We start from the raw sequence: 115,343 nt of genomic DNA, 5'->3' as shown, positions 1-115,343 counted from the left end.
CTGCGCCTGATCCTGACCGTCATCGGCAAAGATGCCCCTGAGCAACAACCGACACAAGGAGAGACCGTATGAGTGCCCCACAATCTCATCCCGTGATTACCGATGTGTTTGTCGAAGGCGCACGCAAGGGCTGGAGTATTGCCACCGGCAGCACCCTGCCCAACGTGGTCATGGCTTTTATCATCATCAAGGCGCTGGAAATTACCGGGGCGCTGAAAGGGCTGGGGATGATCTTCTCCCCGCTGATGGGCCTGTTTGGCCTACCGGGTGAAGCGGCTGCCGTGCTGATTGGCGGCTGGATGTCGATGGGCGGTGGGATCGGCGTGGCGATCGGCCTGTTTGATAAAGGCATTATTACCGGCGAGCACCTGGCGATTCTGGCTCCTGCTATCTATCTGATGGGCTCACAGGTGCAGTATCTCGGCCGCATTCTGGGTGTGATCGGCACCCGCGCCAAACGTATTCCGCTGATGATTGCCATTTCGGTCATCAACGCCTTCTTAGCCATGCTGCTGATGCGCATTATTCTCTGAACAGGACGTTACTATGAACCTTGACCATTATATTGAAGAGCTGAAAACCCTGGTGAACGTGGACTGCGGCACCCGCACTGTCGCAGGCGTCGAAACCGTGGCTGGCATTATTGAAACGCTCTGGCAACGCGAAGGCTGGCACACCGAACGGGTCAATCTGGGCGACAAGGTTGGCCCGGGCGTATTCGTCAGTAATAAGCCACAGGCGGCACAGTTCGACGTTCTGCTGGTCGGCCATCTTGATACGGTATTTGCCCCCGGCACCGTCGCCGAGCGTCCGCTGAGCGAGGACGCCACCCGTCTTTATGGCCCTGGCGTATCGGATATGAAGAGCGGCCTGCTGAATATCTTGTGGGCGATGCGTGAGCTGGACGCAACCGACCACGATCGTCTGGCCATTGCGATCGCCATGAATCCCGACGAGGAGACCGGCTCCGTCTATTCACACGAATGGATTGGCGAACTGGCAAAACGCGCCCGCTGCGTGCTGGTATGCGAAGCCGCGCGCGCCGACGGTTCGCTGGTGAAGGCTCGCAAAGGGATGGCGGGCTATCACCTGACGTTCAGCGGCGTGGCGGCACACGCGGGTAACGAACCGGAGAAAGGCCGCTCGGCGATAACCGCCCTGGCAAACAGCATTATTGCCATTAATGCCCTGACCGACCAGGAACGTGGCACCACGCTCAACGTCGGCGTGATCCACGGCGGCAGCGCGGCAAACGTGGTGGCCGATAAAGCCGTTGCCGAGCTGGACGTGCGTTTCTGGGAAAACGATGAGTACAGCCGGGTGAACCAGGCGCTGGAGGCATTGTGTGAAAAAGGCTTTTTAGAGGGCGTCACGACCTCGCTGACGCGCGTGAACCACAAACCGGCGATGGCAGCAAGTAAAGCCACGCAGGCGCTGATGCAGCAGGTTGAAGCGGCAGGTCAGGCGGAAGGAATAGCCATTACCTGGCAGGCGGTCGGTGGTGGCAGTGATGCCAACCACACCGCCGCGCTGGGCATTCCGACCCTGGACGGGCTGGGGCCGATCGGTGCCGGGTTCCACAGCCCGGCGGAGTGGCTGGATAAAGCGTCGATTGCGCCGAGAATACGCTTGTTGAAGCGGGTGATTTCGATGCTGTAAGCCTTATCCCTCTCCCCAACGGGGAGAGGGATGTTGACCGTGCAACGCTAGCCCAAAATTTGGGTACTCAACCGGCAGGTACAGCACCGCCGTCCCTGCTCGTCGAACACCACAATCTCCCAGCTCTGGCTGGTTCGCCCAAGATGCAAGGGCTGACACACTCCGCGCACCTTCCCATGCGATACCGCGCGATGGTGCGTTGCGTTCAGCTCCGTTCCCACCACGCTTTGCCCGTCGCGGGTCATCAGAAACCCGGCCATCGACCCCAGCGTTTCCGCCAGCGCCGCCGACGCCCCACCGTGCAGCAGACCGAACGGCTGATGGGTACGCGCATCCACGGGCATTTCGGCCTCAAGCGTATCGTCACCGATGCGGGTATAGACGATGCCCAGATGCGCCACCATGGAGTTCAGACTGGTGGCGTTCATTTCTTCACGCGATAAGTGACGTTTCCAGATCATCTACGCCCCCAGCGTGGAGCCGCCGTCCACCACGATATCCTGCAACGTGATATGGCTGGCAGCATCGGAGGCGAGGAACAGCACCGTGCTGGCAATCTCCTGCGGACGGGCGATTTTGCCCAGCGGAATACCGAGCTTGAACTGCTCGCCAAAGCCGCGAATACGCTGCTGCTCAGCATCGTCGCTTTTCCACAGGGTGCGCTGCATATCGGTATCCGTTGACCCAGGTGACACCAGATTACAGCGCACGCCACTGCCCGCCAGCTCAAGCCCGACGGTCAGCGCCAGGCTTTTTAGCGCCGCTTTCGACGCACCGTAGGCGCTCATTCCGATACGCGGCGTGTGGGCCGCGTCAGACGCCACGGTGACAATCGCCCCGCTTTGCTGGCGACGGAACTGGCCCATCGTCTGCTGGAACAGATTAAATGCCCCGCCGACATTAACCGCGAAGGTCTGCTGCCAGTCCTCCTGCGCAATCTGGTCGGTCGCGCCCATACGCAGTATTCCCGCCGCGTTCACCAGCACGTCCAGACGCTCAAGCCTTGCCAGCGCGCGCCCGCACACCTCGCGGACCTGTGCGGCATCCGCGATGTCCAGCGTTTCGGTGGCAAAGGGATACGCTTCCTGCGGGAAGGCCAGGTCAAATCCGGTGACCTGCGCGCCCGCTTCAACAAACGCCCGCGCCGTCGCGTAACCGATGCCCTTACCCGCGCCCGTTACCCAGACGGTTTTGCCGGTAAAATCGAACCCCGCCATCACTTCACCTCGCGGGAGAGCAGCGCCCACCAGGCGTCGAGGGTGGGGTTTTTCGCCAGCATCACGAAGTCGATATCGCCGTGCACTTTGCGCCAGCGGGCGGCCAGCGCCATCATGCGCACCGAGTCCAGACCGTAGTCGATCAGGTTTTCGTCATCCATCGGCTCATCTGATTCATCCAGCAGCGGCAGGATGATGTCACGCAGCGCCGCTTTCGTGGCTGGAATGGACGGCAGCAGGTCGTCCGTCATAACCACCCGGCCGGCGCGCCCTGCGACGTAGTTCAGGGACATCACGTGCTCATCGCGGGTAAAATCGGCCAGCGCATCGGCGATAAAGAACGGTTTGATATCCCGCATAAAAGCGTCTGTAGCGGTCGTCATGCAACCAATATGGGCGTAAACCCCGGTGATCAGCAGCTGGTTGCGCCCCGTCTCTTTCAGCATCAACTCCAGCGGCGAGCGGTGGAACGCGCTGTAGCGCCACTTCACCAGTACCGTATCGGCTTCATCCGGCGTCAGCTGAGACACAATGCGCTGCTGCTCTGGTGAGCGGGTCAGCCCCGGTCCCCACATATCGTTCAGCAGGGCGCGGTCTTCATCGCTCTGCGCTTTCGGCTGCGCGGTGTAGTAAACCGGAATATTGTGTTGCTTGCAGTAATCGCGAAGTCTGGCGATATTCGCGACCACCTGGGCCATCATCGGGCTGTTTTCGCCCCAGAAGTTCAGGAAATACTCCTGCATATCATGGATCAACAGCGCGGCACGTTCTGGCTCAAACGCCCAGTTCACTTTGTTGTCTGGCAGGTCTGCGGCCGTCGGCAGCGCATAAGCGGTTAATTGTGGAATGGCCATACTCTGTTCCTTAGCCCCGGGCGCGTTCAGCGAGCCACAGGCGCAACTGTTTCTTATCGACTTTGCCGACGGGCGTTAACGGAAGCGCATCAACGCTCTCCACGCGGTCCGGCAGTTTAAATTCTGCAACGCCCTGCTCACGCAGGAAGCGGCGCACCTCCACCGCACGCAGTGGCTCTTTCACCACCAGATACGCGCAGCTCTTTTCACCCAGCAGGCTGTCCTCCATGCTCACCAGGGCCGCGTGGATCACCGCGTCGTGGCGCAGCAGCAGGTTTTCAATCTCTTCTGCGGCAATCTTTTCGCCGCCGCGGTTGATCTGATCTTTCTCCCGTCCCTGAACGGTGATGTAGCCCTGTTCGTCAATGGCGATCAGATCCCCGGAGCAGTAAAAGCCGTCCGCATCAAAGGCGCTGGCGTTGTGCTCCGGACTGTTGAAATAGCCGCGGAAGGTATACGGCCCGCGGGTCATCAGACGCCCGACTTCACCGCGCGGGAGCGGATTACCGTGCTCGTCCGCCACCCACACTTCGTCATCCGGGCACATCGGGCGCCCCTGCGTATTGATAATGCGTTCCGGCGTATCATCGAGCGCGGTGTAGTTCACCAGCCCTTCCGCCATACCAAACACCTGCTGCAGCTGGCAGCCAATTTCTGCCGGAATACGCGCCGCGAGCGACGCGGACAGGCGCGCCCCACCGACCTGCAGCAGCGTCAGCGATGAGAGCGGAGCATTCCCTGCACCGTCGGCAATCGCCTGCAGCCACAGGCTGACAGCCGGGGGCACCAGCGAGGTAACCGTAATCTGATGTTTTTCTATCAGCGGGAAGCAGATCGTGGCGCTCGGATCGTTTGCCAGCACCACGCAGCCCCCCGCCGTAAAGACGCCTAACGAGCCGGGCGAGCTCATGGCGTAGTTATGGGCCGCTGGCAGCGCATTCAGATAACGCGTGTCCGCGGTAATCCCGCAGATCGCATTGCTGCGACGGATGCTGTAGTCATAGTCGTTATGCGTACGCGGAATCAGCTTCGGCGTGCCGGTGCTCCCGCCCGAGAGCTGGAAGAACGCCACTTCGTCGGCAGGGGTCGGGTTCGGAATGAAATTTTCTGCCGGATGCGCAATCGCCGCGTCCAGCGCATGTTCACCCTTGTCGCCGCGCAGCAGCACGACGCGCACCGAACGGTGCTCATCGACAAAAGTATTGAGGAAGTCATCCCCTGCAAACAGGGCGTGCTCGCGATCGGCTATCAGCAGTGCAGGTTTGATCTGCGCGGCGTAGGCGTTCAGCTCCGAGCGCTGATGGCTAAAGAGCGCATTGACCGGCGCCACGCCCACCTGCAGCAGGGCGAAAAAGGTCATGTAAAACTCGCACACGTTGCCAAGCTGCACCAGCACCGTTTCACCGCGATGAAGCCCCAACGCCTGCAGCCGCGATGCCAGGTTATTCACGGCCTGGTTAAACTCGCGGTACGTTATGCGACGGTCACCGTCGACGATCGCCACCGCATCGTTATTCGCCTGATCCGTCAGGATGTGGGTCAGCGGCAGATCCTGCCAGTAGCCTTTTTCACGGTAGCGCCGGGCAAAATCCTCGGGCCAACGGGTAAAGGGAAGGGTCATGAGTGTTCCTTAATGCAAACCGAAAACATTGAGCATGGTGGAGAGTTTTACGCCGGTTTCACGCCACTCGCCCACGGGTGAAGAGGCCGGGACAATGCCCGCGCCGGCAAACAGGCGAACGGTATTCTGCTGCAGACGTGCGCAGCGGATGGTGACCACCCATTCGCCATTGCCTTCACTGTCACACCAGCCGACGATGCCGCCGAACAGCTCGCGATCGAACGGCTCCAGCCCGGCGATCAACGCCTTAGCAGCCTGATGCGGGAAACCGCTCAGGGCTGGCGTCGGGTGCAGCAGGCAGGCCAGCGTCAGCGCGTTTTCGTTTTCACGCGCCTCACCTTCCACCGGCGTGGCCAGATGCCAGAGCGTGGGGGTGGTGATCAACTGTGGGGAGGACGGCATGCTGAGGTGATGGCTGCGCGGTTTGAGAATGGCTTTCATCGCCTGGGTCACCAGGTCATGCTCGTGACGATCTTTTTCGGACGCCAGCAGCTTGTTGCCCGCCTCGCGATCCAGCACGTCATCCGGCTGACGACGCGCGGAGCCTGCCAGCGGCAGAGAGCTAAAATGCGCCCCTTCTTTACGCAGCAGCAGTTCCGGGCTTGCGCCGAGCAGCACGCCACCGTCTTCCAGCGGTACGTGGAAGTTGTAGCTGGCCGGGTTCTGGGCGATCAGCCGCTCCATGAGCGCACCGCTATCAATCGGTTTGTCGGTAACGATATCAATCAGGCGCGACAGCACCACTTTGTTCACCTGCGGCGTGGCGGTGAGGGCAGCCGCGCGGGCGATCATCTCTTCAAATACCGGCTGCGGCGGGATCTCGGTGCGTTTTTCCACCTTCAGCGCCTGTGAGCCAGCAACATAGCGGGCGGACTGCTGACGCGCCGGGCGAGAAAAGGTCTGCCAGCGTTGCGGAATAAACAGCGACGACGGCTTGCGGGTATCAAACGGAATGGCACCCACCATCACAGGATGGGCAATGCCGCTGGCTTTTGCGTTGCGGAAAGCCTGGGCTAATTTCTGCTGAAACTGTCCTGCCGGATCGTCACCCCCGACGGCGGATTCAGAGAAGCGGGAAAAACAGCCGGACGTGGTAAAACTGCGGTAAGGCGACATAAAGAAAAAGCTGTCTGATTGCAGCGTGCTGGCGGTGTGCTGAACTTCCTCAGCCAGGGACGTATCCATTTCATCCTCCTAAAATGATAAAGGCAGTAATAATGATTATCATTTATATTTACGCTCGCTAACCTAATCTCACATCGCGTCGCTGTCAACCGCAGAGCAAACATCTTCTTCGGGTAACGCTTGCATCCCGTCGTCGCAGACATGAAAATGAGAAGCATTAACTTCAACAGAAACAGGATGCCACGTTGTGAAATGTCTTGCCGTCTGCCGTAATCCCCTGCTTTTCATCGGACTTTTTGTTTTAGGACTTACCTCAGCGCTTGCCGCCGACTGGCCGCGTCAGGTGACAGACAGCCGCGGCGTGCATACGCTTGAGCACAAACCGACGCGCATCGTCTCCACCGGCGTGACCCTGACCGGCTCCCTGCTGGCGATTGACGCGCCGGTCATTGCCAGCGGCGCCACCACGCCCAACAATCGCGTGGCGGATGCGCAGGGATTCCTGCGCCAGTGGGGCGATATTGCGAAACAGCGTCAGCTTGCGCGTCTGTACATTGGCGAGCCGAGCGCCGAAGCGGTGGCCGCCCAGATGCCGGACCTGATTTTGATCAGTGCCACCGGCGGGGATTCGGCGCTGGCGTTGTATGACCAGCTTTCAGCTATCGCGCCGACGCTTGTTATTAACTACGACGACAAAAGCTGGCAGGCGCTGCTAAAACAGCTCGGCACAATCACGGGTCAGGAAAAACAGGCCGCCGAGCGCATCGCCGCGTTTGATAAGCAGCTTGCCCAGGTGAAACAGCAGATGACATTACCGCCGCAGCCGGTGAACGCCATCGTCTACACCGCCGCCGCACACTCGGCAAACCTGTGGACGACGGAATCCGCTCAGGGCCAGTTATTACAGCAGTTGGGCTTTACGCTGGCTGAACTGCCTGCCGGATTGCACACCTCCAAAAGCCAGGGTCAGCGTCACGATATTATTCAGTTAGGCGGGGAAAATCTGGCAACCGGGCTGAACGGCGAAGGGCTGTTCCTGTTTGCCGGTGATCAGAAAGATGTGGATGCGATTTACGCCAATCCGCTGCTGGCGCACCTTCCTGCCGTGCAGAACAAGCGCGTCTGGGCACTGGGAACAGAGACGTTCCGCCTGGATTATTACAGTGCAATGCGGGTACTGCAGCGTTTAGACGCACTGTTCAGGTAAGAGGCTAACCCGGCCCTCTTGGTGAGAGGGCCGGTGTGAACGCGTCAGGCCGCACTGTCGTTCAACACAACCTCCTGCCTGAACCGACGCAGCTCAACCAGGACCACCAGCAATATCACTCCCAGCATAGCCAGGACAAAGCCGCTGCTGCTCGCTGAAGCCACCGGGGTCATTATCGCCCCCAGCCCGCCGAGGATAGCCGCGCCAATGGCATCGCCCGTCACGTTCTGCGCGGTCCACAGACCGTTGATACGCCCCAGCATCCCTTCCGGCGTCTGGGTCTGGATCAGGGTGTACTGCAGCAATGAACTGATGGCGCTCAGCCAGCCAAAAATCACCAGGCACATTACGCCCAGCGCCCATACCGGCATCAGGCTGAAGAAACCAATCGCAATAAACGACGCCAGGGTAGCCAGCAGCATGATCAGCCCGGGACGCGCACTCTGCGCCAGGTTACCGCTGGTCAGCGCGCCGCATGCCGCGCCGAGCGGAATAGCCGCGTACAGCACGCCGATTTCCGACGCGCTCATCTGCCACACGCCCGCCAGCGCCGGGTAAAGCACGCGTACGGCGCTGGCCATCGTCAGCAGACCGCCGAGCAGCGCAATACCACCTATCAACGGATTACTGAACAGAAAACGGATCGCGGCCATCAGTGATGTCAGCGGATGTTCGCGCGGCTGTGGCGGAGGCGGCAGGCGCGGCAAACGCAGGAGCGTGAGCGTAGTGATAAAGGTGCCCGCCGCCGCCAGCCCGTAGTTCCACGCCACGTTGCCGGTCGCCAGCAGCAGGCCACCGACCATCGGTGAAATTACCGACCCAAGGCGCACGGTCAGCATGGTGATTGCCCCCGCCTGCATCAGGTTTTCGCGCCCGACCAGCGCGGGCGTGGCTGCCAGCAGCGCCGTGACGCCGAGTGACGCAAAAAAACCGTCCCACAGACCGAGGGCGTAAATGGCAATCAGTGACGGCTCCGGCAGCATGGCGTTCAGACACAGCCCGATAAAGCCTACGCCGCAGGTGCCGCGTGCCAGCATGATCAGTTTTTTACGCTCATACCGGTCCGCCAGCACGCCGCCCACCATCAGGCCGATAAACATCGCCCCACCGGTTAAGGTGACCGAAAGCCCCACCAGCCAGCTGGAGTGGGTCATGGACTGGATCTGCACCGGCACGGCAACGCCAAGCAGGCCGAGGGAGAGGATGGAGATAAAACGGGCGATAAAGACAGCGCGGTATGCGGGGTGCGTCTTCAGCAGGCTGAGGTTGAGCAGCCAGGATTTTTGATTCATGACAAGGCCTTGAGTGTATTTCTACCAATTCCATTGGCGCACATGCTAACATAGCCAAATAAGATAGATAACGATAATCACTATCATTATCAAATCATGGATGTTGCTATGTCGTTTTCCTCTTCCACGGTGCGCGCCGTTGCCGTGCCCGTGTTATTGCTACTGTTAATCCTTGCGATTGCACTCAGTTTGCTGGTCGGCGCGAAGCCGCTGCCCGCGTCCGTTATTGTCGATGCGCTCACTGGCAGCTGTCAGAGCGCCGACTGCACCATCGTGCTCGATGCCCGCCTTCCCCGTACCCTTGCCGGACTGCTGGCCGGGGGGGCGCTGGGTCTTGCCGGTGCCTTAATGCAAACGCTCACCCGTAACCCGCTGGCCGACCCCGGTATTCTTGGGGTAAACAGCGGCGCCAGCTTTGCGATTGTGCTTGGCGCGGCGCTCTTCGGTTTTACCTCTCCGTCTGAACAACTGGTGATGGCCTTCTGCGGCGCGCTGGCGGCATCGCTGGTGGTGGCGTTTACCGGTAGCCAGGGTGGCGGACAGCTGAGTCCGGTACGCCTGACGCTGGCGGGCGTGGCGCTCGCCGCCGTGCTGGAAGGGTTATCCAACGGCATCGCCCTGCTTAACCCGGATGTTTATGACCAGCTGCGCTTCTGGCAGGCCGGTTCGCTGGATATCCGCACCCTGGCAACTTTAAAAGTGGTGGTGATCCCGGTCGTCATTGCCGCCGCCGTCGCGCTGTGTTTAAGCCGGGCGCTCAACAGCCTGAGCCTCGGGAGCGACACCGCAACCGCGCTCGGCAACCGCGTGGCGCGCACGCAGCTAACGGGTCTTGTCGCGATCACCGTACTGTGCGGCAGCGCAACTGCGGTAGTCGGCCCAATAGCGTTTATCGGCCTGATGATGCCCCACATGGCACGCTGGCTGGTGGGTGCCGATCACCGCTGGTCGCTGCCGGTCACGCTGCTGGCTACCCCTGCCCTGCTGCTGTTCGCGGATGTTGTGGGTCGCCTGCTGGTGCCTGGTGAACTGCGCGTCTCGGTGGTAAGCGCGTTTATCGGTGCACCGGTGCTGATCTTCCTCGTGCGACGTAAACGCGGAGGTGGCGCATGATGGCCCCGTCCCGACGTTTAGTCACCAGCGTGTCGTTGCTGGCCGTCGTCATTCTGATGCTGGCGGTCTGGAGCCTGCGCAGCGGCGCGGTCACGCTCGATTTCGCGCAGGTTTTTAACGCGCTGCTTGGCAGTGCGCCGCGCAATGTCACCCTGGTGGTCACCGAGTGGCGACTGCCGCGCGTGGCGATGGCGATTCTGGTGGGCGCGGCGCTCGGCGTCAGCGGTGCCATTTTTCAGTCGTTGATGCGCAACCCGCTTGGCAGCCCGGACGTAATGGGGCTGAACACCGGCGCCTGGAGCGGCGTGCTGGTGGCGATGGTGCTGTTTGGTCAGCACCTGACGGCCATCACGTTCACCGCGATGACCGGCGGGATAGTCACCGCGCTCATTATCTGGGCGCTGGCCTGGCGCAACGGTATCGACACCTTCCGCCTGATCATTATCGGTATCGGCATTCGCGCCATGTTAATGGCTTTCAACACCTGGCTATTGCTGCAGGCTTCGCTCGACACCGCGCTCTCTGCCGGGTTGTGGTATGCCGGTTCACTCAATGGCCTGACGTGGGACAAAACCTGGCCCGCTGCCCCGCTGATCCTGGTAATGTTTATTGGCGCGGTGTTGCTGGTACGCCGGATGCGCCTGCTGGAGATGGGCGATGACAGCGCCTGTGCGCTGGGCGTGGGCGTTGAGCGCTCGCGCCTGATGCTGATGCTGGTGGCAGTGTTACTGACCGCTGCCGCCACCGCCATCGCCGGGCCGATCTCGTTTATCGCGCTGGTTGCACCGCACATTGCCCGGCGCATCAGCGGCACGGCGCGCTGGGGATTAACCCAGGCGGCGCTTTGTGGCGCAGCGTTACTGCTGGCCGCCGACCTCTGCGCCCAGCGGTTATTTATGCCTTATCAACTTCCGGTAGGCGTCGTGACCGTCAGTCTCGGCGGGATTTATCTCATCGTCTTGTTAGTTCAGGAGTCACGCAAGAAATGACAAACAGTACAACCCGCTTGCGCGGCGAACACTTAACCCTCGGCTATGGCAAAAAAATCATTGCCCGTGACCTGACGGTGGCTATCCCGGACGGCCATTTTACGGCGATTATCGGCCCGAATGGCTGCGGTAAATCGACCCTGCTGCGCACCCTCAGCCGCCTGATGACGCCGGTTGAGGGCTGCGTGTATCTCGACGGCGAGCAGATCCAGCACTTTGCCAGCAAAGAGGTGGCGCGCCGTATTGGCCTGCTGGCGCAAAACGCCACCACGCCTGGGGATATCACGGTGCAGGAACTGGTCTCGCGCGGGCGCTATCCGCATCAGCCGCTGTTTACTCGCTGGCGTAAAGAGGATGATGAGGCGGTGAAGCGGGCGATGCAGGCGACGGGCATTACCGATCTGGCCCGGCAAAGCGTGGATACGCTCTCCGGCGGACAGCGCCAGCGGGCGTGGATTGCGATGGTGCTGGCGCAGGAAACCGCCATCATGCTGCTGGACGAGCCTACCACGTGGCTGGATATCAGCCATCAGATCGATCTGCTGGAGTTGTTGAGCGAGCTGAACCGCACGCAGGGCTATACGCTGGCGGCCGTACTGCACGATTTAAATCAGGCATGCCGCTATGCCACGCATTTGATTGCGCTGCGCGACGGCGAAATTGTGGCGCAGGGTGCGCCAAAAGAGATTGTGACGCCGGATCTGATCGCGCAGATCTACGGCATGCGCTGCATGATTATCGACGATCCCGTGGCCGGTACACCGCTGGTGGTGCCGTTGGGCAAGCGTGCACTTTGATGCCCTCACCCTCTCCAGGAAAAGAGGGTGAGAGTGAGGGGAAACCGCTACCTCAATATCGCCTTCAGCACCGGTCCTATCGTCTCAAACGCCTGCGGTGAAATGATATCCACGTGGGCACAATCCTGGCTGTAAACCTCCAGTTCCCCCACCCACGGCGCCCAGGCCTGCTGCGGATCCAGCGTTTGCGTGCGCCCGGCAACAAACAACGTCGCTTTACCGTCGAACCGTGAACTGTGCGCCGTTGTCAGGAGGCGGACGGCATCGGCGTAATTCCCTTCGATGGCGTTAAAGAGCTCGCCAGAGCCTTGCCCCTGCTGCGCGGCGATAAACGCCTGCCGCTCGCGTTCAATTTCTGCCAGTACGTCCGGATCGAGACCATTGGCCTCTTTCTCTGCCCAGTTCTGGGTTTCCGGCGGCCAGGTATCCAGCAAGCCGAGAAACGCCACCGCGTCACCCTGCTCGCGCAGACGGGCCGCAATGCCCTGCGCCAGCGTGCCGCCAAGCGAGTAGCCGAACAGATAATACGGCCCCTGCGGCTGTTGCCCGCGCAGAGTCTGCAGATGATGTTCGATCACCTCGTCCAGCGTAGCGCACTGCTGCATCGGCCCTTCCGGACGCGGCGACTGAATGCCGGTGATTGACCAGCGCGGGCTGAGATAGCGCGCCAGCACGCTAAACTGCCAGGCAAAGCCGGATGCCGGATGGAAGCAGAACAGCGTCGGACCGTTGCTTTCACGCAGCGGCAGAAGGGTCTCGTAGCCCAGACGCTGTGCCTGTTCGTCATTCATCGATGAATCCAGCAGCGCGCTGAGCATGCTGACCGTCGAGGCCACCATAATCTGCCCCGGCGTGACCCTGCGGGCAAACGTACGGCTGAGCTGCGCGGCCAGGCGCATCGCCAGCAGGGAATGACCGCCGAGGGCGAAGAAATCGGCATCGATGTCGTTCACCTCACAACCGAGCAGGGCAGAAAATGCCTGCGCGACGGCCACTTCAGCGTCTGTTTCTGGCGCCCGCCCGGACGTCTTGCGGGTCAATTCCGGCAACGGAAGCGCCTTGCGGTCAAGCTTTCCGTTGGCAGAGAGCGGCAGCGCGCTGATTTGCAGCAGCACCACCGGCACCATATGGGGCGGCAATTGAGCTTTAAGCGAGTGCAGCAGCGCATCGCGGTCCAGCGGCAAGCCGGACCCGGAGACGACATACCCTACCAGCTGTCGGGCATCGCCCCCGGTTGCCGCCGCCTGATTAAAGACGCACGCGTGCGCTACGGCCTGCGCCACGTCAGGCAGCAAAAGCATCGCACGATCGATTTCGCCGAGCTCGATACGCTGACCACGAATTTTGAGCTGATCGTCACTGCGGCCCAGATATTCCACCGCGCCGTTATCCAGCCAGCGCGCCACGTCACCGGTGCGGTACATCCGCTCGCCAGGTGCAAAGGGATCGGCAATGAAGCGGCTGGCGGTCAGGTCCGGCCGACCGAGATACCCCTGCGCAAGCTGGATCCCGGTAAGATAGAGATCACCGGCCATGCCGAACGGCACCGGACGCATCATCGCATCCAGAATGCGCAGCCCCGTATTCCACACCGGGAAGCCAATCGGCACGCTGTTGCCCGCTACCGCCGCCAGTTCCGGACCCGATGCCGGATACCAGCTCACGTCCACCGCCGCTTCTGTTGGACCATAAAGGTTATGCAACGGGACATGAGTAAGGTGCTCCCACTCCCGACACAGTTCTGTCGGCAGCGCTTCCCCGCTGCAGAACACCTGCTTCAGGGTCTGACAGCAGTCGGCATTTCCCGGCGTCAGCGAGGCAACGAACGCCGCCAGCATCGACGGCACAAAGTGTGTCGTGGTCACGCCATAATGCGCGAAGAAGTTCTGCATCGCCTGCGGATCGCGGTGCGCGTCCGGCTCGGCCATCACCAGCTTCGCGCCGGCGATAAAGGGCCACCAGAACTCCCAGACCGAGACGTCAAAACTGCACGGCGTCTTCTGCGCCACCACGTCATGCGCGTCCAGCGGATAGTGATCCTGCATCCACATCAGGCGATTAACGATGGCGGTATGCCCTACCATCACGCCTTTTGGCCGCCCCGTTGAGCCTGAGGTAAAGATGATGTACGCCGTGTGCGCCGGCTTTGCCAGCCGCAGCGGTTCACTGCCCGCTGGGGGTAATAGTGTGTTGTAACTAAATACAGGGACCGGCAGATCGCTAAAGCGCGAAAGCTGATCGTCAGAGGCGATCAGCAGGGACGGTTTCGCGTCCTCCAGCATCATGCGCAGACGATCGTCCGGGTAACCGGTATCCAGCGGCAACCACGCGGCGCCCGCCTCCACGATGCCGTGCAGCGCCAGGGTAAGAAACACCGAGCGCGGCAGGGCTACCGCCACGCTGTCGCCTGGCTTAACGCCGCGTTCCCGCAGTAATGTCGCAAGAGCCACCACCTGCTCGCGCATCTGGCGGTAATTCAGTTCGATGTGCGCATCAGCAAGCGCGGGGGCATCCGGCGTTTTATCCGCCTGGTCTGCCACCAGCTGAGCCAGCGTGGTTGACGGTAGCGCCAGCCCGGTATCATTGATACGCGCCAGCTGCTGGTATTCCTGCTCTGAAACGGTTTCTGCTTCGCCGCAGCGCAAATCCGGGTTGGCAGCAAACTGCATCAGCATGGCGTTCAGGCGTGCAACGTGGCGCGTTAGCGTCGCTTCATCGTAGCGCTGCTTATTGGCAAGGATTTCAATATTCAGGCCGCCCTGCTCGTCCGGGAACAGCGCCAGTTCAAGGTCATTGACCGGGCCAGTGGCCAGCGTATGGGTGATGGCGTCCACGCCATCTATATCCAGCTGATAATCAAACACCTTGACGTTCAGTACCGGGCCAAACAGCGCGTCATCGCCCGCGGCACGTCCGCTGTCGCGCACGATCTGCTCGGCGTCATAACGCTGATGGCGACGCATTTTTTTCAGCTGGTGTGCCAGACGATGCGCCAGCGCAGGCAGGCTTTCGTGCGGGGCGATGTTCACCGCCAGCGGCAGCACGTTCAGCACCGGACCGGTTGCCGTTAAGGCCGCCGACCCCATTCGGCGCATAAAGATAAACCCGGCGGCGTAGTCCAGCCGTCCGGTCAGACGCCCGATCCACAGCGCCACCAGCGCAAGCGCCAGATCGGTACGCTGAACCGGCCCCGCCGCCTGAGCAAGCCGGGTAAAGGCGCGGCGATCAGCCGTCACCTTCAGACGCAGAATATCGGTGGTCGCCGCACGGCCCGGCAGCGGTGCCGACGACAGCGAGACCGGGGAAGGAAGCTGCTTACGCTGCTCCGCCCAGAACGCCCCGTCGCGCTGATACGCTTCGCTGTCGCGATAGCGCTGGTACTCCCCCACCACCTCGGCGAAAGGGGTAAACGGCGACGCGGGCGTGGGCTCGCCGTTTTGCCATGCGCGATAAATGGCGACGATCTGGCGGGTAATCGCCGGAAAACTGAAGCCATCCACCACCAGATGATGATATCGCTGATACCAGTACCAGTGCCCTTCGCCTACCTGAATCAGCTGATGGAACGCCAGCGGCTGACCGCTGTCCACACGCAGGTTCTGGTTTAAATCCGCTGCCATCAGGGCCATCGCCGCGTCATGGGATTCGGCGCAAACCACGGACGGTTCAGGCAGTGACATAGCGTCATCCACCCATTGCCACACCTCGCCATTCTCTTGCACAAAACGCATGCGCAGGGTGTCGGCCTGCCGCATCCCTTCAACAATGGCTTTTGCCAGCAGCGGTGCGTCAATATTGCCCTTCAGCTCGGTGTAGTGCGCCACGCTCCAGGCGTTTGGCAGGGAGGAAAGCTGCTCCGCCATCCAGATACCCGGCTGGGCGGCGACAAGAGGAAGACGGTTCATGCTTTCTCTCCCGCAAAATACGACGGTTGCAGGGTTTGCCAGTGGTCGGCGAGCCACTGCTGACAGGCTTCCTGAGATTGTGCTTCACAGACCACGCGCCAGCCCGCCGGCAGCTGGCACTGCTGCGGCCACAGACTGTACTGTCCCTGGTCGTTACGCAAAATAGCAAACTGACCCTGCGGATTATCGAAAGGGTTGCTGAATTCCATACAGACTCCGTTAGTGAATAAGCGGCTGCCAGAGGGTCATCAGCCCCTGCGTCAGCCCACCGCGCCAGCAAAGCGCGTCGTGTCCGCCGTCAACCTGACGCCAGATAACCGGTTGCTGCGGGTGCAGTTCGGCGTAGATCGCCTGATTCGCGCGGAAGATGAGCGGCTCATTGCGTCCGGCCTCAAGAACGATACGCAGCCCGCGCGCGGTGAGGTCGCCCGCTTTAAGTTGTTCGATGAGCAACCCGTCCTGCTGACCGCCACGGTGCGGCCACCAGTAGGAGCCGGACTGGCTTAATACGCAGCCAAAGCGCTCGGGCCAGTTAAGCCCGGCATAAAGTGAAGAGAGGCCGCCAAAGCTTTGACCCGCGACTACCGTTCGGTCGGCGCGGTCGCTGAACGGAGTGCGGCTGTTCACCCGCGGGAGAAGTTCCTCCTGCACCGCCTGCCAGAAATCCGGGTTGCAGGGCAACTCGTGATTGCGGTGCGCCATGTCGATCACATCGATTAAGACGTAGACGGCAGGCGGCAGTTTGCCCGCGTTTGTCAGCGTGGTCAGCGGAGACCACACGGGCATGCTTTCGGCCCAGAACTGGCCGTCGAGCAGTACGGCAAGCGGCCGCTCCGGGCTGTCTTCACCGGTGGTGAAAACCCACACCCGGCGGCGGTTATTCAGACGCACGCTTTCCCATTCAAAGCAGACGGGCGCGTTGCCGGGCGTTGCGGGCGTGTTCCAGCCAGGCTGAACCGGGGCCTCGGGCATTTCGAGCGCCGAGACGGGATGCCCGCGTCCGCCGCGCCAGCTTTGCGGATTTAGCGGATCGGCCATTGCCGCGGGGAGCAACTTTCGCCAGCCTTCACGCAGCGCCAAACGATCGGGTTGCTCGCCGTGGAAGACCGCGTCAGCAAAATCATCTTCGTTCACTGAGGGGATAAAACAGTAGCTGCCGCGCCATTGCGGGGTGAACGCGCCCTGCCACTGCCAGACGTCAGTATCAGGAATGCGCTCAAGGGATTGCGGACGGGCATTTTGATGGTGATCGGTCACGCCGGTGATGTAGAGCCAGACGCGTTTTAGCGGCGAGGTTTTTTGCGTTCCTGCCGGATCACGCCACCAGAAAGTGACGCGATAGTGCCCCTTCTCGCGGGTCCATTCGGGTCCGTTTTTCGACTGCCACCAGGCTTCACTTCCCGTTTTTAACCCCGTCACCCGTATAACCTCATGTTTATCAGTCTTTTTTGTTTCAGGACAAATTTTATTGATAATATTATTGATAACTATTTGCATTTGCAATAGCGTAGTGGCCGCGCTGTGGGAAGCGCGCTCATAAAACAACCATGCCACGCGTTGTGTGCGCTCGAGGACGGGGCTGCTTACGCAAACTGCGGGTGACACCATGCCGCCTCCTCTCCCTTTCGGGAATGGAGCCCGGGGATGCGGCGCGAAAAGCAGGACGTACAATGAATAAGAAGATTCACTCCCTGGCCTTGCTGGTCAACTTAGGGATTTACGGCGTTGCGATGCCAGCGCTGGCAGACGACAACACCGCCAACGCGCAGCACGAAGACACCATGGTGATCACCGCCGCAGAGCAGAACCTGCAGGCACCAGGGGTATCGACCATCACCGCCGATGAAATCCGTAAAAACCCGCCCGCACGTGACGTGGCCGAAATCATCCGCACCATGCCTGGCGTTAACCTGACCGGGAACTCCACCAGCGGACAGCGCGGCAATAACCGTCAGATTGATATTCGTGGTATGGGTCCGGAAAACACCCTGATCCTGATTGACGGCAAGCCGGTCACCAGCCGCAACTCCATCCGTCTGGGCTGGCGCGGCGAGCGAGATACCCGCGGTGACACCGGCTGGGTACCGCCAGAGATGATTGAACGCATTGAGGTCATTCGCGGCCCGGCCGCAGCTCGCTACGGTAACGGTGCGGCAGGCGGCGTGGTGAACATCATCACCAAAAAATTCGACAACCAGTGGCATGGCTCCTGGAACACCTACCTGAATGCTCCAGAACATAAGGATGAGGGTTCCACTAAGCGCACCAACTTCAGCCTGAGCGGCCCGCTGGGCGGCGACTTCAGCTTCCGCATGTTTGGTAACCTGGACAAAACCCAGGCCGATGCGTGGGACATCAACCAGGGTCACCAGTCCGATCGTACTGGTACCTATGCCGACACCCTGCCTGCAGGCCGTGAAGGGGTCGAGAACAAAGACATTAACGGCGTGGTCCGCTGGGACTTCGCGCCCATGCAGTCCCTGGAGTTTGAAGCGGGCTATAGCCGCCAGAACAACCTCTACGCGGGTGATACCCAGAACACCAACAACGACAACAGCTCCAGCGGTCTGGTGAAGAAAAACTACGGCAAAGAGACTAATCGTATCTATCGCCAGAACTTTGCGGTGACCTGGAACGGCGGCTGGGATAATGGCATCACCACCAGCAACTGGGCGCAGTACGAGCACACCCGCAATTCGCGTCTCGGCGAAGGCCTGGCGGGCGGTACGGAAGGATTGTTCAACAGCAATAAATTCACCGACACCGACCTGGCTGATGTGATGCTGCACAGCGAAATCAACCTGCCGATTGATTTCCTCGTCAACCAGAACCTGACGCTGGGCACCGAGTGGAACCAGCAGCGCATGAAGGACTCGACCTCCTTCTCGCAAACCCAGCAGGGCGGGACCATTCCGGGGCTCAGCAACGATCGTAGCCCCTATACCTCGGCGGAGATCTTCTCCCTGTTCGCCGAAAACAACATGGAGCTGACGGACAGCACCATGCTGACCCCGGCGCTGCGCTTCGATCACCATACGATCGTCGGTAACAACTGGAGCCCGTCCCTGAACCTGTCGCAAGGCCTGGGTGACGACTTTACGCTGAAGATGGGTATCGCCCGCGCCTATAAAGCGCCGAGCCTGTACCAGACCAACCCGAACTATCTGTTGTACAGCAAAGGCCAGGGCTGCTACGCCAGCTCCGACGGCGTGGGTTGCTACATGATGGGTAATGACGACCTGAAAGCCGAAACCAGCATCAACAAAGAGATTGGTCTGGAGTGGAAACACGACGGCTGGCTGGCGGGCGTGACCTGGTTCCGTAACGACTACCGCAACAAGATTGAAGCGGGGTATGCGCCAGTCGGCCAGACCTCTACCAGTAAAGTGACCACCGATATTTACCAGTGGGAAAACGTACCTAAAGCGGTGGTTGAAGGTCTGGAAGGCTCCCTGAACGTGCCGGTCAGCGACACGATCAACTGGACCAACAACATCACCTATATGCTGCAAAGCAAGAACAAGGAGACCGGCGACCGTCTGTCGATCATCCCGGAGTACACGCTGAACTCAACCCTGAGCTGGCAGGTACATCAGGATGTGTCGCTGCAGTCGACCTTCACCTGGTACGGCAAGCAGCAGCCGAAGAAGTACAACTACAAAGGCCAGCCGGTGACCGGATCTGAGAAAGACGAAGTCAGCCCGTACAGCATCGTTGGCCTGAGTGCGACCTGGGACGTGACCAAAAACGTCAGCCTGACCGGCGGCGTGGATAACGTCTTTGATAAACGCCAGTGGCGCGCGGGTAATGCCCAGACCACCGGCAACGCCACAACCGGTGCCTATATGTACGGCGCGGGTGCATACACCTATAATGAGCCGGGCCGAACCTGGTTTATGAGCGTGAACACGCACTTCTAAAGCAGGCTGTGTCTCCCCTCTCCTGCCGGGAGAGGGGCTGAATGTCTCCCTCTCCCGGCAGGAGAGGATCGGGGTGAAGGCATCAGGCCGCACTATTCCTCAACGTCAGGACGAGAAAACATGCGCACCACCCACTCCACATTTCGTCTTGCCGGAACCACGGTCCACCAAATTACCTTCGATCCTACCACCTTTACCAACGCCGACCTCCTTTGGCTTCCTCACCAGGCCCAGCTAACCGACGCCGGGCGAAAACGAAAAACCGAACACCTTGCCGGTCGCCTCGCCGCCGCCCACGCACTCAGAGCGATTAACGAACGCGCCGTTCCCGGCATCGGTCCCAGCGGGGAACCCCTCTGGCCGGAAGGCATCACTGGCAGCATTACCCACAGCGGTACACAGGCGATGGCGGTGGTTGCGCGCTATCCGCATACGCTAATCGGCATTGATCTGGAAGCCATTCTTTCCGAAAACGAAGCTCACGAAATAAAGGAAGGTGTCATCGACGCACAGGAAGAAACACGCCTTTTGCAGTCGGGCAAGCCTTTCGCGCTTACATTGACGCTCGCATTCAGCGCCAAAGAGAGCCTGTTTAAAGCGCTTTTCCCTGTAGTGAGGGAATATATGGGATTTGAATGCGCACGGGTCAGTGCATTGAATGAGAACACGCTGGTATTAAAACTTGCCCAACCCATAGGGTGTTATTACGAGGGATTGTGTTTTAACCTGGTATGGCAAATTATGGACGAAAGCGTATGCACGTTACTCGTCGTTCAGGAATAGTTTTGACTTTTATCCGAAAAATTCAACACCCTACTCTTTTGATAAAATATCATTACTGAAAACAAAACAATTATTAATATAAAACCCAACCACAAAGAAATATCCTTGCAGCTTTATCACGCCTACGATCATGTATAAAAAATATAGCACCTCACAACCTATCTCGATGTGGGAAACATACACCCCTTGGGTGCAAATGTTAAGAGAATCTATCCCTTCCTACTACTTTTAATAGTTAGATAAAACCAATTTAATTTTAGAACATAATCCACAACTCGCCACCATGCTTTCCATAACAGAATTACGCAACGAAACTTAGAGGTAGATCAAAAACCCAAAGATAAAAAAACCGTGAAAGATGAAATAAGTCATTTCCATTTTCTTTATTTCAGGAACATTATGTTAAGGCTGTTTTACTTTAACTTCATATAACTAAGGAAAGTCTAATGCGTGAATTAAATCAAAATGAAATGAGTATTGTGGCCGGCGGTATTGGTGCCGGTAATGGGAACGGTAATCACAGTGGCAACGGCAATGGCAATAGTGGTGGTAATGGTGGTACCTGTAATGGCGGCAATGGCGGTAATGGTGGCCGCGGCGGTAATGGCGGTAATGGGGGTAACGGCGGAAGCTGCGGCGGTGGCAATAATGGCGGTCGTCGATAGCCATCATTAAAAGCCAAAACGACGACCCGCTGTAAGTTTGTCATGGCGAGTCGTTGTGCGTGATGCATTATTTTATCAGGAGTAAAAATGCGAGAACTACTGAAATCAGAGAGTGAAGGTATTTCTGGGGGTTCGCAATGCGATGGTGGAAGTGGAGGTAACGGGGGCGCAGGCGGTAATGGCGGCCGCGGAGGTAATGGAGGAACCTGTGGTTCTGGAAATGGTGGTAATGGCGGTAACGGGGGACGAGGCGGGAACGGGGGTGATGGTGGAAATGGTGGCCCTGGAGGGAAAGGGGGCAAAGGCGGTAAAGGTGGTCCCGGTGGACACGATGGCCGTAACGGTAGGGATGGTTGAGTCGTCGAAGAAATAGTATTACCGAAGCGTAGCAAAGCAAATTACATATGCAGGAAAAAACACGATACCCCTGGATATGCAGAATAACCAGGTGCAATTGACTTAAAATTGTCACCTGGTGAACCACACAAAATCACGAAATCTTTTAAAAAAAGGAAAAAGTGCGTGTATCGCCAAAAAGCGGTTGATCACAAAAAATTGAGATGGCAAGGAAGAGCCATATTACTGTCTGGGATCCCTGTTTGGTTGGTTGCAGGGCTATCTGTTTTTTTTGTTATTGCTTTTCTAACCTTCGTCCTAACGTTCACCTATACGAGAAGAATAACTGTAGTGGGAGAAATAACCACCTATCCTCGTTCATCTAACGTTTACGCCAGTGTTCAGGGGGTGGTAGTTAAACAATTTGTCAAAGAAGGTCAACTGCTCAAAGTAGGTGATGCTATTTACATGATCGATGTTAGTAAAAGCACACGTAGCGGTGTTGTCAGCGATAATCAGCGTATGGATGTTGACAACCAGCTGACACGTATATCTCAAATCATGTCTCTTCTCCAGGAAAATAAAAAAAACACTCTTGAGATGCTCAAAAAACAAAAAGAACAATATAGCGCTGCTCTCAAACGTTCCTCAGATATTATCACCCAAGCCCAGGAAGGCCTCCATGTAATGAAAACTAACATGGAGAACTACCGGCATTATCAGGCCCGTGGTCTTATTACTCAGGATCAGCTGATTAATCAGATAGCCTTATACTACGAACGACAGAATAACATGATTAACCTGTCTGCCCAGAGTGACCAAAACGCGTTGCAGGTGACAACACTGGAGAGTCAGATTCAGACGCAGGCCGCTGAATTTGATAACCAGATTCATCAAATGGAACTTCAGCGCTATGAATTGCAAAAAGAACGTCTGAGTATTGATGCTGGAGGCGCTATTATTATCCGAGCCATGGCTAACGGGAGGGTAGATTCCCTTAGCGTCACCGTCGGGCAGATGATCAAGCCGGGCGACAGTCTGCTACAAATCATCCCATACAATATCGATCATTTCTCTCTTGTCATTTGGGTACCGAATGACGCAGTCCCCTATCTTAATGCTGGAGACCGCGTGAACATCCGCTATGAAGCCTTTCCTGCTGAAAAATTCGGTATGTTTGGCGGAGCAATTTCTGTCATCTCACGTTCCCCAGCCTCCCCACAGGAAATGCAAACCTATCAAGGGGCGCTTAAAGTGGCCTCATCTTCAGCTGCACCCTACTACAAAGTTATTATCAAACCTGACAGACAAAATATTGCGTACGCGGGTAAACGTCTGAGCTTGGGTAATGGAATGCAAGCTCAAAGCACCTTATTTCTGGAAAAAAGGAAGATCTATCAGTGGATGCTTTCCCCCTTCTACGATATGAAAAATAGCATAGAGGGCCCGATAAATGAGTAAACGTGCTTTTAAAACGCTTCTCGGACAACTCGATCTTCATCTGCGTTCTCGGGTTCCACTAGTTCATCAAACGGAATCCTCAGAATGCGGTTTGGCATGTCTTGCGATGATTTGTAATCACTATGGAAAAAATAGCAATCTCATCTCCTTGCGACAACAATTCAACCTATCTGCACGTGGGACAACACTGGCAGGAATGAAAGAAATTGCTGAACAATTAGGACTTGCATCTCGCTGTTTATCCCTGGAACTTCATGAACTCAACTCGCTTAAGATCCCCTGCATCTTACATTGGGATTTTAACCATTTCGTAGTTCTGGTCGGTGTGAAACAAAATCGAGTGATCCTGCACGACCCTGCCAGAGGCCGTAGAACGATAAATCTCGAGGAAATGTCTCAATACTTCACTGGCATAGCACTCGAAGTATGGCCTGGAAGTACATTTACCGAAGAGCAAGAAAGTCACCACTTCAGCCTCAAAGCCCTTGCAGCAAAGGTACATGGTCTTAAGGGTACGCTAGCGAAAATATTTTTCTATTCGCTCATTATTGAATCCATAAATCTTCTTATCCCGATAGGTACTCAGCTTGCACTGGATCATGCTATTCCCGCTGCAGATGTGGGCTTACTGACACTGATTTGTATTGGTCTGTTACTCTTTACTTTCTTACGCCTGGCATTGAGCGCACTGCGTTCATGGTCTTCATTATTAATGACTACGCTCATTAATGTTCAGTGGCAATCCGGGTTATTTTCACATTTACTGCGGCTACCTTTGAGTTATTTTGAGCGACGCAAGTTAGGTGACATTCAGTCGCGCTTTGGATCGTTGAACACTCTTCGGGAAACCTTTACCAGTAGTATCGTTGGAGCACTCATCGATGGAACGATGTTGATCGGTGTTGTCATTATGATGGCACTTTATGGCGGCTGGCTCACAGGCGTTGTTATGTGTTTTACTGCTCTGTATGTCCTCATCCGTCTTATGACGTACAGTACCTACCGCGAATTATCGGAGGAAATTCTCGTTAGAGACGCCCGAACCCGATCTTATTTCATGGAAACGTTGTACGGTATAGCGACCATTAAAATGCAAGGTTTTAGTGAAAGAAGAAGCATCCACTGGCTGAACCTGGAAATTGACACAATTAACACTGAAATAAAAATCACCAAAATGGATTTGCTTTTTGGTGGCGTAAACTCCCTTATCACTGCTTGCGAGCAGATAGCAATGCTATGGCTGGGTTCAAGACTCATTATAGATAACGATATAACAATTGGGATGTTCATCGCTTTCGGTGTATTCAGAGAACAATTTGCCGACAGAATTTGGTCATTAACTAATTTCCTGACTAAGTTGCGCATGATGCACCTTCATAATGAACGTGTGGCAGATATTGCACTTAATACTCAAGAAAAGAAAAAGCCCGATAGAGAAATATTAAACACGATGAAACCTGTAGCCCTAGAAATAAATGCATTAAGCTACCGATATGATGACCATTCGGCCGCTGTCTTTCGTGGTCTTTCTTTCCAGGTTTTAGCTGGAGAAAGTGTGGCAATTACAGGCCCGTCAGGTGCAGGTAAAACAACGCTTATGAGGGTTCTTTGTGGATTGTTTGAACCGCAGACAGGTTCAGTAATGATCGATGGTAATGACATTCAACAACTTGGTTTAAACAATTACCGCAAAATAATCGGGTGCGTAATGCAGGATGATAAGTTATTTTCTGGTTCTATTAGAGAAAATATTTGTGGCTTCGATGAAAATGCCGATTACGAATGGATGGAAGAGTGCGCTCGCGCAAGCTTTATCCATGGTGCTATTGTAAAAATGCCCATGGGATACGATACATTAGTTGGAGAACTTGGTGAGGGGTTGTCTGGAGGACAGAAACAACGCATCTTTATTGCCCGCGCACTTTATCGTAAACCCGGGATATTATTTATGGATGAAGCAACCAGTGCATTGGACGAAGAGAGTGAAACGTATGTTAATCAGGCTATCAAAAAGCTAAACATCACCCGAATAATCATTGCTCACAGACAATCAACCATCGCATCTGTTGAGCGTGTGATTCGATTAATGCCACAGACAGAACAGCATGGACTGCACTCTGAATGAAAAATCGCGTAAGACTGAGTATAAAACCGACATTATTCATAATAGTCATTTTGCTTGGCTGCGTTTTTTTCACTCATGCCCATGGGAGAAACGCTGATGTTGACAACAACGTAGATCCTTATCGCTGGATGGAAACCGACGGACAACAGACAGCTCGTTGGCTAAGCCATCACTCAGACCAGGCGGTTAAAATATTACACACCCTCCCCTGGCGAAATGCACTGGCGAAAAGACTAAGCATACTGGTTAACACAGAACCAACTCTATCTGATATCTATGATGCGGGCGATCGTCGTTTCTACCTACGATCGACAACTGAACATCCTTATCTGCGGCTTTTTGTGCAACAAAAGGGAAAACCTGAACGAGTGGTTATTACCCCTCCCGTCGGATATGGGATTAATTTTTTTAGCCCATCTCCAGACGGTCACTATGTGGCTTTTGGATTATCGAAAAATGGTACTGAAACTACGGCAATAAATGTCATCAGAGTTGCGGATGGTGTCGTATTAAAAGATGAAATTTCCGCGGTTCGCTATCCTAATGTTGTCTGGGCAGCGGATAACCAGTCATTTTATTACAGTCTTAACGATACAACTCATGATACCGGGCGACAAACATGCGGAAAAGTCTACTACCATCATTTAGGGAGCCAAAATGATGTTATGACTTTTGACTGGCATACTCTCCCGGAATTGACACAGAAGAAATGTGAAAACGTTAATTTGTTTGCATCCCCCGACTCTGCATATCTCATCGTTTATTTTTCGAAATCAATCAGCGGTTATGGCGGCTATCTTTTTTCAGCAAAAAACGCTCCCGCACTCAACGGAATATTACACTGGGCCAAAATCATTGATGTTGATGAGAATGTTTCTGCCTTTGTTTGCTCTGGAAAGTGGATTTATTTTGCTAACATGAATTCATCATCAGGTTATGATATCTCAAGAGTCGATCTGAGTACTCCTACTTCAAAACGAGAGCATGTGATGAGCTGGGCAAATGGTGAGCTCACCCAGCTAACCACCAGTCGGGATTCACTTTATATTGCATACCATGACTCTGGCACCAATAAATTCGTACGTATTCCTTTTGAAGACCCGAATAAACACCAGTTCATTCCAGCACCAGCAGATGAAAATGTGAGTGCAATATTCGCCAGCAATAACCGCAAGGATATCCTCTTCACCCGACAGAGTTGGCTCACGCAACCTGCTATTTTCCAGTATAACCCGGTCAATAATCGCATCAGAGATACGAATTTAATATCACCGGTAAAACAATCCTTTACAGACTATGTGACGGAAGAAATATGGGTTCTCACAGCAGATAACGTCCGCGTTCCGTTAACTTTAATTCATCATAAAGGGATTGAACACAATGGTGCCACCCCCATCTGGTTGACAGCTTACGGCGCTTATGGAGTAAGTACTCTTCCTGAATTTGATATTTCCCGCTTGCTCTGGCTTGAACAAGGCGGAGCCATCGCAATCGCGCATGTTCGAGGAGGAGGTGAACTGGGTCCAGCATGGCATGAAGGAGGTAGAGCGAATAAGAAAGAAAATTCTATTAATGATTTTATTCGTTGCGCTGAATATCTCGTTGATAATAATTACACCTCACCGTCAAAATTGGTGATCAGTGGTGAGAGCGCGGGGGGGATTATAATGGGTATGGCAATGACGCTTCGCCCAGAACTATTTTCAGCTGTGGCGATAGACGTCGGAATACTTAATACCAGTCGACTGGATAAAATTCCAATAGGCGAGATGAATTTTGAAGAGTTGGGTTCACCTTTTACACAATCAGGCATGCTCAATTTGTTAAAAATAGACGCTTATCAGCATCTGGTTCCAGGTAAACGCTATCCCCCGGTGTTGTTAACGGTCGGCCTGCATGACCAACGAGTCTCCCCCTGGCAGACAGCAAAATTCGCAGCCCGATTGCAGACAATAAACAAACCGTGGAATGTTCCGGTGCTGGTATTAGCTTACAGTCAAGGAGGACACAATGCGGCCACCTACGCAGAAGCTGATTCAAAATTAGTCGACACTGTGAGTTTCTTTATATGGAAAACCGGTATTCATTTTCAGAATCATTAATATTGCGCAGCACGAATGTGCCACGCCATTAAAAAAAGCGGTACCCTGCTCCAGGATACCGCTTTATTCACTTAGTTATCCCGCTCAAACATCCGGGAACATCACGCTATTCCCCGGCGCCTCGCGATGGAGGTGAATAAAGTTCAGGTGCCGCTCATACTGATCAAGTATGTCCGTAATCACCTGTTCCTTACTGTAATCCATCAGATCATTCCCCTGGCTCCCTTCCAGCAGGAACGTCTCAAGGCGGTAATACGTTGATTTCCCACTGCGTGCGCGATAGGTAAACCCGGGCACCGAATACTGCTGTGGCCAAATCTGGTAGACAAAGTTTTGTTCGTCGCCCATATGCACCAGCAGATCCAGGTGTCCCAGAGTCTCACCGTCATCCGGCGGCAGGTTTTTCAGTTCAACATACGCACCACGCAGCTTCAGCTCCTGCGCCACCTCTTCCATCGCCGGGAAGCAGACCGTTTCCATCATCTGTTTGGTGTAGCGCGTGCCCGGATAGTTCATCAGGCGTGACAACCGCTTTTTCCAGCTCAGTCTGTCCTGCGCACCCATCGGGCGTGGCGCGGTATCGCGGCTGGCGCTGACGCGGCGGTAATCTTCCACCTTGAGAGATTTATACAGCCCGGCCATCACGAAGAAGATCACGAAACTGAACGGCAGACCCATGATCACCGTGGTGTTCTGCAGGGCAGAAATACCGTTGGTCATCAGCATGCCCAGGGTCAGCAGGCCAATGGCGACAGACCAGAAGATGCGCAACCAGTTAGGGGCATCGCTGTTGATGTCCTTGAGCTTCGAGGTGAAGTTCCCCAGCACCAGCGCGCCGGAATCCGCCGAGGTGACGTAAAACAGCAGGCCGGTAATGGTCGCAACAGAGGCGCTAAAGGTAAACGCCGGATACTGCGCCAGCAGGCTGTAGAACCCCCGCTCCGGATGCACCATCGCTTCCTGCGCAAACGTCGCATTGCCGTGAATGATCTCGTGCAGCGCGCTGTTGCCGAACACCGACAGCCACAGCAGCGTAAAGGTGAACGGGATAATCAGCGTGCCCATCACAAACTGACGAATGGTGCGTCCACGCGAAATACGCGCCAGGAACAGGCCAACAAACGGCGACCACGCGACCCACCACGCCCAGAAGAACAGCGTCCAGTTGTTCATCCACTCGACCGGGCGGTCAAAGGCGAAGCTGTTCAACGTCATACCCATAAAGCGGTTCACGTAATCACCCACGTTCAGCACTAACGCATTGAGCAGGAATGACGTATCGCCCATAAACAGCACGAACAGGATCAACCCCAGCGCCAGCGCGACGTTCAGCTCAGAAAGCACGCGAATGCCCTTGTCCACGCCGGAGGTAACCGAAATGGTGGCGATAATCACCGACAGCGCGATCAGCGCCGCTTTGGCCGCCATGGAATCCGGGATATCAAACAGCACGCTCAGACCGTAGTTGAGCTGCACCACGCCGATACCGAGCGTGGTGGCGATCCCAAAGATGGTGCCAATCACCGCCGCAATATCCACGGTGTGTCCAATCGGTCCGTTAATTTTTTTACCGAAAATCGGATAGAGCGCGGAGCGGATCGTGAGGGGTAAATTATAACGATAGCTAAAGTATCCGAGCGCCATACCCATCAGGGCATACATCGACCAGCCGGTTAAGCCGTAGTGGAACAATGTCCAGACCATCGCCTGTCGCGCGGCCTCCATCGTCTGCCCCGCCCCTTCCGGTGGCTGCATATACTGCGTGACCGGTTCCGCCACGGAGAAGAACATCAGGTCAATACCAATGCCCGCGGCAAACAGCATCGCGGCCCAGCTCAGCAGGCTGAACTCGGGTTTTGACTGTTCCGGCCCGAGCTTTACCGAGCCAAAGCGCGAGCAGGCGATGCAGACGACGAAGACGATATAGAGCGTCGCCGCCAGCAAGTAGTACCAGCCGAAGGTCTTCGACACCCAGTTCAGGGTGCGCCCAATCCACTCGGCAGAAAAATCGCTAAAGAAGATCGTCATCAGGGAAAACAACAAAATCAGTCCTGCGGATGTATAAAAAACAACCGGATTGATTTTGTCCTTTTCTCTGTCTTGCGAAAGATCTGTCATCCAGTATCCCCACTGTTTTTGTAACTATTGAAATCCAAAACCGCAACAATTAAGACACATTTTATATTGAACGTCCAATCAAAAACCGCTTTAATGGTTAACCAACGCTGATGAATGGAGTGGCAAAAATGCCCAAAGTGGGGATGCAGCCAATCCGGCGCAGGCAACTGATCGACGCCACGCTGGAAGCAATAAATGAAGTGGGAATGCATGACGCGACCATCGCGCAGATCGCCCGTCGGGCGGGCGTTTCCACGGGGATCATCAGTCACTATTTCAAGGACAAAAATGGCCTGCTGGAAGCGACCATGCGCGACATCACCGGCCAGCTGCGCGACGCGGTATTGAACCGTTTGCATGCCTTACCGCACGGCAGCGCAGAGCAGCGTCTGCAGGCGATTGTCGGCGGCAATTTTGATGAAACCCAGATCAGCGGCGCGGCAATGAAAGCTTGGCTGGCCTTCTGGGCGAGCAGCATGCATCAGCCAATGCTCTACCGTCTGCAGCAGGTGAGCAGCCGCCGTCTGCTGTCGAACCTGGTGTATGAGTTCCGCCGCGAGCTGCCGCGCGAACAGGCGCAGGAGGCGGGTTACGGGCTCGCGGCGCTGATTGACGGGCTGTGGCTGCGCGCCGCGTTGAGTGGCAAACCGCTGGATAAAACCCTGGCCCAGTCGCTCACCAGCCACTTTATTAGCCAGCATTTACCGACCGATTAACCGAGGAGAATTTATGTCCCGAATGGCAGAACAGCAGCTTTATATCAATGGTGGTTATACATCGGCCACCAGCGGTCGCACCTTCGAGACCATCAACCCGGCCAACGGTGAAGTCCTGGCGACCGTTCAGGCCGCCGGGCGCGAGGATGTCGATCGCGCCGTAGAAAGCGCGCAGCGCGGGCAAAAAATCTGGGCGGCAATGACCGCCATGGAGCGCTCGCGCATTCTGCGCCGTGCGGTAGACATTCTTCGTGAGCGTAACGACGAGCTGGCGAAGCTGGAAACCCTCGACACCGGCAAAGCGTACTCAGAAACCAGCACCGTTGATATCGTCACCGGCGCGGACGTGCTGGAGTACTACGCAGGGCTGATCCCGGCGCTGGAAGGCAGCCAGATCCCCCTGCGCGATACCTCATTTGTCTACACCCGTCGTGAACCGCTGGGCGTGGTCGCGGGCATTGGCGCGTGGAACTACCCGATCCAGATCGCCCTGTGGAAATCCGCGCCAGCGCTGGCCGCAGGTAACGCGATGATCTTCAAGCCGAGCGAAGTGACGCCCCTCACCGCCCTGAAGCTTGCCGAGATCTACACCGAAGCGGGTCTGCCAGATGGCGTGTTTAACGTTCTGCCGGGCGTGGGCGCAGAAACCGGCCAGTTCCTGACCGAGCACCCGGGCATCGCCAAAGTCTCCTTCACCGGCGGCGTTGCCAGCGGAAAAAAAGTGATGGCCAATTCGGCGGCCTCGTCCCTGAAAGAGGTGACAATGGAGCTGGGCGGGAAATCCCCGCTGGTTATTTTCGACGATGCCGACCTGGATCTCGCGGCGGACATCGCCATGATGGCCAACTTCTTCAGCTCCGGCCAGGTATGCACCAACGGCACCCGCGTGTTCGTGCCGGCGAAATTCAAAGCCGCGTTTGAGCAGAAAATTGTTGAGCGCGTGGCACGTATTCGCGCGGGCGATCTGTTCGATGAACGCACCAACTTTGGCCCACTGGTGAGCTTCCCGCACCGCGAAAACGTGCTGCGCTATATCGCCAAAGGCAAAGAGGAAGGCGCGCGTGTGCTGTGCGGTGGCGATGTGCTGAAAGGCGAAGGCTTTGACAACGGCGCGTGGGTGGCTCCCACCGTGTTCACCGACTGCACCGATGAGATGACCATCGTGCGCGAAGAGATCTTCGGGCCGGTGATGTCCATCCTCACGTACGAAACCGACAAAGAGGTGATTCGTCGCGCCAACGACACCGATTACGGTCTGGCGGCGGGCATCGTGACTGCCGACCTGAACCGCGCGCACAGCGCGATCCACCAGCTTAAAGCGGGTATCTGCTGGATCAACACCTGGGGTGAATCCGCGGCAGAGATGCCGGTTGGTGGCTACAAACACTCCGGCATTGGCCGCGAGAACGGCGTAATGACGCTCCAGAGTTATACCCAGGTGAAGTCCATCCAGGTTGAGATGGGTAAATTCCAGTCCATATTTTAACCGGGAGGTTTTTTTGCAATTTGACTACATCATTATTGGTGCCGGCTCTGCCGGCAACGTACTGGCAACACGACTGACGGAAGATCCCAATACCACCGTTCTGCTGCTAGAAGCGGGCGGCCCGGATTACCGTTTTGACTTCCGCACCCAGATGCCTGCCGCGCTGGCGTTTCCCTTGCAGGGCAAGCGTTACAACTGGGCGTATGAAACCGAGCCCGAGCCGCACATGAACAACCGCCGTATGGAGTGCGGTCGCGGCAAAGGGCTGGGCGGCTCATCCCTGATCAACGGCATGTGCTACATCCGCGGTAACGCGATGGATCTGGATAACTGGGCAACTGAGCCGGGTCTGAAACACTGGAGCTATCTCAACTGCCTGCCCTACTACCGTAAGGCAGAGACCCGTGACGTGGGGCCAAACGACTACCACGGCGGCGACGGCCCGGTGAGCGTGACCACCTCTAAACCCGGCGTAAACCCGCTGTTTGAAGCGATGGTAGAAGCCGGTGTGCAGGCGGGCTATCCGCGTACTGACGACCTTAACGGCTATCAGCAGGAAGGCTTCGGCCCGATGGACAGAACCGTGACGCCGCAGGGCCGTCGCGCCAGTACCGCACGCGGCTATCTGGATCAGGCGAAATCACGCCCGAATCTGACCATTCGCACCCATGCCATGACCGATCACATTATTTTTGACGGCAAACGCGCGACAGGCGTCGAGTGGCTGGAAGGCGAGAGCACGATTCCGTCAAAAGCGACGGCCAGCAAAGAGGTGCTGCTGTGCGCCGGGGCGATTGCCTCTCCGCAAATCCTGCAGCGCTCCGGCGTGGGTAACGCGGAACTGCTGAAGCAGTTTGACATCCCGCTGGTACATGACCTCCCGGGTGTGGGTGAAAACCTGCAGGATCACTTAGAGATGTACCTGCAGTACGAGTGCAAAGAGCCGGTCTCTCTCTACCCTGCCCTGCAGTGGTGGAACCAGCCGAAGATTGGCGCGGAGTGGTTGTTTGGCGGCACCGGCGTGGGAGCGAGCAACCACTTTGAAGCGGGCGGGTTTATCCGCAGCCGCGAGGAGTTTGAATGGCCGAATATTCAATACCACTTCCTGCCGGTCGCCATTAACTACAACGGGTCGAACGCGGTCAAAGAGCACGGTTTCCAGTGCCACGTTGGCTCCATGCGCTCACCAAGCCGCGGGCATGTACGGATTAAATCACGCGATCCGCATCAGCATCCGGCGATCCTGTTCAACTATATGTCCCACGAACAGGACTGGCAGGAGTTTCGCGATGCGATCCGCATCACCCGTGAGATCATGCACCAGCCGGCGCTGGATAAATACCGTGGACGGGAAATCAGCCCGGGCATTGAGTGCCAGACCGACGAACAGCTGGACGAGTTTGTGCGTAACCACGCTGAAACCGCCTTCCACCCGTGCGGCACCTGTAAGATGGGGTATGACGAAATGGCCGTGGTCGACGGCGAAGGTCGCGTTCATGGGCTGGAAGGATTGCGCGTGGTGGATGCGTCCATTATGCCGCAGATCATCACCGGCAACCTGAACGCCACCACCATCATGATTGGCGAGAAAATTGCCGATGCCATTCGCGGGCGCGAGCCGCTGGCGAAGAGTACCGCGGCATATTATGTCGCCAACGGTGCACCGGTTCGCCTGTAACGCAGTTTGCTAAGCAGCCCCTCTCCAAACGGGTGAGGGGCATATTTTACAGACGAAACGCCTCCAGCTTTTTACGCTGCCGCCCTTCCCCGTCAAAATTCGCTTCAGCCAGCCAGGCGCGGAGTTCGGCATCCCGCTGTGGCCATTCGCCATCAATGATTGACAGCATGTCGCTGTCGCGGTTGCGCCCTTTGCGCACCAGTTTCTGACGCAGCCGGCCTTCCCAGACAAACCCCAACCTTTCCGCCGCATTACGCGAGGCAGTGTTCATTGAATCGCACTTCCACTCCAGCCGACGATAGCCATGCTCGAATGCATTCCTGAGCAACAGCCATACGGTTTCCGTGCCGAGGCGGGAGCCTTTCATCTTGCGTGACCAGGTGACGTGGCCGATCTCCACCGACCCTTGCATGCGCTCTATTGCCATATAACTCACCAGCCCCACCGCTTGCCCGGTACGTAAATCGATGACGGCGTACGGCACCAGTTCATCATCCAGTACTTTGCCAAGGACCCATTCTGCGGTGTCTTCAACGCTCACGGGCTGGGTGCTGACAAGCCACGTCCAGTCGCTGTCGTCCCCCAGCGCATAGGCCTCATACAAATCCGCGGCGTGGCGTTCGGCATCCAGCGGCTCCAGACGACAATACTGACCGACGAGCGGAGTGCGGGTTAACGCACGGGCGCATTTCCAGTCGGGGACGATATCGTTAACAGTTTGACCATGTTGATTAAGCTCGGGCACGGCGTTGACTCCCGGAAGGATAAGGGTTTTGTTATAGCAGGTTAAAAAGCGGACGAAAAGAGACGCGGCGTATCGCCTGCTCGGGAAAACGGGGGGAGTGGCGTTTGCACGCCAGGATGACAGCGGTACGCCGGGTAAGACGTCGTCCTACCCGGCAAAGCATTATTTCAGCAGCTTCACCGTAGCGTCGATGTCGATCTCATCTTCCGTGAAGATCATCGTCGTATTCTGGAAGGTGGTGATAGCCAGCTTCTTCACCGTGCGCATTTCACCCGGTTTTTTGTCAGACTTGGGTTTGATGTTGTTCATCAGCAGCCCCACGGACAGTACCGCGTTCTCTTTATCGATGCCGGTATCTGCTGGCTCTTCTTCGCTAAACACCACAAACGATTTTATCGAGGTGAGCTTCACGCGCTCGCCTGCGATATAGAGGTGTTTGCTTTCCGGGATCACCTTCACCGCATAGGCGGAAAGGCCTTTGTTGTTGGTTGTGGGCTCGAAGGTCACCGCTGCGTCTTTCTTAATCAGATCAGGGTTGGCGACCTTAATCACATGAAAATAGCGGTTGTCACCGTTTTCATCTTTGATAAATCCAAAGCCTTTATCTTTAAACCACGTTGTGATTGTACCGTTCATCGCTGTTACCGCCTGTCAGATCTCTAAGACTAAAGTTTTGCAGCGCGCAGTGTAATCCACAATGGCTGAGGAGACAAAAAAAAGCCCCTGCACGGGGGCAGGGGAAAACTCATGTCAGAGCTTATTAGTATTTAGTTGAACACCATACCACCGTCAATCAACAGGGACTGACCGGTCATGTAGTCGGAATCTGGCCCGGCGAGATAAGAGACGCAGGCGGCCACATCTTCGGGTTCGGACAATCTGCCAAGCGTAATGCGTTTGGCAAACGTTTCAGTGCCGTAGCCGAGCGGTTTACCCGCCGCTTCGGAGACCTGGCGGTCAATTTCCGCCCACATCGGCGTTTTGACGATGCCCGGGCAGTAAGCGTTAACGGTGATCCCTAATGGCGCAAGGTCACGTGCCGCCGTCTGGGTTAACCCGCGTACCGCAAACTTACTGGAACTGTAGACCGCCAGTTCAGGGTTCCCGGTATGGCCTGCCTGGGAACAGGCGTTGATGATCTTGCCGCCGTGCCCTTCTTTACGGAAGGCGTCAATGGCAGCCTGGATACCCCAGATAACCCCTTTGACGTTGATGTTGTAAACTTTGTCGACAATTTCCGGGGTGATCGACTCAATTGGCGTGGAAGGCGCGATCCCGGCATTGTTGACGATCACGTTGAAACCGCCCAGCGCAGTGCGGGCTTTTTCCACCGCTGCAAACACCTGCTCGCGGCTGGAGACATCCACCTTCACGGCGACGGCCTTCCCCCCATTGCGGACGATCTCATCGGCAACGGCTTTTGCCGTCTCTTCGTTGTAATCCGCGATGGCGACGGCAAAACCGTCTTTCACCAGGCGAAGCGCAATCGCTTTACCAATCCCCTGGCCTGAGCCTGTTACGAGAGCAACTTTTTGCATTTCTCTGTCCTTATATTGATTCACAAAATCTGGCTGAGATGGAGCTGGCCCATCAGCAGCGGGTTATCGCTATAGTCGACGGGAATGGCGACCACGGCCGGGCCATCGACATCCATTGCAGCACGCAGCGTAGGCTCCAGCGCATCCGCGCTCTCGACGGCAAAGCCTTTCGCCCCAAAGGCATCGGCATAGACTTTGAAATCGACCGGGCCGAACTCTACGCCGGAAAGGCGCTGGTATTTTTTCTCTTCCTGGATCGCCACCATGTTGTAGGCGTTGTCTACCCAGATGATGTGCAGCACATTGGCGTTAAGACGCACGGCGGTTTCCAGCTCCATGCTCGACTGCAGGAAGCCGCCGTCACCGGACACCGAGACCACCTTGCGGCCAGGATTGACCAGCCACGCACCAATCGCCCACGGCAGTGCAACGCCCATGGTCTGCTGACCGTTAGAGATCATGACCTGACGTGCGCGGAAGCTATAGAGATAGCGGGCGATCCAGATGTGGAAGCTCCCCATATCAACGGTGAGCGTAACGTCGTTATTGACGATGTCCTGCATGGCCCGCACGATGCGCAGCGGATGCAGGGCAAACTGATTGAGCGAGGCGCCACGCCGATCGAGCAGATCCCGTTGATGCTGACGATCGACCAGGATTTCTGACGCGCGCGCGCTGAGCTCCAGCTTGTGGGCGATCCGGCTGGCGAGCAGGTTCAGCGTTTCGGCGATGTCCCCCACCAGCTCGAGGTCAGGCACATAATTGCGTTCTTCATAGGCGGGCAGCACATCGATATGCACCAGCGTGGCGTCGCCGCTGTTCCACATGGACGGTTCGTATTCCACCGGGCTGTAACCGATGCAGATAATCAGATCCGCCAGATGCAGCAATCTGTCGCCTGCCTGGTTGTTAAAGAGGCCGACACGTCCGGCAAAGCGGGTGAAATGTTCCTGATTCACCGCCCCGGCCGCCTGATAGGTACTGGTGACCGGGATGCGGCTTTTCTCCAGCAGCTTACGCAGCGCGGCGCTGTTGGCAGGCTGGCTGGCCATCAGCCCCAGTAAAATGACCGGATTTTTGGCTTTTTCGATAAGCTTCGCCACATCGTTAATGGCGGATTCCGGTGCCGGCCCCATTTTGGCAGTACTGCTGCCCGGCAAAATCGCGCCCGTGGCGGGCTGGTCGACAATATCCTGCGGCAGGCTGACGAACGCGCCCCCTGGCCTGCCGTGCTCGGCAGCGCGAAACGCGTTCGAGACCACTTCCGCAATCGCATCCGGTGAACTCACCTCTACGGCGTACTTCGTCACCGGGCTGAACATGGCGACCGTGTCCATGCTCTGATGCACCAGCTTCGCTTTATCTGCCCGCTTCACGGCACCGCCCAGCGCGACCACCGGGTCGCCCTCACTGTTGGCGGTGGCAATCCCGGTGATCAGGTTCGAGCAGCCCGGTCCGGAGGTGACCAGCGCGACCCCGGCCTTGCCGGTGAGGCGCCCTACCGCTGCGGCCATAAACGCCGCGTTCGCTTCGTGGCGCACGGGAATGATTTCGATGGAGGAATCGAGCAAGGAATCAAACACTTTGTCGATTTTTGCACCCGGAATACCGAAAACCTGCTTCACGCCCTGCGCTTCCAGCTGGCCTACGACCATATCGGCGCCATGCGCCCACTGACGTGCCTGTTTATCACTGTTCACGGTGGTTCTCCTGTTAGTTTTCGACGGAACGGATTGCAGCATCAAGGTTGCTGGGGTGAAGGTTGGCCTGTAAAAATGCGCTGTCGGCAGGCAGGTCGATCATCAGTTTGTGAATTTCACCGAAGGTCAGCACGCCGCTCTCCAGCTGGTAGTCGAGCAGATGCCCGCCGCCCTGACGATCGTCGGTGATAAAATGTTCGTGATATCCCGCGACGTTAATGCCCTGCATATGCTGCGGCGTGCGGAACCCGACCAGTACCCCTTCTCGCTGGTTAAAGCGGAACACCGGCTGGTCGTCCAGCACGTCGGTCATGGCACGGTATGGCGGCTTTTGACGCGGAACGGTACGGGTGTGGGCGTGGCGGAAATTACCGTCGATGCGTAACGCACAGAACAGGTTATCGGAGGGGATTTGCTGGTCGATCACGTCGTGGATCTGCTGACGGCTGACCGGCGCATCGAAGGTTTTGCGATACTGCGGCTGGAACCAGGTCATCACCGCAAACGGTGTTTTTTGCTCCGGCTTCGCGGCACGGGCACTCCCGTCGGCGCGCAGCTGATACACCTGGCTGCTGAAGGCAATCATTTCGCCATCCAGCTCGTTGAACGTACCCAGACCAAAATCGCCGTGCGCAAGCAGATCGGCGATAGTGGTTTCCCCCTCGTACACGCCGCTTAATAGGGCGCTCATTAGCGATGTCTGATAGATCACGCTGTCAGGATGCTGAGCAGAAAACCCACGCAGGGTCTCGCACAAACTGGCCTCACAGTCGCATGCAGATGAATGCACCATCATGCTCGTCCTCTTCAACTTTATTTAGAAAGGTTAAATAAATGTTGACCCGATTCAGCATAGAGTTCCAATATAGAATCCATGCTGGTTTGAGACGTTTTTGATATGGAACTTCGTTATCTGCGGTATTTTGTCGCCGTTGCACGTGAGCGACACTTCACCAAAGCGGCCAAAGCGCTGGGTATTTCACAGCCTCCTCTGAGTCAGCAGATTAAACGGCTCGAGGAAGAAGTGGGCACGCCGTTATTCAGACGCCTGACGCGAGGCGTGGAGCTGACTGAAGCGGGAGAAGCCTTCTATGAGGACGCCTGTAAGATCCTGGCGCTGAGCGACGCCGCGCTGGAGAAAGCCCGGGGCATTGCCCGCGGGCTGAACGGCAGTCTGTCGATTGGGATCACCAGTTCAGACGCCTTTCACCCCAAAATCTTCACCCTTATTCGCCAGTATCAGCTGCAGAACATGGCGGTGAGAGTGCACCAGGTGGAAGCCAATATGTCTTCGCTGACGGCGATGCTGGCGGAGGGTGAGCTGGATATCGCGTTTGTGCGTCTGCCGTGTGAGAGCAGCAAAGCGTTTGAGCTAAAAATTCTCGACCGTGAGCCGATGGTTGTGGCGCTGCATCGCGACCATCCACTGGCGAAGTGTGGATCGCTGGCGCTGGAACAGCTTCGTGATACGCCGGTCGTTTTGTTCCCGCAGGAGGTCGCGCCAGGGCTGTACGATCGCGTTTACGGCTGCTGCGAGCGGGCCGGAATTGACGTGCAGCACACGCTGCAGTCTTCGCAACTTTCCTCTTCCCTGAGTATGGTGTCCGCTGGCGGCGGGTTCGCCCTGGTGCCGAAGTCGATGGCCGCCATTTCGCCTCCCAATGTGACCTACCATGCGCTGACATCACCGGAGCTTTATACCGATATCGCGCTGTGCTGGCGGCGTTTTGAACGTTCGCGGACGGTGAAACGGTTTCTGGCGATGCTGAGTGAAGGGTAATGGCGCGGCGTTGCTTGCGCCCGCTAAGGCCTTTCTGGAAGCCGCCTCGCAAACCTGCAAGTAACCCTGTGTAATTCAGGGTTACTGCTTTTCTTACTCTCCTCCTGGCCGTAAAGTGCCTGCGTTGCGGCACATCCGCAACCGGGCGTAGGAACCCGCATATCACGATACGACAATTATTTTGTCGCGGCAGCGCTCATCCCGTTACACTACGGTCGCGCTGGCGGAGCAACCGAAAGGTTGGCCGTTTTTGTCGTGTGCGGTATTCCTACCTCCGTCAGCGCTACCACCCATGAGCGTAGGAACTTATTGGATGGTCTGGAGTTTTTTTTAAAATGGAAAATCACATGACAACTGTCCCTTCCCTGTCTTACGCACTCTCTGAAGAAAGCGCTATACACCATCTGCTTCATCTACAACTGCCTGAATCTGCAGATCTCTTCGAACTGGCCGATGCCTGCACCGCGTATGTAAGCGTGCTGGTAGAAACTGACGATGCGGTCACCCATGCAACACTGTGCACGCGTTTGCTGGCAGTCCTTAAACGCCTTCGCGCGCGTTGTGATTCTGCCCTCCCGCCTTATCTGGTCGAACAGCTGATTGCAGGAGAGAAGATTGTCTCCTGCGTTCCGGACTGCTGGCAGGATACGTCGCTCCAGGTGGACTATGCGCTGGCGTTAACGCAGGCGGTAATGGGCGGGACATTGCCTGCAAACGTGGCAAAAGAGCTGACCGGTCTGCTACATGATATGGTCTGGCTGCTGGCGGAGTTCGTGAAAGAGCCGTATATCACGGCGCACTAAGGCCAGAGCTTAAGGGCCGAAATTCAGCTGGTCTGTGAGCCAGAATTTCGGCCTTAATAATATAAAAAACTCATGCAGACGAAGGGTTAAAGTACTGAGATAGCCTCGTCCAGCCAGCCGGGAAGCGTTTCTCTGTACCAGTTCAGGTACAGCTCAAAATCTGTTTTATTTCGATCATAGAGCAGGGACACCACCTCTGACACAATCCATGCTTTAGCAAGGGTTATTTCCGTCGCTAACTGTCGGGCAGGCATATGCGGATAATGCACGCTGTAACGCTCCGCAAGCTGTAAAATGCTTTGCCTGGAGCCCATCCCCTTTACCAGCGGGGCGAGGTCGATAGCCGGACTGCCCGTGCCAAACCTTTCCCAGTCAAAGAGAACCCACTCTCCATTTTCTCTCCTCCCCCAGTTACCGGCATTGGTATCCCCTGAGATTAAACATTTCTGCCGAAACAAAACGCTGCCCGCTTGCTGAAAACAGCGCATCTGGTGGGCCGCGCGGTCCGGTAATTTCAAAAGCGCCAGTGATTTTTCAAGCGCTTTCTCGGACCAGGAATGAGGGTGATACACCCAGGTTGGGTCTGGTGGAGTGCAATGAAGATGAGAAAGGCATTTCAATATGTCATCCCCCGACACCTCATCCTGAGACACTTTTCCAGGGATATATTCCAGCCTTAACCGGCGTAGATGTGGATCGGCAGACAACAGCGTCGGGGTTTTGATTCCCCTGCTGTTGAGCTCTTTCGCCGCATACTCGTAGAAAGCGTATTCCACAGGGCTAACAGGGCATTTATCTATGACTTGCTGACCATATTGATCCACCAAACGCTGCACTTTTGCCGCACCCATTTGGGATAAATTCTCCGCAGACATACATGACTCCCTGAGTCAGGTTTGGCTTTAAGGGATAAGTGTAGTGTGATGCGGAGAGATCAGGGGCATTGCGTTTTACGGGCGGTGTTGCGGGTTGTGGGTGGTTTTAGCAGGAGGTTGGTTGATCCTCGTTCAGGGGGGCTGATTTTGGTAATGAAAACGAGCTTTACAAACACTGGATTGACAAAAATAAATTGGTGCAGGTCACATTTTTATCTATGGCAATGAGGGATGTAGTAAATAGAATTAAAAAAAAGAATATTTTTTTTGATATAAATCCCATTTTCCTTTGAGTTAAGAACTTAGTATTCATAGGCAATTATAAATAATGACACTTTAAATATCTTAACATTTACACTAATACGTGGGCGGTAATGGTGCCAACTTACTGATTTAGTGTATGATGGTGTTTTTGAGGTGCTCCCGTGGCTTCCATCTCCATCAGTTGTCCCTCCTGCTCAGCTACTGAAGGCGTGGTGCGTAACGGTAAAAGTTCTGCCGGACATCAGCGCTATCTCTGCTCTCACTGCCGTCAAACATGGCAGCTACAGTTCACTTACACCGCCTCTCAGCCCGGTACACACCAGAAAATTATTGATATGGCCATGAATGGCGTCGGATGTCGCGCCAGTGCACGCATTATGGGCGTTGGCCTCAACACGATTTTACGACACTTAAAAAACTCAGGCCGCAGTCGGTAAACTCACGCATACAACCGGGCAGTGACGTCATTGTTTGCGCGGAAATGGACGAACAGTGGGGTTACGTCGGCGCTAAATCACGCCAGCGCTGGTTGTTTTACGCGTATGACAGGATACGGAGGACGGTTGTGGCGCACGTATTCGGTGAACGCACGTTGGCCACGCTGGAGCGTCTTCTGAGCCTGCTGTCGGCCTTTGAGGTCGTGGTATGGATGACGGATGGCTGGCCGCTGTATGAATCACGCCTGAAGGGAGAACTGCACGTTATCAGCAAGCGATATACGCAGCGCATTGAGCGGCATAACCTGAATCTGAGGCAGCATCTGGCAAGGCTGGGCAGGAAGTCACTGTCGTTCTCAAAATCGGTGGAGCTGCATGACAAAGTCATCGGGCATTATCTGAACATAAAACACTATCAGTAAGTTGGAGTCATTACCGGATTCTTTCCCTGGCTGACGCTATCTTCCTGTCAGAGCGACGGAGTCTTAATAAGACCTGTCGCAAACGACCGGGTTAAGGTTGCAAGGAGACGTAATAAAAGGAAGGGTCCGTTATTTGGCAGGCCAGGCAGGGCAGCGCTGAGGGGGAAAATAAAGTCTCAGTTAAAGACAAGTCTTAGCCAAATTTGCATTGACGGGATAGAGAATAAATTTTTCCTTTCCCGATTCAGGACAACCAGGAATGTCAGGCAAAAAAGTGATTGTCATGGACGCCAGCCCACTGCTTCGCGCTGGACTCCAGGGCTTATTATCAGAACATGGTCATCAGATTGTTGCGCAGTTTGGCACAATGGAAGAATTGCTGGACAAACATTCGTTGTTCAACGCCGACTTGATAATAATGGAGCATCTGCAACAACAGCCAGACGTGTTTTCTTCTCTGGCTCAGTTAATAAAAAATATCCCTGATACACAGGTAATGATTTTATCCTCATCATCCAGTGATTTTCACATTCAGCTTAGCAGGAAGGCGGGGGCTGCCGGCTATCTGAATAAAAGCAGTACGCTGGACAACCTCGTCCGGACTGTCAATAAAGTCGCATCCGGCCAGTTCTGTTATGGCAATGAACTGAGGCTGCACCGGACAAAATACCCGCGAGACGCCTCGTTGTTGTTATCGCTATCCCATACTGACATCTGTATCTTGCGCTACATTTCTGCCGGCTACAGCAATCAGGTCATTGCCGGCATAATGAATATAAATAATAAACGCGTCAGCGCTTATAAAAAGCGCATCATGCTGAAATTTAAAATATCCAAATTGACTGAACTGGTGGATCTGGCAAAACGTAATTATCTCTATTGAACAGAAATGACGCCGGGAAATGACTAACGACCACGAAACTCGCGACGATAGCGGGAAGGTGAGGTATTAAGCTGCTTTTGAAAGTGGCGCCGTAAAGAGGTCGTGGAAGGGAAGCCGACGCGTTCGGCAATATCTTCCACTGGCCGATCGGTTTTTTCAAGAAAGCGCTGGGCAACGAGAATGCGCTGGTTCAAAAGCCAGTTTGAAAAACGTTCCCCCGTCGTTTGCTGAAAGCGGCGGGTAAAGCTCCGACGGCTCATGCAGGCTTTCTCCGCCACGCAGTCCAGCGTGATGGCGAGCTGTAAATTCTCTGTTGCCCAGGCCAGCGCGTCGGTGAAATTATCTCCACGACGCGTATTCTGCACAGGCAGCTCCACAAACTGCCGCTGCCCGCCCTGACGATGAGGCGGCACCACCAGCAAGCGCGCCACGCGGTTGGCGACATCCGCACCCCACGCCTGTCGAACCAGATGCAAACAGCAGTCGATACTGGCTGCCGTTCCTGCTGACGTCACAACATCGCCATCATCAATGTAAAGCACATCTTTATCCATCTGCACGGAAGGATAAAGACGCTGAAAGTCCGCCGCCCATCGCCAGTGTGTCGTTGCCGGACGGTTTTCCAGCAGGCCTGCGGCGGCCACCACGAACGTGCCCATACACAACCCAACAATGCGGGACCCGGCCGCATGCGCGTTTTGTAACGCCGTTAACAGTTCAGGCTCCGGTGCATGCTCGGGCACATCCCAGCCTGGCACAATCACCATATCCATCCCGGCTAACGCATCCAGACCTCGCTCGACCACGATGGAAAAACCGGCATTGGTTTTAAGCGCGCCGGGTGTAGTGGCACAAACCACGAGCTGGCACAGGGCGTCACCCTGCGGCGTCAGTGCTTTCTCAAACACGGCATAAGGCACCGAAAGGTGAAAAGGAATAATGCCTTCAAAGACTACGATACCAATTTTCAATGTCATGACCGCCTCCGTAAGCCAGCCAGTATAGAGGGCTGGCTGGCCACAGGGGTTTCAGTTCGGTCTTATTTTTCCACCGCCAGCGCCATCACCTGATCCGTGGTCATGATTTCAGCAAAGACATCCGCGACGCCTGCCAGCGCTGCACGCTGCAGCGTGTCGTGATCCACCACGCCACCCTTCCCGTCATCCAGATCGCGCGTGGCTGTCGCATCTTCCGGAATAATCACGCTATAACCCAGCGGTACAGCATCACGTGCAGTCGATGAGATACACATATGCGTCATCAGACCCGCCACGATGACCTTTTTAATTCCCTGTTTCTTTAAGCGGGCATCCAGATCGGTGCCCACGAAAGCGCTCGGGGTCTCCTTGGTAATAATGGTGTCCTGCGCAGTCGGCTGCAGATCCTTATGGAACTGGGCAAATACGGAATTCTCAGCGAACAGCGGAGTACCGTTTTGCTGCGGGCTATTTTTTGTTATGTGGCGCACAAAGTAGACCGGCATCCCTTTTTGGTGTGCATACTCGACAAGCTTTTTGTTTTTCAACAGCACATCCGCGCCATCCGGGATAACCATCCGGCCACGGAAGTCCTGACCTGCGTAATATTCATTCTGAATATCCACCACAATTAACGCGGTTTCAGATGCGGATAAAGACGTCGTAGCAACAGCGCCTGACATCGCGCGAATTGTTTTTGTATTCACCTGATTTGTCTCCTGTGCGGTGGCCTGGCTGGAAAAGGCGCTCATCATGCTCACCAACAGTGCGGTACGGAAAATCGTTTTCATAACAAGAACTCCCTCTGTATTGTGTTCGGGAGGCATTATTTCGTATTGACGCAAAAGACAGGAGTCACCTGAAGAACGAAAAACGGTACTTTTGGGCCAATATAAAAAGGATTATCCCGTCGTTCCTGCCGAGCAAATATGCCAGAAAAATCCACCTCTCTAATTTTCATGTCATTGAAATAGCGCTATTTTCCGCTTATTGACCGGCGGGTAATATCGTTGCAGATATGGTATAGTTATGCATAATATTCATGCCTGTGTTCATCAGGCAAAGCCCTTTGAACCAGGATGATAAAATGAATAGCGTATTAATCGTGGATGACCACCCGGTTGCCCGTCTGGCGGTGAGAATGTTGCTGGAAAAAGACGGGATGACGGTGATCGGCGAGACTGATGATGGCCTTAAGGCATTACAACAGGCACGTCAGTTACTTCCGGATTTGGTTATTGTCGATATCGATATTCCTACAATCAATGGGATTAACGTTGTTCAGCGACTCCGTGCGAATGATTTTAAAGGCGGGATCCTGGTTCTGACGGGTAAGGATGACGATCATTATATTAAGCGTTGTGCCGGTGCGGGCGCCGATGGGTTTATTAGCAAGCGCAATAATCTGACGGAACTTCATGACGCTATCCGTGCAATCAAAAGTGGCTATGGTTTTTTCCCGATTAACCGCGCCCGCCAGATTGCCGCAGAGGATATTCCGCTGGATGACAAAGGGAATATTGCCAGTCTGTCGGATAAGGAACTGCAGGTTCTGCATTTTCTGGCAAAAGGAAGCCGGATTGTCGATATCGCCGGGGAAATGATGATCAGTGATAAAACGGTCAGCACCTATAAAAGCCGCCTGATGAAAAAGCTCGATCTTAAAAGCCCGAAAGACATTTATGATTTTGCCCTGCGCAACAAAATAGAATGAGCCAACACCGGGTCTTAAAGGGAAAAATGTGACGGAATCCCCTTCGGCGGCACGCCCGCTACGCATACTGACTGTAGACGATCACCCGGCAAGCCGGCTCCTGCTCAGGCAGCAATTGATCCGCCTGGGGTATGAGGTTGTCGAGGCAGAAAACGGCGAACAAGCCCTTGTGCGCTGGAGCGAACAGCAGGTTGATATGGTCATCACCGATTGTAATATGCCGGTGATGGACGGGCTAACCCTCACCCGGCTGTTACGGGAACGGCAGCAAAAACCGTTAATTATCCTTGGTCTCACCGCTAATGCTCAGCCCGAAGAGCGTAGTCGCTGTATTGCCGCAGGTATGGACGACTGCCTTTTCAAACCGCTCAATCTGAAGCAACTGGAGGCGGGTCTACAGCGCGTGTCCCCAAAAGAGGCGACCACAAAACTTGCTGACCCGGAAGGCCTCGGCCAGTTTATCCATGTGGACAATCTTCGGTCGTTAACCGGCGAGGACAATACCTTATTGTTCACCCTGCTGAATGCCACGCGGGATGAAAACCAACGCGACATGCAACCCTGCCTTACGCTGGCCCGTCAGGGCGACTGGCCAGCGCTGGCGTATCACGTACATCGCCTGGCCGGTGCCGCCGATATCATTGGCGCAACTGCGATAGCGCAGCAGTGTCGCAGTCTTGAAAAGGCATGCGAAGGGACAACGTTGCCCGTCGAGTCTGACATTGTGCCCCGCCTCCAGGCCCTGCTCAGGGACATCGCGGCGCTGAATCAGGCGATTACAGCCTTCACCACACCACGCTAACCTCAGGTTTACTTTTCCTCACACGCTGTCGAGCGGGCGCCTGCGCCTGGCCTGTTTTTCACCGACAAGGACTACACGCCTATAGTCCTTCCCTTACACGCCTATCATCCTGCCCTCATGTATCTCACTGACCTGGAATTTATATAGTGACCCCGTTGTCACCATGGCAACGTTTTTGAAATAAAGAAGGTTGCCATGTTAAATAATTTATTTGAGACCACTACAACAGAACTGCGTTTTCTTATTCTGATGCTCTTGCTGATCAACCTCACGGGCGTTTTATTTTTATTATTTACGCCTCATTAATTAAAAGGTATTCCTTGTGAAAAAGACATTTCTTATTCTGCCTGTGCTCACAGCATTAACCATGACTGCGCACGCTAAATCATTGACGCAGTCCACCCTGTCTCTGGAACAGGCATCTGTACTCGCCAGCGAAGCCGTTAAATCGTGCAGCGCTAAAGGCTATAACGTCAGCGTGACGGTTGTCGATGCTGCAGGCCTCACCCGTGCGGTACAGCGTATGGATAACGCCGGGCCACACACCCTGACAGCCAGCTATCAGAAAGCGTTTACCTCTGCGTCCAGCGGAGCGGCGACCAGCCAGCTTCTGGAAAACTCAAATAAGTATCCGGCGGCGAAAAACCTCGGCGATATCCCGGGTTTCTTATTACTGGCTGGCGGCGTACCGGTTAAAGAAAATAACGCCACCATCGGTGCCATTGGTATTGGCGGCGCGCCGAGCGGTGATATTGATGAAGCCTGCGCACTCGACGCTATTAAAAAGCTGAAATAAGTAAAGCTATCTGTCATTTATCGGAAAGATAAAAAGGAACTTATTATGAACGTAACGCCACGTGTTTTATTCGCCTCTGTGATTTCACTGTGCGCTTCCGGCCCGGTACTGGCTGCCGAAAACGTAAAAGAAGGCTATTACGGTGCCCTGAACCTGATTGACACCCATCAGAAGGCCAAGAGCATGAACCTGAGCGAACGCCCGGGGATCGGTTCATTTGTGGCCGGGGACGAAAAAGAGCACAAGCTGAACGGTTCCGTGGCCGCTGGCTATCAGTTCGGCAATAACTGGCGTACCGAAGCGGAATATGTGTTTAAAGAAAAAACAGAATTCACCAGCGGCTCTTCCACGTTTACGACCAGTTTCAACCACATGAAAGTTGATTCTGAACGTGCAATGCTCAACGTTTATCGTGACTTTATGATCACCGACAAATTCGCCCTGTACGCAACGGCGGGTGCCGGTGTGGCGAAAGTGAAAGTGGGTGGCTGGCAGGGTAATGACACCCGCGAGTTTGCTGGCAACACGCAAACCAACTTTACCTACTCCGTGGGTGCAGGTGCGTCTTATGAAGTTATCGACGATCTGACCCTGTACGCCACTTATCGTTATGTCGATATGGGCAATATCGAAAGCGGCCGTAACACCTTTGTCAACGCCCGTGATCAGCAGGATGAAAACCTGCGTGGACGCCTGGTGAACAATGAATTTGTATTCGGCGTGCGCTACGTCCTGTAAGGCACGTTGACAGACAGTTTCATCACCCTCATTTCAGGTATTTTTCCTCTCTTTTATGCCACTTTGCCTGTCCTTACCGCCTGTCTGCCGGGCGGTAAGGTTTTTTTGCTCAAGAGCGCTCACTATCGGATTTCCCTTCAGTACGCTGACGCCCCTCATTCCGGCACCACCTCCACGCTCGCCGACAACCCGGCTACCAGCTCAATCCCCTTCGGCAATGCATCAATATGTATGCGCACCGGGACGCGCTGCGCCAGCCGCACCCAGCTAAACGTCGGCTCGACGTCGGGAAGCCCAAGCCCGCCCGTCTCATCGTTGTTATCACCGATCCCATGGCCGATGCTCTCGACATGCCCGGCAATCACCGGTTCATAGCCCATCAACACGATATGCGCCGTGTCCCCAACGCGAATATGGCGAAGTTTGGTCTCCTCAAAATACCCCACCACCCAGAAACTGTGCGCATCGACGATGGCGACCTTAGTCTCCCCCGCGGTGGCATAGTCCCCCGGGCGAAGCCGCAGATGGGTGATATAACCCGAGACGGGAGCCCGTACGGTGGCGTGGGACAAATTAAGCTCGGCCAGCTCCAGCGCAGCCAGCGCACCGTGATAATTCGCCACCGCGACGTTCGCGGCGCTGCCCGTTTGCTGTAAATCCTCGCTGGAAATCGCGGCTTTAATCTGTGCACGTCGTCTGGCGGCATCCTGTCGCATCACCATCTCATGCCGTCTGGATTCCACCTCAGCCTGCGCGCTGGCCACCGCCAGCGTGAGCCAGTGCGGGTCGATAGCGTAGAGCACATCGCCCCGGTTAACCCACTGGTTATCCCGGACGGCCACGCGGATTACCGGCCCGGATACGTCCGGCGCAATCTGTACCACATCCGCCCGTACCCGGCCGTCGCGGGTCCAGGGCGTTTGCGCATAATGTTTCCACATCATAAAAGCCAGAAGTGTGGCCGCCGCGACGGCACATAACGTCAGCGCATAGCGACCGACCAGAGAAAGTAATGATTTCATCTAAATAACCCCAGCGCGGTCAGGCCCTGCATCAGCAGGAAAAAGGTGACCAGATAAGTTGAAACGTCCAGCAGCGGGCGAAAAGGCAAACGACGGTAGAGCCTGCTGAGCGATAAAAGCGCGATGAGTGCCAGCGTGCAGGCCAGCGCCGCGAGCGCGGTGACAAGCAGTCCCGGGATAAAAACGCCCCCGATATTCAGATCATTGACCATCGTCTGTCCTCCGTAATGCGCAATGCAAATCCACCAGATGGCCGACAAACTGGCGCGTTTGTGCATCTGCGGCAGGCAAACAGAGGCGGATGTGGTCGGCGATGTGTTCACGCAAGGCGTCGGTGTCGTTCAGGTGATACAGACGCGCGCTGATCTCTCTGCTCGCGGGCATATCGCAGCGGCGTAAATGCATCACCGAAAGGCCGATGCGCAGCGCGCGCAGCAGCGGGTTAAGCACCTGCTCTGAGGCACGTCCGCTGCGCTGCAGGCGCGGCAATAAAAGGGCAGCGCGGTCAATCATCAGATTGGTCCAGTGCGTCTCATCCAGCAGAAGCTTGCCCTTCACGCTGCGACGAATATCGCGCTGGCACAGCGTGTGCAGACGTGCGATGGCCGCGTCGGCCTGCACGGTTTGCAGCAGGCTCATGCTGATAACAGCAAAGCCGGTTGCGGCAAACAGCGCAATGGCGGTATTGGCCGCCGAGGCAAAGTCTCCGCTGTAGTGGGCACCCAGCTCGCACAATACCGGCAGCGTCAGGGTGATCCCCATCGCCATAAACGTGGTGGGAGGACGTGCCTGAAGTGACCCGGCCAGCAGATATACCGGCGCCAGCACGGCCACCAGCACGGGGAAATCGCTCACCTGCGGAAGCAGCGCAAAGCTGTACAGCAGGCTAATCAATACGCCCCAGAACGAGCCAATAATGTATTTCACTATGTGCGGAGCCGGGGTGTCGAAACTGCCAAACAGCGTGCAGCAGACCCCAAGGATAGAGACCGCCGTGCTGCCATCGGGCCAGGCGGAGAAGATCCAGACCAGGCAGCCGCTCAGGATGATGGCGAACGCGCCCAGCGCGGTGCGGGCGGCAGTAAGAGGATCGCGGTGAAAAACATACCCTTTAACTGCCCTGCCTGCCGTCAGTCCATGGGCGGGCTTCGCATGGTGGATGGCATCAGAAAGACGTTCGCACTGCTGCAACAGCGTAATGGCCTGCGTCAGATAACGGACAAAACTGGCCTGTAGCGCGTTGTTCATCGTCCGGGCCCGTGCAGCGTAGCGCTCTGCGAGCTGTTCACTGCGTGCTATTAACGCATCTGCCGTGCTGTGGTGTGCAGCATCTTCATCCCCCAGCCAGGCCTGAACGTCGTCGAGCAATACCTGCAACCCGACAGGCACCGTCGCCGGTAAGCGATCGCGTAATTCACAGTTGACGATGACCAGCCGCGCCAGTCGGTCATGGATAGCCTTTCTGCCCTGCCGCACCGGAGCAGACAGGGCAAAATCATACGGAATATGGTGGCTTATACCCTGCAGAAACTGCAGCGCCAGCGCCAGATGCAGCGGGTCTGAAACCGCGACGGGTTTGCCTGCGAGGGTGTCAGCCACCCGATCACGCGCGGCGCGCAGGGTTTGCGATAACTTACTGTTGAACAGGCCGGAGATACGCGCGGGTAACACATAGCGATGTATCAGCGCCGCGCAGAAGATCCCAATGACAATCTCCTGCACACGGATAATAGCGATATTAAAAATCCCGCCGGGGTCGGATACCGCAGGAAAACCAATCAGGCTCGCAGTGTACCCGGCCAGCACAAAGGCATACGCCCGCGGGGTGCGCTCCAGCAGAGATAAATAGAGGCAGAACGTGATCCAGCCCGACAGTATCACGCTGCAGAGGATCGGCATATTGACGAAGTCAGGCACGATCGCAACGGTGGCGCAGGCCCCCACAACGGTGCCGGCCAGACGATAGAGACTTCTGCTCAGCGAGGCCCCCACCGACGTCTGCGAAACGATATAGACGGTAATAATGGCCCACGATGGACGTTCGAGGCCTATCGACAGCGCAATGGAGTAAGCGAGCATCGCCGCTGCAAAACTTCTCGCGGAATAGAGCAGCGCGCTGGCATCGTTACGCAGCACGGGAGATAAGCGCTCACGCATGGCGCGCCACGAATGAAAATGAAAAGCGTTTAATATGTTCATGCCAGAATTATTACTGGCTTGCGAACCCGCTTAAATACTCTATTATGTCAAAAAATACCTAAATGTTGCCAGAAACGTGAAACCTCAACTTGCCAATACGCTCTTCGACCCTGACGCCACCGCATGCCCGGCCGTAGCCCGACATCTGGATTTCGTGGAGTACGCCGCGGAAGTGCCGGTGCACACCCACCGTAAGGGGCAGCTGATTATTGCTTTGTATGGCGCGGTGATTTGTCATGCGGAAAATGATATCTGGATCGTGCCGCCAGACTGTGCCGTCTGGATCCCTGGCGGGATCGCACACAGCGCCAAAGCGACCTGGAATGCTCATCTCAACTATCTGTTTATTGAGCCCGGTGCCGCCGCGCTGCCGGAGAAATGCTGCACGCTGGCCATTTCCCCGTTAATCAAAGCGCTGGTTGACCGTTTGACACATGAACGCGTTGATTATCCGCCAGAGAGCCATGCCGCGCGGCTGACCAGAGTGACGCTTGATGAGCTCGCCAGCATGCCGCAGCAGAAGCTGAGCCTGCCCGTTTCAGCCCATCCCAAAATTCGCGCCATGGCCGACGCGCTGGTCAGCCATCCTGACGACAGAAGCACCCTGAAAGCATGGGCGAAACGGCTGGCGCTGAGCGAGCGCTCCTTTGCGCGTTTGATGGCGCGCGAGACCGGGCTGAGCTTTGGCCGCTGGCGTCAGCAGCTGCAGTTGATTATTGCTCTGCAGGAGCTGGCAAGCGGTGTCCCGGTCCAGAACGTGGCGACAACGCTTGGGTATGAATCCGTGAATGCGTTTATCACCATGTTCAGGAAAGCCATGGGCACCACGCCCGCGCACTATTTTGCCGAACGAAAAGTCAGCGGCCGTTAACCCGGCCCTTCGCTGCCTGCAGCAAGCAGGGGAACCAGCACATCGCTAATCGGAACGGGAATACCGTGAGCACGACCATAGCGCTGGATCACGCCGTTGCGGATATCCCACTCCATGGGACGGTTGGCCTGACGATCGGCCAGGATAGACGTGCCTAAATCGGCAGGTGCGCGCTGGAAATTCGCCAGGATCTCCTGCGCAACGTCATCGTGCAGCACCGCGCCTTCTGCTCGGGCCACGGCAAGCCCCTCGCGCAAATACGCCAGCGCCAGCTCGCTGATATCCTCACGGGAGAACATCCCGGCACGACGATTCGCAAGCACCATCAGGCCTGCAACCGCATTTTGCAGCAGCTTGCGCCATGCGACGGTAAGAAAATCTGCCGACAAGTCTACCGCGCAGCGCGTGCCGTTCAGCGCATCAGCCACCCGTTTTGCCTGCGGCACATCCGGCAGCGTCAACCGCGGACTGGCGCGCAGCCAGACGGAGGCATCCGGCTCACGCTGCGCCGGAAACCAGACCACCGACGGCAGTACCGTCGCGCCATTGACCCACGGTGCCAGCTGGGCCTTTTGCTCGACGCCGTTTTGCAACGCGCAAACCACCGTGTTTTCATCGCACAGCGCGTTCAGCCATCCCGCGCTGTCGGCGTTCTGGGTCGTTTTCACTGCGATAAAAACCAGATCGTACGGACGATCGATGACCGTCGGATCGGTTAATACCGGACCGGGTACCACGATTTCACCCTCATCGTGCCGCAAACGTAATTGCGGATGTGCGGTACGTCCGCACAGTTGCGGCGTGCGGCCTGTCTCATGCAGCACCGCAGCGATAGTGGTTCCGATTGCACCGGGTCCAATCAGCGCAATGGTTGGATAGTCAGACATTGTTAACTCCCCTGGTCGCTAAAGCCCTAATCAGTGTGCCGTGGCGTTCAGCATAGCCGCCACACGTCCCTTTATACCACCGCCTGAAGTGGGAGCCATACCCGTTGTCTATACTCATTTCATCTACGACAACGGAGTGCACCATGCCATTACCCGATTTCCATTCCTCTGAACCTTATACCCTTGGTATTGAACTTGAACTGCAGGTGGTTAACCCGCCGGGGTACGATCTGAGCCAGGACTCCTCCGCCCTTATCGCTGCCGTCAAAGACGACATCAAAGGTGGGGAAGTGAAGCACGATATCACCGAGAGCATGCTCGAAATCGCCACCGGCGTGTGTCAGAACATTGATCAGGCCGCCGCACAAATCTCGGTGATGCAGCAAAGTATTCTGCGCGCCGCTGCGGAGCAGCATATTCAGATCTGCGGCGGTGGGACGCACCCTTTCCAGAAGTGGCAGCGTCAGGAGGTGTGCGATGACGAGCGCTATAACGTCACGCTCGAACGGTTTGGCTATCTGATTTTGCAGGCGACGGTATTCGGCCAGCACGTGCATGTCGGGTGTCGGACCGGCGACGACGCTATTTATCTGCTGCATGGTTTGTCGCGCTTTGTCCCCCACTTTATTGCTCTGGCGGCGTCCTCACCCTATATGCAGGGTACGGACACAAAGTTCGCCTCGTCGCGACTCAATATCTTCTCGGGATTTCCGGATAATGGACAGATGCCGTGGGTGAACAACTGGCAGGAGTTCGAAGGGCTGTTTCGTCGTCTGAGCGCCACCAGCATGATCGACAGCATTAAAGATTTGCACTGGGATATTCGCCCCAGCCCGCATTTTGGCACGGTCGAAGTGCGGGTGATGGATACACCGCTGACGCTCGGCCACGCGATCAACATCGCCGGGTTGATTCAGGCGACGTCTCACTGGCTGCTGACCACGCGGCCCTATAAGCATCAGGAAAAGGATTTTCTGCTGTACCGCTTTAACCGTTTTCAGGCATGTCGTTACGGGTTAGAGGGCATTCTGACGGACGTGCAGACTGGCGAGCACAAAACCGTGGCGGAAGATATTGCGTGGCTGCTGGAGCAGGTTGCGCCGTCGGCCGAGAAGCTCGGCGCGACGAGCGCGATTAAGGAAATAGCCCTGATGTTAAAACAGGGCAAGAGCGAGGCGCAGCGCATGCGCGATTTTATCGCAGACGGCGGTTCGCTTATTTCTCTGGTTCAGAAACATTGCGAGCTGTGGGCGACGAGTCCGTAAGGCGATGCCCCCACTCACGCAGGCGCTGGAACAGCACAAACAGCGCCGGGATAAACAGAATGCCGACCACGGTGGCCACCAGCATCCCGCTGAACACCGTGGTGCCAATGATGCGGCGGCTCTGCGCCCCTGCCCCGGACGCCAGCATCATCGGTAGCACACCGATAATAAATGACACCGCCGTCATCATCACCGCCCGGAAGCGGCGGGAGGCACCTTCACGGGCCGCATCGACAATCGCCATCCCCTCATGACGCCGTGCGCGGGCAAACTCGACGATCAGGATCGCGTTCTTGGCCGCCAGCGCGATTAACAGCACCAGGCCAATCTGCACATACACATCGTTGGCGTATCCCGCGATCCACAGCCACACCAGCGCGCCCCCGATGGCGAACAGGACTGAGAGCATCACGCTCGCGGGCAGCGTCCAGCTCTCATACTGCGCGACAAGGAACAGCCACGCCATAACCACTGCGGCCAGGACAATCCAGATGGCCTGATTTCCGGTCTGCTGCTCCTGATAAGACATCCCGCTCCAGGCATAGTCGTACCCGGCAGGCAGGTTTTCCGCCAGAAGCTCGCTCATCACGGCCATCGCCGTGCTGCTGCTCACGCCGTCTGCCGCCGACCCGCTCACTGACACCGACGGGAACTGGTTGTACTGCTGCAGGAACGGTGCGCCAACGGTCGGGGTAATCGTGACAAGATTACTCAGACGCACCCGCTCACCGTTATTGCTGCGCACGAACAATTCGCTGATTTGCCCGGCACGCTCGCGCCACTGCATTTCGTTCTGTACCACCACGTGGTAGACGCGGTTGTAAACGCTAAAATCGCCGGCACGCGTGCCGCCAAAGGCGGTTTGCAGGCTGCTGAAGATGCGCGAGACCGGCACGTCGAGGCGGGCAGCGCGCTCACGATCAACGGTCAGCGTCAGCTGTGGCACGTTGCTGCTCCAGGTGGTAAACACCCGGTTAAGCTGCGGATGCTGGTTAGCTTTTATCAGAACGTTGCGGGTAACGCGTTCCAGCTCCGCCGGGCTTTGCCCCGCCTGGGCCTGAATACGCAGGTCGAAGCCGGAGGCGTTGCCCAACCCCGGCAACGTCGGCGGGGCGAAGGTCATGATGGTCGCTTCCGGCAGCGCCAGCAGCTGACGCTGCAGCGTTCCCATCACCTCATCAAGCGGCGGACGCTCCCCCCATGTCTTCAGCATGATGGAGATAAACCCGCCGTTAGACGCGCTGGTACCGTTGAGAATGTTAAAACCGGAGACCTGAATCACATCCTCTACCGCAGGGTGTCTGGCGATAAGCTCCCGCGCGGTGGTCATCACCGCTTCGGTACGCTCCAGCGACGCCGCTTCCGGCAGTTGCACGCTGGCGAAGAAGTAGCCCTGATCTTCCTGCGGCAGGAAGCCCTTTGGCATCGACATAAAGCTGAACACCACCACGCCCGCCGCGCCGGCCGTTGCCAGCAGCACCAGCCACGTACGGAGGTTAATGCAGTTAACGATGCGGGTATAAACGGTGCGCGTGGTATCCAGTCCGCGGTTGAAAACGCGGTAAACCGCGGCTGGCTTCTTCGGACGCGGGCGCAGCAACAGCGCACAGAGCGCTGGCGTCAGGGTCAGCGCCACCAGGCTTGAGAGCGTGACGGCGGTAGAGAGCGTGACCGCGAATTGGCGATACAACTCCCCCACGATCCCCGGCAGCAGCGCCACCGGCACAAACACCGCCAGCAGCACCAGGGTGGTGGCAATCACCGGCCCGGCAATCTGGCGCAGCGCCTGTGCGGTAGCCGCCGTGCGGCTTTGCCCTTCCGCCATTAGCGTTTCAACGCTCTCCACCACCACAATGGCGTCATCCACCACCATGGTAAGCGCCAGAATAATGGCGAACAGGCTGAGCGTGTTGGCCGAATAACCGAGGGTATAGAGCACCGAAAAGGTGCCGACCAGCGACACTGGAATGGCGAGCGCCACAATCAGCGTCGCACGCCAGCTCTGCAGAAATAAGGAAACCACCACCACGACGGCGAGCAGGGTCAGCGCCAGCGAGACACCAATCTCCTTGATGGTCGCGGCGACAAAGGTGGTGGTATCGAATTTGACTTCATAGGTCAGATCGTCCGGGAAGCATGCAGAGAGTCGCGCCAGCTCCGCGCGAACCGCATCGGCTACGCGCAGGGCATTGGCGGACGGCGTAGGGTAGATGCCAAGATAGGCCGAGTCATGCCCGTTCAGCTGGGCGCCGGAGCTGTAGCTGCGCGACCCCAGTTCAATCGTGGCAACATCTTTCAGGCGCACCAGCTGGCCCATCTCCCCCGCACGGATAATGATGTCTGCAAAGTCCTCAGCCTGATTTAAACGCCCCAGGCCGTTAATCGTCAGGGTTTGCTGCTGGCCGTTAAACACAGGCGGCGTTCCGACCTGGCCTGCCGCCCCCTGGACGTTCTGCTCGCGTAACGCCTGAGCCACGTCATCGGTGGTCACGTTCAGGGCGTTCATGCGATCCGGACGCAGCCAGATACGCATGCTGTAGTCGCGCGCGCCAAACATCTGCACCTGCCCGACGCCCGGCAAACGCGCCAGCGCTTCACGCACCTGCGTGCTGGCGTAGTTACTGACGAAAAGCGGCGTGTGGGTATTGTCCGGTGAGTAAAGGCTTACCCCCATCATCAGATTGGTGGCGCGTTTACGCACCTGCACGCCGTTTTGCTGCGCCTCGGTGGGCAATTGCGCCACAGCCTGCGCCACGCGGTTTTGCACGTCGATGGCGGCCAGATCCGGATCGGTCCCTGCCGCAAATGTGATGTTCAGGCTGTAGGCACCTTCATCGGAACTGGTGGATTCCATATAGAGCATGTGATCCACGCCGTTAAGCTGAGTCTCCAGCGGCGTGGCAATGGCTTCCGCCACGTCAGCCGAACTGGCACCGGGCCAGCTGGCGGAGACATTCACCACCGGTGGGGTGATCTGCGGGTACTGCTCCACCGGGATAATCTTCAGCGCGATGGCACCCAGCAGGGTTATCACCAGCGCAATCACCATCGCGAAGCGCGGGCGTTTGATGAAAAACGTCAGCATGATGGCTCCTTAATTCAGTATCTGGACGGCTGCGCCAGGCTGTACGCGCTGGGCACCGTCGGTGATCGCTCGCTCACCGGGATGTAAGCCGGATGAAATCTCAAACTGCTGGCCAATCTGTCCGGCAATCTTCAGCGGGCGTTTTTCGGCTTTGCCTTCTGCGTTAACCACCCAGGCAAAGAATCCCTCGCCGTTTTGCTGTACCGCCGCAGCGGGTACTGTCAGCACCGGCTGCGCGCTTGCCGGACGCAGGTAGACATTCACATTGCCGCCCGGCAGCAGCTGATGGCGCGGGTTGGCGAATTCGGCGCGCAGCATCACGCTGGCGGTACGCGGGTCGATACGATTGTCCACGGAGGTCAGTTCACCGCTCAGGCGCTGACCATTGCTGTCAATCCGCGCCTGCCAGGCGCGCTTCAGGGCGCTGATATCCGCATGTTGTCCGGCTTTGGTGGCAAACGCCCCCTCTTCCAGCGCAAAGGCGATACGGATCGGATCAAGCTGCACGACATCCACCAGCACGCCGCTTGACGGGTTCACCAGGCTGCCGGCATGGAACTGGCTGTGCCCCACGCGGCCATCAATCGGCGATGTGATGCGCGTGTACGCCAGCGTCACGTTACGGGTTTCGAGGCGAGCTTTCGCCTGCTCCAGCGCAGCACTGGCGACATCGCGCTGCATGCGCGCGTTATCCACGTCGTGACGGCTGATGGCATTGCTGTTGCCCAGGCTTTCAAAGCGTGAAAGCTGCTGCTGCGCCTGACGCAGCGTGGCTTCCGCGCTCTTTACCTCAGCCTGTGCCAGACGCACGGCGGCGCGTGGCTCGGCATCGTCCAGCTCAAACAGCACGTCACCTTTTTTCACGTATTGTCCGTCGCGAAAATGAACCTGGGTAATCACGCCTTCCGTGCGCGCTTTTATCTCGACGGAATGAATGGCTTCAATGCGGCCAGGCACGTGCCGTTCAGCGGCGTGGGTCGTTTGCTCCACAACCGCCACGCGAACCGGAATGGCAGCAGCAAACGCGGGTTGAAAGAGGGCGAGGAGGACAAACAGGAGCGGGAATTTCATGGGGATGTACCTCTGATGTGCTTCCCTCACCCCAGCCCTCTGCCCAATTAAAGGGAGGTCAGCATCCCCTCTCCCGGCGGGAGAGGGTTAAGGTGAGGGCAAAAGGTTATGCAGCCTTACGGAACCTGCGGGTCAGTCGCTTCTCGATTTCAACAACGAAGAACATCACCGCGGCTACCGCCAGCGTGACGAACCAGTAGCGCAGAGGCAGCGCTTCCGTGCCGAAAAGCATCTGCATAAACGGCAGGTAGATGATTGCCGCCTGGAGCAGGAACAACACGCCTGTGACCAGCCAAATCCCTTTGTTCGCCAGCAGGCCACGGTTCAGGGAGAACCCTTCAGTGTTGCGGCAGTTAATCATGTATACCCACTGGGCGCAGACCAGCATCTGCAGCAGCACGGTGCGGATGAACTCCGCGCTGTGGCCGCGCGGTGCCAGCCAGGCTTCCAGCGCAAAAGCGGCGATGGCAATCATGGTCCCGACAAAGGCCACGCGCCATACGGCGTACGCATCCATCACGTGCTGTCCGGTCTGACGCGGCGGACGCTTCATGATGTTGCGCTCAGCGGCTTCAAAGGCCAGGCCAAAGGAGAGCGTGGCGGAGGTTGCCATGTTCATCCACAAAATCAGTACCGGCGTCAGCGGGATAATGTTCCCTGCCAGCAGCGCAATAACAATCAGCAACCCCTGCGCCAGGTTGGTCGGCATAATGAACAGAATGGTTTTCTTCAGGTTGTCGTAAACGCGACGCCCCTCTTTTACCGCGCTGGCGATGGTGGCGAAGTTATCGTCGGTCAGGACCATATCCGCCGCCTCTTTGGTCACTTCGGTGCCTTTAATGCCCATTGCGATGCCCACGTCCGCCTGGCGCAATGCCGGAGCGTCATTCACACCGTCGCCGGTCATGCCCACGATCTCACCCTTGTCCTGCAGGGCTTTCACCAGGCGCAGCTTATGCTCCGGGCTGGTACGGGCGAAAATGTCATATTTCACCGCGGCGTCTGCAAGCTCAGCGTCGTCCATTTTCTCCAGCTGGTAGCCCGTCACCGCCTGCTCGCTGTTGGTGATCCCGAGCATCTGGCCGATGCTCATTGCCGTCTGCGGGTGATCCCCGGTGATCATCTTCACGCGGATCCCGGCCTGCTGGCAGGCATGAATCGCATCAATCGCTTCAGGACGCGGTGGATCCATCATTGCGGCAATACCGAGGAAGATCAGCCCGTGGTTCAGATCGTCATGCGTCAGCGCCTGCTCACCGTTCGCCGGTTTGAACGCCGCGGCAACCATACGCAGCCCCTGACGTGCATAGCGCTCCATCTCGGTTTCCCAGTAAGCGCGATCGAACGCTTCAGCGCCGTTACGGGCCTGCTGCTGTTTACACAGCGCGAAAATCACGTCCGGCGCGCCGGTAATCAGGATGTGCTCCTCGTGACCAATCTGATAGTGGGTGCTCATGTACTTGTACTGCGAATCGAACGGGATCTTGTTAATCAGGGTGGTCATCACCGGCTCAAGATGCGCCTTCGCCGCCAGCACCTTCAGCGCCCCTTCGGTCGGCCCACCGGTGATGCCCCACAGACCGCGTTCGTCCTGAATCAGCTGGCTGTCATTACAGAGATCGACAGTGCGCAGGTACTGCTCCAGCACGGTGCCCGGCTGGATCTGCATCGGCTCGTCGCTGCCTTCCAGATAAATGTTCCCCGCCGGCTCGTAGCTGTTACCGTCCACGCGGTAGCAACTGTCGGCAGTAATGATGGCTTTCACCGTCATCTCGTTCATGGTCAGGGTGCCGGTTTTATCCGAGCAGACCACGGTCATCGCCCCCAGGGTTTCAACCGTTGGCAGCTTGCGGATAATCGCCCGCTTGCGTGCCATCGCCTGCACGCCAAGAGAAAGGATGATAGAAATAATGGCTGGCAGACCTTCCGGCACGGAGGCGACCGCCAGGCTAATCAGAGAGAGCAGCAGCTCGCCCATGGGGATTTCGCGGAACACCAGGCTGAAGACAAATAGAGCCGCCATCATCGCCAGAATAATGGCGAAGATCGCTTTCCCCAGCTTGTCCATCTGCACCAGCAGCGGCGTACGATGCTTTTCAATACCCGCCATCATCTGGTTAATGTGGCCAAGTTCAGTCTCTTGCCCGGTGGCAATGACCACGCCAATGCCGCCCCCTGCACTCACGGTCGTACCGGAAAAGACCAGGTTAGTGCGGTCGCCCAGCGGTAATTCACCGGTCAGCGGATTAATGTGTTTATCCACCACGGTAGATTCGCCGGTCAGAATAGCCTCTTCCACGCGTAAATTATGCGCTTCGATTAAACGCATATCCGCCGGAATACGATCCCCCGCGCGTAATACAATAATATCGCCCGGGACTATTTCAGTTGTCGGTAGCGTTTCATGATTGCCATTGCGAATGACGCGCGCTTCGCTGGAGAGCATATTGCGAATACTCTTCAGGGATTTTTCCGCATTGCTTTCCTGAATATGGCCAATTAACGCGTTGATTACCGCCACACCGAGGATAACCAGCGTATCGACCCAGTGGCCCATAACCGCGGTTAATACCGCCGCGGCAAGCAGAACGTAAATCAGTACATCATTAAAATGGGCGAGAAAACGTAGCCAGGCGGGTTTGCCTTTTTTCTCCGGCAACGCGTTAGGGCCATACTGATGCAGACGTGCCTGCGCTTCAGCACGGTCGAGGCCATTTGCCTGGCTCTGCTTGTTAGCAAGCACTTGCTCAACGGTCTGCTGATACGCCTGCCCACCAGCAGGTGGCATGTTCTGAGAGAGATTTTTTTTTGTCATCGTATTTTTCCTTCAATATACGGTGGACGGAAGCCTGAATTCCTTTCTGGCTTTAATAAATTCATTTTTAAGGCTTGCGGGTAAAATTGATCTACCGCAATATAATTACTGCCGGGATATTCAAAACTAATAAATATTATTCGAATACGATGATTTTTACAAAATATTTCTAAACCAACGCTAAACGAGGAGGAACCATGTTTGGTATTTATCGCGCACGCCGCCTGGCGTTATACATTGTCGCAGCCATTGTTATTGCCACGTTAATTGGATATAGCACTTATATGTTTGTAAAATTATTTGCATGACAAGGACATTTATTTACATAACGCGATAATAATTTAATCGCTTCTGAGAGATTATTCTCTTTCTGTTATTTATTCGCAGAAAAGTGCATTTGATTTAACAAAAAACGTCTGCCGGGTTTATATTGCTTTACGTTCCGCGATGCCGGACAATGACATTTTTAACTGACGATTAACATTAAGATGAAACACCCGTTAGAATCGCTGCTCACAGCGGGGGGCATTTTGTTGATGGCCCTGCTCTCCTGCCTGCTGTTACCTGCGCCGTCGCTTGGGCTGGTGCTGGCGAAAAAGCTGATGACGATCTTCCACATGGTCGATCTTAACCAGCTGTACACCATTTTGTTCTGCGTGTGGTTTTTACTGCTTGGCGCCCTCGAATTCTTCATCCTGCGTTTCGTCTGGCGTCGCTGGTTTTCACTGGCATCGTAAGTAAAAAAAACCGGGTGCGGCTGCGCCTTACCCGGTCGGATTTCTGCATAACGACACGTTCAGTGTGTCCGGCTGTGGTTCTCTTTGCGGTACGCGCCAGGCGGTTGGTTGAAGGTACGGGTAAAGATACGCGTAAACGTCTGCTGCGAATCAAAGCCGTAGCGCAAACAGATATCGTAGACACGCTCGTCCGATTCACGCAGGTCACGCGCTGCCAGCAGCAGCTTGCGTTCGCGAATGTAACGCCCGAGACTTTCGCCCTTATACTGCATAAACAAACGCTGCAGATGCCATTTCGAGTAACCCGCGTGGCGGGCGATCTCTTCGATACGTAATGGCTGGTGCAGGTTGTCGTCGATCCACTCGACGATGGTGTCGATGACTTGAGCGGAAATGGTCATACTGCTCTCCCCCTCTGCTTCTCGCTTAAACATTATTCCCACCACTCACGAAAGGTTTGCGTGGTATCACTCACGTGAACAGGTTCACCCAGCTCCGGCGTCAGTAGCCGATAATTTTTATCTTTGCTGGCCTGCGCCAGCTGGATCAGCGGATCGTTCCAGGTGTGTTTCGCCAGCACAAAGCGTCCGTTATGACCGGGCACGACAGCTTTCGCGTTAAGGTCAGCCGACGCCTGCGCCGTTTCCGCCGGCATCATGTGAATGTACTTCCAGTCCCGATCGTACTGGCCGTTTTCCATGATGGCTAAATCCACCTCGCCGAACTGCTCACCGATGGCCCTGAAGTGCGGACCGTAACCGGAGTCTCCGCTGTAATAAACCTTCTGCGCCGGCGTGACGAACATAAAGCTCCCCCACAGGGTTTGATCGCGTTTAATCCCGCGTCCGGAGAAGTGACGTGCCGGCAGGACGTGCACCGTTAAGTCATCACTGATGCGCACCGACTGGTTCCAGTCGCGCTCGTCGATAATCTCCGGCTTCATGCCCCAGTAGCGCAGATGAGATCCAACGCCCAGCGGAGTAACCACTCGTTTCACCTTCGGCAGTAACGCCCGGATGGTGGCGTAATCCAGATGATCGTAGTGATCGTGGGAGATGATCAGCAGGTCGATCTCCGGCATGTTCTGCGCATGCCAGGGATACTCGCCCGCAAAAGCTTTATTGAGGAACGAGAACGGCGCGGCATAGTTGCTGAGCACCGGATCGATCAGAATACGTTTACCCGCCAGCTGCATATACCACGACGAGTGACCGAGCCAGACCAGCGTGTCCTGCTCCAGCGGCAGACTGGCGAGATCGGTTTTCACCAGCGGCAGCGGCTGCGCGGGACGGGCATTTTCGGTTTTGCGGGTCAGAAATTGCCACCACGCCACCAGCATATTTTGCTCGCCGGTGAAGCCCGGTGTCGGCAACGTATTGTGGAATTTCCCGTCGCGATACTGCGGGGAGGCCTCCACTTCAGTAAGCTGCGCACCCTGCGGTGGCTGGCCAAATCCAGGATTCAGGACAAAAGGTAAACTCGCAGCTGAAGCAATAATCATGACGAACACCACGCAGATGAATAGAGGCTTTTTCATATCCTGACCCGAAAACGCGCCCCATCCGATGGTTTACGCGGGTTGAACTTGATTATGAGTGAGTAAGCACTCATTATAGATATGATGATAAAGTCGTCAAGACGTTTTCGATCTTTGACATTGCGCGTTGCAGCCTGTCAAAGCACGTGTTTCAATCAAGGTTTTTACAATTGACAGGAGGAACAATTTAGTGGCACGTCCGAAGAGTGAAGATAAAAAACAGGCCTTACTGGACGCAGCAACCGCTGCATTTGCACAGTCAGGTATTGCCGCCTCAACGGCCTTAATTGCCCGGAATGCGGGCGTCGCTGAAGGCACACTGTTCCGCTACTTTGCTACCAAAGACGATCTGCTGAATGCCCTCTATCTGCACCTGAAGCAGGATCTTTGCCAGACGATGCTGGCGGAGCTTGATCGCACGCTCACCCTCCCCAAAGAACATACCCGCAATATCTGGAACAGCTACGTCGACTGGGGCATCCGTAATCCTGTCGCTCACGCCGCCATTCGCCAGCTTGGGGTCAGCGAGAAGATCAGCGCCGAAACGGAGCAGGCCGTGCAGGAGATGTTCCCGGAACTGCATGAACTGTGCCGTCGCGCAGTGCGTCCGGTATTTATGTCCGATGAGTTTCGTACCTTTGGTGATGCCATGTTCTTATCGCTTGCCGAAACCACCATGGAATTTGCCACCCGCGATCCGTCCCGCGCCGTCGATTTTAAAGCGCTGGGCTTTGAAGCCATGTGGCGTGGACTCGCCTCCGAGGATATTGATGGACAGTAAATCGCTGCAGGAACACGCCAAACGCGTGGCGCTGGAACTGCCGTTCACCGAACACTGCTGGCCGTTCGGGCCGGAATTTGATGTGTTTAAAGTGGGTGGCAAGATTTTCATGATTGTTGCGGTTGCTCACGGGCGACCGCATGTCAGCCTGAAATCCGATCCGGAAAAATCCCTGTTAAACCAGCAGATCTACCGCGGCGTTGAGCCGGGGTATCATCTCAATAAAAAGCACTGGATTTCACTCTACGGCACTGACGATGTTACGCAGGAACTGGTGGCCGATCTCATCAACGACTCCTGGAATCTGGTCGTCGATAAGCTGCCGAAAAAAGACCAGAAATGGATCAGGCCGCGCTGATTGTTCGTCTGAGACGAACAGATTAAGCGCTCAAAATGCACTTATCTTTTCCCGCTTCGCACGGTAATCTGCACTCCTTTTCGCGCCCGCACGCGGGCGAATTTTATCACCAGGAGTTGTTATGGATATCCTTTCCGTTGCCCTGAAACGCCACTCCACCAAGGCGTTTGACCCAAGCAAGAAACTGACCGCTGAAGAAGCGGAGAAGATCAAAACCCTGCTGCAGTACAGCCCGTCCAGCACGAACTCCCAGCCGTGGCATTTTATTATTGCCAGCACTGAGGAAGGTAAAGCGCGCGTGGCCAAATCTGCGGCAGGCACTTACGTGTTCAACGAACGCAAAATGATGGACGCCTCTCATGTGGTGGTGTTCTGCGCGAAAACCGCCATGGACGATGCGTGGCTTGAGCGCGTCGTCGATCAGGAAGAGGCAGACGGTCGCTTCAACACCCCAGAAGCAAAAGCGGCGAATCACAAAGGTCGCTGCTATTTTGCCGACATGCACCGCGTGGATCTGAAAGATGACGACCAGTGGATGGCGAAACAGGTTTACCTCAACGTCGGTAACTTCCTGTTAGGCGTGGCCGCGCTGGGCCTGGATGCCGTACCCATTGAAGGTTTTGACGCCGCCATTCTCGACGCAGAGTTTGGCCTGAAAGAAAAAGGCTTCACCAGCCTGGTGGTGGTCCCGGTTGGACACCACAGCGTGGAAGATTTCAACGCCACGCTGCCAAAATCTCGCCTGCCGCTGAGCACGATTGTGACCGAGTGCTAAGACAAACGGGCCGCAACTGCGGCCCGTTTTCAATCACGCGTCATCTGCCTGGTTTCGCCATTGAACCAGCATCTCACGCAGACGGCGTTTTCTGCGTCTTCCCGATAAACACGCGCAAAACTTACTTCTCCGCACGCCCGGCATGCCAGATCCGCTCCGCATACCGCCCTATCACCGCCAGCGACGCCGCCAGAATCAGGAAGAACACCACCTTGTTCATCCCATCCCAGAAGTATTCGAAGTAGCGGGTATAGAGGTTAATGGCGAGGAACGTCAGGCCAAACCCGCGCAGCATGCCGTCGTCAGTTTTCAGACTGACGTAAATACAAAGAACCGCCGCCACCGCAAACAGCAGCGCCCACGGCAGCAACGAGGCCTGGGTCACGCTGTACCAGTTATCGATATCGTAATTACCAAATATCGACATGATCCACAGGGCGACAAAGAGATACGTCAGCCCCATCGCTTTACTGGTGGTGTAGAGATGACGGGACTGCAGCACAGCACGCAGGATCCAGCACAGGGCCAGCAGCGCGCCGCCGAAAAAGATAAAGCGCACCGGATAGTTCATCCCCAGCCAGTAAGCGCCCCAGCCGGACATATAGCCCGTCTCCGCGCCAAACCAGTTGCCAAGCGAGAGCAAGAAGAACAGCCAGACCAGCCCGGAGCGGCCGAAAAAGCCTACCAGGCCATAGACGGCACAGCCGGCCAGGAACAGGGGCGCGATGTGGCCGCTGCCATTATCCAGCCGTTCACCCAGCTGCCAGAGCGCGATGGCGGTAAACAAGACTCCGAGGAACAAAATCGCTTCGGTACTGTAATGCCACTGCGTCTCCCGCCGCTGGCGGCTGAAGCCCCACAAATAAAACAGCACGGCCAGCAGTGCCGGCAGCCCGATGCGGGCAAGGGAGGAAAAAGCGAAGAATTCGATAATGCGCGCCATCAGTTCGCTGTCCGAAAACAGGCTGCCGATGGCGATAATGACGCAGGCAAGTGCCGTCCAGAAGGCATAGCGGCTCAGCCGCTGCCAGTCCATGGTCACGCGTTGAAGCGTACCGGCCAGCCGCTGGTGGTCGTCAGCGGTTAATGTGCCTTCCTGTTGCCACTCGTTGAGTGCGCGGCGTAGCAGCCGCTCCTGTTTGCCGGTAACCTTCATTTTGCCTGCTCCGTCAGCCATTCCATTGCTCTCTCCCCGGCTTCATCTACTGGCAGATACACCAGCAACCGGGAACCGTTTCGTGGAGCAGAGTACCAGTACATCTGCTGCAGGGTAAATTCCCCAAGCTCAGGATGGGTAAACAACTTGAGCTGGTTTTCCACACCGCGCACGTCATTGCGCTGATGCCACAGATTTTTAAACTCCTCAGACACCGCAAAAAAGCGCGCCAGTTTGGCTTCCCACAGCGGGTCACCCCGGTGCTCGGCCATCGCCGCCCGGAAATAGGAGACAAAGACGGGCAGCACATCGTCACGTCTGCCGAGACGGGCGCGCCATGCCGGGTGGGTAAGGAACAGATAAATACAGTTGCGGTCTTCCGGGGGGATCGCATTGAAATCGACACCCATCAGATGACCAAAGCTGTCGTTCCAGGCCACGATGTCGAAATTGGGTTTCTGAATGCTGGCCGGTTTCGGCATTAACGTATCAAGCAGGCGGCGCGTGCCTTCGCTGATCCCTTCACAGCAGGTGGCCTGCGGTGCTTCACCCGGCGGTAGCCCGGCCAGCACAAAAAGATGGCGCGCTTCGGTCGGGGTACATTGCAGCGCTTTTGCCACGGCGGCCATCACCGCGCTGGACGGATTGACGTCCCTGCCCTGCTCAAGCCAGGTGTACCAGGTCACCCCGACGTCCGCCAGCAGGGCCACCTCTTCACGGCGCAGCCCGGGCGTGCGGCGTCGACCGCTGCGCGGCAGGCCGAGCCGCTGCGGATCGAGGCTTTCGCGTCGGGCGCGTAAAAACGCACCAAGTTGTTTTCGGGTGTCATCCTTGAGCGAGACGACGGGTTCAGACATCAGCGCCATAAATCCCCCTGCATGGTAGTGCCAGTACCAGTATAAGCAAGAACTGGTACCCGTTTATCAGATCGTTGATGCTACGACCATCTGTTGAATGACGCAATGGAGTTACCATGAATACGTCAGTCGTTTCACCGGGCCGCGCAGGCCTGATATTGCTGTTAACCGGCCAGATGCTGCCGCTGATTGATACCTCAATCACCAACGTGGCGCTGGATGCTATCACCCATTCGCTGCACGCTACGGCCACCGAGCTGGAATTAATTGTTGCCCTCTACGGTGTGGCCTTTGCCGTCTGCCTTGCCCTCGGCAGCAAGCTGGGGGATAACCTTGGCCGCCGTCGTCTTTTCATGTGGGGCGTGGCGAGCTTTGGCCTGGCCTCGCTGCTGTGCGGAATGGCAGGCAACATTGAACAACTGCTGGGCGCCCGTATTCTTCAGGGGGCTGGCGCGGCGCTGATCATGCCGCAAATTCTCGCCACCCTGCACGTAACGCTGAAAGGCACGGCCCACGCGAAGGCCATCAGCCTCTTTGGCGGCATCGGCGGCATCGCGTTTATCGTCGGCCAGATGGGCGGAGGCTGGCTGGTATCGGCGGACATTGCCGGCCTCGGCTGGCGTAACGCCTTCTTTATCAACGTGCCAATTTGTCTGGTGGTGCTGGCCATGAGCCGCCGCTACGTGCCGGAAACCCGCCGTGACACGCCATCAAGCATTGACTGGACGGGCACCGTCCTGCTGGCGATCATCCTCTGCTGCCTGCTGTTCCCGATGGCGCTTGGCCCGCAGTGGCACTGGTCCTGGCCGCTCAAGGTCGCGCTTATCGCCATTATTCCGCTTGCCGGGTTAATGGCCCTCAACGCCCGCAAAAAAGAACGGGACGATGCGCATCCGCTGATCCCGCCGCGCCTGCTGCAGTTGCGCAGTATCCGCTTTGGCGTGCTGATTGCGTTGCTCTTTTTTAGCGTCTGGTCCGGCTTTATGTTCTGCATGGCGTTAACCATGCAAACCGGTCTGGGGATGGCGCCGTGGCAGTCTGGCAACAGTTTTATCGCCCTGGGTGTCACCTACTTTATTTCAGCGTGGTTTGCCCCGCGTCTGATTGCCCGCTACAGCACCAGTACCATTCTGCTCACCGGTCTGGCGATCCAGATAGCGGGCCTGCTGGCGCTGATTGTCACCTTCCGCCTCTGGGGAATGCACAATACCGCGCTGACGCTGGCACCCGCGACCGGGCTGGTCGGTTATGGTCAGGCGCTGATCGTGAACAGTTTTTATCGTATTGGCATGCGCGATATTCAGCCTGATGACGCCGGGGCGGCGAGCGCCATTTTGAGCACGCTGCAGCAGGCGGCACTTGGACTCGGTCCGGCCATCTTTGGCGCGATTTTGCTGCACGGTCTGCAAAATCATCACGGAGATTACACTCAGGCGATCACCCTCTTCCTCGCGGTGGAAACTGGCCTGATGGTGATCCTCGCGCTGGCGACGCTGCGGGTTCGCCATCACCTGTGCCTGCCGGTGGTGACGACCTGCCACGCCGTCAAATAACCCTGACGAATTTGCATAATAGATCCGCAGCCGCCATTATGGGGCTGCATCAATACAGGAGACGTTATGCAGGAATTAATTGCTCAGGTTGAAGAGTTAGGCATTGAAATTAATCACACCACCTCTTTAGTGATTATCTTTGGTATTATTTTTCTTACCGCACTCATCGTTCATTTTATTCTGCACAAAGTGGTCCTGCGGGCCTTTGAGAAACGCGCGCAGGCCAGCAGCCATTTATGGTTGCAAATCATTACCCAGAACAAGTTATTTCACCGTGTCGCCTTTACCCTGCAGGGGATTATTGTCAACGTTCAGGCGGTACTGTGGCTGCAAAAAGGCAGCGAAGCCGCGGAAATGCTCACCACCTGCGCAAAGTTGTGGGTGATGGTGTATGCCCTGCTCTCGTTCTTCTCGCTGCTGGACGTCATTTTCAATCTTTCGCAAAAGATGGCGACAGCCTCGCAGCTCCCGCTGAAGGGCATCTTCCAGGGGATAAAACTGGTGAGCGCTATTCTGGTGGGGATTTTAATTATCTCGCTGCTGATTGGTCAGTCGCCAGCCATTCTGATTAGCGGCCTGGGCGCCATGGCTGCAGTGTTAATGCTGGTGTTTAAAGACCCGATCCTCGGGCTTGTCGCCGGGATCCAGCTCTCCGCCAATGACATGCTTAAACTCGGTGACTGGCTGGAGATGCCAAAATACGGAGCCAACGGCACGGTCACAGACATCGGCCTGACCACCGTGAAGGTGCGCAACTTCGACAACACCATCACCACCATTCCGACCTGGGCGCTGGTCTCTGATGCCTTTATCAACTGGAGCGGCATGTCGGCCTCCGGCGGGCGACGCATCAAGCGTAGCCTGAATATAGACACCACCAGCATCCACTTCCTCGACGAGCAGGAGCAACAGCAGCTGATTCAGGCGAAGCTGCTTAAGCCGTACATGGCGGCGCGTCACGAAGAAATTTCGCTCTGGAATCAGGAAAACGGTGAAGGCGAATCGGTGCTGAACCTGCGCAAAATGACCAATATTGGAACCTTCCGCGCCTATTTAAATGAATATCTGCGTAATCACCCGCGGATCCGTAAAGATATGACGCTGATGGTTCGCCAGTTAGCGCCAGAAGCTAACGGGCTGCCAGTTGAAATATACGCGTTCACTAACACAGTCGTCTGGGCGGAATATGAGGCGATTCAGGCCGATATTTTCGACCATATATTCGCCGTGGTGGATGAATTTGGTCTGCATATTCATCAGTCTCCGACCGGAAACGATATTCGCTCGCTGGCTGGCGTAATAGCGAAATAATCAGGCGCTGGCGCGGGAGATAAAGCGCCAGTCCATCATCACTCTTTCCGTGGGCGCATCCGGGTTATCGATTTTATTCAACAACAAATCGACCGCCTTGCGCCCAATATCCCGCGACGGCTGTTCGATGGTGGTGAGCGAAATCATCTCCGCCAGTTCCGTACCGTCAAACCCGACTACCGCAATGTCTTCCGGCACGCGTAATCCCGCCTGCTGGATCGCATGCAATGCGCCTGCCGCCAGGGTATCGGAAACGGCAAAGACCGCGTCAGGCGGGTTTTCCTTCAGCAGGTTTTGCATCGCCGCCATTCCGGCGCCGAAGCTGAGATCGCTGGCGTATTCCACCGCCTGGTAAGCCAGATCTTTCAGGTGGATAACGCTCTTATAGCCACGCTCGCGCAGGCGGGCATATTTATAACTCAGGTCGTGGTTAATCATCGCGATCCGCCCGCGCCCGCCGTCGGCAAGCTGGCTGACGGCATGCTGCGAGGCGTCCACATCGTTAATCCCGACGCAAGAGACCGCACCGGCATCGGCGTATTCGGCGCACTGCACCCACGGCGCGGCACCAATCAGGGCGGCCAGTTCAGGAAGCTTTGAGAAGGCATCCATGGTGATAATGCCGTCGACAATTTTACCGGACAGCAAACTCAGCCCCGAACGCGAGCGTTCAATGTCAGAGCCGGAATTGCACAGCAGAATGCGGTAGCCGTTCTTTTCGGCTTCCTCTTCAATGCCTTTCACCACTTCGGCGCAGAACGGGTTAGCGATGTTCGACACCATCACCAGAATCATATAGCTGCGGGCAGTCCGCAGCTGGCGCGCCAGCAGATTGGGCTGGTAATTACTCTCTTTGATCGCCTGCAGGACGCGTTCGCGGTTTTTCGCTTTCACGGTATCGCTGTTGTTAAGCACGCGAGAGACCGTTGCCACGGACACCCCGGCAAGCTGAGCGATTTTCTGAATGGACATAGCGACGGCATTTCCTGCGGTTAACGTTTTATGCAGGCTACCATAAATTCGTTGCCCGGCGAACCGGGCAACGCGTCAATACGCAACGCGCACCCAGCGCTGTTGCTGATGGCTTTTCACTATCGCATCAATGATATACATGACGTTCGCGCCGTCATGGAACGTCGCAAACAGCGGCTGTGCCGGCATCTCCCCCTGCATCACGGCGCGGTAAAACTGCGCCATCATATTTTTAAAGGCATCAGGCCAGCCTTCGATATGTCCGCCGGGAAAATGGGCGCTTTCGGCCACGTCACGGTTCATCAGGTTTGGATCGTCGGAGAGGGTCTGGTTTGCCTGCGCGCGATGGCCGATCCAGAGTTGCTGCGGCACCTCCTGATCCCACGCCACGGACCGTTCGCTGCCGTTAACTTCAAACGTCAGCCGATTTTTTCGCCCGGCGCTGACCTGCGAGACGTTAAAACTGCCTTTGCTGCCATCGTCGAAGCGCACCAGCACCGAGCCAAAATCTTCGGTGGTGACCGGTTTGTCTTCATCGTTCGCGCTGCGATCATCCGTGAAGGTCCGGTTTCCCGCCGCACTGGCCTTGCGCGTTGGCCAGACGATGGCGAGGTCGGCCATCACGTCGGTGATCCGCCGCCCGGTCACAAACTGCACCGTGTCACACCAGTGGGAGCCAATATCCGCCACCGCGCGCGACGCACCGCCCAGCGTGGCATCCACCCGCCAGTTGTAGTCGGTTTCCAGCAGCATCCAGTCCTGCAGATAGCTGCCATGCGTGGCAAACAGCCGACCGAGACTGCCCTCGCGCCTCATGCTGGCCGCCTGGCGCACCATCGCAAACTGGCGATAGACAAAGCTGACGCCGTGTACCACGCCCGCCTGCTCAGCCAGTGCCACCAGCTCGCGGGCCTCCTCCGGGGTCATACACAGCGGCTTTTCGGAAAAAACATGCTTACCCGCCCGCAAAATCTGGCGGTTAATCTCTGCATGCAGATGGTTTGGCGTGCAGTTATGCACCACGTGCAGATCCGGATGGGCGAGCAGCGCCTCAACGTTCCCGTAAGCATGGGGCACATTCAGCTGGCGCGCCTTTTCCTGCGCTTGTGAAAGCGAGCTGTCGCACAGGGCGACCACCTGCACACTGCCGAGACGCCGTAGCGCCTCAATGTGCGCCGGGCCGATAAAGCCACTGCCGACAATCCCGACGTTAATCATGGCTGCCTCCCGCGGCGAAATCGTCAAACGCGCGCCCGGATACCGGAATGATATAACGACGGATAAATTCGCTGCCTTCGCGGGCACCGGTATCGCCATCCTTAAGACAGCACTCCCACTCCAGCACTGCCCAGCCCTCGTAGTCGTACTGGGTCAGTTTGCTGAAAATACCGGTGAAGTCGATCTGCCCGTCGCCCGGCGACCGGAAGCGACCCGCGCGATGAAGCCACGGCTGGTAGCCACCGTATACGCCGCTGCGCCCGTTAGGACGAAACTCTGCATCTTTGACGTGAAACGCTTTAATGCGCGCATGGTAGAGATCGATAAACGTCAGGTAGTCCATCTGCTGAAGCAGCATATGGCTGGGATCGTAGAGAATATTGCAGCGCGGGTGGTTGTCTACCAGCGCCAGAAAACGCTCAAATGTCACGCCGTCATGCAGGTCTTCCCCCGGATGCAGCTCATAACAGACATCGACGCCGTGCTCATCAAAGGTGTCCAGAATGGGCCGCCAGCGGGTTGCCAGCGTCTGGAAAGCGTCCTGAAAACGCTGCGCGTTGTGCGGCGGCCACGGGTAGAAAAATGGCCACGCCAGCGATCCAGAAAAAGTGGCGTGCGCTGTCAGGCCTAATTTTTCGGAGGCCGCCGCCGCCTGATTCATTTTGCTGGTCGCCCACGCCCGACGGGCCGCGTCGTTACCCCGCACGTCTGCCGGCGCGAAATGGTCAAACGCGTCGCCGTAGACCGGGTTCACCGCAATAAGCTGCCCTTCCAGATGGGTCGACAGCTCGCTGATCGCCAGCCCGTGCTCCGCCAGCGTGCCGGTAATGTCATCACAGTAGGCCTGGCTCTCAGCCGCTTTCTCCACGTCAAAAATGTGCGGATGATTGCAGGGGATCTGCACGGCTTTGTAGCCCTTACCTGCTGCCCAGCCTGCCAGCCCATCCAGCGAGTTAAACGGCGCTTCTCCACTGATAAACTGCGACAGGAAAATACCGGGTCCCTTAATCGTTCTCATACCACCTCCTGAACGTTACGCCTTGTCATCGTCATATTTGAACGTGAGAAGGAAAATCAGCGCAATCACCGCTGCCGCCACCGCCGGGATCCACCAGAAGGTGACCCACGCCTGCGGCACGGCCTGTCCCGCCACCAGACGGTTATACAGCGCGCCAGAAATCTGCGAACCAAGCAGCATGCCGATGCCATAGGTGAACATCACGATCATGCTCTGCGCCTGGCCTTTCACCTTTTCGCCCGCCACGCGGTCGGTATAGATAAAGCCCACCACAAAGAAGAAGTCATAGCACACACCGTGCAGCAGGATGCCGAGATAGAGCAGGAAACGTCCCTCCTCACTCACCCCCATGGCAAACATCGCGTAACGGACAAACCACGCCAGCATGCCGACCAGCAGCATAACTTTCACGCCCAGACGGCGGAAAAGCAGCGGGATCACCAGCATGAAGACAATCTCTGACATCTGGCCGAACGACATCGCGGTGCTGACATCAGCAATCCCGGCATCCGCCAGGTATGAGGCGGTGTAAGCGTAGTAGGTGCCAAGCGGCACGGAAATCAGCATTGCGCAGACGGAAAAGACCAGGAAGTGGCGGGTTTTCAGCAGGGCAAACGCATCAGCGCAGAACAGATCGCGAACCTGTACCTGCAACCCTTTTGCCGGGGCGGGCGTGTGCGGCAGCGTCAGACTGTAGATCGCCAGCAGCACGGAGCTCGCCGCCGCAACCTGGAAGATCGTGACGCTGGAGGCCACGCCGGTAACGCCGATAAAGATCCCCGCGACAATCCAGCCGATCGTGCCGAACACGCGCACCACCGGGAAGGTTTTATCGACGTTTGCCAGGCTGTGAAACGCGATGTTGTTCGTTAACGCCAGCGTCGGCATATAACAAAGCGTGTAGCCAAACAGCAGGCCGATCAGCAGCGCACCATTTTCAGCGATCAGCGCCCCCGGAACGAACCACAGGATAGCCGCGCCCGCCAGGTGCATTACCGCCATCACCTTCTGCGAGGCGAAGAAGCGATCCACCAGCATCCCGAGCACGAACGGCGACAAAATAGAGGCGATGGGCCCGGCGGAGAACGCATCACCAATCAGCAACGACATGTTGTGCTGGGTCATCACCAGACCCAGCGTGACCGACCAGCTACCCCAGATAAAAAACTGCAGAAACATCATCAGCGACAGACGCGGAACCAGCAGCCGGTGCTGCGCTATCACCTTTCCACTACTTTCAGTTGTTGACACCATAATGAGCCTCACCCTAGAAAAGTAATCGATTACAAATACCCTCAAATGAAAAGTAATCGATTACAAAATAAAGATCCTGTGGATCAGGAGAGATTTGGGAGAGGGGTCACGATAAAGAGGTTAATCGCGTTGGGATGAGAAACCAGACGGCTCGCCCTCTCCCACCGGGAGAGGGCGGCATGCATTATTGCTTGCGGGAAAGTTTAAACGCCACAAACAGGAAGATGACCCACACCGGGAGCAGCATCGCGGAAAGCCGCATGTCGTCCATGCTGCACATCAGCACAAGGATCAACCCGAGGAAAGCGATGCAGAGATAGTTTCCTGCCGGATAAAGCAGCGCTTTAAACTGCGTCTCACGTCCCTTGCGACGCATCGCGGCACGAAAACGCAGGTGCGCCAGGCAGATCATGATCCAGTTCAGCAGCAGGGTGGCAACCACCAGCGCCATCAGCAGGCCAAACGCCTCTTTTGGCAGCAGGTAGTTGATCACCACCACCAAAGAGGTGATCGCACCGGACAACAGCAGAGAATTCACCGGCACGCCGCGACGGCTGACGCGGGTTAAGAACTTCGGCGCATTCCCCTGCACGGAGAGGCCAAACAGCATCCGGCTATTAGAGTAGACGCCGCTGTTATAGACCGAAAGTGACGCCACCAGAATAACGAAGTTCAACGCTGAGGCCACCACATTGCTGTTGAGATCGTGGAAAATCATCACAAACGGACTGCTGTTTGATTTCACCTCAACCCAGGGATAGAGCGCGAGCAATACCACCAGCGAACCGATGTAGAACAGCAGAATACGGTACACCACCTGGTTGACCGCTTTCGGAATGCTTTTATGCGGGTCGCGCGCTTCAGCGGCGGTGATACCAATCAGCTCCAGCCCGCCGAAAGAGAACATGATCACCGCCAGCGAAAGGATAAGCCCCTTCCAGCCGGTCGCCAGGAACCCCCCGTGCTGCCACAGGTTGTCGATCGTGGCACGCTCACCGCCATGACCCGAGAACAGCAACCACAGGCCAAAACCGATCATGCCGATAATCGCCAGCACCTTGATGAGCGCAAACCAGAACTCGGTTTCACCGTACAAACGGACGTTCACAAGGTTGATGGCATTGATGATAATGAAGAAGGCCGCCGCCCAAATCCAGGTGGGCACATCCGGGAGCCAGTACTGCATGTAGATGCCAGCGGCGGTCAGCTCTGCCATCCCCACCAGCACAAACATCACCCAGTAGTTCCAGCCGGAGAGGAACCCCGCAAACGGGCCCCAGTATTTATACGCAAAGTGCGCGAACGAGCCTGACACAGGCTCTTCGACGACCATCTCGCCGAGCTGGCGCATGATCAGGAAGGCGATAATCCCGGCGAGGGCATAACCCAGCAATACCGCCGGCCCCGCCATCTGAATGGCCGGGCCGATGCCGAGAAACAGCCCGGTACCGATAGCCCCACCGAGGGCAATTAACTGTATATGTCGATTTTGCAAACCACGTTGCAGCGTCGGATTCTGTTCCGACGAAGCTTCAGCGCTACCGGTGCCTGAAGCGGATGACGCGTCTTTCACGCCCTACCCCTGTCTCTTTTTTAGAAGGGGCACGTTTTAACACTTCAGGCTGGTGGTAGCAAGGGAATGGGGCATCCCTGCCCCGGATAACGAGCGGCGTTCTCAGAATGCGTAGCCCACCGAGACTTTAAAGGTACGCGGTTCGCCCTGGGTGATGTAGGTACCTGAATCATCCACGCTGGACCAGTAGTTTTCATTGGTCACGTTGTCGATACCCGCACGCACCGTCATCTGATTTTGATTGTGGTTAACGGCGAAGCGATAACGCATACCCACATCCAGCGTGGTGTAGCTGTCCAGCTTTTTGGTGTTCGCCAGGTCCGCATATTGCGTGCCGGAGTGGTTCACGCGCGCGGTAGCGGTCAGGCCATCAATCGGTTTGATGTCATACTCTGCGCCCAGAACGGCATAGAAATTCGGAACGCCAATCGCATCGTTACCCTGGTTGAGGCCGTTGTTGGTTTTGGTCAGCTCCGCCTGCAGCCAGGTAGCGCTGGCGTTCAGACGGACGCCCAGCAGGGGCTCACCGAACACATTCAGCTCCACGCCGCGGTTACGCTGCTCGGCATCAAGACCATAATGACCGTTGCTGTTGAGGATCGCCGACGGCATTTTGATCTCAAATAGCGCCAGGGAGCCGCCCACGCGACCAAAATCCGCCTTCACGCCCACTTCGTTCTGCTTAGAGTGAACGATGCCGGTGCTCTGCCCGTAGTTGGTGGCGGTGTTGGGGGCTGATTGACCCGGCTGCAGCGCTTCGGTGTGGTTGGCATACAGGGAGATCGCCTCCCACGGCTTGTAAACCACGCCGTAGGTAGGCATCCAGCGGCTGCCGTCGAAACCGTCTGCTTTATTTTCCTGCCCGGTAATTTTGTTGTATCCGCGAATGACCACCTTCTGATGACGCGCCCCGGCGGTAAACAGCAGTTTGTCGTCCAGCACGCCCAGCGTATCACTCAACAGCCAGCCCTGCGTCCGGGTTCGCCCGCTGGTGAGCGGATCGCTGTAATTTCCGCCTAAGCCGTTGAAACTGGAGCTGTCCGGCATATCCACACCGGTATTGTGATAGATATTGGTGGTTGGGTTATCCGCCGCCGACGACATTTTCCAGCCGATTTTTTCGTTTTTGGTCATCGCGGAGTAACCGACGTTGACTTTATGCGTTACGAAGCCAGTAGCAAAGTTACCGCGAATACCCGCCATCCCGCTGACGGAATCGCTGATGCGGTTGGTATCAAGACGGCTGACCGTCGCCTTACCACTTTTATCCAGCAGCTTCGGCGCGCTGTAAATCCCTTCTTCGTGAGCGTGCTGTGCGCCGAGGCCGGTATAGGCCGTCCAGTTATCGGTAATGTCGTACTCGCTGCGCCACATCCCGAATTCATTTTCGATGTTGCTGTAGGCCCATTTCTGCGAGAAATTGCGATCGTTTTTCGGCGGTTCAGGCACGAAATCCACGGCGGAGATATTGACGCTGGTCGGGCTGCCATGGAAGGTTTTCTTCTGATACCCCACATCCAGAGAGGTGCGGAAATTGTCGCCTTTGTAGTCGAGGCCGGTGGAGAGCAGCGTAGTGCGGCGGCGATCGTTGGGCACCCCGCTTTCCCCTTCGCGATGAACGAGGTTCACGCGCGCGCCAAACTGGTCGTTGTCCCCATAGCGACGGCCCGCATCCAGCGTAGTGCCAAACTGGGAATCGGAGGTGTAATCGACGCCCACTTTTGCCTGCGGCGTTTCATCCGCGTGTTTTGGCTCAAGGTTAATCATTCCCCCCACGCCTGAACTTGCCGCGCCGTTCATCAGGGCGTTTGCCCCTTTAAAAATCTCAATGCGGTCGACCATCTGCGCATCCACCACCTGACGCGGCAGAACGCCGGACAGGCCGCCGAAGGTCATGTCATCCCCGTCAAACTTCAGGCCACGGATACGGAAGGTTTCGGCGCTGTTGCCGTAACCCTGAACGTACTGCACCCCCGCGTCGTTAGCGACCACATCAGCAATGGTTTTCGCCTGCTGATCTTCTACCAGCTTCGAGGTGTAGCTGATGATATTAAACGGCACGTCCATGGCGTTTTGCTGCCCCAGCATCCCCATGCGTCCACCGTTCGCCACCTGCCCGTCAAGGAACGCCGGCACAAGCTGGTCGCCGCCGGGTTTAAAATCGCTGGCAGGCGCAGACTGGACAATCAGGGTGTCTTCTTTCTTTTCATCCGCCGCCAGGGCGGAGTGCGTGACCGCGCCAATGGCGAGAGCCAGCAGCGTTTTATGCCTTTTCGTGTTGTTCATAATTAACTCATTAAACGTGCGCGCAAAAAGGGCCCGTTGTCGGGCCTTAGAATGTAATCAAGTGCAATGCAAATGAGAACTATACGCATTACATGATTGTTGGCAAGCGTAAACGCACGTCACTGCGTGAGAAAATCGGTTAACAGGCGCGGGAAAGCAGGAGGACGTATGGACGGGATAGCGTGGCATAACCGCCCCGTTTCCGGGACGGTCTTTCAGGCGCGGCGGGAGAACGATAAAACGCGGGCGGTTCCCGCAACATCAATACGCACAGCCGTACCCGGATTCCAGCCAGGCTGGCTTACAGTCTTCAGAACAACAGGCTCCTGATGCCCGGCAAACGCCAGGGTGAGCGTGGACAAATGACCGGTAAAATCGACATCAATTATCGACACCGGGCTTTCATGCGGCGCGCACGCCGTCACGCGCAGTTGTTCAGGGCGCATCATGACGCGGCCCTGCCCGGTGGCATGCGTATTGTTGGTGGGTATCTCACCCAGCGCGCACACCGCATGGCCGGCGGTAAGCTGAGCGGGCAGGATCACCGCGTCGCCCAGAAACAGCGCGGTCTCTTCATCAACGGGCTGAGTGTAGACGTCATACGGGGTACCCACCTGGGTAAAGCGCCCGGAACGCATTACTGCCACCTGGGTGGCAAAAGATAATGCTTCGTTTTGATCGTGCGTCACCAGAATCGAGGCAACGCCCGCTTCCGCCAGCAGGTCAGCGGTCGCTTTGCGGGTCATGGCGCGAAGACCGGTATCGAGCGCCGAGAACGGCTCATCCAGCAGCATCAATGAAGGACGCTGAGCCAGCGCGCGGGCGAGCGCCACACGCTGCTGCTGTCCGCCAGAAATCTCATGCGGCCAGTGGGTCGCGAGCTGCCTGTCCAGCGACACCATCTCCATCAGCGCCTCTACGCGCTGGCGCTTTTCGTGGCGCGTGCCGTCCAGCCCCCAGGCAATGTTGTCTGCAACGCTGAGATGCGGGAATAACGCCCCCTCCTGGGGAACAAAGCCGATGCCGCGCAGATGGGCGGGAACGAAGCTGTTTTCGTCAAACAGCGTTCGGCCCTGCATCACTATCCGCCCGGCGTCCGGCGTTTCAAAGCCGGCAAGAATGCGCAGCAGCGTCGTTTTCCCTGACCCGGACGGCCCGACTATCGCCGTCCGGCTCCCCGGCGCAACGCTCAGGTTTAAGCTGTCGAGCACCTGCACACCGGAAAAGGATTTAGAAATGGACGTCAATTCAAGCATGTCATAGTCCTGCAATTTTTTTCGACTGCACGTAGAGGATGGCGGTCAGCGGGAGTGAAATCAGGATCATCAGCATCGCGTACGGCGCGGCGGCAACATAATCGATCTCACTGGTCAGCGCCCAGAAACCGGTGGAAAGCGTGCGTGTTCCCAGCGGAGAGAGCAGCAGCGTGGCGGTCAGTTCGTTGCTGACGCCGAGAAAAACAAGCGCAGCCCCCGCGGCGGCACCCGGCGCGGCCAGCCGCATGGTGACGCTCCACAGCGCCTTCGCAGGCGTGCTGCCAAGGCTACGCGCCACGTTTTCCAGCTCTACCGGCGCCTGTGCAATCCCGGCCCGCAGGTTGATGAGCGCGCGGGGCATAAACATCAACAGATAGGCGAGGAACAGCGTAATTTCCGTCTGATAAATGGGACGGGCGTAATGAATCGTCACCGTTACCAGCGCGAGAGCGGTCACAATCCCCGGCAGCGAGCTGGTGATGTAGATACACCCTTCCAGCATCCGGAAGACGCGATGCGGATAACGGATACCAAGCCACGCAATGGGGATCACGCAGGCCGTGGTCAGCAGTGCCCCACCCACGCCGAGCATGAGCGTCTGGCGCAGGGAGTGCCAGAGGTCCGCGCTCATCCAGTTCTCAATACCGCCCAGCCAGACCCAGCGACAGAGCACAATTAACGGTACGCCCAGCGCCAGCACGATCAGCGTGAGGAAAAACAGCTGGCCCAGCGTGGCCGCGACCGGCTTCAGCGGCCAGCGTTTCTGTTCACGTGCAGCCCCGCCGCCGATGCGCGCATAGCGTGCTTTTCCGCGCGTCACCCCTTCCAGCATTAAGATGGCCAGACAGCATAAGGCCAGCACGCCCGCCAGCATATTGGCTGCCGGGCCGCTGAAGGTAGACTGAAACTGGTCATAAATCGCGGTGGTGAACGTATCAAAGCGGATCATCACGTACAGGCCGTATTCTGCCAGCAGGTGCAGCGCGACCAGCAGCGCCCCGCCGCAGATAGCAAGCTTGAGCTGCGGCAACACCACGCGGAAAAAGACCCGCCACGGCGGCGTGCCGAGCGACGCGGCCACATCTTCAAGCGTCGGGTCGAGGCGGCGCAGTACCGCGGCAACCGGCATGTAGATAAACGGGTAGTAAGCTAAAACAGAGAGGAATACTCCCGCTGAGAGACCGTGCAGGGAGGGGACGACGCTCACCCAGGCATAGCTTTGTACAAACGCGGGGATTGCCAGCGGGGCGACAGCCAGCGCAGACCATATTCCCCGCCCGGCCAGCCGGGTACGCTCCGTGAGCCAGGCTATCGCCACGCCGGTCACAATACAAAGCGGAACCGCTAAGGCCGTCAGCCACAGCGTGTTGCTGAGTAGCTCAGCAACACGCGGGCGGAACACCAGCGTCTTAATGGTCTCCCAGCCCGTCTCAATGCCAATGGCAATGATAAAACCCAGAGGCAGAAGCGCCATTAATGAAAATAAGACAGCTAACGCAACCATCGGCAGCGCAGGTCGCCTGCGGGCAGGCTCCTGCATCCTGTTTTTTCCGATGTCGAGACTCAGACCAGACATAAGGCGTTCACTTAACTCTCAGGATCACAGCAGGCCGGCTTGCGTCATCAGCTCGATAACTTTTTTGCTGTTAAGCGTTGAAGGTTCCACTTTCGGCGCATCCAGATCTTTCAGCGGAACCAGCTTCGGGTTAGAGGCCGCGTTCACGCCAACCGCATATTCAAACGCGTTGTTGGTGCGCAGGCTCTCCTGACCTTCTTTACCGGTGATCCACTTGATGAATGCCTGAGCCTGTTCTTTGTGTTTGCTGGACGCCAGTACGCCACCGCCGGAAAGGCTGACAAAGGCGCCCGGATCCTGATGTTTGAAGTAGTAGAGTTGGGTGTTTTTGCTGTTTTCACCCGTTTTGGACTGATCGACAAAACGGTAGTAGTGATAAATCACACCGCCATCAATCTGGCCGGCGTTAACGGCTTTCATCACGGTGCTGTTACCTTTGTAGGCCACAAAATTGGTTTTCATCGCCTTCAGCCACTCAAGGGTGGCCTGCTCGCCTTTCAGGGCCAGCATCGCACTCACAATCGCCTGGAAATCCGCGCCTGACGGCGATGCCGCCCAGCGGCCTTTCCACTCAGGTTTCGCCAGATCCATCAGCGATGTTGGCAATTGCTGTTCGCTCAATTTTTCCGGGTTATAGACAAACACCGTGCTACGCGCAGCAATCCCGATCCAGCGGCCGTGCGCAGGACGAAATTCCGCAGGCACCTGCTTCAGGGTCTCTGCATCCAGTGGCGCGAACAGTTTGGCATTATCCACCAGAACCATTGAAGGCGAGTTTTCCGTCAGAAACACGTCTGCAGGTGATGCCGTACCTTCCTGAACCAGCTGATTACCCAGCTCGCTGTCATCGCCATTACGCAGCGTCACCTTAATACCCGTTTCTTTGGTAAAACCGTCTACCCACGCCTTCACCAGGTTTTCATGCTGCGCGTTATAAACAACGATACCTTCGTTGTTATCAGCGGCAAGTGCTTGTGTGGAAAGGAAAAGAGATGAAGACAACAAGGCAAGCGAGAAGCATGACAACAGGCGAGAATTCATGAACATATCCTTTATAGACCAGGGTGATTTACCACGCATAGCGTTGTGGGACAGGATTAAAGCATACAAAAACGCTAATGATAATTAGTATCAATCAAGTTTAGTCGTAAAAGTGTAAAATATTCTTATACAGCGGATAAATATGATAAAAATCCAGATTATAAAAATGGATGAAATAAAGATTAAGAAAACCTTAGGCTGGAAAAATAACAAATATTCATTAGCGTTCTATTTATTTCCCGATTATTTAATCGACAGAATGAGATCGGCATAAACGTGTATTTAGCGTAAAACGGGAGAGTGGATGCGAAAAAGGGTGAAGGCAGTAAATGGCACGCCCTGTAGGATTCGAACCTACGACCTACGGCTTAGAAGTTCCTGGAACTACCTTAGCTAACAATAACTTACCCCATCACTCCGGCGCTCACACGTCACATCTTCGAAAAATATGCAAAGCCTTGCAAGCCGATGCAAAGCTTTGTGTGTCCCATTTCTGTCTCACATAACCGGACAGTCATCAAACTCACCCGTTCTCGCATCGTTGATGATGTAGGTGATCACCCCGAACACCGGTTTGTCAGAATCGGTTGTCTCATCCTTCTGGCGCAACAATTCCCTGTGACCGTTTTCAAGATTCTCAAGATATGGCTGCGGATGTGTTCTAAAGCGCTTGATACGAAACTCACCTTCGCACGAGCACACCAGAAGTGAACCATCGCAAGGATTCAGTGAGGCATCGACAACCAGTAACGCACCCTGAAGTATACCTTCGCGATAGTGTGTCGCTCCTGCCTTCATAAAGTATGTAGCTGACGGCCTGGCTATGATGCGCTGGTCAAGTGATATGCGTTCTTCAACGTATTCTGCTGCTGGAGACGGGAATCCCATAATGCACCTCCGATGGGTGCTGTATATAAACACAGCATTATCATTGTGTGGTGCAGTTCAAGTATTGGTGCTCAAAATATTCTTTTGAGCTATCATACCCAATGAGAAAAAAATCACCTGCACGGGCAATCATATGAAGAATCTAAGGAAAGTTGCATTCTCTCTTAAAAACTGGCTGTATAAAAAACAGATAACTTCAACCATTCGCCGCATGGACGAGAAGGTGGACCATACTCAATGGCCTGGCGCGGAGTTCCACCCAGACTATTTCAAACCATTCTCATTAGGCTACCCAGAAAAATACAGCCCTCAAGGTGTCGCTCGCAGCAATGATATTGATAGTGAGGTTGGAGAGTTAGCAGCAAAGATCACCACTGACTTTAAAGAGAAGATTGTTGGCTTCCTAGGTGAAGATACGCGCCTCGATGATATTTATCTGTTTTGGTACGACCCTGATAAGCGTGAGGAGTGGAGTCTCTCTAACTCCTGGCATGATGATAACGTTGGTCACCGCATCAAGATCTACGTATGTTTTGAAGGAAATGGCAACACTCCTACGGTAGTGATTCCGAACAGTTACAATAAGCCATACACCCCACGTAAAAGCGAGATTGCCAGGTTTGTAGGTAAGCGTGACATTGAGAACGCAGAAAACCAGGTAAAACTGGCATATAAATCGGGTGATATAGCAATGTTCGATACCGCATGTTTGCACCGCGGCCTTTATGAGGAGCCAGCTGGTCTGCGCGCTGTTTTAGTGATGGAGTATATTGACCGTAAAAAAGCTAACATCATTGCAGGAAAGTCTCCGTGCGGGCCAGCAATGAGCCGAACTGGTAAAGTTACATTCTCTCAAGAGGCCTACGACGCCCTTAACGAGACCGGCTTAATTGACAACGCAATCATCAAGAAAAATGGTGATCGTTACGAGTATTCTCTTGCATTTTTAGGATGATATTCAACTGATTATGCTATAGATTGATACTATCATTTACCTCGGCGCTTATAGCGCCGTTATTATTTCAAGATTATGAAAAAGTTAACTGAAAACCAGACACTTTCTTTCGAGTCCTTGCGCGGCATTGCAGCAATAGCGGTAGCCTTGGCTCATGTTTTCCAGTTTTTCCTTGCAAGATATCATCCTGAATACTACAGAGCTGTCGGTTTAGTAGCTCAGTCAAGCGTTATGGTTTTCTTTGTTATGTCAGGATTTCTGATCGGTGTTTCTATTCAGAACAACAAATCAAGGAATGGATACTTTGCAATGAGCGATTACGCCATAAGCCGATTCAGAAGGATCTACCCTCCTCTTGTTCTGTCACTGATTATTATTTTGTTGATGGCCTTCGTGGCACCTCACGTCTTTGAGTCAGGCTCTCAGCGATTCTCTACGGAAAGTGACGAGTTCATCAAAGGGCGTGGCATTTTCTACTGGCCTTCTCAGATTTTCTCTGTTCTTACATTCACCAATGGATTATTACCCCAGGGCACACCATTTAACACCCCGCTATGGAGCCTCCCGTTTGAAGCCTGGTATTACGTTCTTGCAGCACTACTATTCACAAAGAAACCATTCTATATAGTGTTGGCTTTCATACTGGCATATGCCATTTCAGGAGCTAATAGGCTTTGTTGAATAAATCAGATTTCGGGTAAGTCTCCCCCGTAGCGGGTTGTGTTTTCAGGCAATACGCACGCTTTCAGGCATACCTGCTTTCGTCATTTTGTTCAGCGCTCGTACCAGGGCCATAGCCTCCGCAACCTGACCATCGTAGTCACGCAGCGTCAGTGAACCCCCGAACAGCTGTTTTACCCGGTACATCGCCGTTTCCGCTATCGAGCGACGATTGTAATCTGTTGTCCATTTCCACCGCGCATTACTCCCGGTCATTCGCTGATTAGCCACTGCACGGTTACGGTCTGCATATTCACCGGGCCAGTAACCCGCACCTTTTCGGGGAGGGATAAGCGCGCTGATTTTCTTACGCCGCAGTTCATCGTGACATAGCCGGGTATCGTAAGCGCCATCGGCGGCGGCTGACCTGATTTTCCGGTGGGTTTGCCGGATTAACCCGGGGAAGGCCTCTGAGTCCGTAACGTTGTTCAGCGACAGGTCAGCGCAGATGATTTCATGTGTTTTACTGTCAACGGCGAGATGCAGCTTACGCCAGATACGGCGGCGTTCCTGGCCATGCTTTTTGACTTTCCACTCGCCTTCACCGAAGACCTTCAGCCCGGTGGAATCAATTACCAGGTGTGCGATTTCACCCCGGGTGGGCGTTTTGAAACTGACATTAACCGACTTTGCCCGCCTGCTGACACAGCTGTAATCCGGGCAGCGTAGCGGAACGTTCATCAGAGAAAAAATGGAATCAATAAAGCCCTGCGCAGCGCGCAGGGTCAGCCTGAATACGCGTTTAATGACCAGCACAGTCGTGATGGCAAGGTCAGAATAGCGCTGAGGTCTGCCTCGTGAAGAAGGTGTTGCTGACTCATACCAGGCCTGAATAGCTTCATCATCCAGCCAGAAAGTTATGGAGCCACGGTTGATGAGGGCTTTATTGTAGGTGGGCCAGTTGGTGATTTTGAACTTTTGCTTTGCCACGGAACGGTCTGCGTTGTCGGGAAGATGCGTGATCTGATCCTTCAACTCAGCAAAAGTTCGATTTATTCAACAAAGCCGAGCTAATATCAAATTCATGATCTTTGGTGCTGTTTGGTTTGCTGGCCTCGGCCTCTCCATTATTGATATAAAAGGAAAAGTGCATACGGTTGCTGCATGCATTTTAACAACAATAACTTCGTGGTTTGCCTTTGCCCACGGCGCAAAATATATCTCCAGCGGCGGTGATTATACTATGTTTAATATGTGGTTTGGCCTTGCTTTCGCAGCATTCACATACTTGTTCATCCTTAGCATGAATATAAGGATAAATATCATTTCTAATTCCTCTAAGTATTCCTATACTTTGTATATTATTCATTATCCTATAATCATGTTCATGATCGGGATGTTTGAGAGCAGGGTTATGGGCGGCTTTTATAGTTCACTTCCAATAGCAATTTGCGCCGCTGCAATAGCTTTGGCGCTTGCTTATAAAGCATCTCAGTATGTAGAAAACCCAAACCTAATTAAGAGGTTCATGTAAGCCCCTTTCGGGGCTTTATCTATTATGTTACAGACCCATACCCATTCCATGTACCTGGAACTCCAGCCACAGTGCACGCCCAGCCCTCCAGCCCTCCAGATATCAGGGTTGGCCTGTCTACCTTATCGCCAACGTTCCAGTAACCTGTTGTAGGTGTTGCGTTATTTCTTACAACATCACGGAAATACCCGCCAATATACACACCTGTTGCGGTGGCAACTGGCGCCTGAAGTCCATTTATATGGTTTCCATAAATCTGTTGCATGGAATACGCTTCAGCTACCGTTGAGTTACTAATGCTGAATCCAACGGCACTAGGTACCGTTCCAGTGTTATTACTGATAATAACACCAGCATGACCCGTTGAGGTAATCAGAACGTGGTTATCTATTGTTGTATTAGCTTCATCGGCATCGAACCTACATCCTGATATGTAGTGGTTTACTGAATTTGGCCATCTGAACAGAGGTGATATGCTCACCCCAGAACAATACAGGTGCCTCAATGAAAAAAAGAAATTTCAGCGCAGAGTTTAAACGCGAATCCGCTCAACTGGTTCTTGAGCAGAACTACACCGTTGCAGCTGCGGCCAGTGCTATGGATGTGGGGCTTTCTACCATGACGCGATGGGTAAAGCAGTTGCGGGATGAACGACAGGGCAAAATACCTAAAGCCTCCCCTGTAACCCCGGAACAGATTGAAATACGTGAGCTGAAGAAAAAGCTACTACGCATTGAAATGGAAAACGACATATTAAAAAAGGCTACCGCGCTCTTGATGTCAGACTCCCTGAACAGTTCTCGTTAATCGGGAAACTCAGAGCGCAGTATCCTGTGGTCACACTTTGCCACGTGTTCGGGGTTCACCGTAGCAGCTACAAATACTGGGAAAAAAGTCCCGAAAAGCCAGACGGCAGGCGAGCAGTGTTACGCAGTCAGGTTCTGGAGCTGCATAAAATCAGCCATGGCTCCGCTGGTGCACGAAGTATCGCGATTATGGCAACCCTGAGAGGCTTCAGAATGGGACGCTGGCTTGCCGGAAGGCTCATGAAGAACTGGGTCTGGTGAGTTGTCAGCAGCCTACCCACCGATATAAACGTGGTGGTCATGAACACATCGTTATTCCGAATAGCCTTGAGCGACAGTTCGTAGTGACAGAACCTAATCAGGTGGTGCGGCGATGTGACATATATCTGGACAGGCAAGCGTTGGGCTTACCTTGCTGTTGTTCTCGATCTGTTCGCAAGGAAACCGGTGGGTTGGGCAATGTCATTCTCATCGGACAGTAAGCTGACCATCAAAGAGCTGGAAATGGCGTGGGAAGCTCGCGGTAAACCAGCCGGAGTGATGTTCCACAGTGACCAGGGTAGCCACTATACAAGCCGGCAGTTACTGTGACGTTGCCGGATCAGGCAGAGTATGAGCCGACGTGGAAACTGTTGGGACAACAGCCCGATGGAACGATTCTTCCGGATCCTGAAAAACGAGTGGGTGCCAGTGACAGGTTATTTAAACTTTAGCGAAGCTGCTCATGCGATCACAGACTATATCGTCGGGTATTACAGCTCGCTAAGGCCGCATTACTATAACGGTGGGTTGCCCCCAAACGAATCGGAAAACCGATACTGGAAAAACTCTAAAGCGGTGGCCAGTTTTAGTTGACCACTACAGTATTGAAATGGTCCGTCGATATGCCCACCTAGCACCTAACCATTTAACTGAGCATGCTAAGCAAATTGACTCGATTTTTGGGCTTGATGTCCCAAATATGTCCCACAGCGGAAATCAGGAGGAAGTGAAGGAGGCGTAAGTTCATGATTAATAATGGCACGCCCTGTAGGATTCGAACCTACGACCTACGGCTTAGAAGGCCGTTGCTCTATCCAACTGAGCTAAGGGCGCACTGAGAAGAGTGAACTTCGCGGTGGTGAAACGCCTGGAATTATACGGTCAATGACAGGTGAGTCAATGCCTTTTCGGCTTTCAGGGGCAATTACCGCTAGCCGATTGTAAATACGGCTGTTTTTTCAACATTCATCGCTTTTCCGTCGTAGAATTTCGCGCTGCGAAAAGGCTTAGTTGCATTTAAGTAACGCCTGCTGTTTTCCTGAGCGTCAGCTCGTCACACTAGTGTGAGGTATCCCGGCCGCCTGGAGGCTGACAGACAACAGGACCATGGAGTGACAGCGCAAAACCTGACCTATACGCCCCCCCGGTTACAGTACCTTTCTCAGGACATCGTCGGCATCAAACTTGAGCCCATCGTCGCCCTCTCCTCTTTACGCAGGGTCGGCGTGGAGGTCCTTAGCGTCCTGTCTGAAACGCAGCATAGCGAAGCCTTTTTCCGCCATCAGTCTGCAGACTGGTCGATAACGCTGCTTGAAGCACAGCTCACCGCGTTAAAAAATACCCCGCACTGTAATAATTTTTTCATTAATCTGCCGATAACCGTCCTGACAGAGCCGGACGCTTTTCAGCGGCTTAGCCGGATAAAATGTCCGCCGCTGAATATTGAACTTGTCGACCCCGGTGCTTTTTTAACGCTGTCAGCCGCGCAGAGGCAGGCCGTTACCCGGAGCCTGTTGCAGCTCATAAGACAAGGTTATGGTATCTGGCTGGATGACATTGATGAAACACTCATCCCGCCCTTTTTATCCTGCCAGTTACCGTTAAGCGGCGTAAAAATCGATAAGGATGCATTCTGGCGTTTACGCGCCACACCCGCGCTACGGCAACTGGTGTCCCGGTGCTTTCAGCTTGCCGGGAAAGTGCTTATTGAAGGTATTGAGACTGAGCAGGATTGTACCTGGGCACTGCAGGCAGGCGCAGAACTCGGCCAGGGCTATTACTGGCCGTCCTGGACATGGCCGGAGGATTAAAAAGCCATTTCCAGGGGGGAGGCCATGCGAATGACAGTGCGCCGTTACCGGCGGCGGCGTACAGGAAGTGATGCACTGGGATTTACGCGCTCGCCTTTTGCTCCCCCCTTCTTCGACAGGCTCGAATTTTTGAGTCAGTCCATCAGCCAGCCCCGCAAAACAGACGCTCCGTTTATCATTCTGGTGACGGAGGATCATTTTCTGCGCACCGGTTTTCTCAACGGCCAATTTCCCCTGAGCAGCTGTTGCGACTATCCCACGCTGGAGGATGCGTTTAGCGCCCTGGCCCAGTGGCCATCCGCCCGTCTGGTGGTGGATATTGAAAGCCGCTCCACTGCGCTGATCGACAAGCTGGATCAGCTCAGAAGGCATAGCCTCTATCCCCCTTTTCTGACGCCCTATCTGTTAGTCAGGGCGGATAATTACGATACTCGCCTGTTCTGCAAAGCGGCTGGCCCTTTTCACGTACTCGAACGTCAGCTGACGTCGTCTGCTTTCCAGCACAGCCTGATGGATACCAGCCCTCCCCAGGGCTGCGATAAAGACTGGTTCTCCCGCACCGAATGGCCTATTTTGCAGGAGTTATCGCGGGGGAAGACCCTTCGCCAGATAGCGTTGATGCAGAATCGCCCCTATAGCCGCATTATCTATCGTCTCAGCTGCATTCTGTTGAAACTGGGTCTGACCCATCGCCAGGAACTGCTACACCTTCTCAATAACCTCTCAGACTGCACCTTCTAACCCACCTACTAAGCCCTTATTTCCTAAAGACCTTTAGGAATTTACTTATCAATCATGTTACTTATTTGTTAAATTTTAACAATAATTTCAATTTTATAACTATTCCTAATTTACGGGCTTAAACCATGTGAAATGTCACAGAATGAATAATCTGCAGCACTTTCCTCCGTGCGTTAAGTGTTTGATAAAGGAGTTAATAAGACGATAATGATGTAAAAACAAGCGGCTCGGCGAGACTGCCTGGCAGTCGAAAGCGAAGTCTGTAGTATGTTCTGCTGTACGACGGGAGCCCTTTCCGGCGGCGACCCGATCACTTTCAAACGAAGGTCTGGTGCCCTCTGTGAACACTTTTTCGCCATCCGATCCCGCTTTCAGCCCCTGAAAATGGCCGTCGATTTGTTAACATTTGATCAACATACAGTGTGATATGTCATTTTTTGTTATTACATAAAGATCAAAAGATGCGGTAAATGGGATAACAGGATATTTAAGCTAATTTTAAAAAAATAGCTATTCGGATCCAGAAGATAATACAAAGTAATAAGCGAGGGGTAATTTACAGGGTTTTCGGAAAAAACTTACACGGTATAATAAGACGCGTATCAAATATGAATAAGAAAAACCTTTTTGCCAACACCAGCCAAATGAGATGACCGCGCTGAGGCATAGATTTCTTCACTACGTTAACAAGGATGCTTTCGCTCTTTCCAGGGAAATACTACGGTATAAGGATCTGCACATTTATCCTTCCGGCATTTCGAGAGTTTTAACCAAACTCGGCATAACGCTTTTAACAGTCTGAGGCATTAAAAATGAAACCGGCATCCGTTATCATTATGGACGAACACCCTATCGTCAGAATGTCGATAGAAGTCCTGCTACAGAAAAATAAAAACATCACAGTCAAACTCAAGTCTGGCGACAGCCATGAAGTCCTTGACTGTATCCGTAACCACCCTATCGATCTGGTGATCCTGGACATCGAACTTACGGGCACAGATGGCTTCGCTTTACTGAAGAGAATCAGAAACTTAAATAAAGACATCAAGGTCCTGTTCCTCTCTTCAAAATCCGAGTCTTTTTACGCGGGACGCGCCATTCGCGCCGGGGCAAATGGTTTTGTCAGTAAACGAAAAGATTTGGGCGAGATCTACAACGCCGTTGAAATGATCCTGATGGGCTATTCTTTTTTCCCGTCGGAAACGTTGAATTTTATAAACCATTTGGGTTCGGGGAAAGGGATGGTCGCGGATATGCCATTATCGAATCGTGAGGTGACGGTATTACGTTACCTGGCAAATGGTTTATCCAATAAGGAGATTGCAGAGCAGTTGCTATTAAGCAACAAAACCATCAGCGCACATAAATCCAATATTTATTCCAAGCTGGGTGTGCAAAGCATCGTTGAATTAATTGATTATGCCAAAGCACACGAACTGCTATAACCTGAATTCACTCCCTGCAGCTTATCCGAGCTGCAGGGAGTGCGGTCAGCGCTAATTATAATTAATCATGAAGGTGGCATCAGCATCAGCCCGTCCGGGCTGAGGGTTATCAGCAGTGGCAATATAATTGGCATAAAATGACAATGTCGCATTTCCCTGCGCATCAACCGCTACCGGCTGGCTGGCCTGCTGAAGTGCCAGACGCGTTTTATCCGCATCCCTGATCTCGACGGCAACGTTGCTTGCCGTACTGGCGTCATTGAGCGCCAGTAACCCATTATTGCTTCCGTCGGCTTTACCCGAAAACGTGATGGACGCTGCACCAGGTGGACAGCCGGTCAGCTTCAGCGTAAACGGCATGGGCTGCGTGCGGCTTCCCGTGGTGCTGAGCTGTTTCGTGGGCCAGGTTCCCAGCGTGACGGTCTTGTCGCTATCGCTGCCCTCGGCCACACAGGTAAAATCAACAATGTTGCCGTACATCTGAATATTGATCTCCCCCAGCGCAGTGGCTGCCTGCGCGCTGGCGTGAAGCATCATCAGTGTCATCGCGGCGAAATGCCAGTTCCGGTTCCGCATCTCTTCCCCTTAATCGTAATCCACACGCAGATAACCCCGCGACGTAAAACGGCCTTCCGCAGGCTTATTCCCCGTCACGCTGACCGGCCAGACCCGGATCCCCACCTGCGCCTGCGCACTGTCGTCGAGCCGGAACGGAATTTTGCTGGTCAGGTTGTTGGGTGTTAGCGGGGTACCGCTTTCGTTGGCAATCACAAACCCCACATCGGGATTATCCGACACCACCGCGTTGCTGGAGACCTTTTCTGCCTCAACGCGCATCGTCAGCATTGCGTTCGCTTCCACGTTGGTGCATTTGATGGCGATGGTTTTGCTTTGTGCGGTTACCCCCTCCGGTTTGTTACCCGCCCCGGCCTTGCTGAACAGGGAGGCCCCGATATCGCCGAAGTCAAACTCCACGATATTCCCCGCATTGATGGCGCAGCTTTGCGGCACCTGAATGGTCCCGCTGTAGCTGATGGTGTAGACCGGCGAGGTTAACGGATCAGAGGAGGTAGTGGTGACATAGACGCGGAACATGGTCGCCCGCGGGATCACCACCATATTAATAAACCGTCGGGTCACTTTGAGGCGAAAGACGAGGCTGGAATCCTGAACGCCAAACGGTTTGTTTTTAGAGACGTTCGGGTGACTCCCCATCTGGATGTAACTTTTGGGCGGATAAAATACGCCAGCAAAGCTGTCCGTAATTTTCATTGCCCCATCCAGATAGTCGTTGAGCTTCAGGTACTGATAGCCATCACTCGTTCCCGTTACCGGGTAATCGGTAACATAACTACGTTTGGTCGTATTCCCGGTGGTGCCCTTCGGGCAGACGGCATTCACCCCCACCCACTGCGATTTCTCGCTGAGCGTCACCACCTGTCCGATCTGGTTATTCGAACTGTTAAATTTATCCGTCAGGTCGTAATGCACCTCCGTAGGGACGCCCTTTTCATTCACACACACGGTGGCTAAGGCATTCCCCACGGGCAAAATAGAGAGAAGTGATAAAGCCAGGCAATGGATTTTACTCACAGCGAATCCCCTTAAGTGTGATTGCCTGTTGCAGGCTCTTTTCTGGCAAGCTGTAGTGCGCACGACACTGGGATTGCATCCCGTTGCCCCACTGGATCAGCAGTTCACCTTCCAGCGGCAGGCCGCTCAGGTAAATCTGTCCGTCATCGCCCACCATACTGGTGACGCCGCTCTGGGTTTCACGCACCACAGCACCGAATGGCACAGGCTGGTTGCCGCGCGTGACGGTCAGCAGGGCGCGCACGCCAATACGGGTATCAAAGCTGGCGCGCACCAGCGCCCCTTTTGTCGGCACCACGCTGCTCACGTTATTTTCGATATCGGTGTTATTGCTCATGGTGTTGGTATCCAGCGCCACGCGGTTATAGCGGTAGACGGTGGCATACGGCATCACCGCATAGCCACGCCAGTCGGTTTTCACACCGGTCTGGTTTTCCACGCTCACGCCCGATGCTCCCGGCGCTTTGATCAGAACGTTGGTATCACCCAGCGGCTGGCTGAAGGTTACGCCATCCGCATGGCCGACCACGCCGCCGGAGAGCTGCCAGTTGAGATCGTGCTGGTCGCGTGCGTAGTTGTAGCCAACACCCAGCGTGCCGTAGGTTGCCTGCCAGTTCGCGCTGGCGCTTCCGCTTGAGCCGTTATTGCTGGTGTGGCCCTGGGTCACGCTGTAGTTCAGGTTGCGATCTTCCAGCAACGTCCCACTGACCCCGGTTTGCCAGCTTGTGTCGCCATCACTATTACGGCTGGCTGACGCCGTGGCATAGGCGCGGTCAATGGCGCTGTCCCGACGAAAACCCTGGCGGGTAAAGAGGCTGAACGGTACGGAGACGTTAAACGACGCGATTCGGTCCGTGCCGTCTATCCCGACGGATTTGTTCCATGACCAGGACACGGAGTAGTTGACGCCCTTCACACCGCCCGCGTATCCCAGCTGATACCAGAGGTTGGACTCATCGGTGCCCCAGTACGTCTGTTCGCTACCGGAGATATAGACCGAGCCGTAATCTCCCAGCGACTGGGAAATATTGAGCTGGAAGCGCCCTTTTTTATTCCACGTCAGGTTGTGATAACTCTCCACATCCGGCACACCGTCATCATCCTGGTTGTCGGCATACTGGTAGCCTTCCATCGAACGCCACGCGACATCGTCCAGGGTGTAGAACCCTTTTGTGGAGTAGCGGTAGCCCAGCAGCTGGAAGTTGGTTCCGAATCCGTTAAGCGATTTTGCATAGAGGAAACGCAGCGACTGCCCTTCATGGCGGCTGTCATCCGCAAGCTGGCTGCGAGCATGGGTGATATCGAGCGACACCGCCCCCCAGTCACCGAGGTTTTTCCCGGCCCCGATGGCCACCGCGGTATAACGTGACGCCAGTTGGGTACCGCCGTACAGCGTGTAGCCGTCGCCAAGCCCGGTAATCAACGTACCCTGCGTGAAGAATGGCGTATCCTGTTCGCTGTTGCCGCTGCGGTAATCCCCGGCCACCAGGTCATACTTCCAGCGACCTTCGCGCTGCAGGAGGGGCACGGTGGAATACGGCACGGTATAGCGCTGCTGGCTGCCATCTTTCTCTTCAACCGTCACCTCAAGGTCACCGCTTGACGAGGTTGGGTTGAGATCGGTGATGGCAAAGGCGCCAGGCTGTACATAGCTTTGATAGATAACGTAGCCGTTTTGTCGAACGACCACTTTGGCGGGCGTCCGGGCGATGCCGCGAACGGTTGGCGCGTAGCCCTGCAGGCTGTCCGGGTACATGCTGTCAGACGAGAAGAGCCGCCCGCCGCGAAAACCCACGCTGTCGAAAACGTCATTACCGGTATTGCTGTCGCCCAGCACCAGCTCGCTTTTCAGCGGGATCACGGTGCGCTGCGCCCAGGTGCCAATATTCTGCCAGTTGCTGTGCCGCTGCCCGTTATTCTGCGTGTAACGCCATGCGCCATTATTGCGTAAACGCCACGCGCCATAGTTCAGCCCGCTCTGCAGGTTCAGATAATAGCTGTCGTCCTCACTCCCGCGGTTGCCGGTAAAGCTGTAGTTCACCAGCGCGGCAGGGATCCCTTCATCCCATTGATCGGGCGGAATATAACCGCGTGCGCTGTTCTGCATCGCCACCTGTGGCAGGCTGATATTCAGGCGCAACGAGGCAAAGTTGAACGCGATCTCACTGCCGGGAATAGCCTTCGCCAGGGGAATACAGGTCTCCCCTTTCACGTTAACCAGCTCAGGAAAGGCCGCGATATTGACGCCAAAACGCTCCAGCATCACGCGCGTAATGCACGGCGACAACCCACCGGCAACCGGCGGTGTATTGTCGGCCTGCTCGAAGCGCACATCCTGCGTCGCGATAAACTCATCGTTACGCCAGATATCCACGCGATAAACGCCAGGCGCCTGCTGGTGACCTTGTTCAAAACGCGATAAATCCGCCACGTTGGCGGTGTCATCGGACAAGAAGGCCGGGTTAAAGTAGCTTTCGCTCCAGCCAGCCTGTGGCCAGAGCGCTGCCATCAGCGCCAGTGCGACCGGGCAGTAACGTCCCTGGTGATTATTCATCGCGCTGACTCTGCTCACAGGTTGACGCTACGCGCCGGCGTAATGGCACCGTAGTCATTCACGCTCTGCCAGGAGAGCGTACCGCTTGCGGCGGCTGGCAGTACCTGCTGCGCCGAGTTTTTAGGCGCTACCATCAGGTTATCCAGCGTCTGTCCGCCCAGCTTCATATTGACCAGCGTGATGTAATACGGCGAAGCGTTACTGACTTTGAGGTGGTTGCCGACGCGCTCAAAACGCAGCTGCGAGAGCGCCTCTTCCGGCTGCATCGGCAGATTTGTCGGGCGGACAAACAGCTTGATCCGCGACAGGATGGCCAGCTGCAGTACGTTATTGTTTTCCGTTTTCGCTTTGTTCACGGACGGGATCGCTTTCACGTTCATGTAGAAGAGCGATTCACGATCGGCAGGCAGCGCGGGCCCGGCATAAATAATGCGCAGCGTATTTTCGCTGTCCGGCTCGCTGACAAACAGCGGCGGGGTCACGGCAAAGGTTTTTTCTTTTTGCCCGTTCGCATTTTCGATCCACGCGTTGATTAAATAGCGCTCTTGTTTATTGCTGTTGGTGATCGCCAGCGAAGTTTGCTTTGCATCTGCCGGATAAATAACGCGGGTGGCCCCCAGCGCAATACCGCCGGAAGCATTTGCGCATGCAGAAACCATCATTAAAATTAACGATAAAAACAGTCCTGGTTTAATTAGGGTATTCATCACAACCGTACCTTTAATAATGTGTTCGCAGGTGTTATGGATAAATCAACGTAAACCAGACATCCGACTGAATATTGCCTGGCACGAGGTGTTCGGAAATAGCCCGATAGCGGGCGCTAAAATGAAACGCAAGCTCACTGGTATTCACCGGCAACCAGCTGACGGCCGTTGCGTTCGGGATAATCTGACGTTGTTGTTCGTCAAAAAGAGCCAGCCCGACGCCGCTGCTTATCGGTGATTCACCTGGCCGCGATGTCGCCAGAAAAACCTGCGGATCTTCTGCTGGCGTAACGCCCTGAAACTGGATCCCCACGGTGCGCGAGACATCCACGCTGCAATCCAGCAGCCGCACGGTGAAGGGCACATTGACCGTGGAAAAACTGCCCACACCGGAAAATGAATTGGTTCGGTACTGCCCCATTTCGATGCGCATGTTCTGGCTGTCGGGTGCCACGGCGCAGCCGCCGTTCACCAGCTCACCTCTGAGATGAACTTTGCCGCCGTCGATCACCACGGTATGTGCTGAGGCCTGGCAGGCCATCGCAAGGGTTAACAGCAGTAGTGTTCCGGTCCTTGTCATCCTTCGTTCCTGGCCTTTGCGTATGACGGCCTCTTCCCTGAGGCCTGAACATCCCTGTGCGGAGGAATTACTCGTATTTCATTACGAAAGTGGCGTCAGCGTTTGCCTGGCCTGGCTCGGTGGTCGCAGCCGTTGATTTGTAACGCGCGGTGAAGTTCAGGGTGTTAGTCCCTTCGATCAGGTTCTGCGCGGCAGAGAAGGTTGAACCATCTGGAGTCAGGGTGGTGGATTTGCTGTCGAGGATCTCGATGCCCACGCCCTTCGCGGAGTTGTCGTTGTTACCAGAGGTTACCGCCAGCAGGGTTTTGTCGGTCGCGTCGATCTGACCGGTGAACGCAACTGCGGCTGTTTTCGCAACCAGCGGGTCACAATCATTCAGTTCAATGGTGAACGGAATATTAGAGGTGGTGTCACCCACTTTCGTGAACTTCGCGGTACGGTATTGGCCCAGGTTAACCGTCTGCTCGGAAGAATCAGTATTTACTGAACATGCAGCATTAACCAGTTCACCTTTAAAGTGTACGGTACCGCCATTTACGGTAACCGGAGTGGCTGTATCTTCTGCATTTGCGGCACCCGCAACCAGGGCCAGAGTAGCAATAACAGTAGAAGCAATGTTGCTGAGTTTCATGTCTATTCCTTTAAAATGTAAATAACCCTTCCCGCGAATAATCGGGAATAAGAAATACGTTCAATTGATTAATTGAAAGCTTATTTCGGAGGAGACAAAGTAGCTCATGAATGTATTTTAAAATATGTCAAAACGCTGTCATTTCGCCAGGTCACATCCTAATCCTGCCTAAGAAATTGACCATCCCCTCAGAAGGGTTTTTCGGCCTCCTGATGAAAACTCGCAAAGGGTGACTGACAGCGGCGCTCGCTTCTGACAAAATACAGGCAATCCCCCCTTTCAAACGTTACAGACGGAATCTTCTCTCTGATGGCAGCAAAGATTATTGACGGTAAAACGATTGCGCAGCAGGTGCGCTCTGAGGTCGCGGAAAAAGTGAAGGCGCGTAAAGCTGCCGGAAAACGCGCCCCCGGGCTGGCCGTTGTGCTGGTCGGCAGCAACCCGGCATCGCAGATTTATGTCGGCAGCAAACGCAAAGCGTGTGAAGAGGTGGGGTTCGTCTCCCGCTCTTACGATTTGCCGGAAACCACCAGCGAAGCAGAGCTGCTGGAACTTATTGATACCCTGAATGCCGACAACGCGATCGACGGTATTCTGGTTCAGCTGCCGCTGCCAGCCGGCATCGACAACGTGAAGGTGCTGGAACGTATCGCCCCCGACAAAGACGTCGACGGTTTCCACCCGTACAACGTGGGCCGTCTGTGCCAGCGCGCCCCGCGTCTGCGTCCGTGCACGCCGCGCGGTATCGTTACGCTGCTGGAGCGTTATAACATCGATACCTACGGTCTGAACGCCGTGGTCATTGGCGCATCAAACATTGTCGGCCGTCCGATGAGCATGGAGCTGCTGCTCGCTGGCTGCACCACCACCGTGACCCACCGCTTCACCAAAAATCTGCGTCATCACGTAGAAAACGCCGATCTGCTGATCGTGGCGGTCGGGAAGCCGGGCTTTATTCCGGGTGAATGGATTAAAGAAGGCGCGATCGTTGTGGACGTCGGTATTAACCGTCTGGAAAACGGGAAAGTGGTCGGTGACGTGGTTTACGAAGATGCTGCGGCTCGCGCCTCTTACATTACCCCAGTACCGGGCGGCGTAGGCCCGATGACCGTTGCCACACTGATTCAGAATACTTTGCAGGCATGCGAAGAGTACCACGACGTAGAGGACGCGTAAGATGGCCACATTTTCATTAGGTAAACACCCGCACGTTGAGCTGTGCGATCTGCTGAAGCTGGAAGGCTGGACCGAAAGCGGCGCACAGGCCAAAATCGCCATTGCCGACGGGCTTGTTAAGGTGGACGGCGCAGTGGAAACCCGCAAGCGCTGCAAAATTGTCGCGGGTCAGACCGTGAGCTTTGAAGGTCAAACCGTGACGGTGACCGCCTGATGCTCTCCCCCTCTCCCGTCGGGAGAGGGAACCCACATTCCCCCACATCCATCACGGTTAATTATCGATCGACTTCAAATAATCACTATTTCATCTGTTGAAAAGTGAAAATTCTGTTGCGCGTTTTTCACTCTTTCCCCACGATAAGTAGAACGTTCTACTAAAACGTTCTACTTACAATAACAGCGCCAAAAAAAGCGCTACTCGGGGGAAATCAGCATGAGTCTGATATCAGGGTTTGTTAAATCGCTCTCTAAATTATCGATGATTGGTCGCGCGTTAATGCTGCCAATTTCACTGCTTCCCGCTGCGGGCCTGCTGCTGGCCTTTGGCGATAAGTTTCACCTGCCGCTGATGATGAACGCGGGCGGGGTTATCTTTGATAACCTGCCGATGCTGTTTGCCATTGGTTCCGCCGTGGGGCTGGCATCCGAGTCCGGCATTGCCGCGCTCTCGGCGGCGGTCTCGGTGTTTGTCACCAACATCACCATCAGCACCGTCTTGAGCATCACGCCGGAAATGGCGTCTCAGGGCGGCAAATACGCGATGGTGGTCGGCATCCCGACGTTGCAGATGGGCGTCTTCGGCGGCCTGATCTGCGGGATTCTCGCCGCCTGGTGCTATAACCGTTTCCACACCCTGCAGCTGCCAGAGTTCCTCGGGTTCTTCTCCGGGAAACGCTTTGTGGCGATTGCGACAGCGTTTCTCTCTTTCCTGCTCGGCCTGCTGTTGCCGTATGTCTGGCAGCATATCCAGGCGGGCATCGATGCGCTCTCCGTGGTGGTTAATGGCGATAATCAGGCAGCCTCGACCTTTATCTTCGGTCTGGTGGAACGTGCGCTGATCCCACTCGGCCTGCACCACATCTGGTATCCCTCTTTCTGGTATTCGTTTGGGGATTACACCACCCAGGCCGGTCAGGTGATTCACGGCGACCAGACCATCTGGTTTAAGATGCTGGAAGAAGGGGTCAAATCCTTCAGCAGCGACAGCTACCAGAACGCCGGTAAGTTCATGCAGGGTGAATTCCCGCTGATGCTGTTCGCGCTGCCTGCAGCGTGCCTGGCGATGTACCACGAAGCACACACCAAAAATAAGAAAATCGCGGCCGGTATTTTGTTCTCTGCGGCGCTCACCTGTTTCCTGACGGGGATCACCGAGCCGGTTGAATTTACCTTTATCTTCGTCGCCCCTATTCTGTACGTCTTTAACGCCATCATGGCCGGTCTGGCGTACATGACCATGTATCTGCTGCATGCGCATATCGCCAAGTCGTTCTCTGCGGGCTTTATCGACTACCTCTCATTCGGGATCCTGCCGTCATTTAACGGCTACAAAACCAACTTCCTTAACGCCATTATTATCGGCATTCCGATGGGCCTGATTTACTACTTCACGTTCCGCTTTGTGATCCGTCGTTTCGACGTGAAAACGCCGGGCCGTACAGAAGTGACCGCCAGTGCGGACGATAAGTCAGATTCAGAACTCGCCACAGAGATCATCAACCTGCTGGGCGGTGCGCACAACATCGACTCCGTCGGCTCCTGCATCACCCGTCTGCGCCTGGAAGTGGCAAAAAGTGAAGCGGTTGATAAGGACGGTCTGAACGGCCTTGGCGCCCGCGGCGTAGTGTTCGTCGGTGATAACGGTATTCAGGTGATTTTCGGTGCCAGAGCACAGTTTATCGCCCAGACCATGTCCACCATGATTGGCAAATAATAAGATGCCTGAACGACACGTCTCCTGTACGCTGGGGGACGTTGTCTTATCTGGCTGATAATCGGTAAATTTCAGGGAGCGGTTTTGAAGAAAGTCAGCATTATTGATGTCGCAAAGCATGCGGGCGTTTCGGTCTCCACCGTGTCGCTGGTGCTGCGCCAGAAAGGGAAGATTTCAGACGCAACGATCGCGAAGGTCAATGCTGCCATCACTACGCTGGGCTATGTTCACAACGTCGCCGCTGCTAACCTCCGCGCCAACACCTCCAACCTGATCGGCCTGATCCTGCGCGACTTTAGCGACAGCTTTTCCATTAAGGTGATGGCGAGCATCGTCCAGGAGCTGGAGAGACAGGGGTATATGGTTTTCCTCGGCCAGCCGCTGAACGACCATGAACATCTTGAGCGCTGCCTGCTGTCGTTTAAACAGCAGGGGGTCGCCGGCGTTATCTATCTGGCCTCTGACACCCGGGCATCCTCGCTGCCGGAACACATCCGTCAGTGCCCGCTGCCGCTGGTGGTGGTCTCTCAGTCCCTGCTGGATGAAAAATGCAATCTGGTGATGCGCGACAATCGCCAGGCGGCGAACCTTGCCGCGCGTTATCTTATCGAGCGCGGACACCGCAACATTGCCTACATTGGGGGTCGTGAAGGCTGCCTTATCCGCGAGCAGCGTCTGCTCGGCTTTCGCAGCGCGATGACCCAGAACGGCCTGGTCTGGCGTGAGGAATACTCGCCTGCGTGTAGCGATGACACGCTGGCCGCAGGTTTCGCCACCCGCCAGCTGCTGGAAAAAAACAACACCATAACCGCCCTGCTCTGCCACTCGCCGGATGCGATGATCGGCTCCATCTCCGGCATTCATCAGGTGGGGCGCACCGTGGGGAAAGATGTGTTTCTCACCCAGCAGGTCGCGCTGGTTGGTTTTGAAGATATGCTGCACGTGAACCTGACGTCTCCCTCGTTTACCTACGTTTCCTCCGCCAGTGAGGAGACGGGGCGTCAGACGGCGGGGTTGATCATCCGCAAGCTAAAAGAGCCGGAACTGCAAACACAGCGTATCACCCTTTCCGGGCAGCTTATTGCCCGGGAATCGGCGTAATTAAGACGCTAACACCATCCTCATTGCGCCCATTCGCTGCTATATTTCCCTGCTTTGCCATGGATAATCGCAATGCCTACCGTTATCACCCACGCTGCAGTGCCTTTGTGTCTGGGCTTAGGCCTGGGAAGTAAAATCATCCCTCCCCGCCTGCTGTTTGCCGGCGTCGTCCTCGCCATGCTGCCGGACGCCGACGTGCTGGCGTTTAAGTTCGGCGTTGCCTACGGCAATGTGTTCGGCCACCGCGGCTTTACCCACTCCCTGCTGTTTGCCTTTGTGGTGCCGATACTTTGCGTACTGATGGGCCGACGATGGTTTCGGGCAAGTCTGACCCGCTGCTGGCTGTTCTTAACCGTGTCTCTGCTGTCGCACAGCTTGCTGGATTCCATCACCACCGGGGGAAAAGGCGTCGGCTGGCTGTGGCCGTGGTCAGATGAACGTTTTTTTGCACCGTGGCAGGTCATTAAGGTCGCGCCGTTTGCGCTGTCACGCTATACCACGCCCTACGGGCATCAGGTGATTATGTCGGAACTGCTGTGGGTGTGGCTGCCAGGGGTCGTGCTGATGGGGCTGTTGTGGTGGAAGCGGAGGTAAAAACAAAACGGCAACCCAGTTGCCGTTTTTCGTGTTTGCACCCTCTCCCGGTGGGAGAGGGCATCAGCGCGCACCAGAATTATTTCCGACGCCAGGTGGTTCCCTGCGGGCCATCTTCCAGAATGATGCCCATTTCCGTCAGACGGTTACGCGCGGCATCTGCTGCCGCCCAGTCTTTCGCCTGACGCGCTTCCAGACGCGCGTTGATAAGTTGCTCAATCTCCGCCACTTCGCTATCGTCCGCCTGCGCACCGCTTTGCAGGAACAGATCCGGTTCCTGCTCCAGCAGACCCAGTACCGAAGAGAGCTTACGCAGATGGGAGGCCAATGCATTCGCCGCCGCCATATCTTCTGACTTCAGACGGTTAACTTCACGCGCCATATCAAACAGCACGGAGTAGGCTTCCGGCGTGTTGAAGTCATCGTTCATCACGTCAATAAAGCGCGCTTCAAACGCCTCACCGCCTGCCGCGGGTACAGATTTATCGGTACCGCGCAGGGCAGTGTACAGACGCTCCAGCGCCGCACGCGCCTGTTTCAGGTTCTCTTCGCTGTAGTTCAGCTGGCTGCGATAGTGACCAGACATCAGGAAGTAGCGCACGGTTTCCGCATCGTAATATTTCAGCACGTCGCGCACGGTGAAGAAGTTGCCCAGAGATTTAGACATCTTCTCACGGTCAACCATCACCATCCCGGAGTGCATCCAGTAGTTCACGTACTCGCCGCCATGCGCACAGGTTGACTGTGCAATTTCGTTTTCATGGTGCGGGAACATCAGATCCGAACCGCCACCGTGAATATCGAAATGTTTGCCCAGCTGTTTGCAGTTCATCGCCGAGCACTCAATGTGCCAGCCAGGACGCCCTTCGCCCCACGGGGAAGGCCAGCTTGGTTCGCCCTCTTTGGACATCTTCCACAGCACGAAGTCCATCGGGTTACGCTTCACGTCCACCACATCAACGCGCGCACCGGCCTGCAGCTGATCCAGATCCTGACGGGAAAGCTGACCGTAGGTAGGGTCAGTCGGCACGGAGAACATCACGTCACCGTTATCGGCCACATAGGCGTGACCACGTTCGATCAGCTTCTCGGTGATGTCGATAATTTCGTGGATATGGTGGGTGGCACGCGGCTCGCTGTCCGGACGCTGAATATTCAGGGCGTCGAAATCTTTGTGCATTTCCGCGATCATACGATCCACCAGCGCAACAAAGCTTTCGCCATTTTCGTTCGCGCGCTTGATGATTTTGTCGTCGATGTCGGTGATGTTACGCACGTATTTCAGGTTGTAGCCCAGAAAACGCAGGTAGCGCGAGACAACGTCGAATGCAACAAAGGTACGGCCATGGCCGATATGACAGAGATCGTAAACCGTAATACCACACACGTACATGCCGACTTCCCCGGCATGGATAGGTTTAAATTCCTCTTTTTGGCGCGTCATTGTATTAAAGATTTTTAACATCGAAGATTCCATGTAAACACGTGTGTGGTTGAAAACCGGTTATTCTACCTGTAATTCAAACCTGAAGCAGCACACAATGCAAGGTGATCGCATCCTGTGGTTATGCTATAACAAGCCCCTATAGATGACCCAAACGCGGGTCGACGTACCACAATAACGGAACAGGATGCAAAAATGGTTACTTTCCACACTAATCATGGCGATATCGTAATCAAAACCTTTGATGACAAAGCGCCTGAAACAGTTAAAAACTTCCTGGACTACTGCCGCGAAGGTTTCTACAACAACACTATTTTCCACCGCGTGATCAACGGCTTTATGATCCAGGGCGGCGGTTTCGAACCTGGCATGAACCAGAAAGCGACGAAAGAAGCGATCAAAAACGAAGCGAACAACGGTCTGAAAAACACCCGTGGTACGCTGGCGATGGCGCGAACGCAGGCTCCTCACTCTGCAACAGCCCAGTTCTTCATCAACGTTGCTGACAACGACTTCCTGAACTTCTCCGGCGAAAGCCTGCAGGGTTGGGGCTACTGCGTCTTCGCAGAAGTGGTTGAAGGTATGGACGTAGTTGACAAAATCAAAGCCGTGGCGACCGGCCGCAGCGGCATGCATCAGGACGTTCCAAAAGAAGACGTCGTGATTAACAGCGTGACCGTCAGCGAGTAATTCGTGGCGACACTCTTTATTGCAGATTTGCACCTGCAAACAGAAGAACCGGCGATCACCGCCGGTTTTCTGCGTTTTTTACGCGGTGAAGCGAAAAGTGCCGATGCACTTTACATTCTGGGTGACCTGTTTGAAGCCTGGATTGGCGACGACGATCCCAACCCGCTGCACCGTGAGATGGCGGCAGCCATTAAAGCGCTGGTCGATTCCGGCGTCCCCTGCTTCTTTATCCACGGCAATCGTGATTTCCTGCTCGGCAAGCACTACGCCCGCGACAGTGGCATGACGCTGCTGCCGGAAGAGCAGGTGCTCGACCTTTATGGCCGAAAGGTGTTAATCATGCACGGTGACACACTCTGCACTGACGACACCGGCTATCAGGCGTTTCGCGCTAAGGTTCATACCCCGTGGATCCAAAAACTATTCCTGGCTCTGCCGCTGTTTATCCGTAAGCGGATCGCAGCCAGAATGCGTGCCGACAGTAAGGCCGCCAACAGCGGCAAATCCATGGCCATTATGGACGTTAATCCCCAGGCGGTAGTCAGGGTCATGGAAAAACACCGCGTTCAATGGTTGATCCACGGTCATACTCATCGTCCCGATGTGCATGCCCTTACCGCCAACGGCGAAGCGGCCCACCGCGTCGTCCTGGGGGCCTGGCACAGCGAAGGTTCTATGGTCAGCGTCACGCCTGACGGTGTGGAACTGATCGCTTTCCCGTTTTAACCCGCCAAAAAATCATTCTATTTTTTTGAACAATATCGGCAAATTGTTTCGATTTTAATCAGCCCGTGGTCGGCCTATTATTTATCACATCAGGGCAACACGCCCTATCCCAGATAAAAAATTTAAGGAATACGACCATGAAATCCATCAAAACTTTCGTTGCAGTTGCCGCACTCTCTCTGATCTCTTTCGGTTCTTTTGCTCAGAGCGTCAGCGCCACTGCCTCTACCCTTGACCGCGCAGAAGCTAAAATTGCCGCTCAGGCTGCTGAACAGGGCGCGTCTTACAAAATCACCAGCGCTCAGTTTAACAACCGCGTTCACATGACGGCAGAACTGACCAAATAAGACGTCTGCTGACCGTGCCGTCCGTCAAAAGCACATCAAAGCACATCGATGCCTGATAAAACAGACCGCCAGAACGCGGTCTGTTTTGTTATCTCCTGAGGGCCACAACGGCTCAGTTTTTAACCGCGCAACCGTTTTCCTTGCCCCTATTACATGCTATTCTCTGTGCCCTCGAAAGCAGTGTGTTTCGCACCACAGGAGTTTTAAGACGCATGTCTTCCCGCAATAATCCGGCGCGTGTCGCCATCGTGATGGGGTCCAAAAGCGACTGGGCTACCATGCAGTTCACCGCCGAAATCTTTGAAATCCTGAATGTTCCGCACCACGTTGAAGTGGTCTCCGCACACCGTACACCGGACAAACTGTTCAGCTTCGCCGAAAGCGCCGAAGAGAAGGGTTATGAGGTGATCATTGCCGGTGCGGGCGGCGCAGCACATCTGCCAGGCATGATTGCCGCCAAAACGCTGGTACCGGTTCTGGGTGTTCCGGTGCAAAGCGCTGCGTTAAGTGGTGTCGATAGCCTCTATTCCATCGTTCAGATGCCGCGTGGCATTCCGGTCGGCACGCTGGCCATTGGTAAAGCGGGCGCTGCCAACGCAGCCCTGCTCGCCGCGCAGATCCTGGCGACTCACGATAAAGCGTTACATCAGCGTCTGGCGGACTGGCGTAAAGCCCAGACCGACGAGGTGCTGGACAATCCGGACCCGCGGGGTGCGGCATGAAGCAGGTATGCGTCCTCGGTAATGGTCAGTTAGGCCGTATGCTGCGTCAGGCCGGTGAGCCGCTGGGTATTGCCGTCTGGCCCGTCGGGCTGGATGACGAACCGGAAGCCGTGCCGTTTCACCAGAGTGTGATCACCGCGGAGATTGAACGCTGGCCACAAACGGCCCTGACGCGCGAGCTGGCGCGTCACAATGCCTTCGTTAACCGCGACGTCTTTCCCATTATTGCTGACCGTCTGACGCAAAAGCAGCTGTTCGATAAGCTCGGGCTGCCGACTGCGCCGTGGCAGCTGTTGTCCGATAAAAGCGAGTGGAAGGATGTATTTGCAATGCTGGGCGAGCTGGCAATTGTGAAGCGTCGCGTCGGCGGGTACGACGGTCGTGGACAGTGGCGTCTGCGCGCCGATGACACTCACGAGCTGCCGGACGATTGCTACGGGGAGTGCATCGTTGAGCAGGGCATTAACTTCAGCGGTGAAGTCTCGCTGGTGGGCGCTCGCGGGCAGGACGGCCATACCGTTTTTTATCCGCTGACGCATAACCTGCATCAGGACGGGATCCTGCGTACCAGCGTTGCATTCCCGCAGGCCAGTGCTGAACAGCAGGCGCAGGCAGAAGAGATGCTCTCTGCCATCATGCACGAACTCGGTTACGTCGGCGTCATGGCGATGGAGTGTTTTGTCACGCCGTCCGGTCTGCTGATTAACGAACTGGCACCGCGCGTTCACAACAGCGGTCACTGGACCCAAAACGGGGCGTCCATCAGCCAGTTCGAGCTGCACCTGCGCGCCATCACTGACCTGCCGCTGCCGCAGCCGGTGGTGAACAGCCCGTCGGTGATGATCAACCTGATCGGTACCGATCTGAACTACGACTGGCTCAAGCTGCCGCTGGTGCATCTGCACTGGTATGACAAAGAGGTGCGTCCGGGTCGTAAGGTCGGTCACCTGAACCTGAACGATACCGACACCGATCGTCTGGGCGCCACGCTGGAAGCGATTATTCCTCTCCTGCCGCCGGAATACGCGAGCGGAATTATCTGGGCGCAATCAAAGCTTAAGTAATACTCCTCTGCCGGGGAGTTGACCTTCCCCCTCCCCGGCGTACAATCCCCGCCCATTGCAGCTTAGTTTTCTTCTGGAAAAACCATGAACGATGGAACGGACTATCGCGCGATCCTCGCATCCGATACCCCTTTAATCGACGTTCGCGCGCCGATCGAATTCGCCCAGGGCGCGATGCCTGCGGCAATCAACCTGCCTCTGATGAACGATGATGAACGCGCCGCCGTCGGCACCTGCTATAAACGCCAGGGGCCGGACGCTGCGCTTGCTCTCGGCCATAGCCTGGTCGCAGGCAGTACCCGTGAGATGCGCATTAACGCCTGGCGCGAAGCCTGTCTCTCCCACCCCACCGGCTACCTCTGCTGCGCGCGTGGCGGTCAACGCTCGCATATCACTCAAGCCTGGTTGAAAGCGCGCGGCGTGGATTACCCGCTGATCGCAGGCGGCTATAAAGCGCTGCGTCAGACCGCGATTGAGGTAACCGCTGAGCAGGTGCAAAAACCGATGGTGCTGATCGGCGGCTGTACCGGGAGCGGCAAAACGTTGCTGGTGAAACAGCACGCGCAGGGCGTGGATCTGGAAGGGCTGGCACACCATCGCGGCTCGTCGTTTGGCCGCACGCTTACACCACAGCTTTCGCAGGCGAGCTTCGAAAATCAGCTCGCCGTCGTGCTGTTGAAAAAAGAGACCGCACGCTGGGTGCTGGAGGATGAAGGGCGGATGATTGGTTCCAACCACCTGCCGGAATGCCTGCGAGACCGCATGGTTCAGGCGCCTGTTGTGGTGGTAGAAGACCCGTTTGATGTCCGTCTTGAACGCCTGCGTGAAGAGTATTTCGACCATATGTGGGCGGATTTTTCTGCTGCCTTTGGCGAAGAGGCGGGCTGGAACGCGTACAGCGAATACCTGCACCACGGCCTGTTTGCCATTCGCCGCCGTCTGGGGCTGCAGCGCTTTGCAGACTTTACGGCGCTGCTGGATTCCGCCCTGCAGGAGCAACAACGTTCTGGCAGCACCGACGCGCATTTACGCTGGCTTGCCCCGCTGCTGAACGACTATTACGACCCGATGTACACCTGGCAGCTGGCAAAAAAGGCGGAGAAGATTGTGTATCGCGGAACGTTTGAGGACGTGGCTGACTGGCTCAATCGCTGAATCACGCGCAAAAAGAAAACGGCAACCCAGGGTTGCCGTTTTCATATCGGGGTGACTTCCCTGCTGACTGAACTTAGAAGTCGTAACGCAGACGCACCAGGTTCATGTCGCCCAGGTTATCCGTGCTGGAGGTGAACACGTGTTCGTAATCAACACGGAAACCGTAGTCCAGCTGGACGCTAACACCCACGCCGTTATCGATACGCTGGTAGTTACGACCATTCACGTACTCAATACGGTCACCCATGAAGTAAGGCTGGATGGATTTCACCGCATACTGATCGATTGGGAATTTGTACCCTGCGAAGTATTCAATACCCCATGCATCACCGGCAAAGTAGTTGTCAGTAGACACTTTTTTGGTGGTCAGGAAGTTCTGGTACCAGCCGCCGCCAGCCGAGAAGGTCCAGTTATCCGGCGTCCAGCTCAGCGCGGTACCGAGGATATTCTGGTCGTAAGATTTGCTGTCGCCGTTGTCCGGGTTACGCATGTCCGCGCGGGTGTAGTTCCACGCTGCGCCCCAGGTCAGATCGGTGGTCAGGTGGTAATCCAGACCCAGTGAACCGCCGCCTTTACGTTTGTAACGCAGGCCATTGCCCGGCAGGTATTCGCTGTCTTCAAACAGGTAGGATGCATAGATATCCGCATCGCCTACGGTTTTCTTATATTTCAGCATTTTGCGTGAACGATAAGAACCGTCGTAGTCACCGTTGATCCCGTTACCTGGAGCCTGACCAATCATGTCGTAGTCCCAGATATCGGTTTTCACGCCAACCACATCATAGTAAACGCTGTTCTGTTGACCGAAGGTCAGCGTACCCCAGGTGTCGCTCTTCAGACCGGTGTACAGCATACGGCGAGAGGTGTCGTTAGCACCTTCAGCGTAGTGGTTATCCCAGTTGAACAGCGCCGGAATGTTCACACCCAGCTCGTAGTAGCTGATCCAGCTGATGTCATCAAACAGATAGTAATCTGCTGCGAAACGGAAACGGGTGCCGCCGTCGAAGCCATTACGTTTGTAGGAGCCTTTATCGCCGTCGCCCGTCATCATGTTGAACTGAGGACGAATACTGCCGCCAACGGTAAAGTTAAGACGGCTCAGCGGGTTACCTGCCTGAGGGTCTTGTTTAAGAACCGTGATTTCCGCCTGAGAAGCGAAGGAGGTCAATGCCACTGCTGCGCCAATTGTTACTGCCAGCGCTGATTTTTTTATAGTCATTATTTTTCCTTTATAGACACGCTGCTAAATATTTAGCAGGTGAATATTAACTGGAAATAATCTTGCTGTGTGCGCGGGTTTTTAATGTTTTGTGCTACTAAACGCATGGGTATTACCGATTTGTGCTGCTAAATTATTACGCACCAGCAGATAAACCGGTGCGTAATTATCACGGATTTGAACTAACTGGCAAACTGACGGAACAGCGCTTTCCCTTTTAGCAATCGCGTGCCGAGCCAGCCGCCGCACAGCGACAGCAGCACCGCACCGCAGACCGGCAGCGTGAACCACAGTCGCCAGTCAGGCTCCCACGGGAAATCGAAGACGCGGGTCTGCAGCACGGCTAACGCCGTCTCAGCACCCATCGCCGCCACCAGACCCGAGACCAGCCCCAGCAGGGCGAACTCGCTCCACAGCGTGGTGCGCAGCAGTCGCTTACTCGCCCCGAGCGTGCGATAGACCACCAGCTCCTGATGACGCTGCCGCATCCCGACCTGCACCTGGGCCATCAGCAATAGTACGCCGCAGATCGTCACCAGCACCACCATAACCTCCAGTGCCCGGCTGACCTGCTCCAGCACCTGCCCGACCTGTTTAAGGATCGCGCCAATATCCAGCAGGCTGACCGTCGGAAATTCGCGGTTCAGCCGGGTCAGCATACCGTTGCCGTTTTCCCAGCGGAAACTGGAGAGCCAGCTTTGCGGCTGTCCGTCCAGTGCGCCTGCGGGGAAAATAAAGAAGAAGTTCGGCCGCAGGCTTTCCCAGTCCACCTTACGCAGGCTGGTGACCTTAGCGCTAAAGTCCTGGGTATCGCCGGTAAAGGTCACGCTGTCGCCCAGCCTGACGTTCAGACGCGTCGCCAGCCCCTCTTCCATCGACACTTCACCCGCTTTCGGCGGCCAGCTGCCGGCGGTAATCGGGTTGTGATCTGGACGTTTCTCCTGCCAGGTCAGGTTCAGTTCGCGGTTAAGCGCTTCATCCTTGTTTCCCTCCGTGGACTGGCCGTTGATCTGCGTCAGACGCGCACGGACGATGGGGTAGAACGACTCCGGCACAATCTGGTGTTCCGCCAGGAACGTCTTCAGCGGTGTCACCTGCTCAGGGGCGATATTGATCAGGAAATAGTTCGGGCTTTCCGGCGGAAGCTGCTGTTGCCAGCGATCCAGCAGATCGCCGCGCAGCACCAGCAGCAGTGCCAGCAGCATAAATGACAGTGAAAAGGCAGACAGCTGACTCAGCGTAGACCAGGGCTGGTGCAGCAGACGGTTCACCGCCAGCCGCACGGGAAGCGACTTCACCGTCAGCTTTTTAAGCACATTAAGGAGCACCCAGCCGACCACACCACACAGCAGCGCCAGCACCACCGCCCCGGCCAGTACGGCCCATAGCAGCGTGCTGCCGCCCATCAGCCAGGCCAACAACCCAACCGACACCGCAACAATGACAGGAAGATAGAACTTCAGCGGCCAGACGTTGGCCACCACGTCACGGCGCAGCACGCGCAGCGGCTGCGTCGCGAGCAACAGCCGGTACGGGCGAAGCCCCACCAGCACCGAGATCACCATCATCGCGCCAATCGCCCACAGCCACGGCCAGAGGCTGGCCGGTGGAAGTGCGGCAGGCAGTACCGGTTTCAGCATGACCATCAGCAGCTTTTCAAACAGCAGCCCCATCGCCCCACCGGTGAGTGCTGACAACACCAGCAGCATCAGCCACTGGCCGACAATCAGCTTACGCAGCTGGGCGCTGCCCGCGCCGAGGGTTTTGAGGATCGCCACCAGATCGTATCGGCTGCGGCAGTAGTGCCCCATGGCCACCGCCACCGCTGCCACGGCCAACAGCAGGGTTAACAGCGCTGAAAGCAGCAGGAACTGCTGAGAACGTTCGAGAGATTTACCAAGCGCCCCTTCGTCCTGCTCCAGTCCGTACCAGCGGTGCTCCGGTTTTAACTGCGGCAGCAGCCATTTTTCATACGCGTCAAGCTGGGCGGGCGTTCCCGCAAACTTATAGCGCCAGGTGACGCGGCTTCCCGGCTGCACGGCATGGGTATTCGCCACATCAGCGGTATTCATCAGCAAGCGCGGGGCAAGCTGGAACGGGTTAAAGCCGGAGTCAGGTTCCTGAACCACCTCCCCGGCGATACGGAGCGTGGCGTCACCCACGTCGATGCTGTCACCCGTTTTCAGGTTCAGCAGCGCCATTAAACGTGGCGCCAGCAGCACCGTGCCCGGTTTCGGCTTTAAGCCAGGCGGGCTGGTCTGCAGTTCACCGTACAGCGGGTAAAGGTCGTCGACGGCTTTGACGCTCGCCAGCTGCGGCGTATCGCCGGCAAAGGTCATGGTCTGAAAGCTCAGCTGTTCCCCCACCTTCAGTCCACGCTTACGCGCCTCCTCAAGCCAGCCCGGCGGGACGGGACGCGAGCTTTGCAGCGCCCTGTCTCCGGCCATAAACTCGCGGCTTTGCTGGCTTAACCCTTTCTCCATGCGATCGCTGACGCTGCCCAGCGCCAGCACGCAGGCTACCGCCAGGCTTAACGCCATCCAGACAATCAACAGCGTGGGCGAGCGCCATTCGCGCCAGAACCAGCGGGCAATCATGCTTCCTCCTGCAGTTCACCGTTAACCAGCCGCAGGCGACGGTCGCAGCGGGCAGCCAGTTGCGGATCGTGGGTCACCAGAATCAGCGTGGTACCGTGTTCACGGTTGAGCGAAAACAGCAGGTCGGCAATTTTATCCCCGGTCTTTCGGTCGAGGTTTCCGGTAGGCTCATCCGCAAACAGCACGTCCGGGCGGCCGTTAAACGCCCGGGCCAGGGCCACACGTTGTTGCTCCCCGCCGGAAAGCTGCGCCGGAAGATGGTCGAGGCGTTTGCCAAGCCCAAGCTGCTCCAGCAATGCCTTCGCGTGGGCGCGGCTTTCACGGCTGTTACCGCCGCGCAGCAGTGCCGGCAGTTCAACGTTTTCCAGCGCATTGAGCGTCGGGATCAGCATGAAGGACTGAAAGACAAACCCGATATGACGTGCGCGGAGCGCGGCACGCGCCTCTTCATCAAGCTGATGCAGCGGTTGCCCGACCAGGTTGACCTCTCCACTGCTGCCGTCGTCCAGACCGGCTAAAATGGCCAGCAGCGTGGACTTCCCGGAGCCGGACTCGCCAATCAGCGCAATGGTTTCGGCGCGTTTGACAACGAGTTCAACTCCGGTGAGGATGGAAAGCTCGTGTTCCCCCTGACCGACGGACTTCTTAAGACGATGAACTTCAACAATGTTTTCCGCTGGCATTTGCCCTTCCTGTTTTTAATCCTGATGACCTTCCGCGCGGCGGCAGCGGACACGTTACTGGTTCTCGGTGACAGCCTGAGTGCAGGCTATCGCATGGCGGCCAACGCGGCCTGGCCAGCTCTGCTCAATGACAAATGGCAGAGTAAGACAACGGTTATTAATGGCAGCATTAGCGGTGATACCTCGCAGCAAGGCTTGTCGCGCCTGCCAGCCTTGCTCAAACAGCATCAACCGCGATGGGTGCTGGTTGAGCTGGGCGGTAATGATGGCTTGCGTGGTTTCCAGCCTCAGCAAACGGAACAGACCCTGCGCACGATCCTTAAGGATATTAAGGCTGCGAATGCGCAACCGCTGCTGATGCAAATTCGCCTGCCCGCCAACTATGGACGTCGGTATAATGAAGCCTTTAGCGCGATCTACCCAAAGCTTGCCAACGAGTTTGATATTCCGCTGCTGCCATTTTTTATGGAAGAGGTCTATCTCAAACCCCAGTGGATGCAAGACGATGGGATCCACCCCAATCGCGATGCGCAGCCGTTTATTGCCGACTGGATGGCAACACGGCTGGCCCCTTTAGTTAAACATGACTCCTAATTCAGCGGAGATCCTGACAGGTAAAGTTATGCAAAAATCGGTCTTAATTACAGGATGTTCCAGCGGAATCGGTCTTGAAAGTGCACTCGAGTTGAAGCGTCAGGGATATTGGGTACTGGCGGCCTGCCGTAAACCCGACGACGTCGAACGCATGAACGGGCTGGGCTTTACCGGTGTGTTACTGGATTTAGACTCACCGGAAAGCGTGGAACGCGCTGCCGATGAGGTGCTGACCCTGACCGACAACCGTCTGTACGGCCTTTTTAACAATGCCGGCTACGGCGTGTATGGTCCCCTGGACACGCTCACCCGCGAACAGCTGGAAAAACAGTTTTCCACCAATTTCTTTGGCGTCCATCAGCTCACCATGCGCCTGCTCCCCGCCATGCTGCCGCACGGTGAAGGACGCATTGTGATGACCTCCTCCGTGATGGGGCTGATTTCAACCCCGGGCCGCGGGGCCTATGCCGCCAGCAAATATGCGCTGGAGGCCTGGTCCGATGCCCTGCGCATGGAGTTGCGTCACAGCGGCATTAAGGTCAGCCTGATTGAGCCGGGCCCTATCCGCACCCGCTTTACGGAAAACGTTAACCAGACCCAGGCGGATAAACCGGTCGAAAACCCCGGTATCGCCGCACGCTTTACGCTCGGGCCGGAAGCAGTCGTCGCTAAAGTGCGCCATGCTTTTGAGAGCGAAAACCCAAAAATGCGCTATCCGGTGACGCTGGTAACCCATGCGGTAGGCTGGTTAAAACGCCTGCTGCCGGGCCGGATGATGGACAAAATTTTACACGGTTGAGTTGAAGCGTCGTCGCTAACCCCCATGTAAATAACAAACCGATAAAAGAGAAGGCCGCATGTCCGTACAGAATATCGTCAATATTACTGAAGCAAACCTGCAACAGACCCTCGAACAGTCCATGACCAAACCGGTGCTGTTCTACTTCTGGTCTGAGCGTAGCCAACACTGTCTGCAGCTGACGCCGGTACTCGAAAGCCTTGCCGCGCAATACAATGGCCAGTTCATTCTCGCCAAACTGGATTGTGACGCTGAGCCTATGGTGGCGTCTCAGTTTGGCCTGCGCGCGATTCCTACCGTCTATCTGTTCCAGAATGGGCAACCTGTTGATGGCTTCCAGGGGCCACAGCCTGAAGAAGCAATCCGCGCCCTGCTGGATAAAGTCCTGCCACGCGAGGAAGAGCTGAAGGCGCAGGAAGCCATGGGACTGATGCAGGAAGGCAAATACGACGAAGCGCTGCCGCTGCTCAAAGAGGCGTGGCAGCTGTCGAAACAGGACAGCCAGATTGGCCTGCTCCTTGCGGAAACGCAGATTGCCCTGCACCGTTCCGACGATGCAGAAGCTGTGCTGAAGACCATTCCACTGCAGGATCAGGATACCCGTTATCAGGGTCTGGTCGCGCAGATCGATCTGCTGAAACAGGCGGCGGATACGCCGGAGATCCAGCAGCTTCAACAGCAGGTTGCCGATAACCCGACCGATGCCGCGCTGGCAAGCCAGCTGGCGCTGCAGCTGCATCAGGTGGGACGTAACGAAGAAGCGCTGGCACTGCTGTTCAGCCATCTGCAAAACGATCTGGGTGCCGCCGACGGTCAGGCGCGGAAAATGTTCCAGGAGATCCTGGCCGCGCTGGGCACCGGCGATGCGCTGGCGTCGACGTACCGCCGTCAGCTGTACGCCCTGCTCTACTGATGAACTGGCCCGGTGCTGCTAGCGCTCACCGGGCCTGCAAAAGAGGCGGTCACCCCGCCTTTTTCAACTGCGTCACCACCAGCTGGTGGCGCGCGTTGTAGAACTTCCGATAGGTTAAATAGCAGGCAATGATGGTCGACAGGCTGGCCGTAGAGAGCAGCATAAAGGTCACCATGATCTGATATTTAATGGCTTTGACCGGATCGATACCGGCAAAAATCAGCCCCGACATCATTCCCGGCAGGCTAACCAGCCCAACCGTTTTTGCGGAATCCACCGTTGGGATCAGCGACGAGCGGATGC

The 115,343-nt window shown here is 55.8% G+C and carries 104 protein-coding genes, 1 tRNA gene and 2 pseudogenes (2 of these 107 only partly in view); 55 read left to right on the top strand and 52 right to left on the bottom strand.

The genetic code is table 11. The features are described 5' to 3' along the window. The 3 genes in view from HV340_RS05780 to HV340_RS05770 are tightly spaced (at most 13 nt apart) and all read left to right on the top strand, a layout consistent with a single transcriptional unit that may run on beyond the window. A protein-coding gene (locus HV340_RS05780) for a nucleoside recognition domain-containing protein (RefSeq protein WP_020885022.1) crosses the window boundary here: on the top strand, positions 1-72 show its 3' portion. It extends 651 nt beyond the left edge of the window; the window shows 72 of its 723 coding nt (coding positions 652-723); its start codon lies beyond the left edge, outside the window; it ends in the stop codon at positions 70-72. Next, complete coding sequence (locus HV340_RS05775) at positions 69-533, top strand: YjiG family protein (protein WP_014169076.1); 465 nt, start codon at positions 69-71, stop codon at positions 531-533. Before HV340_RS05780 ends, HV340_RS05775 begins: the two co-directional genes overlap by 4 nt. Before the next feature lie 13 nt (positions 534-546). Continuing rightward, complete coding sequence (locus HV340_RS05770) at positions 547-1,659, top strand: M20 family metallopeptidase (RefSeq protein WP_063925319.1); 1,113 nt, start codon at positions 547-549, stop codon at positions 1,657-1,659. 47 nt (positions 1,660-1,706) lie between these two features. On the opposite strand, the gene entH is transcribed toward HV340_RS05770, so the two are convergent. The 5 genes from entH to entC are packed head-to-tail and all read right to left on the bottom strand — an operon-like array spanning position 1,707 to position 6,536. Then, a complete protein-coding gene (entH, locus tag HV340_RS05765) occupies positions 1,707-2,120 on the bottom strand; it encodes a proofreading thioesterase EntH (RefSeq protein ID WP_014169074.1) in 414 nt (137 codons plus the stop codon). Then, entirely contained in the window at positions 2,121-2,876 is a 756-nt protein-coding gene (gene entA / locus HV340_RS05760; RefSeq protein WP_020885024.1) for a 2,3-dihydro-2,3-dihydroxybenzoate dehydrogenase EntA, read from the bottom strand. Further along, positions 2,876-3,730, bottom strand: a complete 855-nt coding sequence (locus HV340_RS05755) for an isochorismatase (RefSeq protein WP_059306354.1) — start codon at positions 3,728-3,730, stop codon at positions 2,876-2,878. The genes entA and HV340_RS05755 overlap by 1 nt, the downstream gene beginning before the upstream one ends. 10 nt (positions 3,731-3,740) lie before the next feature. After that, entirely contained in the window at positions 3,741-5,351 is a 1,611-nt protein-coding gene (gene entE / locus HV340_RS05750) for a (2,3-dihydroxybenzoyl)adenylate synthase EntE (RefSeq protein ID WP_181216367.1), read from the bottom strand. Positions 5,352-5,360: 9 nt separating this feature from the next. Further along, positions 5,361-6,536: an isochorismate synthase EntC gene (gene entC / locus HV340_RS05745; RefSeq protein ID WP_181216366.1), complete on the bottom strand. Its 1,176-nt coding sequence runs from the start codon at positions 6,534-6,536 to the stop codon at positions 5,361-5,363. 187 nt (positions 6,537-6,723) lie between these two features. On the opposite strand from entC, the gene fepB reads away from it, so the two are divergent. Continuing rightward, positions 6,724-7,683, top strand: coding sequence for a Fe2+-enterobactin ABC transporter substrate-binding protein (gene fepB / locus HV340_RS05740; RefSeq protein ID WP_181216365.1), 960 nt, complete (start codon positions 6,724-6,726; stop codon positions 7,681-7,683). Between the two features lie 44 nt (positions 7,684-7,727). Here the strand turns inward: fepB and entS are convergent, their stop codons facing one another. Then, the gene (gene entS / locus HV340_RS05735) at positions 7,728-8,975 is read right to left on the bottom strand and encodes an enterobactin transporter EntS (RefSeq protein WP_181216364.1); all 1,248 of its coding nucleotides are present in this window, start codon (positions 8,973-8,975) and stop codon (positions 7,728-7,730) included. 108 nt (positions 8,976-9,083) lie between these two features. Here entS and fepD point away from each other — a divergent pair, with 108 nt between their 5' ends. From fepD to fepC, 3 genes are read left to right on the top strand one after another with little or no spacing between them, the layout of a single operon-like run. Next, positions 9,084-10,088, top strand: coding sequence for a Fe(3+)-siderophore ABC transporter permease (fepD, locus tag HV340_RS05730; protein WP_059306355.1), 1,005 nt, complete (start codon positions 9,084-9,086; stop codon positions 10,086-10,088). After that, positions 10,088-11,077 carry an iron-enterobactin ABC transporter permease gene (fepG, locus tag HV340_RS05725; RefSeq protein WP_074176906.1) on the top strand — a complete coding sequence of 330 codons (990 nt, stop codon included), beginning with the start codon at positions 10,088-10,090 and terminating at the stop codon, positions 11,075-11,077. The genes fepD and fepG overlap by 1 nt, the downstream gene beginning before the upstream one ends. After that, complete coding sequence (gene fepC, locus HV340_RS05720) at positions 11,074-11,874, top strand: iron-enterobactin ABC transporter ATP-binding protein (protein WP_059306357.1); 801 nt, start codon at positions 11,074-11,076, stop codon at positions 11,872-11,874. The genes fepG and fepC overlap by 4 nt, the downstream gene beginning before the upstream one ends. A 47-nt stretch (positions 11,875-11,921) precedes the next feature. On the opposite strand, the gene entF is transcribed toward fepC, so the two are convergent. From entF to fes, 3 genes are read right to left on the bottom strand one after another with little or no spacing between them, the layout of a single operon-like run. Next, entirely contained in the window at positions 11,922-15,779 is a 3,858-nt protein-coding gene (gene entF / locus HV340_RS05715; protein ID WP_063925323.1) for an enterobactin non-ribosomal peptide synthetase EntF, read from the bottom strand. Then, entirely contained in the window at positions 15,776-15,988 is a 213-nt protein-coding gene (locus HV340_RS05710) for an MbtH family NRPS accessory protein (RefSeq protein WP_014169063.1), read from the bottom strand. The genes entF and HV340_RS05710 overlap by 4 nt, the downstream gene beginning before the upstream one ends. A gap of 10 nt (positions 15,989-15,998) precedes the next feature. Further along, positions 15,999-17,198 (bottom strand): enterochelin esterase, encoded by a 1,200-nt coding sequence (gene fes / locus HV340_RS05705; protein ID WP_063925325.1) that lies wholly within the window; start codon positions 17,196-17,198, stop codon positions 15,999-16,001. A 251-nt stretch (positions 17,199-17,449) separates the two neighbouring features. Here fes and HV340_RS05700 point away from each other — a divergent pair, with 251 nt between their 5' ends. From HV340_RS05700 to HV340_RS05670, 7 genes are all read left to right on the top strand, one after another. Then, positions 17,450-19,699 (top strand): TonB-dependent siderophore receptor, encoded by a 2,250-nt coding sequence (locus HV340_RS05700; protein WP_020885035.1) that lies wholly within the window; start codon positions 17,450-17,452, stop codon positions 19,697-19,699. Positions 19,700-19,819: 120 nt separating this feature from the next. Then, a complete protein-coding gene (entD, locus tag HV340_RS05695) occupies positions 19,820-20,482 on the top strand; it encodes an enterobactin synthase subunit EntD (RefSeq protein WP_049023501.1) in 663 nt (220 codons plus the stop codon). A 504-nt stretch (positions 20,483-20,986) separates the two neighbouring features. After that, positions 20,987-21,157 (top strand): hypothetical protein, encoded by a 171-nt coding sequence (locus tag HV340_RS05690; protein ID WP_154815901.1) that lies wholly within the window; start codon positions 20,987-20,989, stop codon positions 21,155-21,157. A gap of 102 nt (positions 21,158-21,259) precedes the next feature. Continuing rightward, positions 21,260-21,520, top strand: a complete 261-nt coding sequence (locus HV340_RS05685; protein WP_049023500.1) for a hypothetical protein — start codon at positions 21,260-21,262, stop codon at positions 21,518-21,520. A 149-nt stretch (positions 21,521-21,669) separates the two neighbouring features. Further along, entirely contained in the window at positions 21,670-22,944 is a 1,275-nt protein-coding gene (locus HV340_RS05680; protein WP_044866907.1) for an HlyD family secretion protein, read from the top strand. Beyond that, the gene (locus HV340_RS05675) at positions 22,937-25,069 is read left to right on the top strand and encodes a peptidase domain-containing ABC transporter (protein ID WP_063925327.1); all 2,133 of its coding nucleotides are present in this window, start codon (positions 22,937-22,939) and stop codon (positions 25,067-25,069) included. The genes HV340_RS05680 and HV340_RS05675 overlap by 8 nt, the downstream gene beginning before the upstream one ends. Continuing rightward, the gene (locus HV340_RS05670; protein ID WP_063925329.1) at positions 25,066-27,171 is read left to right on the top strand and encodes a prolyl oligopeptidase family serine peptidase; all 2,106 of its coding nucleotides are present in this window, start codon (positions 25,066-25,068) and stop codon (positions 27,169-27,171) included. The genes HV340_RS05675 and HV340_RS05670 overlap by 4 nt, the downstream gene beginning before the upstream one ends. 84 nt (positions 27,172-27,255) lie before the next feature. Here the strand turns inward: HV340_RS05670 and betT are convergent, their stop codons facing one another. Next, positions 27,256-29,289: a choline BCCT transporter BetT gene (betT, locus tag HV340_RS05665; protein ID WP_014169058.1), complete on the bottom strand. Its 2,034-nt coding sequence runs from the start codon at positions 29,287-29,289 to the stop codon at positions 27,256-27,258. A gap of 128 nt (positions 29,290-29,417) precedes the next feature. Between betT and betI the strand changes: the two genes are divergently transcribed. Genes betI through betA form a run of 3 tightly spaced genes read left to right on the top strand, consistent with a single transcriptional unit; the run spans position 29,418 to position 33,169 of the window. Beyond that, on the top strand, positions 29,418-30,005 hold the full coding sequence (betI, locus tag HV340_RS05660) for a transcriptional regulator BetI (RefSeq protein WP_020885037.1): 588 nt from the start codon (positions 29,418-29,420) through the stop codon (positions 30,003-30,005). A 13-nt stretch (positions 30,006-30,018) separates the two neighbouring features. Continuing rightward, a complete protein-coding gene (betB, locus tag HV340_RS05655; RefSeq protein ID WP_063925331.1) occupies positions 30,019-31,491 on the top strand; it encodes a betaine-aldehyde dehydrogenase in 1,473 nt (490 codons plus the stop codon). A gap of 13 nt (positions 31,492-31,504) precedes the next feature. Continuing rightward, positions 31,505-33,169 carry a choline dehydrogenase gene (betA, locus tag HV340_RS05650; protein ID WP_063925333.1) on the top strand — a complete coding sequence of 555 codons (1,665 nt, stop codon included), beginning with the start codon at positions 31,505-31,507 and terminating at the stop codon, positions 33,167-33,169. Positions 33,170-33,215: 46 nt separating this feature from the next. Here the strand turns inward: betA and HV340_RS05645 are convergent, their stop codons facing one another. From HV340_RS05645 to budA, 5 genes are all read right to left on the bottom strand, one after another. Beyond that, complete coding sequence (locus HV340_RS05645; RefSeq protein WP_014169054.1) at positions 33,216-33,914, bottom strand: GNAT family protein; 699 nt, start codon at positions 33,912-33,914, stop codon at positions 33,216-33,218. 162 nt (positions 33,915-34,076) lie between these two features. Further along, the gene (locus tag HV340_RS05640; protein WP_014169053.1) at positions 34,077-34,550 is read right to left on the bottom strand and encodes a cold shock domain-containing protein; all 474 of its coding nucleotides are present in this window, start codon (positions 34,548-34,550) and stop codon (positions 34,077-34,079) included. A gap of 131 nt (positions 34,551-34,681) precedes the next feature. Continuing rightward, entirely contained in the window at positions 34,682-35,452 is a 771-nt protein-coding gene (locus HV340_RS05635; RefSeq protein ID WP_025204707.1) for a (S)-acetoin forming diacetyl reductase, read from the bottom strand. Between the two features lie 20 nt (positions 35,453-35,472). Further along, complete coding sequence (gene alsS, locus HV340_RS05630; protein ID WP_086463059.1) at positions 35,473-37,194, bottom strand: acetolactate synthase AlsS; 1,722 nt, start codon at positions 37,192-37,194, stop codon at positions 35,473-35,475. Beyond that, positions 37,166-37,945, bottom strand: coding sequence for an acetolactate decarboxylase (gene budA, locus HV340_RS05625; protein WP_126547810.1), 780 nt, complete (start codon positions 37,943-37,945; stop codon positions 37,166-37,168). Before budA ends, alsS begins: the two co-directional genes overlap by 29 nt. A gap of 105 nt (positions 37,946-38,050) precedes the next feature. Here budA and HV340_RS05620 point away from each other — a divergent pair, with 105 nt between their 5' ends. Continuing rightward, entirely contained in the window at positions 38,051-38,932 is an 882-nt protein-coding gene (locus HV340_RS05620) for a LysR family transcriptional regulator (protein WP_014169049.1), read from the top strand. 347 nt (positions 38,933-39,279) lie between these two features. After that, positions 39,280-39,735, top strand: a complete 456-nt coding sequence (locus tag HV340_RS05615; RefSeq protein WP_059306366.1) for a hypothetical protein — start codon at positions 39,280-39,282, stop codon at positions 39,733-39,735. An 86-nt stretch (positions 39,736-39,821) separates the two neighbouring features. Here the strand turns inward: HV340_RS05615 and HV340_RS05610 are convergent, their stop codons facing one another. Beyond that, complete coding sequence (locus HV340_RS05610; RefSeq protein WP_059306367.1) at positions 39,822-40,610, bottom strand: phosphotransferase; 789 nt, start codon at positions 40,608-40,610, stop codon at positions 39,822-39,824. Positions 40,611-41,035: 425 nt separating this feature from the next. Between HV340_RS05610 and HV340_RS05605 the strand changes: the two genes are divergently transcribed. After that, positions 41,036-41,733, top strand: a protein-coding gene (locus tag HV340_RS05605; RefSeq protein ID WP_226778077.1) for an IS1 family transposase whose coding sequence is annotated in 2 segments (ribosomal slippage) — positions 41,036-41,285 and positions 41,285-41,733 — 699 coding nt in all. Because the reading frame shifts where the segments join, the coding sequence is not laid out codon by codon here. Positions 41,734-41,992: 259 nt separating this feature from the next. Further along, a complete protein-coding gene (locus HV340_RS05600; protein WP_032681503.1) occupies positions 41,993-42,616 on the top strand; it encodes a response regulator transcription factor in 624 nt (207 codons plus the stop codon). Between the two features lie 23 nt (positions 42,617-42,639). Here the strand turns inward: HV340_RS05600 and HV340_RS05595 are convergent, their stop codons facing one another. Both HV340_RS05595 and HV340_RS05590 read right to left on the bottom strand, forming a co-directional pair. After that, positions 42,640-43,593 carry a helix-turn-helix domain-containing protein gene (locus tag HV340_RS05595; protein WP_047357046.1) on the bottom strand — a complete coding sequence of 318 codons (954 nt, stop codon included), beginning with the start codon at positions 43,591-43,593 and terminating at the stop codon, positions 42,640-42,642. Between the two features lie 62 nt (positions 43,594-43,655). Next, the gene (locus HV340_RS05590) at positions 43,656-44,384 is read right to left on the bottom strand and encodes a cysteine hydrolase family protein (RefSeq protein WP_025204764.1); all 729 of its coding nucleotides are present in this window, start codon (positions 44,382-44,384) and stop codon (positions 43,656-43,658) included. Between the two features lie 296 nt (positions 44,385-44,680). Here HV340_RS05590 and HV340_RS05585 point away from each other — a divergent pair, with 296 nt between their 5' ends. The 4 genes from HV340_RS05585 (at position 44,681) to HV340_RS05570 (ending at position 47,643) form a co-directional block, all read left to right on the top strand. After that, the gene (locus HV340_RS05585) at positions 44,681-45,307 is read left to right on the top strand and encodes a response regulator (protein WP_032681506.1); all 627 of its coding nucleotides are present in this window, start codon (positions 44,681-44,683) and stop codon (positions 45,305-45,307) included. Between the two features lie 28 nt (positions 45,308-45,335). Then, positions 45,336-46,109 (top strand): response regulator, encoded by a 774-nt coding sequence (locus HV340_RS05580; RefSeq protein WP_181216363.1) that lies wholly within the window; start codon positions 45,336-45,338, stop codon positions 46,107-46,109. A 322-nt stretch (positions 46,110-46,431) separates the two neighbouring features. Then, on the top strand, positions 46,432-46,905 hold the full coding sequence (locus HV340_RS05575; RefSeq protein WP_020885120.1) for a heme-binding protein: 474 nt from the start codon (positions 46,432-46,434) through the stop codon (positions 46,903-46,905). Between the two features lie 45 nt (positions 46,906-46,950). Further along, positions 46,951-47,643 carry an outer membrane beta-barrel protein gene (locus tag HV340_RS05570; RefSeq protein WP_181216362.1) on the top strand — a complete coding sequence of 231 codons (693 nt, stop codon included), beginning with the start codon at positions 46,951-46,953 and terminating at the stop codon, positions 47,641-47,643. Between the two features lie 155 nt (positions 47,644-47,798). Here the strand turns inward: HV340_RS05570 and HV340_RS05565 are convergent, their stop codons facing one another. The 3 genes from HV340_RS05565 to HV340_RS05555 are packed head-to-tail and all read right to left on the bottom strand — an operon-like array spanning position 47,799 to position 50,822. After that, entirely contained in the window at positions 47,799-48,665 is an 867-nt protein-coding gene (locus HV340_RS05565) for an HlyD family secretion protein (protein WP_047357044.1), read from the bottom strand. Continuing rightward, complete coding sequence (locus HV340_RS05560; RefSeq protein ID WP_020885123.1) at positions 48,662-48,877, bottom strand: DUF1656 domain-containing protein; 216 nt, start codon at positions 48,875-48,877, stop codon at positions 48,662-48,664. Before HV340_RS05560 ends, HV340_RS05565 begins: the two co-directional genes overlap by 4 nt. After that, entirely contained in the window at positions 48,867-50,822 is a 1,956-nt protein-coding gene (locus HV340_RS05555; protein WP_249415714.1) for an FUSC family protein, read from the bottom strand. Before HV340_RS05555 ends, HV340_RS05560 begins: the two co-directional genes overlap by 11 nt. A 118-nt stretch (positions 50,823-50,940) precedes the next feature. Between HV340_RS05555 and HV340_RS05550 the strand changes: the two genes are divergently transcribed. Next, complete coding sequence (locus HV340_RS05550; protein ID WP_025204769.1) at positions 50,941-51,735, top strand: helix-turn-helix transcriptional regulator; 795 nt, start codon at positions 50,941-50,943, stop codon at positions 51,733-51,735. On the opposite strand, the gene HV340_RS05545 is transcribed toward HV340_RS05550, so the two are convergent. Further along, a complete protein-coding gene (locus tag HV340_RS05545; protein WP_181216360.1) occupies positions 51,732-52,622 on the bottom strand; it encodes an oxidoreductase in 891 nt (296 codons plus the stop codon). The genes HV340_RS05550 and HV340_RS05545 overlap by 4 nt on opposite strands. Before the next feature lie 143 nt (positions 52,623-52,765). On the opposite strand from HV340_RS05545, the gene HV340_RS05540 reads away from it, so the two are divergent. Beyond that, positions 52,766-53,887, top strand: coding sequence for a YbdK family carboxylate-amine ligase (locus tag HV340_RS05540; RefSeq protein ID WP_025204771.1), 1,122 nt, complete (start codon positions 52,766-52,768; stop codon positions 53,885-53,887). Here HV340_RS05540 and HV340_RS05535 read toward each other — a convergent pair. The 3 genes from HV340_RS05535 to HV340_RS05525 all read right to left on the bottom strand — a co-directional run bounded on the left by HV340_RS05535 (position 53,838) and on the right by HV340_RS05525 (position 60,858). Further along, positions 53,838-56,972 carry an efflux RND transporter permease subunit gene (locus tag HV340_RS05535; RefSeq protein ID WP_181216359.1) on the bottom strand — a complete coding sequence of 1,045 codons (3,135 nt, stop codon included), beginning with the start codon at positions 56,970-56,972 and terminating at the stop codon, positions 53,838-53,840. The two genes, HV340_RS05540 and HV340_RS05535, sit on opposite strands and share 50 nt — an antisense overlap. Before the next feature lie 9 nt (positions 56,973-56,981). Next, complete coding sequence (locus tag HV340_RS05530; RefSeq protein WP_104440481.1) at positions 56,982-58,043, bottom strand: efflux RND transporter periplasmic adaptor subunit; 1,062 nt, start codon at positions 58,041-58,043, stop codon at positions 56,982-56,984. A gap of 106 nt (positions 58,044-58,149) precedes the next feature. After that, positions 58,150-60,858, bottom strand: coding sequence for a cation-transporting P-type ATPase (locus tag HV340_RS05525; protein WP_014168974.1), 2,709 nt, complete (start codon positions 60,856-60,858; stop codon positions 58,150-58,152). Positions 60,859-61,346: 488 nt separating this feature from the next. On the opposite strand from HV340_RS05525, the gene HV340_RS05520 reads away from it, so the two are divergent. After that, the gene (locus HV340_RS05520; RefSeq protein WP_025204775.1) at positions 61,347-61,595 is read left to right on the top strand and encodes a DUF1158 domain-containing protein; all 249 of its coding nucleotides are present in this window, start codon (positions 61,347-61,349) and stop codon (positions 61,593-61,595) included. Positions 61,596-61,654: 59 nt separating this feature from the next. Here HV340_RS05520 and HV340_RS05515 read toward each other — a convergent pair whose 3' ends face one another. Then, positions 61,655-61,996 carry a RamA family antibiotic efflux transcriptional regulator gene (locus tag HV340_RS05515; RefSeq protein WP_020885132.1) on the bottom strand — a complete coding sequence of 114 codons (342 nt, stop codon included), beginning with the start codon at positions 61,994-61,996 and terminating at the stop codon, positions 61,655-61,657. Between the two features lie 32 nt (positions 61,997-62,028). Beyond that, positions 62,029-63,132, bottom strand: coding sequence for an MBL fold metallo-hydrolase (locus tag HV340_RS05510; RefSeq protein ID WP_020885133.1), 1,104 nt, complete (start codon positions 63,130-63,132; stop codon positions 62,029-62,031). A gap of 190 nt (positions 63,133-63,322) precedes the next feature. On the opposite strand from HV340_RS05510, the gene HV340_RS05505 reads away from it, so the two are divergent. From HV340_RS05505 to nfsB, 3 genes are all read left to right on the top strand, one after another. Continuing rightward, a complete protein-coding gene (locus HV340_RS05505; RefSeq protein WP_020885134.1) occupies positions 63,323-63,913 on the top strand; it encodes a TetR/AcrR family transcriptional regulator in 591 nt (196 codons plus the stop codon). Beyond that, on the top strand, positions 63,903-64,271 hold the full coding sequence (locus HV340_RS05500) for an MmcQ/YjbR family DNA-binding protein (protein WP_181216358.1): 369 nt from the start codon (positions 63,903-63,905) through the stop codon (positions 64,269-64,271). The genes HV340_RS05505 and HV340_RS05500 overlap by 11 nt, the downstream gene beginning before the upstream one ends. A gap of 121 nt (positions 64,272-64,392) precedes the next feature. Further along, positions 64,393-65,046 (top strand): oxygen-insensitive NAD(P)H nitroreductase, encoded by a 654-nt coding sequence (nfsB, locus tag HV340_RS05495; protein ID WP_014168968.1) that lies wholly within the window; start codon positions 64,393-64,395, stop codon positions 65,044-65,046. Positions 65,047-65,167: 121 nt separating this feature from the next. On the opposite strand, the gene HV340_RS05490 is transcribed toward nfsB, so the two are convergent. Further along, entirely contained in the window at positions 65,168-66,202 is a 1,035-nt protein-coding gene (locus HV340_RS05490; protein WP_032677584.1) for a hypothetical protein, read from the bottom strand. Further along, positions 66,199-67,068 carry a helix-turn-helix transcriptional regulator gene (locus tag HV340_RS05485; RefSeq protein WP_014168966.1) on the bottom strand — a complete coding sequence of 290 codons (870 nt, stop codon included), beginning with the start codon at positions 67,066-67,068 and terminating at the stop codon, positions 66,199-66,201. Before HV340_RS05485 ends, HV340_RS05490 begins: the two co-directional genes overlap by 4 nt. Before the next feature lie 107 nt (positions 67,069-67,175). Between HV340_RS05485 and HV340_RS05480 the strand changes: the two genes are divergently transcribed. Continuing rightward, positions 67,176-68,612 (top strand): MFS transporter, encoded by a 1,437-nt coding sequence (locus HV340_RS05480; protein WP_032677583.1) that lies wholly within the window; start codon positions 67,176-67,178, stop codon positions 68,610-68,612. Positions 68,613-68,678: 66 nt separating this feature from the next. Further along, positions 68,679-69,923, top strand: a complete 1,245-nt coding sequence (locus HV340_RS05475; RefSeq protein ID WP_181216357.1) for a mechanosensitive ion channel family protein — start codon at positions 68,679-68,681, stop codon at positions 69,921-69,923. Here HV340_RS05475 and HV340_RS05470 read toward each other — a convergent pair whose 3' ends face one another. The 10 genes from HV340_RS05470 to HV340_RS05425 all read right to left on the bottom strand — a co-directional run bounded on the left by HV340_RS05470 (position 69,924) and on the right by HV340_RS05425 (position 83,005). Further along, the gene (locus tag HV340_RS05470) at positions 69,924-70,895 is read right to left on the bottom strand and encodes a LacI family DNA-binding transcriptional regulator (RefSeq protein WP_025204778.1); all 972 of its coding nucleotides are present in this window, start codon (positions 70,893-70,895) and stop codon (positions 69,924-69,926) included. It abuts the gene before it with no gap. 75 nt (positions 70,896-70,970) lie between these two features. Continuing rightward, on the bottom strand, positions 70,971-72,113 hold the full coding sequence (locus tag HV340_RS05465) for a Gfo/Idh/MocA family oxidoreductase (RefSeq protein ID WP_181216356.1): 1,143 nt from the start codon (positions 72,111-72,113) through the stop codon (positions 70,971-70,973). Continuing rightward, positions 72,106-73,131 (bottom strand): sugar phosphate isomerase/epimerase, encoded by a 1,026-nt coding sequence (locus HV340_RS05460; RefSeq protein ID WP_181216355.1) that lies wholly within the window; start codon positions 73,129-73,131, stop codon positions 72,106-72,108. The genes HV340_RS05465 and HV340_RS05460 overlap by 8 nt, the downstream gene beginning before the upstream one ends. A gap of 15 nt (positions 73,132-73,146) precedes the next feature. Beyond that, a complete protein-coding gene (locus HV340_RS05455; protein ID WP_181216354.1) occupies positions 73,147-74,385 on the bottom strand; it encodes an MFS transporter in 1,239 nt (412 codons plus the stop codon). A 184-nt stretch (positions 74,386-74,569) separates the two neighbouring features. Continuing rightward, positions 74,570-75,958 (bottom strand): phenylalanine transporter, encoded by a 1,389-nt coding sequence (gene pheP, locus HV340_RS05450; RefSeq protein ID WP_059306883.1) that lies wholly within the window; start codon positions 75,956-75,958, stop codon positions 74,570-74,572. Between the two features lie 102 nt (positions 75,959-76,060). Continuing rightward, complete coding sequence (locus HV340_RS05445) at positions 76,061-78,244, bottom strand: TonB-dependent siderophore receptor (RefSeq protein ID WP_181216353.1); 2,184 nt, start codon at positions 78,242-78,244, stop codon at positions 76,061-76,063. 215 nt (positions 78,245-78,459) lie between these two features. Beyond that, positions 78,460-79,500 carry an ABC transporter ATP-binding protein gene (locus HV340_RS05440; protein WP_025204783.1) on the bottom strand — a complete coding sequence of 347 codons (1,041 nt, stop codon included), beginning with the start codon at positions 79,498-79,500 and terminating at the stop codon, positions 78,460-78,462. Position 79,501: 1 nt separating this feature from the next. Then, positions 79,502-81,076, bottom strand: a complete 1,575-nt coding sequence (locus HV340_RS05435; RefSeq protein WP_014168956.1) for an iron ABC transporter permease — start codon at positions 81,074-81,076, stop codon at positions 79,502-79,504. Between the two features lie 24 nt (positions 81,077-81,100). Beyond that, the gene (locus HV340_RS05430) at positions 81,101-82,117 is read right to left on the bottom strand and encodes an iron ABC transporter substrate-binding protein (RefSeq protein ID WP_032677574.1); all 1,017 of its coding nucleotides are present in this window, start codon (positions 82,115-82,117) and stop codon (positions 81,101-81,103) included. 498 nt (positions 82,118-82,615) lie between these two features. Then, positions 82,616-83,005 carry a S24 family peptidase gene (locus HV340_RS05425; protein ID WP_059306879.1) on the bottom strand — a complete coding sequence of 130 codons (390 nt, stop codon included), beginning with the start codon at positions 83,003-83,005 and terminating at the stop codon, positions 82,616-82,618. A 133-nt stretch (positions 83,006-83,138) separates the two neighbouring features. Between HV340_RS05425 and HV340_RS05420 the strand changes: the two genes are divergently transcribed. Together HV340_RS05420 and HV340_RS05415 are read left to right on the top strand one after the other, a co-directional pair. Beyond that, the gene (locus HV340_RS05420; RefSeq protein ID WP_044858114.1) at positions 83,139-83,960 is read left to right on the top strand and encodes a hypothetical protein; all 822 of its coding nucleotides are present in this window, start codon (positions 83,139-83,141) and stop codon (positions 83,958-83,960) included. Between the two features lie 75 nt (positions 83,961-84,035). Continuing rightward, complete coding sequence (locus HV340_RS05415) at positions 84,036-84,641, top strand: acyltransferase family protein (protein ID WP_181216352.1); 606 nt, start codon at positions 84,036-84,038, stop codon at positions 84,639-84,641. Between the two features lie 45 nt (positions 84,642-84,686). Here HV340_RS05415 and HV340_RS05410 read toward each other — a convergent pair whose 3' ends face one another. Then, positions 84,687-85,610, bottom strand: coding sequence for an IS5-like element IS903B family transposase (locus HV340_RS05410; RefSeq protein WP_001118619.1), 924 nt, complete (start codon positions 85,608-85,610; stop codon positions 84,687-84,689). A gap of 94 nt (positions 85,611-85,704) precedes the next feature. Between HV340_RS05410 and HV340_RS05405 the strand changes: the two genes are divergently transcribed. From HV340_RS05405 to HV340_RS05395, 3 genes and pseudogenes are all read left to right on the top strand, one after another. Beyond that, entirely contained in the window at positions 85,705-86,154 is a 450-nt protein-coding gene (locus HV340_RS05405) for a hypothetical protein (RefSeq protein WP_181216351.1), read from the top strand. A 504-nt stretch (positions 86,155-86,658) separates the two neighbouring features. Further along, positions 86,659-87,815: pseudogene (locus tag HV340_RS05400) on the top strand (IS3 family transposase). Between the two features lie 7 nt (positions 87,816-87,822). Continuing rightward, a pseudogene (locus tag HV340_RS05395) lies at positions 87,823-87,963 on the top strand (integrase); the annotation flags it as partial. Between the two features lie 15 nt (positions 87,964-87,978). Here the strand turns inward: HV340_RS05395 and HV340_RS05390 are convergent. Further along, a tRNA-Arg gene (locus HV340_RS05390) sits at positions 87,979-88,055 on the bottom strand. A gap of 278 nt (positions 88,056-88,333) precedes the next feature. Between HV340_RS05390 and HV340_RS05385 the strand changes: the two genes are divergently transcribed. The 3 genes from HV340_RS05385 (at position 88,334) to fimZ (ending at position 91,218) form a co-directional block, all read left to right on the top strand. After that, positions 88,334-89,032, top strand: coding sequence for an EAL domain-containing protein (locus tag HV340_RS05385; RefSeq protein WP_059306877.1), 699 nt, complete (start codon positions 88,334-88,336; stop codon positions 89,030-89,032). Positions 89,033-89,056: 24 nt separating this feature from the next. Further along, positions 89,057-89,773 (top strand): response regulator transcription factor, encoded by a 717-nt coding sequence (locus tag HV340_RS05380; RefSeq protein WP_059306876.1) that lies wholly within the window; start codon positions 89,057-89,059, stop codon positions 89,771-89,773. Positions 89,774-90,585: 812 nt separating this feature from the next. After that, the gene (gene fimZ / locus HV340_RS05375) at positions 90,586-91,218 is read left to right on the top strand and encodes a fimbria biosynthesis transcriptional regulator FimZ (protein ID WP_014168952.1); all 633 of its coding nucleotides are present in this window, start codon (positions 90,586-90,588) and stop codon (positions 91,216-91,218) included. 51 nt (positions 91,219-91,269) lie between these two features. Here the strand turns inward: fimZ and sfmF are convergent, their stop codons facing one another. The 6 genes from sfmF to fimA all read right to left on the bottom strand — a co-directional run bounded on the left by sfmF (position 91,270) and on the right by fimA (position 97,283). After that, entirely contained in the window at positions 91,270-91,794 is a 525-nt protein-coding gene (gene sfmF, locus HV340_RS05370) for a fimbria assembly protein (protein ID WP_020885153.1), read from the bottom strand. Positions 91,795-91,803: 9 nt separating this feature from the next. Beyond that, positions 91,804-92,811, bottom strand: coding sequence for a type 1 fimbria D-mannose specific adhesin FimH (gene fimH, locus HV340_RS05365; protein ID WP_020885154.1), 1,008 nt, complete (start codon positions 92,809-92,811; stop codon positions 91,804-91,806). Next, positions 92,804-95,365 carry a fimbrial biogenesis usher protein gene (locus tag HV340_RS05360; protein WP_020885155.1) on the bottom strand — a complete coding sequence of 854 codons (2,562 nt, stop codon included), beginning with the start codon at positions 95,363-95,365 and terminating at the stop codon, positions 92,804-92,806. The genes fimH and HV340_RS05360 overlap by 8 nt, the downstream gene beginning before the upstream one ends. Before the next feature lie 14 nt (positions 95,366-95,379). Continuing rightward, the gene (fimC, locus tag HV340_RS05355; protein ID WP_020885156.1) at positions 95,380-96,072 is read right to left on the bottom strand and encodes a type 1 fimbria chaperone FimC; all 693 of its coding nucleotides are present in this window, start codon (positions 96,070-96,072) and stop codon (positions 95,380-95,382) included. Between the two features lie 34 nt (positions 96,073-96,106). Next, the gene (fimI, locus tag HV340_RS05350; RefSeq protein ID WP_020885157.1) at positions 96,107-96,652 is read right to left on the bottom strand and encodes a type 1 fimbrial protein subunit FimI; all 546 of its coding nucleotides are present in this window, start codon (positions 96,650-96,652) and stop codon (positions 96,107-96,109) included. A 67-nt stretch (positions 96,653-96,719) separates the two neighbouring features. Continuing rightward, the gene (gene fimA, locus HV340_RS05345) at positions 96,720-97,283 is read right to left on the bottom strand and encodes a type 1 fimbrial major subunit FimA (protein ID WP_020885158.1); all 564 of its coding nucleotides are present in this window, start codon (positions 97,281-97,283) and stop codon (positions 96,720-96,722) included. A gap of 309 nt (positions 97,284-97,592) precedes the next feature. On the opposite strand from fimA, the gene folD reads away from it, so the two are divergent. The 5 genes from folD (at position 97,593) to HV340_RS05320 (ending at position 102,087) form a co-directional block, all read left to right on the top strand. Continuing rightward, positions 97,593-98,459: a bifunctional methylenetetrahydrofolate dehydrogenase/methenyltetrahydrofolate cyclohydrolase FolD gene (gene folD, locus HV340_RS05340; protein ID WP_014168945.1), complete on the top strand. Its 867-nt coding sequence runs from the start codon at positions 97,593-97,595 to the stop codon at positions 98,457-98,459. 1 nt (position 98,460) lies between these two features. After that, complete coding sequence (gene ybcJ, locus HV340_RS05335) at positions 98,461-98,673, top strand: ribosome-associated protein YbcJ (RefSeq protein ID WP_014168944.1); 213 nt, start codon at positions 98,461-98,463, stop codon at positions 98,671-98,673. A gap of 219 nt (positions 98,674-98,892) precedes the next feature. After that, positions 98,893-100,392, top strand: a complete 1,500-nt coding sequence (locus HV340_RS05330; RefSeq protein WP_014168943.1) for a PTS transporter subunit EIIC — start codon at positions 98,893-98,895, stop codon at positions 100,390-100,392. A gap of 84 nt (positions 100,393-100,476) precedes the next feature. Then, on the top strand, positions 100,477-101,493 hold the full coding sequence (gene malI, locus HV340_RS05325) for a Mal regulon transcriptional regulator MalI (protein WP_063925404.1): 1,017 nt from the start codon (positions 100,477-100,479) through the stop codon (positions 101,491-101,493). 72 nt (positions 101,494-101,565) lie between these two features. Continuing rightward, positions 101,566-102,087 (top strand): metal-dependent hydrolase, encoded by a 522-nt coding sequence (locus tag HV340_RS05320; RefSeq protein WP_025204825.1) that lies wholly within the window; start codon positions 101,566-101,568, stop codon positions 102,085-102,087. A gap of 79 nt (positions 102,088-102,166) precedes the next feature. Here the strand turns inward: HV340_RS05320 and cysS are convergent, their stop codons facing one another. Further along, a complete protein-coding gene (gene cysS, locus HV340_RS05315) occupies positions 102,167-103,552 on the bottom strand; it encodes a cysteine--tRNA ligase (RefSeq protein WP_020885161.1) in 1,386 nt (461 codons plus the stop codon). 174 nt (positions 103,553-103,726) lie between these two features. Between cysS and ppiB the strand changes: the two genes are divergently transcribed. The 6 genes from ppiB to mnmH all read left to right on the top strand — a co-directional run bounded on the left by ppiB (position 103,727) and on the right by mnmH (position 108,235). Beyond that, complete coding sequence (gene ppiB / locus HV340_RS05310; RefSeq protein ID WP_014168939.1) at positions 103,727-104,221, top strand: peptidylprolyl isomerase B; 495 nt, start codon at positions 103,727-103,729, stop codon at positions 104,219-104,221. A gap of 3 nt (positions 104,222-104,224) precedes the next feature. After that, positions 104,225-104,947, top strand: a complete 723-nt coding sequence (gene lpxH / locus HV340_RS05305) for a UDP-2,3-diacylglucosamine diphosphatase (RefSeq protein WP_063925405.1) — start codon at positions 104,225-104,227, stop codon at positions 104,945-104,947. Between the two features lie 137 nt (positions 104,948-105,084). Next, positions 105,085-105,294 (top strand): YdgH/BhsA/McbA-like domain containing protein, encoded by a 210-nt coding sequence (locus HV340_RS05300; RefSeq protein ID WP_013095921.1) that lies wholly within the window; start codon positions 105,085-105,087, stop codon positions 105,292-105,294. A 212-nt stretch (positions 105,295-105,506) separates the two neighbouring features. After that, positions 105,507-106,016, top strand: a complete 510-nt coding sequence (gene purE / locus HV340_RS05295; protein WP_020885164.1) for a 5-(carboxyamino)imidazole ribonucleotide mutase — start codon at positions 105,507-105,509, stop codon at positions 106,014-106,016. Next, the gene (gene purK / locus HV340_RS05290; protein ID WP_025204827.1) at positions 106,013-107,080 is read left to right on the top strand and encodes a 5-(carboxyamino)imidazole ribonucleotide synthase; all 1,068 of its coding nucleotides are present in this window, start codon (positions 106,013-106,015) and stop codon (positions 107,078-107,080) included. Before purE ends, purK begins: the two co-directional genes overlap by 4 nt. Positions 107,081-107,164: 84 nt before the next feature. Next, a complete protein-coding gene (gene mnmH, locus HV340_RS05285; RefSeq protein ID WP_063925406.1) occupies positions 107,165-108,235 on the top strand; it encodes a tRNA 2-selenouridine(34) synthase MnmH in 1,071 nt (356 codons plus the stop codon). Positions 108,236-108,308: 73 nt separating this feature from the next. On the opposite strand, the gene HV340_RS05280 is transcribed toward mnmH, so the two are convergent. The 3 genes from HV340_RS05280 to ybbA form a co-directional block, all read right to left on the bottom strand. Continuing rightward, the gene (locus HV340_RS05280; RefSeq protein WP_014168933.1) at positions 108,309-109,454 is read right to left on the bottom strand and encodes a porin; all 1,146 of its coding nucleotides are present in this window, start codon (positions 109,452-109,454) and stop codon (positions 108,309-108,311) included. Between the two features lie 182 nt (positions 109,455-109,636). Further along, positions 109,637-112,051 carry a putative ABC transporter permease subunit YbbP gene (ybbP, locus tag HV340_RS05275; RefSeq protein ID WP_181216350.1) on the bottom strand — a complete coding sequence of 805 codons (2,415 nt, stop codon included), beginning with the start codon at positions 112,049-112,051 and terminating at the stop codon, positions 109,637-109,639. Further along, positions 112,048-112,734, bottom strand: coding sequence for a putative ABC transporter ATP-binding protein YbbA (ybbA, locus tag HV340_RS05270; RefSeq protein WP_014168931.1), 687 nt, complete (start codon positions 112,732-112,734; stop codon positions 112,048-112,050). Before ybbA ends, ybbP begins: the two co-directional genes overlap by 4 nt. Here ybbA and tesA point away from each other — a divergent pair. From tesA to HV340_RS05255, 3 genes are read left to right on the top strand one after another with little or no spacing between them, the layout of a single operon-like run. Continuing rightward, positions 112,705-113,328 (top strand): multifunctional acyl-CoA thioesterase I/protease I/lysophospholipase L1, encoded by a 624-nt coding sequence (gene tesA / locus HV340_RS05265; protein ID WP_025206538.1) that lies wholly within the window; start codon positions 112,705-112,707, stop codon positions 113,326-113,328. The two genes, ybbA and tesA, sit on opposite strands and share 30 nt — an antisense overlap. Beyond that, positions 113,318-114,127 (top strand): SDR family oxidoreductase, encoded by an 810-nt coding sequence (locus HV340_RS05260; RefSeq protein WP_086532865.1) that lies wholly within the window; start codon positions 113,318-113,320, stop codon positions 114,125-114,127. The genes tesA and HV340_RS05260 overlap by 11 nt, the downstream gene beginning before the upstream one ends. Positions 114,128-114,185: 58 nt before the next feature. Beyond that, complete coding sequence (locus HV340_RS05255; protein ID WP_025204830.1) at positions 114,186-115,040, top strand: co-chaperone YbbN; 855 nt, start codon at positions 114,186-114,188, stop codon at positions 115,038-115,040. 49 nt (positions 115,041-115,089) lie between these two features. Here HV340_RS05255 and fetB read toward each other — a convergent pair whose 3' ends face one another. Then, positions 115,090-115,343 carry the 3' end of an iron export ABC transporter permease subunit FetB gene (gene fetB / locus HV340_RS05250; RefSeq protein WP_020885171.1) on the bottom strand. Its footprint extends 529 nt past the window's final position, so the window shows 254 of its 783 coding nt (coding positions 530-783); its start codon lies off the right edge, out of view — the gene reads right to left on this strand; its stop codon occupies positions 115,090-115,092.

This window comes from Enterobacter sp. RHBSTW-00975 (assembly GCF_013615235.1).
Lineage (GTDB): Bacteria > Pseudomonadota > Gammaproteobacteria > Enterobacterales > Enterobacteriaceae > Enterobacter > Enterobacter ludwigii.
The sequence above is the reverse complement of the archived record's forward strand: the minus strand, read 5'-3'. Positions and strand labels throughout refer to the sequence as shown.

Coding starts and splice junctions, on each gene's coding strand:
- HV340_RS05635 (WP_025204707.1), bottom strand. CDS start 35,452: ATGCAAAAAGTTGCTCTCGTAACAGGCTCAGGCCAGGGGATTGGTAAA.
- HV340_RS05600 (WP_032681503.1), top strand. CDS start 41,993: ATGTCAGGCAAAAAAGTGATTGTCATGGACGCCAGCCCACTGCTTCGC.
- HV340_RS05585 (WP_032681506.1), top strand. CDS start 44,681: ATGAATAGCGTATTAATCGTGGATGACCACCCGGTTGCCCGTCTGGCG.
- HV340_RS05710 (WP_014169063.1), bottom strand. CDS start 15,988: ATGGAATTCAGCAACCCTTTCGATAATCCGCAGGGTCAGTTTGCTATT.
- entA (WP_020885024.1), bottom strand. CDS start 2,876: ATGGCGGGGTTCGATTTTACCGGCAAAACCGTCTGGGTAACGGGCGCG.
- HV340_RS05480 (WP_032677583.1), top strand. CDS start 67,176: ATGAATACGTCAGTCGTTTCACCGGGCCGCGCAGGCCTGATATTGCTG.
- purE (WP_020885164.1), top strand. CDS start 105,507: ATGTCTTCCCGCAATAATCCGGCGCGTGTCGCCATCGTGATGGGGTCC.
- HV340_RS05530 (WP_104440481.1), bottom strand. CDS start 58,043: ATGAAATTCCCGCTCCTGTTTGTCCTCCTCGCCCTCTTTCAACCCGCG.
- HV340_RS05620 (WP_014169049.1), top strand. CDS start 38,051: ATGGAACTTCGTTATCTGCGGTATTTTGTCGCCGTTGCACGTGAGCGA.
- HV340_RS05320 (WP_025204825.1), top strand. CDS start 101,566: ATGCCTACCGTTATCACCCACGCTGCAGTGCCTTTGTGTCTGGGCTTA.
- ybbP (WP_181216350.1), bottom strand. CDS start 112,051: ATGATTGCCCGCTGGTTCTGGCGCGAATGGCGCTCGCCCACGCTGTTG.
- HV340_RS05775 (WP_014169076.1), top strand. CDS start 69: ATGAGTGCCCCACAATCTCATCCCGTGATTACCGATGTGTTTGTCGAA.
- mnmH (WP_063925406.1), top strand. CDS start 107,165: ATGAACGATGGAACGGACTATCGCGCGATCCTCGCATCCGATACCCCT.
- HV340_RS05610 (WP_059306367.1), bottom strand. CDS start 40,610: ATGTCTGCGGAGAATTTATCCCAAATGGGTGCGGCAAAAGTGCAGCGT.
- HV340_RS05405 (WP_181216351.1), top strand. CDS start 85,705: ATGATCTTTGGTGCTGTTTGGTTTGCTGGCCTCGGCCTCTCCATTATT.
- entS (WP_181216364.1), bottom strand. CDS start 8,975: ATGAATCAAAAATCCTGGCTGCTCAACCTCAGCCTGCTGAAGACGCAC.
- betB (WP_063925331.1), top strand. CDS start 30,019: ATGTCCCGAATGGCAGAACAGCAGCTTTATATCAATGGTGGTTATACA.
- entE (WP_181216367.1), bottom strand. CDS start 5,351: ATGACCCTTCCCTTTACCCGTTGGCCCGAGGATTTTGCCCGGCGCTAC.
- HV340_RS05415 (WP_181216352.1), top strand. CDS start 84,036: ATGAAAAAGTTAACTGAAAACCAGACACTTTCTTTCGAGTCCTTGCGC.
- entF (WP_063925323.1), bottom strand. CDS start 15,779: ATGAACCGTCTTCCTCTTGTCGCCGCCCAGCCGGGTATCTGGATGGCG.
- HV340_RS05590 (WP_025204764.1), bottom strand. CDS start 44,384: ATGAAAACGATTTTCCGTACCGCACTGTTGGTGAGCATGATGAGCGCC.
- betT (WP_014169058.1), bottom strand. CDS start 29,289: ATGACAGATCTTTCGCAAGACAGAGAAAAGGACAAAATCAATCCGGTT.
- HV340_RS05670 (WP_063925329.1), top strand. CDS start 25,066: ATGAAAAATCGCGTAAGACTGAGTATAAAACCGACATTATTCATAATA.
- HV340_RS05470 (WP_025204778.1), bottom strand. CDS start 70,895: ATGTCCATTCAGAAAATCGCTCAGCTTGCCGGGGTGTCCGTGGCAACG.
- HV340_RS05595 (WP_047357046.1), bottom strand. CDS start 43,593: ATGACATTGAAAATTGGTATCGTAGTCTTTGAAGGCATTATTCCTTTT.
- HV340_RS05280 (WP_014168933.1), bottom strand. CDS start 109,454: ATGACTATAAAAAAATCAGCGCTGGCAGTAACAATTGGCGCAGCAGTG.
- HV340_RS05475 (WP_181216357.1), top strand. CDS start 68,679: ATGCAGGAATTAATTGCTCAGGTTGAAGAGTTAGGCATTGAAATTAAT.
- HV340_RS05255 (WP_025204830.1), top strand. CDS start 114,186: ATGTCCGTACAGAATATCGTCAATATTACTGAAGCAAACCTGCAACAG.
- HV340_RS05560 (WP_020885123.1), bottom strand. CDS start 48,877: ATGGTCAATGATCTGAATATCGGGGGCGTTTTTATCCCGGGACTGCTT.
- HV340_RS05570 (WP_181216362.1), top strand. CDS start 46,951: ATGAACGTAACGCCACGTGTTTTATTCGCCTCTGTGATTTCACTGTGC.
- ybbA (WP_014168931.1), bottom strand. CDS start 112,734: ATGCCAGCGGAAAACATTGTTGAAGTTCATCGTCTTAAGAAGTCCGTC.
- budA (WP_126547810.1), bottom strand. CDS start 37,945: ATGGTGCATTCATCTGCATGCGACTGTGAGGCCAGTTTGTGCGAGACC.
- folD (WP_014168945.1), top strand. CDS start 97,593: ATGGCAGCAAAGATTATTGACGGTAAAACGATTGCGCAGCAGGTGCGC.
- betI (WP_020885037.1), top strand. CDS start 29,418: ATGCCCAAAGTGGGGATGCAGCCAATCCGGCGCAGGCAACTGATCGAC.
- ppiB (WP_014168939.1), top strand. CDS start 103,727: ATGGTTACTTTCCACACTAATCATGGCGATATCGTAATCAAAACCTTT.
- HV340_RS05615 (WP_059306366.1), top strand. CDS start 39,280: ATGACAACTGTCCCTTCCCTGTCTTACGCACTCTCTGAAGAAAGCGCT.
- HV340_RS05500 (WP_181216358.1), top strand. CDS start 63,903: ATGGACAGTAAATCGCTGCAGGAACACGCCAAACGCGTGGCGCTGGAA.
- HV340_RS05545 (WP_181216360.1), bottom strand. CDS start 52,622: ATGTCTGACTATCCAACCATTGCGCTGATTGGACCCGGTGCAATCGGA.
- HV340_RS05360 (WP_020885155.1), bottom strand. CDS start 95,365: ATGAATAATCACCAGGGACGTTACTGCCCGGTCGCACTGGCGCTGATG.
- HV340_RS05555 (WP_249415714.1), bottom strand. CDS start 50,822: ATGCGTGAGCGCTTATCTCCCGTGCTGCGTAACGATGCCAGCGCGCTG.
- purK (WP_025204827.1), top strand. CDS start 106,013: ATGAAGCAGGTATGCGTCCTCGGTAATGGTCAGTTAGGCCGTATGCTG.
- HV340_RS05300 (WP_013095921.1), top strand. CDS start 105,085: ATGAAATCCATCAAAACTTTCGTTGCAGTTGCCGCACTCTCTCTGATC.
- fimC (WP_020885156.1), bottom strand. CDS start 96,072: ATGAATACCCTAATTAAACCAGGACTGTTTTTATCGTTAATTTTAATG.
- HV340_RS05755 (WP_059306354.1), bottom strand. CDS start 3,730: ATGGCCATTCCACAATTAACCGCTTATGCGCTGCCGACGGCCGCAGAC.
- HV340_RS05565 (WP_047357044.1), bottom strand. CDS start 48,665: ATGAAATCATTACTTTCTCTGGTCGGTCGCTATGCGCTGACGTTATGT.
- HV340_RS05675 (WP_063925327.1), top strand. CDS start 22,937: ATGAGTAAACGTGCTTTTAAAACGCTTCTCGGACAACTCGATCTTCAT.
- fimI (WP_020885157.1), bottom strand. CDS start 96,652: ATGACAAGGACCGGAACACTACTGCTGTTAACCCTTGCGATGGCCTGC.
- tesA (WP_025206538.1), top strand. CDS start 112,705: ATGAACTTCAACAATGTTTTCCGCTGGCATTTGCCCTTCCTGTTTTTA.
- entD (WP_049023501.1), top strand. CDS start 19,820: ATGCGCACCACCCACTCCACATTTCGTCTTGCCGGAACCACGGTCCAC.
- HV340_RS05520 (WP_025204775.1), top strand. CDS start 61,347: ATGAAACACCCGTTAGAATCGCTGCTCACAGCGGGGGGCATTTTGTTG.
- HV340_RS05525 (WP_014168974.1), bottom strand. CDS start 60,858: ATGACAAAAAAAAATCTCTCTCAGAACATGCCACCTGCTGGTGGGCAG.
- HV340_RS05510 (WP_020885133.1), bottom strand. CDS start 63,132: ATGAAAAAGCCTCTATTCATCTGCGTGGTGTTCGTCATGATTATTGCT.
- alsS (WP_086463059.1), bottom strand. CDS start 37,194: ATGCTGCAATCCGTTCCGTCGAAAACTAACAGGAGAACCACCGTGAAC.
- fimZ (WP_014168952.1), top strand. CDS start 90,586: ATGAAACCGGCATCCGTTATCATTATGGACGAACACCCTATCGTCAGA.
- sfmF (WP_020885153.1), bottom strand. CDS start 91,794: ATGCGGAACCGGAACTGGCATTTCGCCGCGATGACACTGATGATGCTT.
- HV340_RS05260 (WP_086532865.1), top strand. CDS start 113,318: ATGACTCCTAATTCAGCGGAGATCCTGACAGGTAAAGTTATGCAAAAA.
- fepC (WP_059306357.1), top strand. CDS start 11,074: ATGACAAACAGTACAACCCGCTTGCGCGGCGAACACTTAACCCTCGGC.
- HV340_RS05455 (WP_181216354.1), bottom strand. CDS start 74,385: ATGGTGTCAACAACTGAAAGTAGTGGAAAGGTGATAGCGCAGCACCGG.
- fepG (WP_074176906.1), top strand. CDS start 10,088: ATGGCCCCGTCCCGACGTTTAGTCACCAGCGTGTCGTTGCTGGCCGTC.
- HV340_RS05430 (WP_032677574.1), bottom strand. CDS start 82,117: ATGAATTCTCGCCTGTTGTCATGCTTCTCGCTTGCCTTGTTGTCTTCA.
- HV340_RS05445 (WP_181216353.1), bottom strand. CDS start 78,244: ATGAACAACACGAAAAGGCATAAAACGCTGCTGGCTCTCGCCATTGGC.
- HV340_RS05435 (WP_014168956.1), bottom strand. CDS start 81,076: ATGTCTGGTCTGAGTCTCGACATCGGAAAAAACAGGATGCAGGAGCCT.
- HV340_RS05425 (WP_059306879.1), bottom strand. CDS start 83,005: ATGGGATTCCCGTCTCCAGCAGCAGAATACGTTGAAGAACGCATATCA.
- HV340_RS05330 (WP_014168943.1), top strand. CDS start 98,893: ATGAGTCTGATATCAGGGTTTGTTAAATCGCTCTCTAAATTATCGATG.
- HV340_RS05420 (WP_044858114.1), top strand. CDS start 83,139: ATGAAGAATCTAAGGAAAGTTGCATTCTCTCTTAAAAACTGGCTGTAT.
- HV340_RS05485 (WP_014168966.1), bottom strand. CDS start 67,068: ATGGCGCTGATGTCTGAACCCGTCGTCTCGCTCAAGGATGACACCCGA.
- HV340_RS05515 (WP_020885132.1), bottom strand. CDS start 61,996: ATGACCATTTCCGCTCAAGTCATCGACACCATCGTCGAGTGGATCGAC.
- HV340_RS05540 (WP_025204771.1), top strand. CDS start 52,766: ATGCCATTACCCGATTTCCATTCCTCTGAACCTTATACCCTTGGTATT.
- HV340_RS05490 (WP_032677584.1), bottom strand. CDS start 66,202: ATGAAGGTTACCGGCAAACAGGAGCGGCTGCTACGCCGCGCACTCAAC.
- entC (WP_181216366.1), bottom strand. CDS start 6,536: ATGGATACGTCCCTGGCTGAGGAAGTTCAGCACACCGCCAGCACGCTG.
- fimA (WP_020885158.1), bottom strand. CDS start 97,283: ATGAAACTCAGCAACATTGCTTCTACTGTTATTGCTACTCTGGCCCTG.
- HV340_RS05440 (WP_025204783.1), bottom strand. CDS start 79,500: ATGCTTGAATTGACGTCCATTTCTAAATCCTTTTCCGGTGTGCAGGTG.
- fepD (WP_059306355.1), top strand. CDS start 9,084: ATGTCGTTTTCCTCTTCCACGGTGCGCGCCGTTGCCGTGCCCGTGTTA.
- cysS (WP_020885161.1), bottom strand. CDS start 103,552: ATGTTAAAAATCTTTAATACAATGACGCGCCAAAAAGAGGAATTTAAA.
- HV340_RS05380 (WP_059306876.1), top strand. CDS start 89,057: ATGCGAATGACAGTGCGCCGTTACCGGCGGCGGCGTACAGGAAGTGAT.
- HV340_RS05535 (WP_181216359.1), bottom strand. CDS start 56,972: ATGCTGACGTTTTTCATCAAACGCCCGCGCTTCGCGATGGTGATTGCG.
- HV340_RS05640 (WP_014169053.1), bottom strand. CDS start 34,550: ATGAACGGTACAATCACAACGTGGTTTAAAGATAAAGGCTTTGGATTT.
- HV340_RS05465 (WP_181216356.1), bottom strand. CDS start 72,113: ATGATTAACGTCGGGATTGTCGGCAGTGGCTTTATCGGCCCGGCGCAC.
- ybcJ (WP_014168944.1), top strand. CDS start 98,461: ATGGCCACATTTTCATTAGGTAAACACCCGCACGTTGAGCTGTGCGAT.
- HV340_RS05770 (WP_063925319.1), top strand. CDS start 547: ATGAACCTTGACCATTATATTGAAGAGCTGAAAACCCTGGTGAACGTG.
- HV340_RS05700 (WP_020885035.1), top strand. CDS start 17,450: ATGAATAAGAAGATTCACTCCCTGGCCTTGCTGGTCAACTTAGGGATT.
- nfsB (WP_014168968.1), top strand. CDS start 64,393: ATGGATATCCTTTCCGTTGCCCTGAAACGCCACTCCACCAAGGCGTTT.
- HV340_RS05460 (WP_181216355.1), bottom strand. CDS start 73,131: ATGAGAACGATTAAGGGACCCGGTATTTTCCTGTCGCAGTTTATCAGT.
- HV340_RS05690 (WP_154815901.1), top strand. CDS start 20,987: ATGGGAACGGTAATCACAGTGGCAACGGCAATGGCAATAGTGGTGGTA.
- entH (WP_014169074.1), bottom strand. CDS start 2,120: ATGATCTGGAAACGTCACTTATCGCGTGAAGAAATGAACGCCACCAGT.